We start from the raw sequence: 92,046 nt of genomic DNA on the forward strand, positions 1-92,046 counted from the left end.
GCTTGCCATCTGGCGGGGAGTAAAGGTGGCGTACGACGTCTGGCAGTTGTTCCAGGACTTCTGGAACTAGCTGCTTAGCACGATGGCCCAGCCGCGCCAACGGCCAGGCCATCGCCAGTGCGACTGTAGAGCCACACCGTAGGTACGGAGGGCCCGTCTCGGAACCCCTGGTGTTCGCTCACCAGGCGAGGCGGGCCCTCTTTCATGCATTTGATGATGCTTGCGCACCTCTATGCACTAAGTCTCTGCCGACGATACCAGGACAATGCATTTTCCATGGTAACCATTCTCCTGTCAGGGCGGGTGGCTCCTGGAAACGCATCACCTGTCCCGGCAGGCACGATGACCAGTCATGATGCTGCCGAACGAAGCAGCAACCAGCCATCGCACATCTCGGACCTCAGAAGCACTCGGGGACTTCGCCAGCCACCCTCAGTAGTTGTAGATCAGGTGAGGGCGTCAGCGATGAACTGCATCGAGTCCACGATCACCACGGCGCCAGAGGCCGCCAACTTCGCACTCTTCCCCGGCTTGTTGGCGTAGCCGATCGTCTGAACGCCGGCGGCCTCCCCCGCCTCGACATCGCGGACCGCGTCGCCGATGAAGATGCACTGCTCCTGCCCCGTACCTGCGGCGCCCATCGCTTCGAGCAGAAGGCGCGGGTTCGGCTTCATGGAGGAAGGGTCGCCTGGGGCGCGCCCAAAGACGCCAGCCACATAACTGCTTAGAGCGCGCTCGGCGAGGTAGGCCTCGATAGCCACGCCCGCGTTGTTGCTGACCACAGAGACCAGTCGACCGGAGCGGGCGCAGGCGCGCAGAACCGCTTCTCCGCCCGGGGTCGGGCGGGCGGCCCGGACGGCTTCAGTTTCCAGCGCGGCCAGCGCAGCGTCCGTGCTCGCCGTGAGATCGGGACGGGCGTCCGAGACCAGCCGGAGCAGGGCGAGCGGGTCGTTCTCCTCCTCCACCCCGGCCGGGTCCTGTCCGCTGGCGACAAGGAAGCCCTGGCGGAGTCGGCGCGCGACCTCCGGGGCGGGGAGGCCGGCGAAGACCGAGCAGACCGGGCCGTCGAAGTCGAGGAGCACGTGCTTCACCGGCCGCAGCACGTTGGCGAGTTGCTGAGGGGTGGCGATCATGGCTGCCGCTCGTAGGCGATCGTGGACCAGACGCTGTCGAACCACATCTGGGCCTGCTGGACGTACAACGATCCGAGCGAGGCGTCGTCCGGGCCAGCGACATGGTGAAACAGGGTCGTGTCCTTGCCAGTGACGTCGTAGAAGGTGTGGGCGCCGTCGTCGATCGTCACGGTGCGCTCGCGGAGCGGGTAGAAGCCGAAGAACGCCTCCGCCCGGTTCAGGATGTACAGCTTGAACAGGCTTGACGCCCGGTGGACCTTGACCTGGACAGTCGCCGACTGAACGAGGCCCAACTCCGCCAGCATCTCCACCGAGTGGGCGATACCGCCAGCATGCGTCAGGGCGATGTTCCGCGCGCGTTCCCGGAGCGCGACCTCATCCTGAAGCCCGTCGACAAGGACCGGCACGGCCATCGGTGCCGTGGTGTCAGGCAGCAGCAGCCGGACCGTGATGGACTCCGGTGCGAACCGGCCGGAGCGGACCTTGTCGAGCGGCTCCTGCAGCGCGTTGTGCAGCGTCTCGCTTGAGAACCCGGCGAAGTCGAGGGTCACCTGCTGCTGCTCGAAGGCCGTTTCCAGGTGGGGCCGCAGCCCGACCGGCCGAGAGGTGCGCTCCCGCACGAACGAGCCGCTCCCCTGGCGGGTGACGATCAGGTCCTCGGCGCGGAGTTCGTCGAGTGCCCTGTCCACCGTGCCGCGCGCCACGCCGAAGTGCTTCGCCAACGCGGGGCCGGAAGGAAGTTTGTCGCCAGGCTGGAAGCCCGGCTTCTTCGTGAGGATCGAGGCCCGCAAAGAGCCTTTGACCTGCTGATACGGGGGGCGGGGGTCATCCGGGTCCAGAGCCATGCACCCATGCTAGGGCAGCTGTCCAACATGCGCGAGAAACCCAACTCTCTTGACCTGCTTAAGCAGGTTCTCTATGTTGTGCATGTCGCACCAAGTGAGACAGGGGCGACACAGAGGGGCCTTCTTTGGGCTGCTCTGAGCTGCACAAACGCACCATCAACAACTCAAGAGAGTGATCCACCACCGCAGTCCTTCCGTGACGACGCCGGTCGGGGTGAGTGGAGACCAGTCGGCAGAGAAGGGGCGCACGCCCTGACACCTCGGTCCGCCCTTAAGACGGCGGGCCGTACATGGGACACGCAGCCGACTGAGAGGAGCTACCGGCCTCTCCAAAGAACGACGCGGCGACATTGAGCCGGCGACAACCTCCGGAATGGATCTCCCCGGAGCGAGCCTGGACCGCGTCCCGAGACCAACCCCCTGCTTCACCAGTGACCACGGCCCTCGACACCCCCTCGCATCCATGACTGCGGGGGCTGGTGCCGGGGGTCGTGGCTACTCGTGACGTTCGAGTGGCTCGGGCCCAACGAGACGGGCCGCCGCGCTCCGGCCAAGGAACGCGCGGCGGCCCTCGGGCCCACCCCCTACGAGAGAAGAGGTAGACCCATGAGGTCGATTGTTGCAGGCCAGACGGCCCTGAACGAGGACGAGTTCGCCGAGCTGGCGCTCGGTGTGGATTCGGAGTTCACCCGGCTGTTCACCGGAGTGCCCGGCGAGGACGACACCGAGCGCGAGGCCCGGATGGACGCCGCGGACGACATCCTGGCCGACCTGCGCCGGGAGGCCCCGGAGCTGGCCGCCTACGCCGAGCGGCTGCTGAGCATGGCGCCGGTGCCGCTGCGGCGCCCGGCCGTGATCCGCCGCAGCGCCAGCGTCGAGCGGATCGCCGCGTGACCACCATGGCCGCACCGACGGCCGTTTCAAGCCCGACCGCCGCCGCTTCAACCGCATGGCCGATCGCTTCGACCACGCGGGCGGGGGCTTCGGACAAGCTGATGCTGGGCGTGGCGATCCTCGCCGCGATCGGCGGTGCGGCCCTCGCCGGGATCGGCTTCAGCGGTTCCTACAACGCGCTGAAGGACCTCGGTTTCAGGCACAGCTTCGAGGACTTCAGCTACGCGTTCCCGATCGGTGTGGACGCCGGGATCGTGGCCCTGTTGGCCATGGACCTGCACCTGATCCGCAAGGGTGCCCCGGCGCCGTGGCTGCGGCTGCTGGCCCACGGTTTCACCGCCGCGACGATCTACTTCAACGCCGCCTCCGCCGGGCCGCTGCTGAAGAATCCGACCGGCACCGCGATGCACGCCGTGATCCCGGTGATGTTCGTCGCGGTGGTCGAGGCCGGGCGGCGCCTGGTCATCCGGATCACCCGGATCGAGGCCGGCCACGGCCGCGACGGCGTGCCGCTGCACCGCTGGATCCTCGCACCGTGGCCGTCGTTCCGGATGTACCGGCGGATGCGCCTGAACGGCATCGCCTCTTATGACCGGGCGGTCGAGCTGGAGCGCGAGCGGCTCGTCTACCGGGTGATGCTGGAGCGCGACCACGGCGGCGACTGGCGCAGGGCCCCCTCCGACCTGCGGCTTCCGCTCACCATGGAGCGCTTCGGACTGTCCGTGGACGAGGCCCTGGCCCTGCCCGCCGAGGCCGACGAGCAGGCCCGGCTGCGGGCTGAACGCTCGGAGGCGTTCGAGGCCGAGCTCACCGCCCGCGCCGAGGTCCGCGCCGCCGAGCTGGAGATCTCCAAGCTCCGCACAGCGGGCCGGGTGGAGGCCGCCGGGTACGAGGTCGGCGCCGAGACCGCCACCGCCAAGGCCCACGCTCACGCTCGAACCGTGGCCGCCGGCCGGGAGGCCGAAGCGGCCGAGCGCGTCGATCAGGCGGAGGAGGAACTGGCCGCCGCGGCCGCCGAGCAGGAGGCTGCCGACGCCCGTCTGCGTGCTGCTGAAACCGACAAGGCCGCCGCTGAAACGGAGAAGGTTGCCGCTGAAACGCGCGCTGCAGCCGCTGAAACGAACCGTGCCGCGGCCGACGACGAGGACGCCAGGGTCCGGACCGAAGAGGCCACCCAGTGGGCTCGCCTACGCGCGGCTGAAACGGCCAAGCAGGCGGCTGAAACGGAGGCGGCCGCCGCTGAAGCGGTCAAGCGCAAGGCTGAAGCCGACCGTGACGCCGCCGACGCCGGGCGGGTCCAGGCCGGGCACGAGGAGAACGAGCACGCGGCCCGGTTGCGTGCGGCTGAAGCCCGCGAGTGCGCCGCTGAAACGGAGCTGCGCGCGGTCGAAGCGGAGGATGCGGCGAAGCTGACCCCCGCCGCCCGTGCCACCCGCCGCGTCGCCCGGATGATCCTCGCGGCCGGCGGCAACCCCGAGGCCGTCGAGCTCAAGACCATCGCCGAGACCCTCGACGTCTCCCCGGCCACCGCCTCGACTCGCCGGGCCGAGGCCGCCGAGCTGATCGCCTCCGGCTACACCCCGATCGCCGCCTGACCGCTGAAGGAGCGCATCCATGCAGCTCTTCCGCCGTAGCCAGCAGCGCCGGGCCGCCGCCGTCCGCCGAGAGGGCCAGCGCCAGATCGACTCCCACTGCACCAGCCAGAGCACCACCGCCTGGCACTGCGCGCCGGCCCCCGCGCCTGGTGGCGCTCCTCCTGACCACCCTTCGGGCCCGGCTCCGGCCGGCCCCCTCCCAGAGGAAGACTTCATGGCCTACACGCTGTGCCTGCTGTTCCTGGTGGTCGACGCCGTGATCGCCGTCCTGTGCATCCGCGAGCTCATCCGCCGGGGCGGGTGGGACCGATGACGATCCCCCCGCCGCCGTCCGAGCCGCCTACCGCCGACATGCCCACCCCCGACTCCGAGTCCGTGGCCGAGTGGTGGCGCAAGTCCGGCCCCGTCATCCCGCCGCCGACCCAGCCCCCCGCCCCGGGTCAGCCGGACACCACCGTCCACACCCCGATCCCGATCGCCGCCGCCCCGGCCACCCAGGCCGCCACCATGGCGGCCGCCGCCGAGGCGTTCTGGGCCCCCGCCGGGAAGCTCTTCGCCGAGCAGGCCTCGACGATCGCCTTCCAGGTGGGAGAACAGATCGGCCAGTTGCTGACTGAGACCGAGGCCCAGCGCACTGCCCGCCAGCAGGTCGAGTATGAGGAGATGCTCGCGGGCCAGCGCGCCCGGATGGACGCCGCGCTCGGCAAGGTCGGGGAGACGGCCCAGGAGCGCTCGGCGCGCCACCGCGTCGAGGACATCCTCACCCCGGACCGCCCCGCCCAGCGGGACGACCTCGTCGGCCTGGTCGACCTCCTCGCCGACCGGCTCGCCGAGACCCCGGAGGACCGGGCCGCCCGACTTGAGACCCAGCGCGAGCTGGCCAAGCAGCGCGCCCGCGCTGAGGATGACCGCGCCCGCGCCGCGGCCGGGGAGACCCCCGCCCAACGCGACCTGCGCCACCGTCAGCAGCAACTCGCCGACCGCCGCGAGGCCAAGCTGCGGACCCGCCGCCAGCACCGTCAGGCCGCCCGCACCAAGGCCGGATCCTCCGACCGCGCCCGCCGCTTCCGCCGCTGGTGCGTCCTCACCGCGATCAGCGCGACCTGCGGCTACGCGACCGGCCTCGTGCAACTGGCCGCGCCGGGCGGGCCGTTCGTCGGCCTGCTGCTGGCCGGTGCCGGCTGGGCGCTCGACCTGCACCTGCGTGACCGGGGCCGTCTGCGCGTGAGCGAGGTCCGCCGCCCTGGACCCCTCCTGATCCTGATCGCCGCACGCGTCCCGGTCGCCTCCGGCCTCGCCGTCGCCGCCGGCCTCGACCCCCTCTTCGCTGCCCTCCCCCTCTACTGACCCGCCAAGGAGACACACCATGAGCAGCCTCATCGCGCTGGGCGCCGGCGGCGCCGCCACGGTCACCTCCGCGTACCTCCTCGTCGGCATCCGCGGCAACAACAAGATCACCGTGGCCCCCGACCACGTCCCCTACTGGTCGTTCGGCATCGGCATGTTGAGCGCCAACGCCGGCACCGCGTTCCAGCAGCTGAGCGGCATCGGCAACCAGCTTGGCGCCACCTTCCAGGGCAATGCCGCATTGGGGGAATGGCAGACCGGCGCGACCGCCGCTCTGCTGACCATCGCGGTTTTCGGGTTCAAGCCGCGGCCGCTGAAGGACGTGGTCTGCGGGGCCGTCGCGCCGTCCCTGTTCGCCGCCGCCGGTGGATTCTGGGCCCTGCCCGCGAGCATCTTCAGCGGCCTGATCAGCGCATTCATCGGCTGACCGCCATGGAGAAGATCTTCCCCACCGAGAAGCTGATCCCCACCCTCCTGTGGCCGTTCACCGGCCTGGCCACCGGCACGCCCGTCCTCGTCCGCAAGCTGACGGCCCCCCAGCGCGAGCGCCGCGCCGAGGCCGCCGCGCTCAAGGCCAAGCAGGACGAGCTCGCGCAGCAGATCGCCCAGGCCGCCGAGGCCGCGTTCGCCAAGAAGTTGGCGGAGGCCGACCCGGCCAAGCGCGCCTCGATGCTCCAGGCCCAGGAAGCCGGGCAGGTCACGGCCCGCCAGCTGGAACTGGAGCAGGCCAAAACCGCCCGCAAGGCCGCGCGGAGCCGGGCGGGCGACGCCGCCGGTGCAGCGGCCCTGATGCTGATCGTCGGCGGCCCCCTGATCTGGTCCCTCGTCGGCCCCTGGATCCAGCCCGGCATCGGCCTCCTGATCGGAGGGTGGTGGATCGCCGCCCTGATCCACGCCCCCACCCCCGACAAGACCACCCCGGCCGAGGCCGACCAGGAGGACCCGGACCAGCCGGTGCCTGCCACCGAAGCCACCGAGGAGGAACCCGCCGAGGAGGACCGCCAGGAGACCTCCGAGGCGGCCACCCCGACCCCCGCCGAGACCCACTCCCTGACCGCTTCCCTGACCACCGCTGGGAACTCCGTTCTGCTCACCCGGCTGGCCGCCGATCTGGCCGCCTTCCACCCCGGTTGGGAGCCCTCCACCAAGGCCGTCCGGGTCCTCCTCTCCGAGGCCGGCATCCCGGTCCGCGGAGGGGTCCGCACCCCGGACGGCAACGGGCCCGGCGTTCACCACCAGGACGTGCCCGCGCTCCGCTCCCCCTCCGCGTCCGTTCCTCTCCCCGGCGTTGTTGCCAACGTTGGCGCAGGTCAGAGTGCCAACGCCAACGCCAACAACACCGAAGAGTGGTCCACCCGGGAGGGGTTCGTCATGCGCGCCGACCCCGAGAACCCCGCCCGAACGATCATCGTCAGCCGCGCCAACGCCGCATGATCCACACAGCACGAAGCCCCACACCGGCCGCCTGTTCTTGGCAGAGAGTCGGCCGGTGCGGGGCCGTGCATCCCCTTCACAGAGATGGGACCAGCATGCCCCAGTTCGACCACTCCACGCTCGTCATCCTCGACGACACCGCCGACCGGGAGAACGCCAGCGACGGCCACTCCCGCTACGGCGCCTACATCTCCCACCACGCCGACCAGTTCCACGAGGACGGCGAGCCGCTCCGCCCGGTCGACTTCGCCGCCGCCGCCTGGCGAACCGCCACCAGCCCCGTCATGGCCCCGGGCTACGCGGTCGTGCGCCCCGACCTCGACCGGGTCGAGGTGTACGTCGACCAGGACGGCACCGCCCAGCTCTGCGCCAAGGTCGGCCTGCGGCACAACGCGCTCGCCCACCGCCCCACCGGCCGCGCGCTGGACTGGGAGCGCGCCCCGTGGTCCCGCCCCAATGAGGCATGGCCCGTGCTGGTCAGCCCGGAGCGCGTCGACCGCCCCGCCGTCCTGGTGACTGGCACCGTGCTCCTCCCGGTCCCGGAGAGCATCCTCGTCACCCCCACCGCGGCCCGGCCCGGCCGCACGCTGACCGACGAGGCCAAGGCCGTCGTCGCGGCCCTCGCCGAGCACACCAACCGGAACCTCGCCCCGCTCGTTGCCGACCTGCTCGGCGGCGTCCGGTGAGCGGCCCGGTCATCAGCTCGTTGAACAGCGAGTACGCGCCGAACGTGATCCCGTTCCGGCCCGAGCCCTCCGAGGTCAAGGCCGCCGAGCAGGCCGTCATCGGCGCCGCCCTGCTCGACCCCGCCCAGATCCCCGCGCTCGCCGCCCAGCTCGGTGACCCGAGCGCGTTCTACCACCCCGTGCACGAGACGATCTGGCGCGCCATCGTCCGCATGGCCGATGGTGAACGGCCGGTCGACCCGGTGCTGCTGGCCGGCGTGCTGCGGGTCCAGGGGGATCTGGTCCGCGTCGGCGGGCCCAGCTACCTGCACACCTGCATCGAGGCGACCCCCACCGCCGCGAACGGCGACTACTACGCCGAGATCGTGCGCGTGGCCGCCGAGCGGCGCCGCATCAACACCGCCACCAGTCGCCTCGCCCACATGGCCGGCGACGACCAGGCCGACCTCGACGCCGTCCGCACGGCCGCGCTCGCCGCGCTCGCAGACCTCGCCTCCGGCGAGACCTGGCTCGACCCCGTCCCGCTCGGCTCGCACGGCGCCCTGCCCACGTTCCCCGTCAAGGCTCTGCCCGGGTGGGTGGGCGCGTACGTGGAGGCGGTGGCGGAGTTCACCCAGACCCCGGCCGACATGGCCGCCACCATGTCCCTGGCCGTGCTGTCCACCGCCGCCGGCGGCCGGGTGAACGTGGAGATCCGGCCCGGCTGGCGCGAGCAGTCGAACCTCTACTTGGTGTGCGCGATGCCGCCCGCCAGCCGCAAGTCCGACGTGTTCGCGTTCATGACCGGCCCGGTCTACCGGGTCGAGGACGAGCTGCGGGCCGAGGCCCGGCCCCGGATCATCGAGGCCGAGACCGCCAAGGAGACCGCGCTGGCCGAGGTCGAGGCGCTCATGGCCAAGGCCCGCAAGAACCCCGACCTCGACCGCGCCCACCTGGTGGCCGAGATCTCCGGTGCCCGGATGCTGGCCGACGAGATCGTCGTCCCGCCGAGCCCGCGGCTGACCCTGTCCGGGGACATCACCCCCGAGACCGTCACCCACCAGCTCGGCGTCCACCGCTGCCTGGCCGCGCTCTCCCCCGAGGGTGACCTGTTCGACAGCATCGTCGGCCGCTACAGCAGCAAGCCCAACCTCGGGGTCTTCCTCCAGGCGCACAAGGGCGAGCGGCTCCAGGCCGACCGGATCACCCGCGAGCAGCCCACCGTCGACAAGCCCGCGCTCACCATCGGGGTCACCCCGCAGCCCGCCGTCCTCCAAGAGCTCGGCGCCGCTCCCGGTGCCCGGGACCGTGGCCTGCTCGCCCGTTTCCTGTACTCGCTCCCGCCCTCCAACCTCGGCTACCGCAAGATCCGCACCACGCCCATCCCGGAGCCGGTCGCCACCGCCTACGACGTCCGCCTGTCAGCGCTGCTTCGCGCCCTCACCGCGTTGGAGGAGCCCTTCACCGTGAAGATGACGGAGGCCGCCGACCTCGCCGTCGAGAAGCTCCAGGAGAAGTTCGAGGTCCAGCTCCGCCCGGACGAGCCGCTCGCCCACATCAAGGACTGGGCGGGCAAGCTCATCGGCCACATCGCCCGCATCGCGGTGCTCCTCCACCTCGCCGACCACGTCGGCGGCGACTGGCGCGTGCCCGTCGAGGCCGCCACCGTCGACCGCGCCGCCGAGATCGCCGAGTACTACACCGCCCACACCCTCGCCGTCTTCGACCTCATCGCCGCCGATCCGGCCACCGAGGACGCCCACGCCCTCCTCCAGTGGCTCCAGCGGCCGAAGAAGGACGGCACCCACCGCACCCACATCAAGGCCCACGACGCCGTCGCCAGCAGCCGCCGGTTCAAGAAGGTCGCCGACGTCGAACCCGCCCTGCAGCTGCTCGAACAGCACGGCTGGCTCCGCACCGACCAGCCCCCGGCGAGCGGCCAGCGTGGCCGGCCCCAGGCCGTCACCTACCGCGTCCACCCGGCCGCGAGCAGTCCCACGGATACGGAAACGATCACGTGACCGTCAGGGGTGTCAGGGCAAAGCCCTGACCAGCCCAAACGCTGCCGGACAGCCTGTCAGGGAACGTCAGGGCTGTCAGGGATAACCGAGATCCCCTGACAGCCCTGACAACCCCTGACGCTCTGGCAGGCGCCATATCGGCAGGTCAGTGAGTTCCCCTGACTTCCCTGACGCTCTCCGCCCTCCGCGTCCGCCGGCGAGAGGGCCCGCAAGGCTTCGCGACCTTCACCCACACCCCAGCAGGAGACTTCGCCATGCCCAAGCGCGAACTGCTCAAGCTCCCCGTCGTGCTCGCCGAACTCGGCATGTCCCGTGCCGCCTTCTACCGGATGCGAGCCCGGGGCAAGGCGCCGCGCCTCATCAAGCTCCCCAACGGTCAGGTCCGGGTCGACCGGACCGACCTGGACGCGTGGCTCGCCGCCTGCGAGGTGGCCGCCTGATGGCGACCTCGTACAAGGTCAAGTTCTGGGACCACCGGCACCGCCCGGACCGGCGGGCGCCCTGGATGGTCCGCTGGACCGTCGCCGGGAGGGAGTTCTCCGAGTCCTTCCTGACCAAGACCGCGGCCGACGGCCGGAAGTCCGAGCTGATCTCCGCCCTACGCGACGGGCAGCCGTTCGACGTCGACCGCGGCCTGCCGCTCTCCGAGCTCCGCAAGGAGAAGCAGATCACCTGGTACGAGCTGGGCCGCCGGTACGTCGCGGCCCGCTGGGAGGGGGCTCCGGCCAAGACCCGCACGACGTGGGCCGACGCCCTCGCCACGGTCACGTTCGAGCTGGTGAAGACGAAGGCCGGCATGCCGGACAAGCGGATCGTCCGCCGGGCGCTCTACAGCTGGGCGTTCAACGTGAACGCGTGGGAGGAGGAGCCGCCGGCGGACTGGGCCAAGGCCCTTGCCTGGGTGCAGAAGCAGTCGGTGCTGGTCTCCGCCTTCGAGGAGCCGCCGATGGTGCGCCGCCTGCTGAACGCCCTCGCGGTGAAGCTCGACGGCAAGAAGGCCGCGCCGTCGGTCATCCTGCGCAAGCGCCGCATCCTCGGCCACCTCTTCGGCTACGCCGTGGAGGAGGGCTACCTGACCGCCAACCCCCTGCCGACCGTCCAGTGGCAGCCGCCGGAGGCCGAGGAGGAGGTCGACCCGGGTCTGGTGGTCAACGAGGACCAGGCCGCCGCGCTCATCGAGGCGGTGGGACGCCAGGGGAAGCGCGGGGCCCACCTCCGGGCCTTCTTCGCCTGCCTCTACTTCGGCTGGCTGCGGCCGGCCGAGGCCGTGTTCCTCACGCTCACGCGCTGCCACCTGCCCGCCGAGGGCTGGGGCTACCTGGTGCTGGACGAGACCAGGCCGCGGGTCGGGTCGTCGTGGACGGACGACGGGACGTCACACGACAAGCGCGGGCTCAAGCACCGGGCCGAGAAGGCGACCCGCCGCGTGCCGATCCCGCCCGAGCTGGTGGCGATCCTGCGGGAGCACGTCGCCGCCTTCGGCGCCGCGCCCGACGGGCGGCTGTTCCGGACGTCCCGGGGCGGGATGGTGCAGGAGAGCGGGTACGGGGTCGTCTGGCAGCGGGCCCGGGCCGAGGTGCTGTCGCCGGCCGACTGCGCGACGAAGCTCGGCAAGCGGCCGTACGACCTGCGGCATGCCGGGATCTCGCTCGGGCTGAACTCCGGGGTCGACCCGACGGAGGTCGCCCGGCGGGCGGGGCACAGCGTGGCCGTCCTGCTGCGGGTCTACGCGAAGTGCCTGCACGGCACCGTCGAGTACGCGAACGAGCTGATCTCGAAGCGGCTCAACCGGAACCTTCCGGCGCTGCCGGCTCCGGATCCTGGTCCGTAGCTGGTCCGTATGCGCTGGTCAGGGCTGGGATTCGGGTGGCGCAAAGTGAGACAAGCCACCCAAACAGGGCACCGTCCGCCCCCAGTAGCAAATAAACGAAAAAGCGGTCCCTTACCTACGTTTCCGCAGGTCAGGGACCGCTTCTCTATCCTGTGGCTGGTGCAGGGTTCGAACCTGCGTAGCTTGCGCGACAGATTTACAGTCTGCTCCCTTTGGCCGCTCGGGCAACCAGCCAGGATTTCGTCCCCCGGGGCATCCGCCCCGTTCGACTTGGTAAACCATACCTGATGCCAGGGGGTGCTTCGCCACTCGTTGGATCACGCGACGATCAAGAAGCCGCGGGCGGCCGTTACGGGCGGGGCCGGTGTGGCACTGGATAGGCTGGGGCTGCGGGCGCCCCGGAGGGGCGGGCCGTGCCAGTGAAGCCAGAGCATCAAGGAGACCAACACCCATGGCCGACTCCAGTTTCGACATCGTCTCGAAGGTCGAGTGGCAGGAGGTCGACAACGCGATCAACCAGACCTCCCGCGAGATCGCGACGCGCTTCGACTTCAAGGGCGTGGGCGGCGAGATCAGCCGCTCCAACGAGAAGATCGAGATGAAGGCGAACGGCGAGGAGCGCGTGCGCGCCATCCTCGACGTCCTGCAGACCAAGTTCATCAAGCGCGGCCTGTCGCTGAAGGCTCTGGACGCCGGCGAGCCGCAGCTGTCCGGCAAGGAGTACAAGATCTTCGCCGACGTCAAGGAGGGCATCACCACGGAGGACGCGAAGAAGGTCGCGAAGATCATCCGTGACGAGGGCCCGAAGGGCGTCAAGGCGCAGGTCCAGGGCGACGAGCTGCGCGTCAGCTCGAAGAGCCGCGACGACCTCCAGGCCGTGCAGGCCCTGCTCAAGGGCAAGGACCTGGACTTCGCGCTCCAGTTCGTGAACTACCGCTAGTACGGGCCCGGCCTGCGGGGACGCGGGCTCCGAGCGGCCGCGGGACGTAACCGGGGGCGCGGCACCGAGAGCTTCTTCGGTGCCGCGCCCCCGTTGTGCGCGCCCCGGTCGTGCAGGCCCGTTGTGCACAACCGCGTTCGCCGCGCCTCCGGCCGGACGCGCGGCGGCGGCGGGACTGGCGCAGGATCCGGGCGCGGGGGCGGGTTCGCGGCGGGGTCACGGCGGGTGCGCGGCGGGGTCAGTCGGCGGATTGGGCCCAGCCGCCGGTGGTGCGGTGCCGGCCCAGGCCGACCGAGTCGAACTCGTCCGTCCGGCCCTCCTCGGTGTGGGCGCCGATCCGTCGCAGGGCGCGGGAGATCGGCGTGCCCTCGGCCGGGGCGGGCTCGAACTCGCCGATGGTGAGCGGGCCGAGGGCGACCGTGCCGTCCGCCCAGACGGCGGCGTTCTGGGTTCCGCCGCCGCCGAAGTAGCGCGCCTCGACGCGGGCGATCGGGCCGGCCTTCGACCAGGCGGCCAGCCGGAGTTCGAAGCCGTCCGAGTGCCGGCCGGCCCCTGCCCCGCTACCGGGCCTGCACACGAGGCCGTCCCCCTGGAGCGCGGCGAGGACGGCGGAGGTGACCGGGATCAGGGCCAGCCCCTGCGCCAACGGCACCACCCGGGCCGCCGGAACCTCCGCCGCCGCCACCGTCAGCAGCTCCAATGTTCCTATCAGCGCCTGGAGTTCGTAGGACATGCCGGACATGGTGTCCCACCGCACCGACAGCCGGCCCGGAATTTATGATTCCGTGCCCGGTCGGAGACCGTAGAGAAGGGTGAAGACGGTCACGTCCAGCGCATCCTCGGCCGTACTGGGCCCTTCTTCGTTCAGTTCGTCGAAGATTTCCGCCAGTTGCGATCGCAGCCGGTCCAGCCGGTCCGGGCCGAGCCGCAGCGTGAAGTCCGCGAACAGTCCGGACGGCGAGCCCGAACCGCCCTGCGGCCGGCCGAAGTCCAGCCGGCCTTCGGCGATCCTGGCGCGGAAGTCGGCCCGCACCCGGTCCATCGCGGCCACGACGGCGTCGTACGCCTCGGAGCGGCCCGGGGAGTCGGCGGTGAACATCTCCGGGGCCAGCCGGATCGCACCCTGGGCGACCCCGTAGCGGCTCTCCACGATGCCGGAGACCAGTCGGGTGCCGGCCACCAGGATCAGCCCGGCCTTCTCCAGCTGCTTGATGTGCCGGTAGAGCTTGGTCTGCGGCTCGCCCAGCGCGGCGGCGAGCTCCTTGGCCGTCAGCGGACGGCCCTCGGAGGCCTGCAGGGCGCCGAGGATGGCCAGGCGCAACGGGTCCGCCAGGGCCTTGAGCACCGCGACGTCGGACACCTGGCGTTCCTTGACCCAGGTGACGGGCTGCTGCTCGCCGCCGACGGCGGCCTCCGGTGCGTGCTCGACCACGGGGCCACCCTTCCAGATCGGCCGCTCCGTTCGCAATCACGCCCCAGTGAGCGCTCACCACCGAGCCATCAATCACCCTTGCGCGATCAATGACGCCTGCGACATCATTCATGGAGGCGTGAATGGTTGCGGCAATCGCGAACGATGGGGGCGGGCGGCATGGCGGACCGAGCGACGACGACAGCGGCGACAACGGAGGTGGAGCGCCCCGGACCGGCAGGCGCGACGCCGCCGCCCGTACCACTGCGGCGTAACCTGCGGTTCCAGGCCCTCTGGGCCGGCCAGGCCTCCGCGACCCTCGGCATGGTGATCGGCGACACCGCCTTCCCCCTGCTGGTCCTCGCGCTCACCGGCTCCTCCACCACCGCCGGGGCCTTCGGTGCCGTACAGATGGCCGCCACCCTGCTGCTGGGCGTCCACGGCGGCGTGGTGGCCGACCGGGCGAACCGCCGCCGGGTGCTGATCGCCGCCGACACCGCCCGGCTGCTGGCCCTCGCCAGCGTCCCCGCGGCCCTGGCGTTCGGCCCGCCGAACCTGGCGCACCTGCTGCTGGTCGCCGCCGTGATCGGCGCGACCATTGCCTACGGCGGCCCGGTCAGGCTGCTCGCACTGCGCTCGGTGGTCCCACCGGAGCAGCTGTCCCAGGCCCTGGCCCAGGACGAGGCCCGGATGAGCGGCGCCTCGCTGGCCGGACCGCCGCTGGCCGGGTTCCTGTTCGGGCTCGGCCACGCCGTCCCCTTCCTCGGGGCCGCACTGGCCTCCCTGCTCGCGGTGACCGCCGCCGTCGCGGTGCGCTTCCCCAGCCCGCACGAAGCCGGGGCGCCCGGCGAGCGCGCCGGGGACAGCGCCCTGGCCGGCTTCCGCGTCCTCGCCTCCTCACCACTGCTGCGCACCGCCCTGGCCGTCCTGCTGGTGATCAATCTGGCCGGGGCCTCGCTGCTGCTGCCCGTCATGGTGCTGCTGCGCGAGCACGGCACCGGCAGCACCGGGATCGGCCTGGCCCTGGCCGGCGAGGCGGTCGGGGCGCTGGCCGGCACCGTCCTGGTCGCCCGGCTGCACCGGCTGGCCGGCCCCGGCGTGCTGCTGCTCGTGGTGGCCTGGAGCGCCGTACCCGTCCCGCTGGCGCCGCTGCTGCCCGGTGGGGCGCCGACCGTCTTCGCCGCGCTGTTCGTGTTCGGTGCGGGCGTGCCGACCCTGCGGGTGGTACTCGACCTGCTGGTCTTCCGTCAGGTGCCGGACGCGCTGCGCGGCCGGGTGATCGCGGCGACCATGACGCTGCTCACCGCCGGCATGCCCGCCGGGAGCTTCGTCACCGGCCTGCTGCTGGACCGCTCCTCCCCCGCCACCGTGCTGATCGGGCTCAGCGCCCTGCTCGCCGCCGCCCTGCTGGCCGCGACCGCGGGCCGTACGCTGCGGCGCGCCACCTGGCCCGTCACCGACTCCGCCGAGTCCGCCGACTGCGCCGAGCCAGCCGAGTCCGCCGAGTCCGCCGAGTCCGCCGACCGGCAGGGCTGACGGTCCGGGCCGATCACCGGTCACCCGCACGGCCGCCCGCCACATGCGGCGGGCCCGGCAACCGGGTGAACTGGCCGGGTACGGCCCGCCCCTGGGGCTTCCCGGGGCGGGCGGCGGCCCCGGGCCCGAGCAGCGCGCGGCCCGCAGCGGCGCCGTACCGGAGGAGGACCGGATGCGTTCCACGGGCACGCCCCGTCCGGCCGAGGCCACCCCGCCGGGACGGCCGTCGGACGTCGGACGTCGGACGCCCTGGCCGGCACCGCCTCGGTGGCCGGCCTGTGGCCCGCCCACGCCTCGCCCCCGTGCGCCGAAGGGCCCGCCGGGGCCGCGCCGGCCCCTCGGGAGGTGGCCGCCCCGCCCCTGGATCACCGCCCCGATCATCCTCCGGCACACTCCGGTTCGCCGCCCGGGCCGCCGTCCGGATCGCCGTCCGGATCGCGCCGACTCCTCCCCGAGGGCTTCGCCAACTCGACGAGGAAGTGATGGAGTTGACGCGATGGAGTCCCAGCAGAGCCCGCCCGGCCCCCGAGGAGGAACCGCCGTGACCCACCCCTTCACCGTCGAGGACCACGCCGCCCGGATGGCCCGCGCCACCGCCGAGGCGACCGCCGCCGGCCTGGCCGGCCTGGTCGTCGCCCCCGGCCCCGACCTGGCCTACCTGTGCGGCTACTCACCCACCGCGATCACCGAGCGACTGACCACCCTCGTTCTCACCGCCGGACGCGAACCCGCCCTGGTCGTCCCCAAGTTGGAGCGCCCGGACGCCGAGAAGGCGGTCGGCGCCCCGGCCGTCCGGCTGCTCGACTGGTCCGACGGCGAGGACCCCCTCGCCACCGCCGGCCCGCTGCTCGACCCGACCGGACGGTACGGCGTCTCCGACAACACCTGGGCGCTGCACCTGCTCGGCTTCCAGGCCGCGCTGCCCGGTGTCTCCTTCACCTCGCTCACCGACAGCCTGCCGATGCTGCGCGCCGTCAAGGACACCGAGGAGCTGAACCGCCTGGCCGCGGCCGGCGGCGCGGCGGACGCCGCCTACCGGGGCATCCTGGAGGTCGAATTCGCCGGCCGCCGGGAGACCGACGTGGCCGCCGACCTCGGCGCGCTGCTCATCCAGTACGGGCACAGCCAGGTCGACTTCACCGTGGTCGGCTCCGGGCCGAACGGCGCCAACCCGCACCACGAGGCCGGTGACCGGGTCATCCGTACGGGTGACACCGTGGTGCTGGACTTCGGCGGCCTCAGGGACGGCTACGGTTCCGACACCACCCGGACGGTGCACGTCGGAGCGGATGTCCCGGAGGAGGTGCGCACGGTGCACGAGCTGGTCCGACTGGCCCAGCAGACCGCCTTCGAGGCGGTCCGCCCCGGGGTAGCCTGCCAGGAGATCGACCGGATCGCCCGTCGGGTGATCACTGAGGGCGGGTACGGCGAGTACTTCATCCACCGCACCGGCCACGGCATCGGCACCACCACCCACGAACCTCCGTACCTGGTCGAGGGCGAGGAACGGCCGCTGGTGCCGGGCATGTGCTTCTCGATCGAGCCGGGGATCTACCTGCCCGGCCGGTTCGGGGTGCGGATCGAGGACATCGTGACCGTGACTCCGACCGGCGGCCGCCGCTTCAACAACACCCCGCACGAGCTGGGCATCGTGGCCTGACCCGTGCCCGACCGGGTGTCGCACCACCTTCGAACCACCGTCGGAACCGTCCTCGAACCACCAGTCGAACCGTCCTCGAACCATCTGTCGAACCACCAGTCGAACCGGGTGCCGACCGGATCGGACGTTCTTACGATCCGGTCATATTTCACCCAGAGTCCTCCAAGTTTGGGTTGCTAGTTTCGGTGCGCATGACCAAGAGCCTCCACCCGGCCCCGCACGACGTGCGGGCCGGGCAGCCACGCCCGGTGCCTCCGCCCCGCCCACGCGTGACGGGCTGGTCGAGACTCCGCCGGCTGGCCTGGCCGCTCTACCTGACGTGCTTCCTCTGGTTCCTGAGCACCGAGGGCATCCCCGCGGCCAACGACGTGCTGTTCCTCTGGCTCATCGCCGCCCTGCTGACCGCCGCCGTGCACAGCGGGCACGGCCCCCGCGGCTTCCTGCTGGTCCTGCGCGACTGGATCCCGGTGATGGCCGTGGTGTGGACGTACTCCCTGCTGCGCGGCTACGGCGCGCACACGCCGTGGGCCCCGCACTGGCTGCCGCAGCTGCGCTTCGACGAGGTGCTCGGCCTGGGCGAGACCTGGACCGTTCGACTCCAGCACGCGCTCTACACCCCCGGCTCACCGCACTGGTACGACTACGCCGCAGTGGCCGTCTACCTCTCGCACTTCTTCGTCGTCTTCCTGCTGCTCGCGGTGCTCTGGCGGCGCGCGCACCACCGTTTCCGGCAGTTGCTCGCCGCCTACCTGACGCTCACCTTCGCGGGCTTCGCCACCTACCTCCTCTACCCGGCCGACCCGCCGTGGCTGGTCTCCCAGGAGGGCAACCTGCCGCACCTGGCCCGGGTGGTCTGGGAAGTGATCTCGGTGAGCGGGCTGCCGCAGGCCGACTCCCTGCTGGAGAACGGCAGTCAGTTCGCCAACGACGTCGCCGCGATGCCCTCGCTGCACTCCGCCTACCCGGCGATGCTGCTGTTCTTCTTCTGGCCCACCGCAGGTCGCCGGCTGCGGGCGGTGCTGGTCGCCTACCCGCTCGCGATGACCTTCACCCTGGTCTACGGCGCGGAGCACTTCATCATCGACGTCTTCGTCGGCTGGGCCTACGCGGCCGCGGTGGTGTTCGGCCTGCGTCGGCTGCGCAACCGCCGGGCGGCCGTGGCGACTTCGGAGCCCGCCCAGGGCACGCTGCCGACTTCGTCCCCGACCCCGACCCCGGCAGGGCCCACCGCAGGGCCCACCGCGGAGCCCACGGCCGAGGACTCCGCGAAGGGCACCGGGACGGGTCCGGCCAAGGGTACGAACAAGGATGCGGACAAGGGCCCGGACAAGGACCCGGCCACGTACGCGGCAAGGGGCACGGCAGACTTGGCCGGGTGAATCCGAGCGCACCGATGAAGCCCACCGCCGAGCAGTTGCTGGCCGCCAAGGACACCACCATCGCGGACGTCTCCGGACCCGGGCTGCGGGTGCTGTTCTGCGGCATCAACCCGGGTCTGTGGTCCGGCGCCACCGGCCACCACTTCGCCCGCCCGGGCAACCGCTTCTGGCCGGCCCTGCACCGCTCCGGCTTCACCGAGCGCCAGTACCGCCCGGACGAGCAGCGGGAGTTGCTCGCGCTCGGCCTGGGCATCACCAACGTCGCCCCGCGCACCACCGCCAAGGCGGACGAGCTGACCGCCGAGGAGCTGCGCGAGGGCGGCGCCGCGCTGCGCGAACGGGTGCTGCGGCTGCGCCCGCGCGTCCTGGCCGTGCTCGGCATCGGCGCCTACCGGACGGCCTTCGGGCAGCGCCGGGCAACACTCGGGCGGCAACCGGAGGGCATCGGCGACACCGAGGTGTGGGTGCTGCCGAACCCCAGCGGGCTCAACGCCCACTACACCCTGGACGGGCTGGCCGAGGAGTTCCGCGGGCTCCGGGAGGCCGTCGAGGACCGCGCCGTCGAGGACCGCGCCTCCGAAAGCCGCGCCGCCGGGGACTGACCGCACGCACCCCCGCAGCGCTCGGCCGGGCGGCACTCAGCCGGGCAGGACGGCCAGGTCGAGCGCGGCCAGCCGGGCCGGGGCCGCCACCACCTCGTAGCCGGCCACCCGGCCGTCCGCGACCGCCACCCGCAGCACCAGCCGCAACCGCCCGTCCGGGGCGATCAGGATGCCGGGCGCCCCGTCCACCAGGGCCACCACGCCGTAGCGGGCCCGGCGGCCGAAGACCGTGGTCTCCCGGGCGACAGCCTGCGCGCCCCGGGCCACCGGGGCGCGGCCGGGCCCCAGCGCCGCCGGATCGGCCCGGCGCACCACGTCCGGGGCCAGGACGGCCAGCAGGTCGGCCAGGTCCCCGCCCCGGGCGGCGGCCAGGAAGGCCTCCACCACCCGCCGGTGCCCGGCCAGCGGCTCCGGGGGCAGCGCCGCCGTCCCGCGGACCCGCTGCCGCGCCCGGCTGGCCAGCTTCTTGGCGGCCGCCGGGGTCCGGCCGACGATCGGCCCGATCCGGTCGAAGGGCACCGCGAAGCCGTCGTGCAGCACGAAGGCGACCCGCTCGGCCGGGCCCAGCCGGTCCAGCACCACCAGCAGCGCCCGGCCCACCGACTCGACCAGCAGCGCCTCCCGTTCCGGCTCCGGGCCCCCGCCGGAGCCGTCCGGCAGCGGCTCGTCGGTCGGTTCCTCGCGGCGCGCGGCACGGGCCCGCAGCAGGTCCAGGCAGATCCGGGAGACCACGGTGGTCAGCCAGCCGGGCAGGTTGTCGATCTCCGCCGGATCGGTGCGGACCAGCCGCAGCCAGGCCTCCTGCACGGCGTCCTCGGCCTCGCCGGTCGAGCCGAGCATCCGCTGGGCGATCGCCCGCAGCCGCCCGCGCTCGGCCTCGAAGCGCTCGGCCTCCGCCTCGGCCCGCCGTCCCGGCGCCGCCGCCCTCGCAGCGGCTCCCGAAACCGCCCCCGAAACCGCTCCCCCGCTCCGCGCCCGCCCGTCCACCGCTCCCGGCATCGCGTTCCGGTCCATCGGTCACCTTTCCTCGGCGCGGCTCGTCACCGCTATGACGATCCGTCCCCCTCCGAGGTGACCGGGAGACCACCATGACCTCCAGCACGCTGCTCCACCTGGACTCCGGCATCAGCCCCTCCGGCTCGGTCAGCCACGCGCTGACCGCCCGCTTCGCCGACGCCTGGCGCGCCCGCCACGGTGCCGCCACCCGGTACCGGCACCGCGACCTCGCCGCCGACCCGGTGCCCCCGGTGCGCGCCGCCTACGACGCCCTCGGGCGCCGCACCGAGCGCAAGGGAACACTCCCGCTGGACGACATCGGCCGCCTCGCCGAGGGGCCGGACGAGGCACGCGAGTGGGCGCTCAGCCGCCCGCTGATCGAGGAGCTGCGGGCCGCCGACACCCTGCTGATCGGCAGCCCGATGTACAACTACAGCGTCTCGGCCGGCCTCAAGTCGTGGATCGACCGGGTCACCTTCCCCGGTGTCCACCACGACCCGGAGACCGGTGAGCCGCTCCTGCGCGACACCCGCGTGGTGCTGGTCGCGGTCCGCGGCGGCGGCTACGGGCCGGGCACGCCACGGGCCCACTGCGACTTCCAGGTCCCGTACCTGCGGGCGTACTTCGACCGGATCGGGGTCGCGCCGGAGCACCTGCACGTGATCACCGCCGAGCTCACCAGGGCCGCGGACGTCCCGGCGCTGAACGCCCTCCGGCCGCTCGCCGCCGAGTCGCTGGCCGCGGCCGAGGCCGCCGTCGACGAGCTGGCCGCCACGCTCGGGACGGCGCCGGCTACAGCGGCGTGACGGCCTTGAGCACCACCAGCAGGGCCACCGCGGCGTTGAGCGCGCACAGCGCCGACGCCGCCGTACCGATCGCCGCGACCATCGCCGCCAGACCCGCCGGGGTCTTGGCCGGCGGCCAGTTGCGGGAGGTCGGCACCGGTCCGAGCAGCGCGGCGACCCGGCGCGGCACCGGGCCGGCCGCCGAGGCCGGGGCGGCGAAGGCCGCGAAGCCCGGGGCCGGGGCGGCGTGCGAGACCAGGGCCGCCCGGGCCACCGCCCGCGCGGTGATCCGGCGGTCCCCCACGGCCTGCGCCGAGTCCTCGTCCGCCCACCGCTCCGCGCTGTACGCCACCGCGTCCTGCAGCGGCCGCAGGAACGGGTTGACGCAGGCGGCGAGCTGGGTGGTCAGCAGGTACCGGTGGTGCCGGTGGCGCAGGTGCGCCCGCTCGTGGGCGAGCAGCGCCTCGCGCTCGTCGGCGGCCAGGCCGGCCAGCATCCCGGTGGAGACCACCACCCGGCCGGGCGAGCCGGGCAGCGCGTAGGCGTACGGGCTCCGGTCCGGCAGCACCGCGAGGTCGCCGGCCGGCCCCGGCCCGGCGGGCAGCCCGCTCAGCGCCCGGCGGGCCCGGGTCCGCACCCGCAGGTGCCGCACGACCGTCCGGACGCAGGCGAAGCCCACCAGGGCCAGCAGCCACATCGCGGCCGTGCCGACCGTCTCGTGGTACGGCAGCGCGGCCCGCACCTCCGGGTCGGACCAGCTGTCCGGCAGCGGGTTGCCGGGGATCTGCGCGGTGCCCACCACGCCGATCAGTCCGAGGCAGAGCGCGCTGCACACCGCCATCACCGCGCTGATCACGGTCATCAGCCGGGCCGCGCCGCGCGGATGCAGGTGCTGTTCGGTCAGGCGCGCGATCGGGACCGCGGTGAGCGGCAGGACGAGCGGGAGGAAGACGAAGACGCCCACGGGTCAGCTCTCACGGTCGGGCGCTGCCGGATCGGCGGACGCGGCGTCCAGCAGCGCCCGCAGCAGTTCCTCGTCGTGCGGCAGCAGCGCACTGACGAAACTGGCCAGGACGGCGTCCCGGTCCGCCTCCCCGTCGAGCATCCGGCGCATCCGCAACGCGGCCAGCCCGGCGGCGTCCGAGGAGGCCTGCCACAGGTAGGAACGGCCGGAGCGGGTCCTGGTCACGGCGTTCTTGGCGTGCAGCCGGGACAGGATGGTCATCACCGTGGTGTACGCCAGGTCGCCCTCCAGGCGTTCCTGGACCCACCCCGCGGCGGCCGGGCCGGGCGCCCGCTGGAGCACCGCGAGCACCTGCGCCTCCAGCTCGCCCTGGCCGCGTCGTCGGGCCGGCGCGTCCCCGGCCGCCGGGACGTGCCTCTCGTCTGCCATGACGGCCCACTCCCTCCGGATGCCGCGCCCGGACCGACGGGCGCGGGTTCATCCTAACGAGCAGGGGGTCGCGCCGAACCGGCCGGAGCGGGAGTTCACGGGCGTACGGGGCCGCCCCGCGGCGCCGGCGGGTCAGGTCCGGGCCCGCTGGGTCACCGCGATGCAGACCAGCACCACCACCGCGGTGACCGGGGCCGCGGCCGGCAGCCGCTCGTCGAGCAGCAGCACCGACCAGACCAGCGTCAGCAGCGGCTGCGCGAGCTGGAGCTGACTGGCCCTCGGCACCCCGATCGCGGCCATCCCCCGGTACCAGAGCACGAACCCGCCGAGCTGCGAGACCGCCGCCGTGTACGCCAGCCCGACCAACGCCCGCGCCCCGAGCCGCACCGGCTCGGCGCCCAGCCCGAGCGCCGCGGTCAGCAGCGTCGCGGGCAGCGCGGCCACCACCGCCCAGGCGATCACCTGGGCGCCCGGCAGCTCCCGGGAGAGCCGCCCGCCCTCGGCGTACCCGGCGGCGCAGAGCAGCACCGCCGCGAACAGGTAGAGGTCGGCGGCGGTCGGTCGGCCGTGGCTGCGCACCAGGGTGAAGGCGAGGACGGCGGCGGCCCCGGCGAGCGCCGCCGCCCAGAACGCCCCGGACGGCCGGCGGCCGGTGCGCAGCGCCGCGACCGCCGCCGTGGCCAGCGGAAGCACGCCGATGACCACCGCCGAGTGGGCGGTCGAGGAGGTGCGCAGGGCCAGCGTGGTCAGCAGCGGGAAGCCGAGGACGCAGCCGCCGGCGACCACCAGCAGTCCGGGCCAGTGCCGCCGCTGCGGCAGCGGGGCGCGGACGGCCGCCAGGTGGAGCACGGCCAGCAGGCCGGCCAGGGCGCCGCGCAGGCCGGTCGCGGACCACGGCCCGAAGCCGGTCAGGGACCACGCGGTGGCGGGGAAGCTGAGCGAGAAGGAGACCACGGCGAGGGCCGCGAGGGCGGTGCCGGAAGCCGGGGCCTGGCGAGGTGCTACCGCCGAGGGGTGGGTAGCGCTATCTTGTGCCGTCATGAACGAGCGTAGCAGTGTGACCGAACTCGCCGACATCCTGCGGCGGGAGGTCGAGCGCTACCCGGAGGGACGGAAGCTCCCCGCCAGCCGGGCGCTGGTGGAGCACCACCAGGTCAGCCCGGTGACGGTCTCCCGGGCCATCGCGGTGCTGGTGGCCGAGGGGCTGGTGGTCTCCCGGCCCGGCGCCGGGGTGTTCCGGGCGGCGGCCTTCGCCGCGGCCCCGGCCGTCCCCGCCGCACCGTCCGGCCGTACCGGCGACCTCTCCTGGCAGGAGATCGCGCTCAGCGCCGACTCCGGCCCGCGCGACCTGCTCGCCGCCCCGGTGTTCGCCACCCTCCGGGTGCCCCCGCCCGACGTCATCGACCTCAACAGCGGCTACCCGCACGCCTCGCTGCTGCCCGAACGGCTGCTCGCCGCCGTCCTCGCCCGGGCCGGCCGGCGACCGGGCGCCTGGGACCGCCCGCCCACCGACGGCCTCACCGAGCTGCGCGGCTGGTTCGCCCGGGACATCGGCGGCCACGGCGGGCCGATCGGCGCCGGGGACGTCCTGATCACCTCCGGCGGGCAGAGCGGGCTGACCGTCGCCATGCGGGCGCTCGCCGCGCCCGGCTCGCCGGTACTGGTGGAGTCGCCGACCTACGCGGGCATCCTGGCGGTCGTCCGGGCGGCCGGGCTGCGGCCCGTCCCGGTCCCGGTCGACGCCGACGGCGTGCGCACCGACCTGCTGGCGGACGCCTTCGCGGCCACCCGGGCCCGGGTCCTCGTCTGCCAGCCGCTGTTCCAGAACCCCACCGGCGCGGTGCTGTCGCCCGAACGGCGGGAGGCGGTGCTGCGGATCGCCCGGGCCGCCGGCGCCTTCGTGGTCGAGGACGACTTCGCCCGGCTGCTGGTCCACGCGGACGCCCCCGCGCTGCCGCGCCCGCTCGCCGCCGACGACCGGGACGGGGTCGTGGTGCACCTGCGCTCGCTGACCAAGGCGGCCTCCCCCAACCTGCGGGTCGGCGCCCTGACCGCGCGCGGCCCGGCGCTGGCCCGGCTGCGGGCCACCCAGGTGGTGGACAGCTTCTTCGTTCCGAGGCCGCTCCAGGAAGCCACCCTGGAACTGGTCGCCGACCCCGCCTGGGCCCGCCACCTGCGCACCCTCGGCGCCGAGCTGCGCGACCGCCGCACCGCCGCCGTCGCCGCCCTGCACCGCGAGCTGCCCGGCGTCCTCGGCACCCACCGCCCCGGCGGCTACCACCTGTGGCTGCGCTTCCCGGACGGCCTCGACGACACCACCCTCGCCGCGGCCGCGCTGCGCGCGGGCGTCCAGGTCTCCCCCGGCCGCCCCTACCACCCCGCCGAACCCCCGGCCCCCCACCTGCGCCTCAGCTACGCCGCGGCCGAGAGCCCCGCCCAGGTCGCCGAGGGCGTCCACCGCCTGCGGCGCGCGTACGAGGAGGCGGCTGGCTGACGCCCCGGGACGCTGGTGCGCTACCGGCCGTAGCCCGCCATCCGCTCCAGGCGGGCGATGCGCTCGGCCATCGGCGGGTGGGTGGAGAAGAGCTTGGCGCCGGCCTCGCCGGGACGGAAGGGGCTGGCGATCATCATGTGGCTCGCGGTCTGGAGCTGCGGCTCGGGCGGGAGCGGCAGCCGGCGGGTGCCGGCGTCGAGCTTCCGCAGGGCGCTCGCGAGGGCGAGCGGGTCGCCGGTGATCCGGGCGCCGTCGGCGTCGGCCTGGTACTCGCGGGAGCGGCTGACCGCCAGCTGGATCAGCCCGGCCGCGAGCGGGCCGAGGATCATGATGGCGAGCATCCCGAACAGCCCCGGGCCGTCGTCGTCCTCACTGCGCCCGAAGGGGATCAGCCAGGCGAAGTTCACCAGGAACATCACCACGGAGGCGAGCGCCCCGGCCACCGAGGAGATCAGGATGTCCCGGTTGTAGACGTGGCTCAGCTCGTGCCCGAGCACGCCGCGGAGCTCGCGTTCGTCCAGGATCCGCAGGATGCCCTCGGTGCAGCAGACCGCCGCGTTGCGTGGGTTGCGGCCGGTGGCGAAGGCGTTCGGGGCCTCGGTCGGGGAGATGTAGAGGCGGGGCATCGGCTGGCGGGCCGAGGTGGAGAGCTCGCGGACGATCCGGTACAGACCGGGTGCCTCGAACTCGCTGACCGGCCGGGCCCGCATGGCCCGCAGCGCGAGCTTGTCGCTGTTCCAGTAGGCGTAGGCGTTGGTCCCGAGGGCGACCAGCAGGGCGATCACGAAGCCGGTGCGGCCGAAGAGACTGCCGATCACCAGGATCAGCGCCGAGAGGCCGCCGAGCAGGACGGCGGTCCTCAGTCCGTTGTGCCGGCTGTGCACGTCAGGCCCTCCAGTGGTGCGGTGGGGAAGCCCTTTCTGCCTCGTCCCTCGTGACCGGTCAACGGGCGGGGCCGACGGCCTTGTTCCCTTGTGACCCGACACGGTGACCGACGCGACACCACCGCACCGCGCCCCGGACGACGGCCGGGCACGGCCGCGACACCGCCGGACCGCACCCCCGGCACGGCCCGGCAGCGCTCAGAACAGCGAGCCGCCCGCCACTTGGAGGACCAGCTGCGGCGCCACCGAGAGGACCACGGCGGCCGAGGCGGTGAGCCCCAGCGTCGCGGTGAGGCTCACCGGCAGCCGGTGCCCGGCGGCGGTCTCCCCGAGGGGCGCGTCCTGCGCCGGGGCGAACAGCCGGGCCGTCCAGAGCAGGTAGTAGTACAGGGCGACGACCACGTTGACGGCCATCACCACGGCCAGCCAGCCCAGCCCGGCGTCGACCGCCGCGCGGAACACCACGACCTTGCCGAACAGGCCGATCACGCCCGGCGGCAGCCCGGCCAGGCAGAGCAGGAAGAACGCGAGCGCCAGCGCCGTCCAGCGGTTGCGGGCGAACAGGCCGCGGAAGTCGTCCACGCTGGTCCCGGCCCGGTGGCCGACGGCGGCGACCACCCCGAAGGCGCCGAGGTTCACCACGCCGTAGATCAGCGCGTACGCGGCGGTGGCGCCGAGCGGGTCGACGCCGGTGGGCGCGTAGCCGGCCGCGGCGAGCGGCACCAGCAGGTACCCGGCCTGGCCGACCGAGGACCAGGCGAGCAGCCGCACCGCGCTGTACCGGGTGTCGAAGCGCTGCCGCAGCGCGCCGACGTTTCCGGCGGTCATGGTCACGGCGGCCAGCACGGCGAGCACCAGGCCCCAGGTGTGGGCGTACGGGCGGAAGGCGATGGTGGTGGCGAGCGCGAGCCCGGACAGGCCGGCCGCCTTGCCGACCACCGAGAGGTAGCCGGCCACCGGCAGCGGCGCGCCGGTGTAGGTGTCGGGCACCCAGAAGTGGAACGGGACGGCGGCGACCTTGAAGGCGAAGCCGACCAGGGTCAGCACCGCGCCCGCCTCGGCCAGCGGCCTGAGCTGTCCGGGCGCGTGCTCCAGGCCCTGGGCGACGGCGCCGAGGTGCAGGCTGCCGCTCGCCGCGTAGACGAAGCCGACACCGAGCAGCATCACGGCGGTCGCGGTCACCGAGGAGACGAAGAACTTGAACGCGGCCTCGGCGCCCCGGCCGTCCCGGCGGAGCGCGACCAGGGCGAAGGCGGGCAGCGAGGCGACCTCCAGGGCGATCACCATGGTGGCGAGGTCCCGGGAGGCGGGCAGCAGGACGGCGCCGGTGGCGCTGGAGAGCAGCAGGAACCAGTACTCGCCGCGCGGCAGCTTCTCGGTCTCCACGGTGTGCGCCGACAGCAGCGCCGCGATCAGCGCGCCGCCGAGGGCGAGCAGCTGGAACACCAGGGCGAAGTGGTCGGCGACGTAGGAGCAGCCGCCGTTGTCAGACCCCCCTGCTACGTTCTGCGCACAGAAGGTCGCTCGGGGTGAACCACCGGTGAGGGGAAGGAGCGCGATGAGGGCGAGGGCGAGTCCGGCCGCGGTGAGGCGTCCGAGCCACTTCTTGTGCCGCTCGGGCAGGAAGAGGTCGGTCAGCAGCACGGCGAGGGCGGCCACGGCGGCGATCAGCGGGGGCGCGATCGCCACCCAGTCCACGGACTGGATCAGGCTGCCCGGGTTGGCTACGGCGAGGGAGGTCACAGTGTGCTGCCCCGTGGAGTGAGGTCCGAGTGCGGCGGTCTGGGCTGCGAGCACGGTCAGCCACCCCCGAGGAGGTGCTTGACGGCGGGGTCGGAGAGGCCGAGCAGCAGCGCGGGCCAGAGGCCGACGAGCAGGGTGAGCGCGGCCAGCGGCGTCCAGCTGACGGCCTCGTACGGGCGCAGGTCGGCGAGCTCGGCCACCGCTGCGGGCTGCTCCGGGTCCCCCATGCAGACGCGCTTGACCACGATCAGGAGGTACGCGGCGGTGAGGAGGGTGCCGAGGCCGGCCAGGACCATGTAGGTGACGAACGCGGGGCGCGACAGGCCTGCGGCCGGGTCGAACGCGCCGAACATGGCGAGCAGCTCGCCCCAGAAGCCGGCCAGGCCGGGCAGGCCGAGGCTGGCGACGGCGGCGAAGGCGAGCAGCACGCCGAGTCGCGGGGCCCGGCCGTACAGGGCGGCGCCGGTGGCGCCGGAGAGGGTGTCGAGGTCGGCCGTGCCGTAGCGGTCCTTGAGCGCGCCGACGACGAAGAACAGCAGACCGGTGATCAGACCGTGGGCGATGTTGGCGAACAGCGCGCCGTTGACGCCCGCCGGGGTGAGGGAGGCGATGCCGAGCAGCACGAAGCCCATGTGGCCGACGGAGGAGTACGCGATCAGGCGCTTGAGGTCGCCCTTGGATCCGGAACCAGAGGGCGCGGAGCGCTTCGAGAGAAGGGCGGTGGTGGGCGACGGGAGGGCCAGCGCCAGGCAGGCCAGGGAGCCGTAGACGATGCCGACGGCCGCGAAGGCGCCCAGGTAGGGGGCCAGGGTGGCGGCGCCGTCCGGCACGACCGGGAGGAGGACGCGGACCAGACCGTAGGTGCCCATCTTCAGCAGCACGCCGGCGAGCAGCACCGAGCCCACCGTCGGGGCGGCGGTGTGCGCGTCGGGGAGCCAGCTGTGCAGCGGCCAGGCGGGGGCCTTGACCGCGAGCCCGACCAGGATCGCCAGCGCGGCGATCACCTGGGTGGTGTGGCTCAGGCCGCTGCCGTGCGCGGCGGCCAGGGCCTGCATGTCGAAGGTGCCGGCCTTGCTGCCGATCAGCAGGAAGCCGAGCAGCATCACGGCCGAGCCGAGCAGCGTGTAGAGGATGAACCGGTTGGCGGCCGGCACCTTCGCGCCGCTCCCCCAGCGGGCGATCAGGAAGTACATCGGGATCAGCACGATCTCGAAGGCCAGGAAGAAGAGCAGGAGGTCCAGCACCGCGAAGGTGGCGAGCATGCCGACTTCGAGCAGGAGGAACAGCCCGACGAAGGCCTGCGCCGACGGGACGTCCTCCCCCTCCGGCAGCCGCTTCTCCGAGTACAGCGCGCAGAGGAAGGTGAGCAGCGCGGTCAGCACGATCAGCGGCAGCGAGATCCCGTCCACCCCGAGGTGGAGGCGCACGTGCAGGGCCGGGATCCAGGACACGTCGGTGGTGGCCTGCATCCGGGCGGGCTCGTCGTGGTCGAAGCCGGCCGCGAGGGCGACGCCGAGCAGGAGCACCGCGCCGGTGACGACGGTGTTCAGCCGCAGCGCCCGCCGGCCGGCCACGGCCCGGTCCGGTCCGAACACCGGCGCCAGGGTGAGCGCGGCGCCGAGCAGCGGCAGCACCAGGAGGGCGATGAGGACTGCGTTCATCGGGGGCTCCCAGCAGCGGTCGAGGGGACGGAGGTGGAGGACGTCGGCACCGGCTACACCGCCACCAGGACGGCCAGCAGGACGACGGCGGCCAGCAGGGCGCTGAGGTAGGTCTGCGCGTTCCCGGTCTGCGCGAGCCGGACGGCCCTGCCGAGCAGGTTGGCACCGATGCCGCTGCCCTGCACGTAGCCCTCGACGACCTCGCGGTCGAGGAAGCGGACCAGCTTGGCGGCGGCGACCACCGGGCGGACGAACAGCGCCCGGTAGAGCCGGTCGACGCCGAAGCCGTGCCGGGCCGGACCGAACAGCGGGCCGAGCAGGGTGCGCCCGGGATCGGCGACGATCACCTCGGTGGCCGGGGCTCCGCCCTGTTCGGGCACCCGGCCGGCCACGGCCGGGGCCGGGCGGCCGGTGCCCAGTCGGGCGGTCGCCGAGCGCCAGGCGCCGTACGCGGCGAGCACGCCGACCACGGCGAGCCCGGTGCCGGTGACGGCGGTGACGGCGGAGGGCCGCAGCGAGCCGCCGTCCAGGAGCGCGGGCAGCCAGTCCGAGCGCAGGCCGGCGACGCCGAAGCCCATGGTCGGCACGGCCAGCACCCACAGCGGCCAGCGCATCGCCGGCGGCTCGGCCGTGGCCGGGTCGGCCTCGTCGAGCTCGGGCGAGTACGGCGCGCCGGCCTCGTGGTCGGCCACGACGGTGCCCCGGTCGGCGGCGGGCAGCACCTGCGGTGCGGCCGCGGCGGCCCCGGCCGGGCTGTGGAACGCGACCAGGAACAGCCTCGCCGCGTAGGCGGCGGTGAGCAGCGCGGTGAGTCCGGCGGAGATCAGCACGATCCACCCGGCCGCCTGCGGCACCGCCGAGGCCGGGCCGAGCCCGTTGGTCAGCGCCTCGCCGTTGGCGGCGTGCTCGGCGGCGGTGAGCACCGCTTCCTTGCTGAAGAAGCCGGAGAACGGCGGCAGCCCGACCAGGGCGACGAGCGCGATGCCCATCGTCCAGTAGGCGTCCGGGACGCGCTTGCGCAGCCCGGGGATGCGGGACATCGCGGAGATCGAGTTGGTGTGCGCGGCGTGGATCACCACACCGGCGGCCAGGAACAGCAGCGCCTTGAACGCGCCGTGGCTGACCAGGTGGAAGACGGAGGCCTCGCGGTCCCCGCTGGCCAGCGCGCCGGCCATGTAGCCGAGCTGGCCGACGGTGGAGTAGGCGAGCACCCGCTTGAGGTCGTCCTGGGCGAGCGCGCAGAGCGCCGAGCCGATCATCGTCACGGCGGCCATCACCGCGAGCACGACCAGCGCCGCGCCCGACAGCAGGAAGACCGGCAGCAGCCGGGCGACCAGGTAGATGCCGGCCGCGACCATGGTGGCGGCGTGGATCAGCGCGGAGACCGGGGTCGGGCCGGCCATCGCGTCCGGGAGCCAGGTGTGCAGCGGGAACTGCGCGCTCTTTCCGGCCACGCCGGCGAGCAGCAGCAGGGCGGTCAGCGTCGGGTGCCCGAGCCTGCCCTCCGTCGCGGCCGCCAGCACGTCCGTGACGCGGAAGCTGCCGGCGTCCGCGCCGAGCAGGAAGATCCCGAACAGGAACGGCACGTCACCGAGCTTGGTGACCAGGAAGGCCTTCAGCGAGGCCGAGCGGGCGTCCGCGGTCTCCCAGTGGTGGCCGATCAGGAAGTACGAGCACAGGCCCATGACCTCCCAGCCGACCAGCAGCACGATCAGGTCGCCCGAGTAGACCACCAGGAACATCGCCGCGGTGAACAGCGAGACCAGCGCCGCGTACGAGGGGTAGCGCGGGTCCTCCTTGAGGTACGCGGTCGAGTAGACCTGGACGCACGTGGCGACCAGGCCGACCAGCACCGAGATCAGCGAGCTGAAGCCGTCCAGGTGGAGGGCGAGGGCGATGTCGGGGCCGCCGGTCGGGGTGAGCCGGGTGGCGGCGTCCAGGGTCTGGCCGGTGCCGAGCTGGAGGGCGACCACCAGGGCGAGCACCGCCGAGACGGCGACCGGGACGATGGCCAGCGGCCGGGCCAGCCCGGGCGCCTTCTTCCCGACGGCCAGGGTCGCGGCGGCGCCGAGCGCGGGCAGCGCCGGGACGAGTACGGGCAGGGCGAGGTTCATGCGGCGGCCTGGCCCTTCAGTGCCTCGGCTCCGGCCGGCGCCTCGGCGTCGACCGGCGTCTCCTCGACGGCGAGCGCCTCGGCCGGGTCGCCGAGCGCGGTGACACGGTCGATGTCCGCGGTGCCCCGGGCCCGGAACAGCAGCAGGACGATGGCGAGCCCCAGCCCGATCTCGGCGGCGGCGACGGTGATGGTGAACAGGGTGAGCGCCTGCCCGGCGTGCAGCGAGTCCCGCAGCCAGGCGTCGAAGGCGACCAGGTTGAGGTTGACGGCGTTGAGCATCAGCTCGACGGACATCAGCACCAGGACGGAGTTGCGCCGGGCGAGCACGCCGTACACGCCGACGCTGAACAGCAGTGCGGCGAGGACGACGGGGTAGGCGAGGTGCATCAGCCCTCCTGCTCAGAGGTCGACTGTCCGGAGGCCGCATCGGAGGCCGCCCCGGAGGCCGACTGCCCGGAGGCCGGCGCGGGAGCCGGAGCCGGCTTCGGCGCGGTCGCGGCGACCGTCCCGTTGGACCCGACCGGCCGCCCGGCGCGCAGCTTGCCCGCCCGGGGCGCCGGCACCCGCCGCTTGGAGCCGCGCGACAGCACGATCGCACCGACCAGCGCCGCCAGCAGCAGCACGGACAGCGCCTCGAAGGGCAGCACCCAGTGCCGGAACAGGCTGGCCCCGGTGACGGCGGCCGATCCGCCGCCCTGCCCGAGGTCGATCCAGGAGGTCCGGAAGGCGTCGACGACCAGCGTGACCAGCGTCCCGGCCGAGGCCAGCGCCACGACCAGGGCCACCCAGCGGTTCTTGGAGTCGGCGTCCGGCGAGCGCCCGATCGGCGCCTTGGTGAGCATCAGCCCGAACAGCACCAGGACGACCACCGAACCGAGGTAGATCAGCACCTGCACCCAGGCGATGAACTCGGCCGTGAGCAGCAGGAACTCCACCGCCAGCCCGCCGAGCGCGGCCACCAGCCAGAGCGCGGCGTGCACCAGCTGCCTGGTGGTCACCGAGACCACGGCCGAGCCGAGCACGGCGATGCCGACCAGCAGGAAGACGATCTCCTGGCCGGTCGGGGACAGGAACGAACGGGCGGCCGGCTCCAGGGAGCCGGTCGCCGCGAGAAGCGTGGTGGCACCGATCACGCGTCGTCTCCCTTCTCGTCGGTAGCCGGTTCCGCGGCAGCCGCGGCAGCCGCGGCCAGCTTGTCCGCCGCCTTGCGCGCGGTGGCGATCTCCTTGGGCTCCTCGGCCGCCGGGTCCAGCGCCGGCGGCGCGGGGACGGTCCACATCCACTCGCGGAGCTTCTCCCGCTCGTGGGTCAGCTCGTGGATGTCGGTCTCCGCGTACTCGAACTCCGGCGACCAGAACAGCGCGTCGAAGGGACAGACCTCGATGCAGATCCCGCAGTACATGCAGAGCGAGAAGTCGATCGCGAACCGGTCCAGCACGTTGCGGGTGCGGGCCCGGGCGTTCGGCTCGGCGGCCGGCAGCGTCTCCTTGTGGGAGTCGATGTAGATGCACCAGTCCGGGCACTCGCGCGCGCAGAGCATGCACACCGTGCAGTTCTCCTCCAGCAGCGCGATGACGCCGCGCGAACGCGGCGGCAGCACCGGCTGCACGTCGGGGTACTGCGCGGTGACGCTCTTCCGGGTCATCGTCCGCAGCGTCACGGCCAGGCCCTTGGCGAGGCCGGCTCCCGGAAAACTCATGAGATCGCCACCTTGATGATGCCGGTGAGGGCCAGCTGGACCAGCGCGAGCGGGATCAGGCCCGTCCACGCGAAGCGCATCAGCTGGTCCTCGCGCAGCCGCGGGTAGGTGACCCGCAGCCAGATGACCACGAAGGCCAGCGCGAAGGTCTTGAGGATCATCCAGAGCCAGCCGAGCTGGTCCGGCATCGGCCCGTGCCAGCCGCCCAGGAAGAGCACCGCGGTCAGCGCGGAGACCACCAGGATGCCCGCGTACTCGGACAGCAGGAACAGGGCGAACCGCAGACCGGTGTACTCGGTGTACGCGCCGAAGATGATCTCCGAGTCGGCGACCGGCATGTCGAACGGCGGACGCTGGAGCTCGGCCAGACCGGCCGTGAAGAAGACGAACGCGCCGATGATCTGCCAGGGCAGCCAGTACCACTGCCAGGCGTCCACGATCCCGGGCAGCGACAGCGTGCCGGCGGCCATCGCCACCGAGGCCGCCGCCAGCACCATCGGCAGCTCGTACGACATCAGCTGCGCGGCCGTGCGCAGGGCGCCGAGCAGCGAGAACTTGTTCGCCGAGGCCCAGCCGGCCATCAGCTTGCCGATCACGCCGACGCCCATCACGGCCAGCACGAAGAACAGGCCGGCGTCGACCGCCTGGCCGACGAAGCCGTCCGGACCGACCGGGATCGCCAGCAGGACGAAGAGGTACGGCAGCAGTGACACGGCGGGCGCCAGCTGGAAGATCCGGCGGTCCGCCCCGGCCGGGACGATGTCCTCCTTCTGCGCGAACTTCACGCCGTCCGCGACGAGCTGCGCCCAGCCGTGGAAGCCACCCGCGTACATCGGACCGAGCCGGCCCTGCATGTGCGCCATGACCTTGTGCTCGGTCTGGCCGATGACCAGCGGGAGGACCAGGAAGACGACGAGGGTGGCGACGCAGCGCAGCACCGTGTCGAACAGGTTCACGTGCCGTCTCCGTCCTGGTCGGCCGCTCCGGCCGAGGTCTCGTCCTGCTGCGCGCCCGGTTCGCCCTGCTCCTCGCCCGGCTTCCCGCCCGACGGCTTCTCGTCATGGGCGGGCACCGGGTTGTGCCAGGGCGCGTCGGAGGACCGGGGCGCGTCGGAGGGCCTGGGCCGTACCGGAGCCGCGGGCTCCGCGGCCGGCTCGGACGCCGGCTCGGCGGCCGTCTGACTGGCCGACCCCGCGGAGACCGACCTGGTCCGCCGCGGCCGGTCCGCCCGCACCGGAGCAGCACCCTCGGCACCGGCGGCGGGAGCGGCGGGAGCAGCAGGAGTGCCCGGGGTCGCGGAAGCCTCGGCGGCCGTCTGACTGGCCGACCCCGCGGAGACCGACCTGGTCCGCCGCGGCCGGTCCGCCCGCACCGGAGCACCACCCTCGGCACCAGCCCCGGCAGCGGAACCGGCACCAGCCCCGGCAGCGGCTCCGGCGGCAGCGGCACCGGCCGCCCGGGGCGTCCGCGCCGCCGCACCCGCCGCCCGCGCACCGCGCGCGGGCCGCTCGGCGACCGGCGGAAGGGTGCCCTTGAGCGGCCCCCACTCGTTCGGGTCCGGCACACCGGCCGGCTGCATCTTGCGCCGGGCCGGCCCGCCACCGTGATCGGACTCGCCCGGCTCCTTGGCGCCCGGCCAGTCCTTGGCGACCCGCGCCGCGAGCACGAACTCCTTGCGCAGCGGGTTCCCCTCGAAGCCGTCCGGCAGCAGCAGGGTGGCGAGGTAGGGGTGCCCGGGGAAGTCGATGCCGAACATCTCGTGGGTCTCGCGCTCGTGCCAGGCGGCACCCGCGTACACCGGGACGGCGGTCGGCAGCGCCGCCTTGTCGCGCGGCACCCGGGTGCGCAGCGCGAGGTGCCGCACGCCCGGCGCCTCGACGGCGGCCAGGTGGGCGACCACGGAGAAGCCCTCGGCGAGCTCGTCGACGGCGCTCAGCCAGTCGAAGAAGCCCAGGCCCAGGACGTCCCGGGCGTTGGTGAGCGCCTCGATCCAGTTCTCGGCCGGAACGTCGACGGTGATCAGCCCGTACGCCTCGGCGCCGGTCGCCCACTCCCCGACCGACGCCGCGCACTGCTCGGCGGAAGTCACGAGACCCCTCCCTCGTCGGAACCGCTCGAAGGCCCGGTCACCAGCGGACGGCGCAGTGCCGACGCGGGCGCCGCGTAGCGCTCCGGCAGGGACTCGGCGGCGATCTTCTCCTGGAGCTTGAGGATGCCCTGGAGCAGCGCCTCCGGCCGCGGCGGGCAGCCTGGTACGTAGACGTCCACCGGGATGATCTGGTCCACGCCCTTGGTGACCGAGTAGGAGTCCCAGTAGGGCCCGCCGGAGTTGGAGCAGGCGCCGAAGGAGATGACGTACTTCGGCTCGGGCATCTGCTCGTAGAGGCGCTTGACGGCGGGCGCCATCTTGTCGGTCACCGTCCCGGAGACGATCATCAGATCAGCCTGACGGGGTCCGGGCGCGAACGGGATGACACCCATCCGGATGAAGTCGTGCTTGGCCATGGACGCGGCGATGAACTCGATCGCGCAACAGGCCAGCCCGAAGTTGAAGCACCAGAGGCTGTAGCGGCGGCCCCAGTTGAGCACCACCTTGACCGGATCCGGCGCGAGCCGGGCCAGCGGTCCGATGCCGCGGCGCTCGACGGCGCCCGGACGGGCGGGGTCCGGCAGGCCGAGCGGAACGGGACCGCCCTGGGCACCGCCGTGCGAGTGGGAGTGCGTCACGTCCATTCCAGAACGCCCTTCTTCCAGGCGTAGAGCAGTCCGACCGCGAGGAAGCCGATGAACAGGAACATCTCGATCAGCGTTCCGGCGCCGTACCCGGCGGAGGCGAAGACGGTCGCCCACGGGAACAGGTAGATCGCGTCGACCGCGAAGATCACGTACAGGAAGGCGTACACGTAGTAGCGGACCTGGGTGTGCGCCCAGTCCTCGCCCACCGGGTCCACTCCGCACTCGTACGCGAGGAGCTTCTCGGGCGAGTACACCACGGGTCGCAGCAGCCGGTTGGCGGTGAACGCCACGACGACGAAGAGCACCCCGACGACGGCCAGCAGGCCGATCGCGGCGTACGCGTCGAAGTAGCCGCTGCCGACCGCCGGGTCGGCCGCGACGGCAGCCGCGTGCTTCCCCTCCATGCCTTCGCCTCCACCTCGGCCGTGAATCCGCCCTCAGGACAGTTCTACGACGTTTGCTCTCGCAGGCCCAACCATGGCCAAAGCGTGAGTCTAAGGGGACCGCTCCGCTCCGCCCGAACCCTGCCCGGTCCGCAAGACGGCCGGTGGACACCCCGGTGGAACTCCGGCGGAACTCCGACCGACCTTCCGCGGAACTCCGGCGGACCTCCGACGGCCGGGGCCGTGGTGGGGTTAACCCCCGGCCGGGAAGATGTATCACCCCCATGGCACCCACCGCCCGCCGTTCGGGAAGCTTGGTCCAGCCGCACGACGAAGAGGGACGGTAGATCCGGATGAAGCCGCTGCACCGCGCCGTGGGCGCCATCAGGGAGCAGGACGCTCGGATGGAGCGCCCGCCGCTGTACGGCCCGAAGATGTGGCACCAGGTCGGCCGACTGCTGCTCAACCTGCCGCTCGGCATCTTCGGCTTCCTGGTGGCCGTGACCACGCTCTCGGTCGGCCTGGGGCTGTCGATCACCGTACTCGGCCTGCCGCTGCTGGCCGGCGGCCTGGCCGTCTCGCGCTCCCTGGGCGCGTGGGGCCGGCAGCGGGCGCGGTCGGCGTACGACTCCGCGATCGACGAGCCGGAGCCGGTGAAGCCGCGCCGCCCGGGGGTGGTCGGCTACACCATCGCCCAGCTCACCGACCTGCTGAACTGGCGCTCGGCGCTCTACAACGTGCTGATGCTGCCCTGGGGCGTGCTCAGCTTCGCGCTGACCCTGGTCTCGGTGATCGCGCTCTGGCCGGTGCTGCCCTGGGTGGTCCGCGCCCTGGCCTCGGTCGACCGCATCCTGATCGAGTCGCTGCTCTTCCCGGGCGCCCTGGCCGAGCGGGTGCGCGAGCTGGAGGACGACCGCGGCACCGTGGTCGACACCGCCGCCGCCGACCTGCGCCGGATCGAGCGCGACCTGCACGACGGGGCCCAGGCCCGGCTGGTCGCGCTGGCGATGGACCTCGGCATGGCCAAGGAGCGACTGCGCGAGGTGGAGAGCGAGGACGACATGGCGGCCGCCACCAGGATGGTCGACAACGCCCACGGCGAGGTGAAGCTGGCCCTCCAGGAGCTGCGCGACCTGGCCCGCGGCATCCACCCGGCGGTGCTCACCGACCGCGGCCTGGACGCCGCGCTGTCCTCGGTCGCCGCCCGCTGCACCGTCCCGGGCGGGGTCCGGGTGAGCGTCGACCTGACCGGCTCGGACGGGGAGCCCGAGCGTCCGGACTCGGCGGTCGAGGGCATCGCCTACTTCACCGTCAGCGAACTGCTGACCAACGTCTCCAAGCACGCCGGCGCCCGCTCCGCCTCGGTCGAGGTCTGGCGCTCGGACGACCAGCTGATGGTGCTGGTCCAGGACGACGGCAAGGGCGGCGCGGCCCCCTACCCGGGCAGCGGCCTGGGCGGACTGGCCGAGCGGATCCGCGCGGTGGACGGGGTCTTCCTGGTGGACAGCCCCGAGGGCGGGCCGACCACCGTCACCGTCGAGCTGCCCTTCCGCACCCGCGCCGCCCGCCGCTGACCGCCCCCTCCCCGGCACGGCAGGGCGCCGGGACCTCGTCGAGGCGGAGACGGGGTCCCGGCGCCGATCCGGTACGGCACCCGGCCCGCCGAACCCTTGCGCGGCGTGCGGCCCGGCGTCCCCGTACCGGGGCTCAGGGCGAGGTCTGGGCGGGCGCCAGTTCGCCGAGGGTGACGTCGGCGGTCATGGTCTCGCCGTGGCGGGTGTAGGTGACGGTGACCTTGGTGCCCGGGTTGAGCGAGGCGAGCGCGGTGGTGAGCGCGTTCAGCGAGTCCACCCGGGTGTCGCCGATCTTGGTGATGACGTCCCCGACCTTGAGCCCCGCCGTGTCCGCCGGCCCGCCCGGCGTGATCGCCACGATGACCGCGCCGGACGGCTGGAACTGCTGGTCGAAGTTGGTCCGGACGGTGACGCCGAGTGCGGCCCGGCCGGAGTTGGTGACCTTGCCCTGCTTGATCAGCTGGTCGGCGATGTTGGTGATGGTGCTCGCCGGGATGGCGAAGCCGATGCCGGGGGCGGCCGCGCCGTTGGTCTGCGGCTCGGTCGCGGCGAGCGTGTTGAGGCCGATCACCTTGCTGTCCAGGTCCGCCAGCGCCCCGCCGCTGTTGCCCGGGTTGATCGCCGCCGAGGTCTGCACCATGTTGCCGATCGTGGCGCCCGGCGACCCGGGGCCCTGGGGCTCGGAGACGGTCCGCCCGATGGCCGAGACGATGCCCTGGGTGACGCTGCTGGAGAGCCCCAGCGGGCTGCCCATGGCGAGGGTGATCTGGCCGATCTGGACCTTGCTCGAATCGCCGAAGCTGGCCGGCTTGAGACCGCTCGGCGGGTTGTTCAGCCGGATCACCGCGAGGTCGGAGTCGGGGTAGCTGGCGACCAGACCGGCGTCCAGCGCCGTGGTGCTGTTGGCCAGGGTCACCGTGAAGGTGGTCGCGGTGCCGACCACGTGGGCGTTGGTGACGATGTCGCCCTTGTCGTCGTAGACGATCCCCGACCCGAGGCTGTCGCCGGTGGTGATCTGCACCACGGAGGGCAGCACGTTGGCGATCACCTCCTGGTAGGCGTCCTGCAGCTGGGTCCCGCCGTTCGACGGGGCGGAGGCCGCGGGGGCCTGCGGGGCGGCGGCGCCCTGCGCCGAGCCGGTGACGGCGACGGTGGACGAGGAGGACGGACCGCTGCTGCACCCGGCCAGCGTCAGCACGGCCGCCAGCGCCACCACGAGGGCCCCCGGCAGCCGCCCGCCCGGTGCCCCGGGGCCGATCGGCCGCGGCCCACCGGGCAGGGGGCGGGTGTGTTCCTTGTGACGGCGCACCTGGCTGCCTCCGATTCGTCACCGCGCCGAGCGGGCGCGGATATGGACGCACGGAAATCTTTGTCAGCTTTTCACCGTTTTGTCTGCTTTGCGGCCCCGACTCGCCCGAACGTGGCGATCGAATCCGAACGCCTAGGATCGGCACATGACTTGGTTGATCACCGGCGGTGCCGGATACATCGGCGGACACGTCGTCCGACAGCTGCTCGACGCCGGGGAGCGCGTCGCCGTCCTGGACGACCTCAGCACCGGCGACGCCTCCCGGCTGCCGGCCGGCGTCCCCCTGATCGAGGGCTCCACCCTGGACCGCGCCGCCCTGGACGCCGCGATCCGCGACCACGGCGTCGAGGGCATCCTGCACTTCGCCGCCAAGAAGCAGGTCGGCGAGTCCGTCGAGCAGCCCTTCCTGTACTACCGCGAGAACATGATCGGCCTCCAGACCGTCCTGGAGGCCGCCGCCGAGGGCGGGGTGAAGCGCTTCCTCTTCTCCTCCTCCGCCGCGGTCTACGGCATGCCGGACGTCGACCTGGTCACCGAGTCCACGCCCTGCGCCCCGATGAGCCCGTACGGCGAGACCAAGCTGGCCGGCGAGTGGCTGGTCGCCGCGGCCGGCAAGGCCCACGGCATGTCCACCGTGGCCCTGCGCTACTTCAACGTGGCCGGCGCCGCCTCGCCCGAGCTCTCCGACGCCGGGGTGTTCAACCTGATCCCGATGGTCTTCGAGCGGCTCACCGCCGGCGAGGCCCCGCGGATCTTCGGCGACGACTACCAGACCCCGGACGGCACCTGCGTCCGCGACTTCATCCACGTCTCCGACATCGCCTCGGCGCACGTGGCGGCCGCCAAGCGGATGGCCGCGGACCCGGCCGGCGCGACCTCCCTGGTGCTGAACATCGGCCGCGGCGAGGGCGTCAGCGTCAAGGAGATGCTGGAGGTGATCGGCAAGGTCACCGGCTACGACACCGCCGCCGAGGTGACCCCGCGCCGCGCCGGCGACCCGGCCCGCGTGGTGGCCTCGGCCGACCTGATCCACCGCGAGCTGGGCTGGACCGCCCGTCACGACGTGACGGAGATGGTCTCCTCCGCGTGGGACGGCTGGTGCAGCCGCCACCCCGGGGCCCGCAAGGCCTGAGTCCCGGCCCGGGGCCCCGGCCCGACGGCGCCGGTCCGGCGGTGCCCGCCCCGCGGTTCAGCGGGCGGGCACCGCCGTGCCGTAGAAGGCGTCCAGCGCGTACACGCAGCGGTCCTTGGAGCCGACGAAGACCCGGCCGCCGACCGCCACCGGCGAACCCGTGAGCTCGCCCTTGGTGCCGAGCTCCCAGCGCAGCTGACCGCTCGCCAGGTCCAGGGTGTGCAGCGAGTGGTCCCGGCTGCCCAGGTGCACCAGGCCGTCGGCCACCGCCGGGGAGCCGACGATCTCGCCGCGGGCGGTGTAGCGCCAGCGCTCCCGGCCGGTGGCCGCCTCGAAGGCGTACAGCACCTCGCCGTTGCCGACCAGCACCATGCCGTCCGAGACCACCACCGGGTCGGCTCCCTGACGGCGGCCGGTGACCCCGCGCCAGCGGTCCAGGCCGGTGGCCGCGTCCAGCGCGTGGACCGTGCCCAGGTAGTCGGCCACGTAGACCGCGTCGGCGTCCAGGGCGGGCGGGGTGAACAGCACCACCGGGGCCTCGAAGCGCCAGCGCTCGGCCCCGGTGGCCGCGTCCAGCGCGTACACCCGGGTGCCGGCCGACACGTACAGCACGCCGCCGCGCTCGACCGGGTGCGAGGGCACGTCCTCGCCGACCGGGAAGGACCAGCGCAGGCCCGCGCCGCGCGGGTCCACGCAGCGCAGCCGCCCGCCGCCGTAGTAGTAGGCGGCGCCGCCCACCAGGACCGGGCCGGACTGCGGGTTCTCGTAGTCCTGCTGGGCGTCGTCGGCACGCCACAGCTCGGCGCCGTTGGCGGCCGAGCGGAGCTGGACGCCGCCGCCCCTGATGCCGCAGCAGAGCACGCCGTCGGCGGCGGAGAGCGAGTAGACCCAGCCGTCCAGCGAGGTGCGCCAGCGCTCGGTGCCGTCCGCGGTGTCCACCGTGTACAGGTGCGGGCCGTCCGCGGCGTGCACCCGGCCGGCGTCCACCGCGAGCGCCCAGGCGACGTCCCGGGTCTTGTAGCGGCGCTCGCCGGAGGCGATGTCCAGCGCGTGCACCTCGAAGCTGGAGACGAAGAGGGTGCCGTCGGCGACCACCGGGGTGCCCCAGACGTCGTTGGACATCCGGAACCGCCAGGGGCGCCAGCGGGCGACCGGCGGGGGCGGCGGGGTCGGGGCCCGGCGGACCCAGTCGGTCGTGGCCGGGGCGGTGCTCGGGCCGGGCTGCTCGTGCTCGGCCCGCGGCCCCGGGCCTATCCGCACCGAGGCGCCGGACAGCTGGACCTCGACGGAGCCGCCGGCGGGTGCCCGGTGCCGGTTCGGGGAGGCGATCTTCGCGGTCGGGATCTCGGCGGACGGGTGCGGGCCCGGCTGCGGCAGGCTGTGCACCGGCCCGGCCGGCGGCTGGGCGTGCCGCCCGCCCGGGTTGGTGCGCGGGTCGGCCGGTCCGAGGTGCTGCGGCGGGACGTGCGAGGGCGGGGCCTGGGGGTGCGGCGGCTGGTGGTGCGGCGGCTGGTGGTGCGCGGACGGCTGCGGCGGCTGGGCCGGGCCGGCCGGCGGCCGCGACGGCGGGGCGGCCGGCCGCCGGCCCCGCTTGCGCTCGATCAGCTCCAGCGCGTTGGCCGGCAGCCAGTCCCCGGCCTCGCCGGAGGCGTCGTCCCGGGAGAAGAGGTGCGGGGCCAGCTCGGTCTGGATCTGCGCCGGGGTGGGCCTGCGCTCGGGGGCCTGCTGCATGCAGGCGCGGACCAGGTCCATCAGCTCGCGCGGCATGCCGGTCAGGTCCGGCTCCTCGCGCAGCAGCTGGAACACCGTCTCGACCGGGTTGGAGCCCCGGTAGGGCGGGTGCCCGGTGGCGCAGAAGACCATCAGCGAGCCGAGCGAGAAGACGTCGCTGGCGCCCCGGACGGTACGGCTGTCCCGGGCCTGCTCGGGGGACATGTAGGCGGGGGTGCCGACCGCGACGTTGGTCATGGTGAGCCGGGTGCTGGACACCCCGGCCGCGATGCCGAAGTCGATCACCTTCGGGCCGTCCTCGACCACCAGGACGTTGGAGGGCTTGAGGTCGCGGTGGATCAGCCCGGCCGCGTGGATGGACTGGAGGGCCTCCGCGATGCCGGCGACCAGCCAGCGGGTGGCCTCCACCGGCAGCGGGCCGCAATCCTCGACCAGGTCCTCCAGCGAGGGGGCCGGGATGTAGGCGGTGGCCAGCCAGGGCACCCGGGCGTCCGCGTCCGCGTCCACCACGGCCGCCGTGTAGAAGCCGCCGACCGTCTTGGCCGCCGCGATCTCCCGGGCGAAGCGGACCCGGAACAGCTCGTCCTCGGCCAGCTCACCCCGCACGGTCTTGATGGCGACCCGCCGCCCCGACGCGGAACGCGCCAGGTACACCAGACCCATCCCACCCGCGCCGAGCCGCCCCAGCACCTCGAAGGGCCCGATCCGCCTCGGATCGTGCGCCGTCAGCTGGTCCACTCCGCTGCCACCTCCCCGTTGTCCGCACCCGCCGCGTGGTGCCGGACCCGATTCTCCAATGCCGTCCCACGCATATCCAACCTCCCCCACCCGCCGGAACCCGCCGTCCGGGCCCGTACGGCACCCCGGGCAGGCCTCTGACCAGCGAGGACGGAACGGCCGGATCCTGACGCCCGCTCCGGGGGCGGCTTGCGCGCGGAGCCCCGGACCGTTCGTCCCCGATCACGCCCGTGAGGGACCGCGCCCTTCGACCATCGTCACGCTCTGTCACCCGACCACCCCTCAGCGGACTCGCCGTCACGCTGTGAGGTCAAAAGCACACGGGGGGGCTTCAACAGGGGGTTCGAGGCCCGGTGAATATCCGTCCGAAGTGGTTCATGCCGCTATAGCAACCCCCGTGCGGAGTAATAGTCGCATCACCGAATCGCGCCAAGATCGTGCCACGGTAAGCTGACGGCATGACAGGACAAGTTCGCACCGTCGACGGTCGCGTCGCCGGGCGACGCGGACAGGAGACGCGGCAGAAGCTGCTCGATTGCCTCCGCGAGATGCTCAGCACGTCGCCCTATCGGGACGTCAAGGTCATCGACGTCGCCCGTATGGCGGGTACCTCCCCCGCGACCTTCTACCAGTACTTCCCGGATGTCGAGGGCGCCGTCCTCGAAATCGCCGAGGAAATGGCCAAGGACGCCGACCAGCTCAAAGAGCTGGTGGCCGGAAAGTCCTGGGCAGGGAAGTCCGGACCGACCACTTCGGAAGAACTGGTCGACGGATTCCTCGCCTTCTGGCGCAAGAACGACGCCATTCTCCGAGTGGTCACGCTCGGTGCCGCCGAAGGGGACAAGCGGTTCTTCAAGATCCGCATGACGGTCCTCAACGCGGTCGCCAAGCCACTCGCGGAGGCCGTCAAGGAACTCCAGGCGAAGGGCCAGGCCGACAAGTCGCTCGACCCGAACGCCGTGGCCGGGGCCCTGGTCTCGCTGCTCGCCTCGGCGGCCGAGCACCAGAAGGCCTTCACCTCCTGGGGCGTCAAGGTCAAGGACCTCAAGCCCAACCTCGCTCCCCTGGTGTACCTGGGCGTCACCGGCAAGAAGGCGCCCAAGTAGGACCGTCCACCGACCCACCATCCGCTCCGCGCGCAGCCCCGGCCTCCTGTCCGGGGAACGACGGACGGCGGCCGTGTCCTCGGGGGAGGTCCGCCGACGTACCGCACGCGCGCCAGACATGCCCGTGGGCGGGCACCCGTGACAGGGTGCCCGCCCACCGGCATGTTCGGGTCCGGACGGCCGTGCGGCGCCGTCGGACGGCCGTCGTGGCGCCCTGGGACCGTGGCGCCCTCCAGGCGGCCGTGCGGAAGCGTTCAGGGGGCCGTGAGCGGCCTTCGGGTCAGGGGCAGCGCACGACCTGGCCCGCGTAGGCCAGCCCCCCGCCGAAGCCGAAGAGCAGGACCGGGTCGCCGGGCGAGAGCTCGCCGCGCTCGACCAGCTTGGAGAAGGCCAGCGGGATGGAGGCGGCCGAGGTGTTGCCCGAGTGGACCACGTCCCGGGCCACCACCGCGTCCTCGCCGAGGCCCAGCTTGCCGGCGATCGCGTCGATGATCCGCAGGTTGGCCTGGTGCGGGACGAAGCCCTTCAGCTCGGACGGGTCGATCCCGGCCCGCTCGCAGGCCTGGCGGGCCAGCGGGGCGAGCTGGGTGGTGGCCCAGCGGAAGACCGACTGGCCCTGCTGGCTGATCACCGGGTCCCAGCCGGTGATCACCACGGCGTCACCCCGCTCCGGCTCGGAGCCCCAGACCACCGGCCCGATGCCGGGCTCGGCGCCCTCCTCCTGGGCCTCGACCACCGCGGCGCCCGCGCCGTCGCCGAAGATCACGCAGGTGGAGCGGTCGGTCCAGTCGAGCGTGTCGGACATCCGCTCGGCGCCGATCACCAGGGCGCGGCGGGCCGAGCCGGCCCGGATCGCGTGGTCGGCGGTGGCCAGGGCGTACGAGAAACCGGAGCAGACCGTGTTGATGTCGTACGCGGCGGGCGAGCGCACGCCCAGCCGGGCGGCCACGGCGGCGGCGGTGTTGGGGCTGCGCTCGATCGCGGTGCAGGTGGCGACGACGACGAGGTCGATCTCGGCCGCCGTCCGGCCACTGTTGGCGAGCGCCTTCTGCGCGGCCTCGGTGGCGAGGTCGACCAGGCTCTCGTCCTCGGCGATGTGCCGGGTGCGGATGCCCACCCGGGTGCGGATCCACTCGTCGTCGGTGTCGACGAGCACCGCCAGGTCGTCGTTGGTGAGGACCTTGGGGGGCTGGTAGTGACCGAGTGCCACAATGCGCGAACCGCTCATACTGCCATGGAACCGGGTTACCCGCTGGTCAGCATGGTATGACCGGCAACAGGATCCGCCCCCTCGATCTGTAGGAGGTGGACAAGGGGCCTTGGGGGGCCCGGGTTCCGCGTACGCCGAGGTCAGACGGCCAGTGCGGCTCAGACGGCCAGTGCGGCGGAGTCGCCCATCACGATGACCGGATGGGCGGCCGGGTCCAGGGTGCGGATCAGCTGGGCCATCTTGTCCTCCGGGATCGACACGCAGCCGTGGGTCGGGCCGTCGTGGTCCACGTGGAGCCAGATGCCGCCGCCCTTCTTGGAGCCCATCGGGCGGCGCGGGTCGAGCGGGGAGTTGCCGGCGACGCGGTTGTAGTTGATCGCGACCACGTAGTCGAAGGAGCCGGCCAGCTGGTCCCCGAAGAAGCCCGTGCCGGAGACCACGAAGCTCGGGTCCTTGTCGTACGGGAGCTTGCTGCCCGGGTCCGCCTTGCGGCCGCCCGCGTCGGTGAGGCTGAAGACGCCGATCGGGCTGCGCAGGTCGCCCTCGTTGTGGTCGGTGGTCCAGCCGCTCTTGCCGTTGTGGCCCTGCCAGGTCTCGCCGGCCAGCCAGCGGCCCTCGGGGGTGCGGGTCCAGAGGACGACGGTGTTCTTGTCGGTGTTCTTGTCCTGGCCGGAGGCGACCAGGACCTGGGTGGTCTCGGCGGGTATCTGCGCGGTGAACTTCGCGCCGAGGCCGGGGATCGCGGCGACCGAGCCGTCCGCGCGGGTCTGGCTGCGGTCGGCGGCCGGGGCCGCGGACCGCCGGTCGGAGGCGGCCTGGGCGGCCGCGGGGCCCGGGCCCGGCTGGTCGGGCTTGCTGACGCCCTCCGGGCCGGGGCCGTCGGCGGCGGTGATGCCGGGCTTGGCGCCGTCCTGGCCGACGGCGTACCAGCCGGCGGTGGCGGCGACCAGCAGGGCGGTGCCGGCCATCACGGCCTTGCCGTGACGTTTCTGCTTGGCCTTGCGCCGCCGCCCCCGCGCGGCCGCCCGGCCACCCGGTACGGGTGCGGCGGCGGGCACGGCGGCGAGCACCACGGGCTCGGGCTCGAACGCGGGCACCGGCTGGTACACCGACGCCGGCTCGTACCCGCTCTCCGGCCCGTCCGGGTAGGCCTGGAACGACTGGCCGTACGACTCGGAGGACCCGTCAGGAACCTGCTGGTACGGCTGGTACACACCGTGGCCGTACTCCTGTGCGGCCGGCTGCCGGTACTCCTCGTACCCGGTGTACGACTGCTCGTACGACTGCTGCGGCACCCCGTACGCCGGCTCCTGCATCGGCTCGTACGACGGGTACTCGGTGGCGCGATGAGAACCGGACATGCTGTCGATCCTGCCAAACGCCGTACCCGTTGGTAAACCCGGGTCAGGTGCGGAGGCCGTGAAGACAACCGCCGCCCGGGCCGAAGGGCGGCCCGGGCGGCGGGGGGACTCGCGGGATCCGCACGGATCCGGACGCGGCGGAACGGGTTCGAACGGGCTCGAACGGGTCAGAGGCGCATCGCCTGCGGGGACTCACGGCGCATCGGGTCCGGGCCGTCGTACTCGCGGATGACCTCGTAGCGGGTGTTGCGCTCCACCGGGCGGAAGCCGGCGTCGCGGATCAGCCCGAGCAGGTCGTCGCGGCCGAGCTTGTTCGGGGTGCCGAAGTTGTCCGCGTCGTGGGTGATCTTGTACTCGACCACCGAGCCGTCCATGTCGTCCGCGCCGTGGCTGAGCGCCAGCTGGGCGGTGGTGACGCCGTGCATCACCCAGAAGACCTTGACGTGCGGGACGTTGTCGAAGAGCAGCCGGGAGACCGCGAAGGTCTTCAGCGCCTCGGCGCCGGTGGCCATCTCGGTGCGGGCCATCAGCTTGTTGCGCACGACGCCGTCCTTGGAGTCGTGGAAGTCGTGCTGGTAGCGCAGCGGGATGAAGACCTGGAAGCCGCCGGTCTCGTCCTGGAGCTCGCGCAGCCGCAGCACGTGGTCCACCCGGTGACGGGGCTCCTCGATGTGGCCGTACAGCATGGTGGCCGGCGTCTTGAGGCCCTTGGCGTGCGCGAGGCGGTGGATCCGCGACCAGTCCTCCCAGTGGGTGTCGTGGTCGACGATGTGCTGGCGGACCTCCCAGTCGAAGATCTCCGCGCCGCCGCCGGTCAGCGACTCCAGGCCGGCGTCGATCAGCTCGTCCAGGATCTCGTCGGCGGGCAGGCCGCTGATCTTCTCGAACCAGTGGATCTCGGTGGCGGTGAAGGCCTTCAGCGAGACGTTCGGCAGGGCCGCCTTCAGCTCCCGCAGCGAGCGCGGGTAGTAGCGCCACGGCAGGGTCGGGTGCAGGCCGTTGACGATGTGCAGCTCGGTGAGGGAGTCGACCTCCATCGCCTTGGCGAGGCGCACGGCCTCCTCGATGCGCATGGTGTACGCGTCCTTCTCGCCCGGCTTGCGCTGGAACGAGCAGTACGCGCAGGACGCGCTGCACACGTTGGTCATGTTGAGGTGGCGGTTGACGTTGAAGTGGACGACGTCGCCGTTCTTCCGCGTCCGCACGTGGTGGGCCAGCCCGCCCAGCCAGGCCAGGTCGTCGCTCTCGTAGAGCGCGATCCCGTCCTCGCGGGTCAGCCGCTCACCCGCGTAGACCTTCGCCTCCAGCTCGCGCTTGAGCCCTGCGTCCATGCGGTGCCCCGCCTCCTCCGACATTCGATTCGTTGCCGGAACGAGCGTACGCCTATGCCGACAGCAGCTCGGCGAGGAGTGCCGGGTCGATGTTGCCCCCGCTGACCACGGCCGCGACCGCCTGGCCCCCGGTCTCGGCGGCGCGGTGGAAGTAGGCGGCCGGGGCGACCGCTCCGGAGGGCTCGGCGACCAGTCGGCCGCGGCGGGCCAGCACGGCCACGGTGGCGCGGATCTCGTCCTCGGTGACGGTGACGATGTCGTCCACGTACGCGGTGACGTGCTCGAACGGCAGCACCCCGAGCGACGGGGTGCGCAGCCCGTCCGCGATGGTCCGGTAGGTGTCGGCCACCGGCCACTCGACCCGGCGGCCGGCCCGCAGGCTGGCCCGGGCGTCGGCGGCCAGCTCGGGTTCCACGCCGATCACCCGGATGCCGGGGCGGGTGAGCTTGAGCGCGGCCGCCGTCCCGCCGATCAGGCCGCCGCCGCTGACCGGCACCAGGACGGTGTCCAGCTCGGCCGGGGCGTCCTCGGCGATCTCCAGGCCGACCGTGCCCTGGCCCGCGATGACGAACGGGTCGTCGTACGGGGGCACCCAGACGTAGCCGTGCTTCCCGGCCAGTTCGGCGGGCAGGGTGTCCCGCTCCTGCGGCGCGACCAGGATCACCTCGGCGCCGAACGAGCGGGTGGCCTCCACCTTCACCGCGGGCGAGGTGTCCGGCATCACGATCACGGCCTTGATGCCGAGCGTCCGGGCCGCGTACGCCACCGCCTGCGCGTGGTTGCCGCTGGACTGGGCGACCACGCCCCGGGCGCGCTCGTCCTCGGTGAGCGCGGCCAGCCGGTTGTAGGCGCCGCGGGTCTTGAAGGCCCCGGTCGGCTGGAGGTTCTCCGGCTTCAGCCAGAGCCGTCGCTCACCCTCGGCCGCCCAGGGGGCGGGAACCAGCGGGGTGCGCACGGCGACCCCCGCGATCCGCTGCCGAGCCGCCCGCAGCTCCTCCAGACCGACCAGCGCCATGCGTCACTCTCCTACAGGAGGAAGTTCACTCACCCGGTTCTCCCACTTCGTGGAGAGTACGACGGTGGTGCGGGTCCTGGCCACGCCCTTCGTGCCCGAGATCCGCTTGACCACCGACTCCAGGCCGGCCACGTCGGCCACCCGGACCTTCAGCATGTACGAGTCGTCACCGGCGATGAACCAGCAGTCCTCGACCTCGTTGAGGTCCTTCAGCCGGAACGCCACGTCCTCGTGGTCCGCGGCGTCGGTGAGCTGAAGGCCGATCAGGGCCGTGACGCCGAAGCCGAGCGAGGCCGGGTTGACCGTCGCCCGGTAGCCGGTGATGACCCCGGCCTGCTCCAGGCGGTTGATCCGGTCCGTGACGCTCGGGCCGGAGAGCCCGACGAGGCGGCCCAACTCGGCGTAGGACGCGCGGCCGTTCTCCCGGAGCGCCTGGATGAGCTGTCTGTCCACCGTGTCCATATACCGTCCGCGTCCTTCCGAACCTCACCAGACCCACAGATCATTATCCGGATTCAAAGGCGCCCTGCGCCGAACGACCCGGATATCGCAGAGAAGATACTCTCCCGCCCTGGCTCTCCTTACTCCCCCTCAGCCGGTGCGCCGTCGCCGGCGGCCGCCTTGCGGGCGGCCGCCCCCAACTCCCCTTCCCAGCGCAGGTACAGGGAATGCGGCACGTCGACGGCGTCCAGCACCCGTCCGGCCACGAAATCCACGAGTTCGCGCACGGTGGAGCCGCCGGCGTAGAAACCGGGCGAGGCGGGCAGGACGACCGCCCCCTGTGCGTCGAGCTCCACCAAGTGCTTCAACGTCACCCCGTTGAGTGGTGTCTCGCGCACGCAGACGACGAGCGGGCGGCGCTCCTTGAGGGTGACACTGGCCACGCGCTGCAACAGGTCCTTGCTCAGGCCGAGCGCGATCCCGGCCACCGCACCGGTGGTCGCGGGCACCACGAGCATGCCCTTGGCCGGGTAGGAGCCGCTGGAGGGGCCGGCCGCGAAGTCCCCGGCGGGCCAGTAGCGGACGTCGTCCAGGCCCTCGTCGCTCCCGAGCCAGGCGGCCAGGTCGGTGCGCCAGTGGGCGTCCCGGAAGGAGATGCCGGTCTCGTCCAGGATGGTGAGCCGGGCGGCGCGGCTGACGATCAGGTCCACCGCCTCGCCGGCGGCCAGCAGCGCACGGATCACCGAGGCCGCGTACGGCGTCCCCGACGCGCCCGAGACCCCGACCACCCACGGCTGACGCTTAGCTGTTCCCATGGGGCAATTCTGTCCCGCCCCACCCACGTGTTCGGCCCGGGCGGGCCGGGAAGGGGTCCGGGAGCCCCGGCCCCTGGAAGGATGGGCGCATGGCAGCGACCCTCGTCGACCTCACCCATCAGGTGACCACCGCGATGCCGGTCTACCCCGGCGACCCGGCCGTCCTGCTGGAGCCCGCGCTCACCACGGCCACCGCCGGGGTGAACGTGCTGGCCCTGCACCTCGGCTCGCAGTCCGGGACGCACGTGGACGCTCCGTACCACGTGGACGTCACCTGGCCGACCCTGGACGGCCTTCCGCTGGAGCGGTTCACCGGCCCGGCCGTGGTCGCCGACCTGCGCGGGCTGGAGCCCCGGACGGCCGTCACCCCCGAACTGCTGGCGCCCGCGCTGGAGCGGGCCGGCGCGGGGACCGTCCTGCTGCTGGCCACCGGCTGGACCCGGCACTGGGGCACCGACGCCTACCTCGCCCACCCCAGCCTGACCCCGGCCGCCGCGGAGGCGATCGTCGCCGCCGGGGTGCGGACGGTCGGGGTGGACGCGCTCAGCGTCGACCCGACCCCCGACCCCGGCCCGGGCGATCCGGCGGTGGCCGCCCTGCTCGCCGACCTCACCGACGAGCACGACCACGGAACCGCCGAGGAGCCCACGCTGGCCGCCCACCGGGTGCTGCTGGGGGCGCCCGGCGGCGGGGTGATCGCCGAGAACCTGACCGACCTGAGGCCGCTGCTGGCGGCCCAGGAGGCCGGCCTGCCGGTGGAGATCTCGCTGTTCCCGCTGCGGCTGGTCGCGGCGGACGGGGCGCCCGTACGGGCGGTGGCCCGGCTGGGCTGAACCGGCGGGTAGCATCCCGGGACTTGGTCTAGACCATCCCCCGTCAACGCCAGTACGCTGTCCGGCCATGGCTGAGATCATCGGAGTGATCGAGCGACTCTGGCGCTACCCCGTGAAATCCACCGGCGGCGAGCTGCTCGACTCCGTCGAGGTGGACGAGCGCGGCCTGGCCGGCGACCGCCTCTACGCCGTCCGCGACGCGGCCGGGAGGCTCGGCTCGGGCAAGAACACCCGCCGCTTCCGCCGGATGGACGGCCTGCTCCGCCTCTCCGCCCGGCTCGGCCACCGGATCGACGGCCCCGAGCTGTTCGATCCGCTCGGCCGCCCGGTCGACCGGCCGAACGCCTTCCTGCGCGCCTACCTCCAGCGCGAGGACGTCGAACTCACCCGCGAGGACGCCGTGTCGCACTTCGACCGGCTGCCGGTCAGCGTGCTCAGCACCGCCACCCTCGACTGGGTCCGCGAGGCCGTCCCCTTCGCCGTGATCGACGAACGCCGGTTCCGCCCCAACATCGTGCTGCGCACCCCGCCCGGCACCCCGCCGTTCGTCGAGGACGACTGGCTCGGCCGCCAGGCGTCCGGCGAGGCCACCGGCAGCGCCCGGCTCTCCTTCGTCGGCTCCAGCGAGCGCTGCGCGATGACCGGCGCCCCGCAGCCCGGACTCCCGCACGCCCCCGAGATCCTCAAGGCCGTCGTGCACGCCCACGAGGGGCGACTGGACGCGCTCGCCGAGGTCGCCGCCCCGGGCCGCCTGCGGGTCGGCGACCGGCTGCTCCTGGGCTGACCTCGCCGCCTGGCACGGACCGCCGGAGGGCAGCAGGGCACCGCGGCGCCTGAAATCACTCGATCGGGTGAGAGTCACGGCGCGGGGCCGGGGTCTGTAGCAGGCTCCTCCTCGAAGCCGACGAACCGCCGGCCAGACGCCGATCCCCCGGAGACCGCGATGTCCGCCATTCCGACGAACCTCAAGTACACCAACGACCACGAGTGGGTCGAGACCCTCGGGAAGGACAGGGTCCGGGTGGGCATCACCGACTACGCCCAGAAGCAGCTCGGCGACATCGTCTTCGTCGAACTCCCCGCAGTGGGAAAGGTGTTGGAGGCCGAGGAGAGCTTCGGTTCGGTGGAGTCGGTCAAGTCGGTGAGCGAGCTCTACGCGCCCGTCTCCGGAACGGTCGCCGCGGTCAACGAGGAACTGGAGGGCTCCCCCGAGGAAGTCAACGTGAACCCGTACTACGACGGCTGGATGGTCGAGATCACCCTGACCAAGCCCGCCGAGCTGAAGAACCTGCTCACGGCCGACCAGTACAAGGGCCTCCTCGCCGAGTAGCGGCCGCCCGTTCCCCGCGAACCGCCCGTTCGGGCGGGCGGTCCGCGGGGAACGACCGTTGGCATGACGATCCCCCACCACCTGACCGGCACCGGCGACCACCACGTCCTGGTCCTGCACGACTGGTTCGGCACCAGCGCGGGCTGGGGCCCGTTCCTCGACTACCTCGACGGCGACGCCTTCAGCTACGCCTTCCTCGACTACCGCGGGTACGGGCAGCGCAAGGACGTCCCCGGCGCGTACACGCTCGCCGAGATCGCCTCCGACGCCCTCGCCCTCGCCGACCAGCTCGGCTGGGACCGCTTCTCGCTGGTCGGCCACTCGATGGGCGGCAAGGCGGCCCAGCAGGTGCTCGCCGAGGCGCCGCTGCGGGTGCGCAAGCTGGTCGGCCTGGCCCCGGTGCCGGCCGGGGCGTACCCGCTGGACGAGGCGGGTGAGGCACTGTTCTACGGCGCCGCCGAGGACCGGGAGAAGCGCTTCGCGATCCTGGACCTGGTCACCGGACAGCGGGCCGGCCGGGTCTGGCTCGACCGCATGGTCGACCAGTCCCTGCGGCTGGCCACCCCCGAGGCCTTCGGCGGCTACGTCCGCGACTGGGCGACGGCCGACCTCCAGCACCGGATCGACGGCAACCCGGTGCCGGTCAAGGTGATCGTCGGCGAGCACGACCTCGCCCTCACCGCCGAGGTGATGCGCGGCACCTTCCTCACCCACTACCCCAACGCCCAGCTGGAGGAGCTCGGCGGCAGCGGGCACTACCCGATGTACGAGGCCCCGGTGGCGTTGGCGGTGTCGGTGGAGGGCTTCCTGCACGACTGAGGCCGACCCGGCGCGCCGGCGAACCGGCGCGCCGCCACGGGGGTCAGATCCCGAGCCCGCGGAGGACCAGGTCCACCAGGGCGAAGAAGAACAGCGAGATGCCCACGAAGCTGTTGGTCTGGAAGAACGCCCGGTCGAGCCTCGACAGGTCGTTCGGCTTCACGATGGTGTGCTCGTAGACGAACGCGCCCGCGACGACCACCAGGCCGATCCAGAAGGCCGCGCCGGCGTCCGTCAGGAGCGCGAACCAGCCCAGCAGGAACGTGGTCAGGACGTGGCACACCCGCGCGCCCCGGATGGCGGCCGGGACGCCGTAGCGCGCGGGCACCGAGCGGACCCCGTTCTCGCGGTCGGACTCGACGTCCTGGCAGGCGTAGATCAGGTCGAAGCCGCCGATCCAGATGCCGACCGCCACACCGAGGACGACCGCGTCCCAGGACCAGCTGCCCGTCACCGCCAGCCAGGCGCCGACCGGTCCCATCGCCTGGGCCAGGCCCAGGATCGCCTGCGGGAAGTCCGTGAACCGCTTGCCGTACGGGTAGACCACCATCGGCACCACGGCGACCGGAGCGAGCGCCAGGCAGAGCGGGTTGAGCATCGCGGCCGAGCCGAGGAAGACCACCAGCGCGACGGCCGAGCCGACGTACGCGGTCTTCAACGACACCGCGCCGGTGACGAGTTCACGCGTGGCCGTGCGCGGGTTCCGGGCGTCGATCTCGCGGTCGATGATCCGGTTGGCCGCCATGGCGAAGGTCCGCAGTCCGACCATGCAGACCGTGACGACGAACAGCTCGCCCCAGTGCACCCGCCGGTCGGCGAGGAACATGGCCGTCAGCGCGGCGATGTACGCGAACGGCAGGGCGAAGATCGAGTGCTCGATCATCACCAGGCGCAGGAAGGCCTTCGTACGCCCGGGCGTCTCGACGGCGGCCGTGCTCACAGTCCGTATTCCTTCCAGCGGCGAGACACCAGCGCGGCCGTGGCCGGGTCCGAGGAGACCATCTCGGGCCAGCCGCCGTCCCGGGTGTAGCCCTCCTCGGGCAGCTTGCGGGTCGCGTCGATGCCGGCCTTGCCGCCCCAGAACTGCTGGTACGAGGCGTGGTCCAGGTGGTCGACCGGGCCTTCGACCACGGTGAGGTCGCGGCTGTAGTCGACGTTGCCGAAGGCCCGCCAGGCGACTTCCCGGTAGTCGTGCACGTCGCAGTCGGAGTCCACCACGATGATCAGCTTGGTCAGCGACATCATGTGCGCGCCCCAGATCGCGTGCATCGTCTTCTGGGCGTGCTTGGGGTACTTCTTGTCGATCGAGACGATCACGCAGTTGTGGAAGCCGCCGGCCTCGGGCAGGTCGTAGTCGACGATGTCCGGGATGATGATCTTCAGCAGCGGCAGGAAGAACCGCTCGGTGAACTTGCCCAGCGGGCCGTCCTCCGTCGGCGGGCGGCCGACCACGATGGACTGGAGGATCGGGCGGCGGCGCATCGTCACGCAGTCGATCGTCAGCGCCGGGAACGGCTCCTGCGGGGTGTAGAAGCCGGTGTGGTCGCCGAACGGGCCCTCGGGGAGCATCTCACCGGGCTCCAGCCAGCCCTCCAGGACCACCTCCGCGTCGGCCGGGACCTGGAGCGGCACCGTCTTGCAGTCGACCATCCGGACCCGCTCCCCGGCGATGAAGCCGGCGAAGAGGTACTCGTCGATGTCCCCGGGCAGCGGCGCGGTGGCCGCGTAGGTGACGGCCGGCGGGCAGCCGAAGGCGATCGCGACCGGGAGGCGCTCGCCCCGCTTGGCCGCCACCGCGTAGTGGTTGCGGCTGTCCTTGTGGATCTGCCAGTGCATGCCGATGGTGCGGCGGTCGTGCCGCTGGAGCCGGTAGAGGCCCAGGTTGCGGATGCCGCTGTCCGGGTCCTTGGTGTGGGTCAGGCCCAGGTTGAAGAAGGACCCGCCGTCCAGCGGCCAGGTGAACAGGGCGGGCAGCTCGTCCAGGTTGACGTCGTCGCCGGTGAGCACCACCTCCTGCACCGGGGCGTCGGCGGACTTCACGTGCCGGGGCGGGACGTGCGCCATCGAGGCGAGCTTGCCGAAGGCGTCCCGGAAGCCGGTGAAGCCCTGCGGCAGTTCGGGCTTGAGCAGGCCGGCGATCTTCTCGGAGATGTCCTCCGGGCCCTTGAGGCCGAGCGCCTTGGACAGCCGCCGCTCGGTGCCGAAGACGTTCATCGCCAGCGGCATCGACGAACCCTTGACGTTCTCGAAGAGCAGCGCCGGGCCCTTGGCCTTCTGCACCCGGTCGACGATCTCTCCGATCTCCAGGTGCGGGTCCACCTCCGCCTTGATGCGCTTGAGGTCGCCCTCGCGGTCGAGGGCCCGGAGAAACGAGCGGAGATCGTCGTATGCCATGCCTGTCAGTATCCGCCACCCGATAGCCTGGCTCGGTCAAGGGCCCCTGGAAGGCGCCCGCCGCCGTCGCCCGGGGGGAGATCCCAGCCGTGCCGAGGATTCTTCTGACCATCATCCTTCCGCTCGCGCTCTGGGTCTGGGCGTTCGTGGACTGCCTGACCACGCCCGAGGACGAGGTGAAGCACCTGCCCAAGGTGGTCTGGGTGCTGATCGTGCTGCTCTTCCCGCCGCTGGGCCCGATCGCCTGGCTGATCGCCGGCAGGCAGCGCGGCTTCCTGCGGACCGCGCCCGCCGAGGCCCACCCGGGGTACCCGGCGGACGACCGCCCGGGCCGCCCCGCCCCGCGCGGCGGGCGCCCGCTGGCGCCGGACGACGACCCCGAGTTCCTCGCCTCGTTGAAGAAGAACGACAAAGACCACGAGGAGATGCTCAAGCAGTGGGAGGCCGACCTGCGCCGTCGCGAGCGGGAGCTGCGCGACGGCGACGAGCCCGAGGACGGCCGGAGGAACTGATCGGAGCAGGTCCCGCCCGCTCGCCCGGACAGCCCACCCCCACCGCACGGGGTGGGTTGCGGCATTTTTGGCGCTTCCCTACGACTGTGCAACCCCTAACCTTGCTGACGTGCCCCTGCCCGCCAGGCCCGAGCGGGCCTGGAGCGGCCCCCGAAAGCACCGGCCCACCGCACCGGGAGGCAGCCCTGACCTGCGCTTTTCTTCATGCTCAGATCATCGGACCATCATCTGTCCGACAACCCCCGGTATCCAGATGAACACCGAGCGCGCAGTGAACGAACCGACCGCTTCTGTACAGGCCTGACAGCTAAACGAACCCGACCTTGTACGGAATCGACGCCGAAACCAGCGCACGGCCCCTCGTACAGTCATAAGTGAAGAAAGTGATTCGCAGCCGGGGGCACAGCAGACGTTGGCTGTCGGACAGTTCCCTCACCCTTGGAGTGGTTCGAGATGACGGTTGTGCATGAGGCGCCGGTCGACGGCGAGGTCCCCGAGGTCCCGGCCGACGCCCGCGGGCGGGTCGCCGAGCTGCACGAGCTGCGCGAGAAGGTCCGCAGCGGCCCCAGCGAGAAGGCCACCGAGGCCCAGCACGCCAAGGGCAAGCTGACCGCCCGCGAGCGCATCGAGCTGCTGCTGGACGAGGGCTCCTTCCAGGAGGTCGAGCCGTTCCGCCGGCACCGCGCCCAGGGCTTCGGCCTGGAGGCCAAGAAGCCGCACACCGACGGCGTGATCGTCGGCTGGGGCACCGTCCACGGGCGCACCGTCTTCACCTACGCGCACGACTTCCGGATCTTCGGCGGCGCGCTGGGCGAGGCCCACGCGCAGAAGATCCACAAGATCATGGACATGGCCATCGCGGCCGGCGCCCCGCTGGTCTCGCTGAACGACGGCGCCGGCGCCCGCATCCAGGAGGGCGTCACCGCCCTGGCCGGCTACGGCGGCATCTTCCAGCGCAACACCAAGGCCTCCGGCGTCATCCCGCAGATCTCGGTGATGCTCGGCCCGTGCGCCGGCGGCGCCGCGTACTCCCCCGCGCTGACCGACTTCGTCTTCATGGTCCGCGAGACCTCGCAGATGTTCATCACCGGCCCGGACGTGGTCCAGGCGGTGACCGGCGAGAAGATCACCCAGAACGGCCTCGGCGGCGCGGACGTGCACGCCGGCGTCTCCGGTGTCTCCCACTTCGTCTACGACGACGAGCAGTCCTGCATCGAGGAGGTCCGCTACCTCCTGTCGCTGCTGCCGCAGAACAACCGCGAGATGCCGCCCTCCGTGATGAGCGAGGACCCGGTCGAGCGGCGCAACGACAGCCTGCTGGACCTGGTGCCCGCCGACGGCAACCGCCCGTACGACATGCGCAAGGTCATCGAGGAGATCGTCGACCACGGCGAGTACCTGGAGGTCCACGAGCGCTGGGCCACCAACGTGCTCTGCGTGCTCGCCCGGATCGACGGCCACGTCGTCGGCATCATCGCCAACCAGCCGCAGTCGCTGGCCGGCGTGCTGGACATCAACGCGAGCGAGAAGGCCGCCCGCTTCGTCCAGATGTGCGACGCCTTCAACATCCCGCTGGTCACCCTGCTCGACGTCCCCGGCTTCCTGCCCGGCGTCGACCAGGAGCACGGCGGCATCATCCGGCACGGCGCCAAGCTGCTGTACGCGTACTGCAACGCCACCGTGCCGCGCATCTCGCTGATCCTGCGCAAGGCCTACGGCGGTGCCTACATCGTCATGGACTCCCGCTCCATCGGCGCCGACCTGTCCTACGCCTGGCCCACCAACGAGATCGCCGTGATGGGCGCCGAGGGCGCGGCCAACGTCATCTTCCGGCGCGAGATCAACGCCGCCGAGGACCCGGACGCCATGCGCGCCCAGAAGATCAAGGAATACAAGAGCGAGCTGATGCACCCGTACTACGCGGCCGAGCGCGGCCTCGTGGACGACGTCATCGACCCGGCCGAGACCCGCCAGGTGATCGCCTCCGCCCTGGCCATGCTCCGCACCAAGCACGCCGACCTGCCCAGCCGCAAGCACGGCAACCCGCCGATGTAGCGGCACGCTCCGCCGCGCGGGCGCACCGCACGCGCCCCGCGGCAGCGGCCCGTACACACCGGGCACCCACCTCAGACCACAGCAACCGGGGGAGAAACCAGGACATGACCGCTTCCGCCGAACCCCTCGTCCGCATCGTCCGCGGCAGTCTCACCGACGAGGAACTCGCAGCCCTGACCGCCGTCCTCGCCGCGCGCGCCGCCGCCGCGCAGCAGGCCGCCGCCACCGCGCCGATCGAGCCGATCGCCAACTGGCAGCGCCTGGAGCGCCGCCCGGCGTACTACTCGCCGTTCAGCTGGCAGCAGGCCGCCTGACGGCCCCCGGCCCGAGCCGACGGCCGGTCACCCCACCCGGGTGACCGGCCGTCCGGCGTTTCCCGGTACCGCACCGCCGGCGCCCCCGCCCGGTCGGCAGGGGCCGGAGGGACCCGCGGAGGGCTCGGTAGGATGCCTACTGGACGGTGTGCGTCCGCCGCCCCGTCCGCCCCCGTAGGATCGGCCGCTGCCGAGACCAGAACACTCCAGGGAGGCTGCGATGGCCAGGCAGGCCCGCGCACTGGCGACCCGCCAGGCGGTACTCGTCGCGGCGGCCGAGGTGTTCGACGAGCGGGGCTACGCCGCCGCCACCATGTCCGAGATCCTGGACCGGGCCGGTGTCACCAAGGGCGCGCTGTACTTCCACTTCCACTCCAAGGAGGAGCTGGCGCTCGCCGTCATCGAGGGACAGGGCGTCTTCATCTCCGGCTGGACCCCGGCGTCGGACAGCCCGGTGCAGAACCTGATCGACCTCGGGTACGCCTTCGCCCGCGCGCTCCAGACCGACCCGCTGGTGCGCGGCAGCATCCGGCTGACGATCGAGCACGGCAGCTTCACCCAGCCGCAGCTCGCGGCCTACCAGGGCTGGATGGACACGGTCCGCGAACTGCTGGAGCGCGCCCGGGAGGCCGGCGACCTCCACCCGGGGGTCGACCTGACCGCGGCCGCCGGGGTGATCACCGGGGCCGTCACCGGCATCCAGCTGAGCTCCCAGGTGCTGGCCGGCCGGCAGGACCTGATCCAGCGGATGTCCGACCTCTGGACGCTGCTGCTGCCCGGGCTGGTCCAGCCGCACGCGCTCGCCCGGCTGAGCGTCGCCGAGCGCTCCTGAGCCGGGTGCGCCTGAACTGCCGGGCGTTCCCGAACCCGGCGTTCCCGAACCCGGCGTTCCCGAGCCCGGCGTTCCCGAGCCCGGCGTTCCCGAGCCCGGCGTTCCTGAGCCGGGCGACCTGAGCCACCGGGCGTTCCCGAGCCGCGGGGGTGGGCCCGCCCCGGATCAGACCCGGTAGCCCGCCCGCCGCTCCGGCGCCACCAGGGACGGCAGCGCCGCCGTCCAGAGCCTGCTCACGGCCTCCGGCCCGGGCCGGTCGGTCTCCTCCCCCGCGAGCAGCACCTGGCCGGCCGCCACCGCGGTGAGCAGTTCGGCGGCGGCCCGCCGGTCCACCCCGGGGCACAGCTCGCCGGCCTCGGCGGCCCGGTCCAGCAGCCGGTGGACGACGGCGGCGAGGCTGCGCCAGGCGACGTCGGGGGTCACCGGGACGGGCCGCCCGTCCGGCCCCTCCGGGGCGCCGTCGCGGCGCGGTCCCGGCAGGCCGAGCCGGACGCCGGCCCGCACCACCACGTCCTCGCGCAGCATCCGGGCCAGCTCGTGAGAGAAGTCGATCAGACCCTGGAGCGCCGGGCCGTCGGCCCGCAGCGCGCGCAGCGCGGCCGAGCCCACCTCCCGCCCGGAGGCGCGGCGCACCCCGTCGGCGAGGGCCTGCTTGGACACGAAGTGGAAGTAGAGGGCCCCCTTGCTCACCCCGGCCCGCCGACTGATGTCGACCAGGCTGGCGGCTTCGAAGCCCACACGCGCGAAGGTCTCCGCGGCGGCGAGCAGTACGGCCTGCCGGGTCCGCCCAGCCCGTTCCTGCTTGACCACTGGCCCCCTCCGGACTCGGCCGGGCGCGATCCCCGCCCCACCCGGCTGCTGTCGGCGCGACCCCTGCGGGGACGGCGCTCGCATGCGGACGGCACCTTCCGAAACCGCATGGTTGGTATCTAATCTAGCGCCTGATTCGCCCCCGCCGTCCAGCGGGGACAGGCCCCCATCGATGGTCCGGAACCCGTCGAACCGGCATTCCCCCAGTCCACGGGGCAGGTAGCGTGGTCGGGCCGGAGAGTGCGGCCTGGGCACCCCAGTCGCCAAACACAAACCGGGTGGTATGTATGTTTTGCTCGGGCGGCCATGGCGGCCGCTCCGACCGACACCCTGAAGCGGGGGCCCGTCATGCCATCGATCGTAGAACCGGACCCGCACGGCCGGTACGCCCACCCCGGCCCGGGCAGCGGTGGCGGCTTCGACTTCCACGACGGCCCCGCGACCGGCTACGACTTCCACGACCGGACCGTCTCCCGGCACCTGGTGCACCGCGCCTCGGTGTCCGAGGTGTTCCTCACCGGCTGGCAGGCCACCGGCCCGTACGACTTCCTGCTCGGCGCCCAGTGGCCCCGGCTGCACGGCTTCTACCGGCTGCCCGGGGACCGCTACCACGACCCGGTGCTGCTCGCCGAAACGATCCGGCAGGCCGGGCTGCTGGTCGGCCACGCCGGGTTCGGGGTGCCGCGCGGCCACCACTTCGTGATGGAGGACCTCTCCTACGCGCTCGACGGCCCCGGGCTGCCGGGCCTGGCCGTCACCACCGGCCCCGCCTCGCTGATGCTGACCGTCGGCTGCGAGGACGTCCGGATGCGGCACGGCGGACTGGTCTCCCTGCGGGTGTGCGTCGACGTCACCCGGGACGGCCGGCCGATCGGCCGCGGCACCGGCCGGCTCCGGGTGGTCTCCCCCGCCTCGTACGCCCGGCTGCGCGGCCCCGTCCGGCGCACCGCCCCGCCCCTGCTGCCCGCCCCCGCCGCACCCGAGCTGGTCGGCCGCGCGCAGCCCGCCGACGTGGTGCTCGGCCCGACCCTGGCCCCGGACACCTGGCTGCTGCGGGCCGACGCCACCCACCCGGTGCTGTTCGACCACGAGCTGGACCACGTGCCCGGCATGCTGGTGCTGGAGGCCGCCCGGCAGGCCGCCCAGCGGCTGCGCCACCCCGTACCGGTGGTGCCGGTCGAGCTGGTGACCTCCTTCGAGCGCTACATCGAGCTGGACCGGCCCTGCTTCGTCCGGGCCGTCCCCGAGCCGACCGCCGGGCCCGCCGCCGAACCGGCCGACGGGCCGGCCCCGGCGGACGACCGGCTGGCGGTGCGGGTCCAGCTGGTCCAGGACGGCCGGCCGGCGGCCGAGTGCGTGCTGCTCACCGCGCCGCTGGACGGACCGGCCGAGGGCCCGCGGGTGCCGGCCCGGCGGGACGCCTACGACGGCCGCCCCGCCACGCCGGGCCTCGGCGGCACCCGGCTGCCGCTGGCGAGCTGATCCCCGCCGGGCGGCCGGCCCCCACCGGGAAGCCGGCCCCCGTCAGGCGGCCACCAGCGCGGCCGGACGGCCCGCGTGCATCACGCTGAGGTTGGTCGCCAGCCGGACCGGGTCCTGGGCCAGCCACAGCCGCAGCGCCGCGCCCAGGGCGGCACTGGCCGACTCGATCCGGACGTCGGTGATCTGCGCGATCCGGGCCGCGCCCGGCACCAGCAGATCGGCCAGCGGCGTCGGCAGCCAGACCGTCAGGGCGCACGGCGCGGGCACCGCCAGCGCCCGCAGCAGCCGGTAGGCGTCCCCCGGCGCGCTGAGCGTGGGGATGATGTCCAGCAGCGCGTCGGACACCACCTCGGACACGTCGCTCCGGTGTCCCTGGGCGAGCCGGCGGAGCAGCATGCGCTCGGCGGCGGTGATTCGGACGGTCAGCATGACCTCGTCGCACTCCATTGCGCGATTTCCTCCTCAGTTCCCTCTCGCACCGACCGGCGGCCGGCACGCACTACCCCTGTCGCACCCAGGGCTCGTCTCCCCGGTCCTTGCCGATCCGCCACAACCCGGGAGACGAGCCCGGCCCGGCAACCTGTGGGAGAGAGCCGGGCCGGTGGGTGATCGTGTGCCCCGGTCAGATCCCCGCGTACGAGTGCTTTCCGGTGACGAAGATGTTCACGCCGTAGTAGTTGAAGAGCCAGCAGGCGAACGCCGCCAGCGCCAGGTAGGCGGCCTTGCGGCCCTTCCAGCCGGCCGTCGCGCGGGCGTGCAGGTAGCAGGCGTAGGCGACCCAGGTGATGAACGACCAGGTCTCCTTCGGGTCCCACTCCCAGTACTTGCCCCAGGCCGCCTCGGCCCAGATCGCGCCCGCGATGATGGTGAAGGTCCACAGCGGGAAGACCAGGGCGTTGATCCGGTAGGACAGCTTGTCGAAGGTCGACGCGGCGGGCAGGCGGCGCCAGATCGAGGCCGAGGTGCCCAGCGGACCGGTGGTCAGGCCGGCCGCGATCCGCTTGTCGAAGGAGTCCTTGCCGAGGTACAGCAGCGTCGCGATGAACGCCGCGTAGAAGGCGCCGCCGCAGAAGATCGCGGTGGAGACGTGGATCGCCAGCCACGGCGAGTGCAGCGCCGGGACGAGCTGCTCGGAGTCGGTGTACAGCACCGTGGTGGCGATGCCGAGGGTCAGCAGCCCCGCGAGGACGACCGGCAGGCCGAGCCAGCGGACGTTCTTCTTCGAGGCCAGCAGCACCAGGTACGCCGCCGTCATGGCGAAGGCGAAGGCGCAGGAGAACTCGTACATGTTGCCCCACGGCCAGCGCGAGACCGACAGGCCGCGGAAGACGATCCCGCCCGCGTGCAGCGCCGCGCCGAGCACGGTGAGCGAGACGGCGATCCGGCCGGCCAGGTCGGCCCGCTCGTTGGTGCCGGCCGCGCCCGGGCCGTCCTCCTCGTCCGCGCCGCGCCCGCTGGTGACCACCGTCGCGCCCTCGCCCGCCACCGCGGTGCGGGTGAGCGTGGTGGTGCCGCCGCCGGCCGCCGCCACGGTGACGGTGACCTTCTTGGCGGCCTTGGCGTCGGCGGCGGCGACGGTCTCGGCCAGAGTGACCGACTGCTCCTTCGAGCGGACCGCGACGGCCCCCCTGCTGCCGAAGGTCCACTCGATCATGTGGGCGAACATGGCGAGCGTGTAGACCACCATCGCCGAATAGATCAGCTTGTTGGAGAGGTCGGCCAGCTGTGGGTCGACCGCCGAGGCGAGTTGCACCGTCTACTCCTTGGAGTTCTGGTCGGCAGGGACTGCGGGGTCCGAGGACGCGTCCGGGGCTGCGGGGGCCCCGGTCTCCTCGGGTACGTCCGTTTCGGTGGCGTCGTCCTCGTCCTCGGAGGCCGGGGCGTCGTCCTGGAGGTCGACCGCGAGCTCCGCCAGCTCCTCGGCGATCTTCGCCGACTCGCTGCGGGCCAGGCCGGCCAGCTCCACCTGGGTGCCGCCGCCCGGAAGGGGGACCGCCCGCACCCAGATCCGGCGGCGCTGGATGAACAGCGAGCCGATCAGGCCGAGGATCGCCAGCACACCGCCGACCAGGGCGATCGAGTTGCCCGGGCGGTGCGAGACGTTGAAGCTGGCCCACTGCTTGTAGCCCTCGAAGGTCACCGAGCCGTAGCCGTCGGGCAGCTCCCAGCCCTCGCCGGGCTTGAGCCGGGCCTTGGCCGGCTGGCCGTCCTGGGTCAGCTGGGTGAGCTTGCGGGTGTTGAGCTGGTAGACGTTCTGCGGCAGGCCGGAGTCGGTGCCGAGGTCGCCGGCGAAGGCGTTCAGCACCAGCTCGGGGGCGGCGTCGCCGGGGAACAGCGAGACCGGGCCGGTGCCCTCGAAGCTCAGCGGGGCGGTCGGCAGGAAGAAGCCGGAGAAACCCAGCTGGGTCTTGTTGCCGTCGGGGCCCACGCCGTAGTCGGAGACCTTGACGACGCCGGTGGAGGTCAGGTTGCCGTCCTGCGGCAGGAAGGGCACGGCGCCGCGGTAGACGACCTCGCCCTTGCCGTTCTTGACGGCGACGACCGGGGCGTAGCCGTGGCCGATCAGGTAGACCTTGCTGCCGCCGATCTCCAGCGGGTGGTTGACCTCGATCGTCGACTTCTTCAGCTTGGACTCGTCGCTGCCCGCGTAGTACTCGACGTTCGCGGTGAACTGCCGGGCGGCGCCGATCTGGTCGCCCTTGGTCTGGAACTTCGAGGTGAAGCTGTCCAGCTTCAGGTAGAAGGGGTCGAGGTCCTGGCTGCCGTAGAACCGGGTGCCGTTGAAGTCGTCGAGCTGGGTGATGGTGTTGGAGTAGCCCTCGCCCTGGACCATCAGCTTGCCGCCGGTGCCGGCGGCCAGGCTGGCCCAGGCGAAGCCGCCGAGCAGCGCGAACAGCGACAGGTGGAACAGCAGGTTGCCGACCTCGCGCAGGTAGCCCTTCTCGGCCGCCACCGCGCCGCCGGACAGGTGGGCGCGGAAGCCGCGCTTGCGCAGCAGCCGGTGCGCGGCGGCGTTCACCACGTCGGCGTCCGCCTCGGTGCGCCAGGCCGCGTGCACCGGCATCCGGGTCAGGTTGCGCGGCGCGGCCGGCGGCTGGGAGCGCAGCACGCCGACGAACTGCCAGGTGCGCGGGACGATGCAGCCGGCCAGCGAGACGAACAGCAGGATGTAGATCGCGGAGAACCAGACCGAGCTGTAGACGTCGAACAGCTGGAGCTTCTCGTAGATCGGCGCGACCGTGGCGTGCTGCGCCTTCCAGGCCTCGACCTTCAACTGGCCCTGGCCGTTCTGGTACTGCGGGATCAGCGAGCCGGGGATGGCGGCCAGCGACAGCAGGAAGAGCAGGATCAGGGCGACCCGCATCGAGGTCAGCTGGCGCCACATCCAGCGGGCCCAGCCGAACGGCCCTATGCCGGTCGGGCCGTCGGACTCGACCGGCGCGGTGCTGAGCCGCTCGGCGGCGCTGTCGTCCGGAGCCGGGGGCTGCTCGGTCTCGGTCGTGGTGTTGCTCACGGTCAGATTCCGATCTGGAAGTCGGCGGTCCAGGACTGCAGCTGGCTCATCATCGAGTCCCAGATCCCGGTGACGAGCAGCAGACCGACCGCGACGAGCATGCCGCCGCCGATCCTCATGACGAGCGGGTAGTGCCGCTTGACCCAGCCGAAGGCGCCCAGCGCCCGGCGGAAGGCCACCGCGGCCAGGATGAACGGTACGCCGAGGCCCAGGCAGTAGAAGGTGGTCAGCAGCGCGCCACGCTGGGCGTCGGCCTGGTTGAGGGCCAGGTTCTGGACGGCGGTCAGGGTCGGGCCCATGCACGGGGTCCAGCCGACGCCGAACACCACGCCGAGCATCGGGGCGCCCAGCAGGCCGACCGCCGGGCGGCGGTGCGAGCGGACCTCGCGCATGCTCAGCCCGGGCACCAGGCCCATGAAGGCCAGGCCCATCACCACGGTGAGCGAGCCCAGCACGATGCTGATGATCCGCTTGTAGTCCTGGAGCTCCTGGCCGAAGTAGCCGAACAGGGCGCCGGTGGAGACGAACACCGCGGTGAAGCCGAGGATGAACAGCACCACGCCGAGCAGCATCCGGCCGCGCCGCGAACCGCGGGCGTCCGCGAGGTCGGCGGCGGAGAAACCGGTCACGTACGACAGGTAGCCGGGGACCAGCGGCAGCACGCACGGCGAGAAGAACGACGCGAGCCCCGCCACCAGCGCGACCGGGGCGGCGGCCAGCAGCGCGCCGCTCTGGACGGTCGAGGTGGCGTCGGCGAGGTGCGGGAGCGGCAGGCTCACTGCTTCTGCTCCGCGACCACCGGCTGGAGGATCGACTCCAGCGCGTCCTCGGTGGTGCCGCCGACGGCGCGGGCGGCCAGCTTGCCGTCCCGGTCGACGATCAGGGTGGTCGGGATGGACTGCGGGTTGAGGCTGCCCTTGGGGAACTTGAGCAGCTGGGTGCCGGCCGGGTCGAAGAGGCTCGGGTAGGTGACGCCCTGCTCCTGCTCGAAACGGACGGCGTTCTGCTTCTCGGTGTCCCGGGTGTTGATGCCGAGGAACTGGACGCCCTGGTCCTTGTACTTCTCCGAGACGTTCTGGAGGCTCTTGGCCTCGGCCCGGCACGGACCGCACCAGGAGCCCCAGACGTTCAGCACGACGACCTTGCCCCGGTAGTCGGAGAGCTTGACCGCGGTGCCCTCCAGCGTCTCCCCGGAGATGTCCGGCGCGTCCCCGCGCTTGCCGGCCTCCGCCTTCGACAGGTTCGTGCCCTTGACCGTGACGAAGCCGACCTGGCCCTCGCCGCCACCCGACGAGCCCGAGGAGGAACAGCCGGTGAGAGCGAGCGCAGCGGCGGCGACCGTGGCGGCGGCTGCTGCGGCGACACGGAGACGGGGGCGCGTCATGGCAGACATGTGAAAAGTTTCGCATGGAGTTCCGGGCGGGTTCGCCGGGGTCCTGCCTTGCGCGTCGCACCCCCTCTGACCTGCGACGAAATCGGGTCACCCAGCGTTCGCCGGGTGACCCGAAGTCATACTTACACGCCGCTTACGGGGCTAGGCGCCGAAGCTCTTGCCCACCGGCTTGTCGCCCTTGCGGCCCTTGCCCACCAGGTGCGCGGGCAGCAGGTCGCGGGCCGGCTCGCGGTAGCCGACCGAGACGATCCGGTCGCCCTCGAAGGTGAAGCTGGTCAGCGAGGCCAGCGAGCACTGCCGGTTGCGCGGGTCGTGCCAGAGCCGGCGGCGCTCCACGAAGGAGCGGAGCGTCCAGATCGGCAGCTGGTGGCTGACGCAGACCGCCTCGTGCCCGCGGGCGGCGTCCCGGGCGGCGCCGATCGCGCCCATCATCCGCACCGCCTGGTCGATGTACGGCTCGCCCCAGGAGGGCTTGAACGGGTTGGTGAGGTACTTCCAGTAGCCCGGGTTGCGCAGCGAACCGTCGCCGACCCCGAAGGTCTTGCCCTCGAAGACGTTCTCCGCCTCGATCAGCCGTCCGTCCACCGCGATGTCCAGGCCGTGCGCCTCGGCGATCGGCGCGGCGGTCTCCTGGGCCCGCTCCAGCGGGGAGGCCACCACGTGGGTGACGTCCCGGCCGGTCAGGTCCTCGGCGACCCGCTCGGCCATCTTCCGGCCCAGCTCGGACAGGTGGTAGTCCGGCAGCCGCCCGTACAGGACGCCCTCCGGGTTGTGCACCTCGCCGTGCCGCATCACGTGGACGACGGTGATCTCTTTGGCGCTCACTTCTCGACTACTCCTGGGAATCGGGTTCGGGCCGCGACGGGTCAGGCCGTGGCGGCGGCAGCGGCGCGCGCGGCGGCCGGCAGCGCGGCGGCGATCCGCTCGATCGCCCGCTCGTCGTGGGCCGCCGAGACGAACCAGGACTCGAAGGCGGACGGCGGCAGGTAGACGCCCTCGGCCAGCATCGCGTGGAAGAAGGCGGTGAAACGGTACGCCTCCTGGGTCCTGGCCTCGTCGTAGTCGGTGACCGGGGCCTCGGTGAAGAACACCGAGAACATGTTCCCGGCGGTCTGCAGCCGGTGCGCCACGCCCTCCTTGGTGAGCGCGTCGGCGACCAGGCCGGAGATCTCGGCGGAGACCTTGTCCACCGTCGCGTACACCTCGTCGGTGCAGCCGCGCAGCTGGGCCAGGCCGGCCGCGGTGGCGATCGGGTTCCCGGACAGGGTGCCCGCCTGGTAGACCGGGCCGGCCGGGGCCAGGTGCGCCATCACGTCCGCGCGGCCGCCGAAGGCCGCGGCCGGGAAGCCGCCGCCCATGACCTTGCCGAAGGTCAGCAGGTCCGGCGCCCAGCCCTCGTTCGCCGCCTCCAGGCCGTACCAGCCGGCCTTGGAGACGCGGAAGCCGGTCATCACCTCGTCGGAGATGAACAGCGCGCCGTTCTCCCGGCAGAGCCGGGCCAGGCCGCCGTTGAAGCCGGGCAGCGGCGGGACGACGCCCATGTTGCCGGGCGAGGCCTCGGTGATCACGCAGGCGATCTCGCCCGGGTGGGCGGCGAAGGCCCGCTCGACGGCGGCCAGGTCGTTGTACGGGAGCACGATGGTGTCGCCGGCCTGGGCGCCGGTGACGCCCGGGGTGTCCGGCAGGCCGAAGGTGGCGACGCCGGAACCGGCGGCGGCCAGCAACGCGTCCACGTGACCGTGGTAGCAGCCGGCGAACTTGACCACCTTCGCCCGGCCGGTGAAGCCGCGGGCCAGCCGGATCGCGGACATGGTGGCCTCGGTGCCGGAGGAGACCAGGCGGACCTGCTCGACCGGGGCGACCCGGCCGACGATCTCCTCGGCCAGCTCGACCTCGCCCTGGCCGGGGGTGCCGAAGGAGGTGCCCTTGGAGACGGCCCGCTGGACGGCGTCGATCACCGCGGGGTGCGCGTGGCCGAGGATCATCGGACCCCACGAGCACACCAGGTCGACGTACTCGCGGCCGTCGGCGTCGGTGAGGTAGGGGCCGGTGCCGGACACCATGAAGCGCGGCGTGCCGCCGACCGCGCGGAAGGCGCGCACCGGGGAGTTGACGCCGCCGGGCGTCACCACGGAGGCGCGGTCGAACAGCGACTGGGACTGGGGGGCTTCGTAGGGGTAGCTCACAAAAGACATGGTCTCAAATCGTGTCCTCACGCTCTGCATGTCCGACCCGATCATCTGGAACGATGATCCGGGCACCGTTGTCTGTACGGTTGTCCGTACAGCAGGGGCCGCTGACTGCACCGGACCGGGGACCAGTCAGACTGTGCACACAGCGTGCACAGGCGTTCCGGTTTGTGTGCAGGGGTGTAAAGAGGACTGCCGCGTACCGCGAGTGGGTACGGCGGCGCATGACGGGTAAGGAGCACGTCCGGTGGGCGCCGGATGTGCGGGGGTCTGTCGATTCCGGCGAATTCCGGTGAGGATGGTCCGAGTGTCCGAGGCGCAGGACGGCTACGACGAGGCCGCGGGGGGCTCCCGCCGGCCCGCCGAGGCCGCACGCGGGGGTACGGGAGCGGGTACGGGTCGTGGTCGTCGCGGCGGCGAGAGGCGGGGTGAGGGACGCGTGGGGGTGACCTACAAGTACTTCGGAGCCCCGGACCGCGCGACCGCCGCCAGAGTCCCCACCGCCCTCGGCCCGGGCGGACTCGGCCTCGACGCCGGCGAGCTCGGCTCGCTGGGGCGGCTCGGCGACCTGATGGAGACCAGCGGCTCCCCCACCGGCCACCTCTCCACCAAGATCAAGCCGGAGACGATGAGCGCCATGGTGCTCACCGGCATCCAGGGCGTGCCGCTGCACCAGGTGCCGCCGCTGGAGCTGGTCGTGCTGCACCCCGACTACGCCGTCGTCCAGCTCCCCCACAACGTCGTCGAGCCGCTGCGCAAGGCCGACGAGACGGAGCTCGGCGCCGCCGCCTTCATCTGGTCCACCGTGCCGGACCGGCGCGGGCCGCGGGACGCGTTCGTGATCTACAGCATGCTGCACGAGTGGCAGGACTTCGCCAACCGGCTGCACGAGGCCGGGCACCAGCTGTACTGCCTGGTCTGGCCGTAACGCCGAAACCCCGCGCGGAATTCGGACAAAGGTCGGGGCGGGGCGAGTTGACCGATCGTCGGCTCCCGCCGCCCGGTCCGGTCAGCCCCGGGAGCGGCGGGCGCGGCGGACGGTGCGCTCGACCTCGACCGGCTCCGCGAGGTGGCCGTCCACCAGGCGGGTCAGGGCCGAGACGAAGACCTCGCGCTCGGGCTGCGGCAGCGCCTCCAGCAGTTCGCGGTGCACCCGGTCGGCGATCGCGGTGCCCCGCAGCACGGCCAGCTCACCCGCCTCGGTGACCGAGACGATCCGGGCCCGCCGGTCGGTCGCGGACGGGCGGCGCTCGGCCAGGCCCGCCTTCTCCAGCTCGTCGACCGTGACCACCATGGTCGTCTTGTCCAGGTCCGCCAGCTCGGCCAGCTGGATCTGGGTGCGCTCGGCCTCCTGGGCGTGGAACAGCACGCCGTAGGCGCGCGGGGTGATCCCGAGCTCGGTGAAGGCGGCCGCCATCCGGGTGGCCAGCACGTGGCTCGCGTGGTCCATCAGCCCGGAGATGTCGCGGATCTGGCGCACGGGCGGCGGGGTCGTCGTCATGCGTCCGAGGTTAGCAACGGCCCGTCTGCCTCCGGATGATCCCGTAGCCAACCACCGCGGGGTCTACGGGATGCCCAACTCGAACAGCGCATAGCCGCCGTACCAGCCCGCCGCGAGGACCGGCATCGCCAGCAGCCCGGCCAGCGAGGAGGTCCGCACCCGGCGCAGCACCATCGCCAGGCCGATGCAGAGCGGGAAGGCGGGCAGCAGGTAGCGCGAGATGTTGCCGAAGATCTGGTTGCTGCTCAGCGCGGTGAACATGATGAGCGCGGTGTAGACCCACAGCACCAACGGCGGCCGGGTGCGCCAGAGCAGCACCAGCAGCCCGGGCAGGGCGATCAGCAGACCGATCGCGATCAGGTCCGGGACGGGGTTGGACTGCCAGAACACCCAGTGGCCGGTGATCACGTCCATGATCGTGCGCAGGGTGGAGGCGCCGCCGTCGAAGTAGCGGTTCCACGCTCCCCGCTGGAGCTTGAAGTAGCCGCCCCAGTCGCCCATCTTCCAGCCGACCCAGGCGATGTAGCCGATCATGCCCCAGGGGGTGATCAGCATCGCGGTCAGCGGACGGGCCACCCCGTCGGTGCGGCGGACCAGCGCGACCAGCGCGGCGATCGAGACCGCGGCGATGATCGCGGCGGCGGTCGGCCGGTTGAGGCCCGCCACCAGCGCCAGCAGGCCGGCCGCGAGCCAGTTGCGGGTCATCACGCAGTAGCAGGCCCAGGCGGACAGGGCGACGAACAGCGAGTCCGAGTAGACCGCCCACTCCACGCCGGAGCCCGGGAACAGGCCCCAGAGCACCGCCGCGATCACGCCCGCCCGGAAGCCGCCGAGCCGCTCGGCGACCGCGAAGATCCCGGCCGCGGCGACCAGCGAGGCCAGCACCGAGACGACGATCCCGGAGCCGTACGGGCCGAGTCCGGTGACCGCGCCGACCAGCCGCATCAGCCAGGGGTAGAGCGGGAAGAAGGCGGCCGAGTTCTCGTAGTAGGTGGCCAGCGGGAAACCGTGCAGCGGGATCAGCTGCGGGTCGTACCCGTTCTCGGCGATCCGCTGGTACCAGACGCCGTCCCAGCTGCCCAGCACGTCCCAGGCGTTGGCGCCACCGCCGCGGCCCGGCTGCTTCTTCAGGTAGTCGCCGGTGTGCGAGAGCAGCAGCATGAAGACGGTCAGGCCGATGGCCTTGACCACCGCGTAGGCGCCCAACGCGGGCCCGAAGCGGTCCACCAGCGCCCCGAACCGGCCGGGCTCGCGGCCGGTCCGTTCCTCGGGGACCGGGGCCGCTGCCTGCCCGGGCACCCCCGGCGCTCCGGACTGGCTACTGGACGACTCAGTGCTCGATGCCGTGCTCATCTGGTCTGGGTACTCCCCGCCCCGCTCGTGTCCGCGCGGCTCCGGCGCAACGATTTTCCCGTGAGCCTACGGCACGCCCCCGAACCGACGGTCCCTGGCGCCCCCGGACCCCCGCCGAGCGCCGTCCACCGGGCCCTCGCGCCGGGGAGTGCGGGGCGGCCGCGGCCGCCCCGCCGGTGGGGGCACCGTACCCGGTGAGCGCGACCGCCGCCGCCCGGTCGGGGCGGCGGCGGCCCGGGAGCGTGCGGGGTGGATCAGCCCTGGACGTAGACGATGCCGAGCTTGGTGAGCTGCCAGAGCTGGTTGGCGGCGCCGGTGTCGGCGGCGAGTTCGACGTACGGGTTGCCCTTGGCGTCGAGGGTGCTGCCGGCGGCCAGGACCTTGGCCTGGTCCTGGGAGTCGGCGATCTTGTAGCGGCCGTCGCCGGCCGGCTCGAACACCCAGTGCTGGTTGCCGCCGCCGTTGCAGCCCCACTGCTGGATCCGGGTGCCGGGAGCGGTGGAGGCGGCGTTGGCGTCCAGGCACATGTTCCGGTTGCCGCTGAAGTCGAGCTCGTAGCTGCCGCCGGCCTTGGCCTCCAGGACGAAGGACTGGTTGAGCCCGCCGGTGGCCGGATAGGTGATCGCGGGCCGGCCGTTGGTGGAGTCGCCGTAGCTGCCGCCGCCGCTGAGGTCGAGCACGTTGCCGCTCGCGGCGTTGGTCAGCTGGTACCAGGCGCCGTCCTCGGGGACGTCCCCGAACGGCCGTCCGGGTGTGAGCGGCTGGATCGAGTTGGCGTTCTGCTGGTTGAGCGTGCAGTACGCCTGCTCCAGCTCGGGCCGGGCGTAGAACTGGCCGAGGCAGACGCCCTCCGCGTGGTAGCCGGCCACCCGCAGGTGGTACGACTGGCGGATCATGTTGGTGCACAGCCCGGGGATGCCGATCTGCGAGTCGCAGCCGTTGCGCACCCACTCGGAGAGGTTGATGACGTCCCCGTTGGTGTACTCGTACGGGGAGGACGTCCACTCCGCGCAGACCTCGTGTCCGAAGGCGACCCGCCGCTGGTCCAGGTAGCGGACGCCGGGCACCTGCTCGGCCGCGCCGCGCAGCGCGTCGCTGAAGGTCGGCACCACCCAGTTGTGGCCCCAGGCGAGGTCCTCGGGGAAGGCCGGGCAGCCGTCGGCGATCTTGCCGAGGTAGTCGTTGCGCCGGATGTCCGGGGTGATCGGGTTGAAGTACGACTGGTAGACCAGCTGGTACGAGGAGTCGGCGTAGCCGGCCCTGCGCATGGTCTGACGGATGTTCTGGAGCGCGGCGACCACCTTGGGCTGGACGCCCTTGGCGCGCCGGCGGATCTCGTCGCTGCCGATGGTGTCCCGGCAGCCCTGGTCCTTGGGGATCGGGAAGTACTGCGCCAGGCAGTGCATCATGACCCCGCTGAAGTCGAAGTCGTCGTTGGCGCCGATGGTGACGACGACCATCTTGACGTCGTACCTGGCCGCCGTGTCGGCCAGCTTGACGTCCTGCTTGGGCTCGCCGAAGTCGCCGCTGCCGGGTCCGGTGATCCTGGCCAGTTCCGGGTCGCTGACCAGGTCGCCGGTCTGGGCGCCGGAGCAGGCGAGGTCGATCGGGGTGACCCCGGGGATGTCGGTGACGAAGATCTCCGACTTGGGGTGGCGGTGGCAGTAGTTGGTGGGGCTGTCCGTCTCGGGGAAGTAACCGTCGTTGGTGTCGGTGCCGGCGCCCTCCCCGGAGATGGCGCTGTCGCCGAGGGCGACGATCGCGGCCGGACGGGTGGCCGCGGGCGCGGCCGGGGCGGGGTCGGCCAGGGCGGCGGGGGCGCCGACCAGGCCGAGCGTGGCGACGAGGGCTCCGGTGGCGAACAGTGCGGCGCACCGGGACGCTCCCGTACGCGTCCGCCGCGCCGCCGACAGTGGTGACCTGATCACACGCGACTCCTTGCGGGGGTGGGGGACCGCTCTGGCGGGGAGCCGAGCGGTGCGGAGCAAGAGAGGGGCAGGAAAGGTGAGCAGGTCTCGCATTCTAGGAACTGACGAGTAACACAACAAGACTCGTGACACCGCCGGGAACTGACGGCCCGGCATGTTCCCGGCACGTTCCCGGCACGTGAAAGAGCCGCCGCCCCGCGCCCCAGGAGGGAGGCGCGGAACGGCGGCTCGCACCGGCCGAACCGGGCGCGGGCTCAGCCCACGTTGGCGCACTTGTTGCCGAACGCCGGGTTCAGCAGGCCGACGATGTCGATGGTGTTGCCGCAGACGTTGACCGGAACGTGCACCGGGATCTGGATCTGGTTGCCCGAGACGACACCGGGGGAACCGGCGGCGACGCCCTGGGCGCCGGAGCTGGCCATCGCGGAACCGGCGCCGGTGGCCACGATGCCCACCACGGCCGCGCCGACGGCGGCGGTCTTCTTGATGCTCATACGAGCCTCCTGACTGTTCGACAGATATGCACGGGGAGTGCGACATCTAGAACGAGACCCCACCGGACCGGTTGCGACGCTCCCGGCACTGTCACCCATCCGGCCCAACGGCGCCGCGGACCCGGGCATTCGGGTGATCGAGGGGTCGGGCCGTTTCCCCCTGCGCGGTGCCTCGTTCTCCCTCACGGAACCCGGTCTCCACGGCCCCCACGCGGCGGGCCTCCCGAACCCGGCGTCCGGCAACCCGTGCCGGAACGCCAGACCTGAATTCCACCTGGTCGCGCCTTTGTCCGAGCCTTTCCCGGCCGTGCGGGAATCGTTGTCGAGAGGCACCGCGACCCGGCAGTCGCGACCACGCCCGAGCCATGGGCGGAACACGCGGACATGCGCCGACCGAGTGAAAATCACGGCAATTCCTGAAGCCGGCGGGTGAGTATTTCGTGCTCGCCCGACTCCCGACATTTCCCTTCCGTCGGGGCAGAAATCGGAGGAATGACATGCGCAACATCAAGAAGGCCGCCGCCCTCTCCCTCGCCGCCAGCGGCCTGGTGCTCGGCTCCGCCGGCGGTGCGTTCGCCAGCGCGGGCGCCGAGGGCGTCGCCGCCGGCTCGCCCGGCGTGCTCTCGGGCAACCAGATCCAGGTGCCGATCCACCTGCCGATCAACCTGTGCGGCAACACCATCAACATCATCGCCCTGCTGAACCCGGCGTTCGGCAACGAGTGCGCCAACATCGGCTGAATCGGCGCTCGCCACGTCGGCGACCGCTGATTCACCCGAGCCCGTGCCGCGCCCCGCAGTACCGGGACGCGGCACGCTCCCCCCGTGTGTGATCGAGGAGATCAATCCCCATGCAGAACTTGAAGAAGGCCGCCGTCCTCTCCGCCGCCGCTGCCGGCCTGGTGCTGGGCGTGGCCGGCTCCGCCGCCGCCAACTCGACGGCCGAGGGTGTCGCGGCCGGCTCCCCCGGCGTCATCTCCGGCAACCAGATCCAGGTGCCGCTCGACATCCCGATCAACCTGTGCGGCAACAGCATCAACCTCGTCGGCCTGCTGAACCCGGCGTTCGGCAACGCCTGCGCCAACGTGGAGCTGCCCCCGCAGCACGAGGAGGACTGCTGATCCCCGATCGGCACGAGTTCCGGCCGTCCTGCCCCCCGACCAGTCGGCCGGGGGGCAGTTCGGCGTCCCCGGACAGCCGTCCGGGACCCCCGATCCACCGAAGGGTGATCACGATGGTTTCGAAGAAGAGCGCGGCCGCCCTGGCCGCCGCCACGGGTGCCGCGGTGCTGCTCGGCGTCGGTTCGGCGCAGGCCGCCACCGCCCCGGGCGAGGCCCCGGCCGGCCCGGCCACGCTGACCAAGACCGACCTCGGCCAGGCGCTGGGCGGGACGACCACCGGCCTCGGGTACGGCATCGCGCCGATCAAGAGTCTGCGGCTGGACCCGTGGGCGAACTCCTCGGCCGACTTCCTCAACAACGGTGCGGTCCTCCAGCCGGACCAGGGCCTGCCCTCGGTCGGCACCGGGACGCTGACCGGCCCGCTCAGCGCGGGCGGCGGCCTCAAGGACCTCCCGCTGGTCGGCGGGCTGACCGGCCTCCTGCCGGGCTGAGCCCCCGGGCACGACGAGAGCCCGGCATCCCGCCGCGCGGCCGGGGTGCCGGGCTCTCGTCGTGCCGGGCTCTCGTACCGGAGGTCTGCCGGAGCCGCTAGAGCCGGGTGAGGTCGGTCAGGCCGGTCTGCCGCACCACACCGGTGGTCATCCCGGTGGTGGTCCCGGCCAGGGCGCCCGCCGCGTCGGTGAGGGAGAGCCGGCTGTCCTCGCCGCCGAGGCTGGCCTTGGCCCCGGGGACGACCTGCACCGCGCCGGAGATCAGCCGCGGGTCGATCTCGTCCACCTTCAGCCGCCCGCCGGCGAGCTGGCCGGCGCCGTCCCGGGCGAGCGAGAGCGGCTTGCCGAGGGTGAGGCCGGGGGTCTTGGCGTGCAGCGGCGCGGCCGGGGCGTCCAGCAGCACCTTGCCGAGGTCGGCGCCCTGGTCGACCAGCGGGAGCGGGAGGTCGGCCTTGGCGCTCGGGCCGACCTTGCCGGTGCTCAGCTGGGGCAGGATCCGCTCCGGGATCAGCTCGCCGCCGGCGCTGGTGGTCGGGCCGGGCACCGGCGGCATCAGCGGGGAGGTCGGGATGCCGGCCGTGAGGCGGCTGCCCAGCGGGGCGAGCGGGATGTCCGCCGGGACCTGCTGGGTGGCCAGCGCGTCCTCCAGGGCGCCGACCTGGTCGGGGCCGATCGGGGCGGCGGCGGCCGCTCCCTGGGAGGCGAGCACACCGGCACCGACCGCCAGCAGCATCGTGCCGGCCCTCTTGGAGAGCTTCATGCTTTTCACCGTTCTGCCGTCCGTACTGGAGATCACTGGGAAGGGCTGCGGGGGCCGCAGCCGGAAAGCGATCTGCTCAACGAGTGACCGGGAGTACGGATTGCGGCGGTTAACCGGTTCGGAGTAATAATCCGATCGGATTCCCTTCGCCGTCGCGCCTCCGCGACTCTTTTCAAGAATCCCCGTAACCTTCCGTGCCGTCGTTCTTTGATCTGGACGTCAGTGACTGCAGACCGGGTCTGAGCGTTCTCAGCGTTGTACGCACGGAATCCAAAGAGCATTTCAGAGAGGGATCTCGCCATGATCCAGAAGTCCTTCGCCGCCGCCGGCCTGGCCGTCGCCGCGCTGGCCGGTGCCGCCGCGCCCGCCTCCGCCATCGGTGACGCGGACGGCGCCGCCGCCTCGATCGAGGGCAACGGCGGTACCAACTTCACGGGCACGGTCGGGAACAACAGCCCGAACTTCCACTTCCTGGACAACCCGAACATCTGCCTGCCGGAGATCCACAACATCGCGGTCGCCGTGGCCGGTCTGGCCGTTCCGGTCGAGGTCCCGATCGCCAACAACGGCGGCAGGCAGTACTGCACCGTCGGCCAGGGCACCCAGAGCCAGGGCGACGGCGGCGTGTCCCACCTGATCGGCTGATCGGCTGACAGGTCGTCGCTCCGTTCTCCCTGCACCACCCTCAGTTCCGCCTACGAATCGCCCCCCGATTCACCCCGAGAGGAAGACCAGAAATGATCAAGAAGTCCCTCGCCGCCGTCGGCCTGGCCGCCGCGGCTCTCGCGATGTCCGCCGGCTCGGCCTCCGCCATCGTCGACTCGGACGGCTCCGCCACCTCCGTCCAGGGCAACGGCGGCACCAACCACACCGGCACCTACGGCGACGGCAGCCCGAACAACCACGTTCTGGACAACCCGAACATCTGCCTGCCGGAGATCCACAACGTGGCCGTCGGCGCCCTCGTCGGCCTCGCGGTGCCGATCGAGGTCCCGGTCCTGAACAACCAGCCGAAGCAGATCTGCAACGTCGGCCAGAACACCCAGTCCTCGGGCGACGGCGGTGTCTCGCACCTGATCGGCTGATCAAGGGGCACAGCACGGTCGGAGGGCCCGGGGAGGAACACCTCCCCGGGCCCTCCGGGCTGTGCGGACGAGGTGTCCGGCCGGCCGCGCCGCAGCGCGGTCCGGACGGGTGAGCGGCGGGCCGGTCCGGCGCGTGGATCGCCGATCAGGACCGCCGGTTGTGATCACGTGTCAGAGCGCCCGCGGGGGCGCTCCCAGAGAGAGGGCAGTTCCATGAAGAGCAAGCTGGCCAAGGCCGCCCTGACCGCCGCCGCCGCACTGGCGCTCGCCGGTGCCGCCACCCCGGCCTTCGCCCACGTCGGCGCGATCGGCGGCGGCGAGTTCGTCGCCACCGCCGACCACCCGTTCCTGGCTGCCGAGGTCTTCGGCGTCGCCCACGCCGGCGACACCGCCGCCGGCGGCTTCGGCGACATCGTCGCCACCTCCACCGACCTGGCCGGCGGCGGCGCGGGCTTCGCGCACGCCGGCGACGTGAGCATCTAGCGGAAACCCGGAAGGCCGGGCCGTCCCCCGAAGGGGTCGGCCCGGCCTTCCGTCGTGCGGGGGCCGCTAGTCGAGCATCGCGGCGGCGTCCAGGGCCCAGTAGGTGAGGATCTGCTCGGCGCCCGCGCGGCGGATCGAGGTGAGCGTCTCCATGATCATCCACTCCCGGTCGATCCAGCCGTTCGCGGCGGCCGCCTCGACCATCGCGTACTCGCCGGACACCTGGTACGCGGAGACCGGCACCGGGGAGGCGTCGGCGACCTGGCGCACGATGTCCAGGTAGGCCATGGCCGGCTTCACCATCACCATGTCCGCGCCCTCGGCGATGTCCTGCGCCAGCTCGCGCAGCGACTCGCGGGCGTTGGCCGGGTCCTGCTGGTAGCTCTTGCGGTCGCCCTTGAGCGAGGAGCCGACGGCCTCCCGGAACGGCCCGAAGAAGGCCGAGGCGTACTTGGCGGTGTAGGCGAGGATGCCCACGTCCTGGTGCCCGGCCTCGTCCAGCGCCCGCCGGATCACGCCGATCTGGCCGTCCATCATGCCGGACGGGCCGACCAGGTGGACGCCGGCGTCGGCCTGCACCCGGGCCATCTCGGCGTAGCGCTCCAGGGTGGCGTCGTTGTCGACGCTGCCGTCGGCGGCCAGCACGCCGCAGTGGCCGTGGTCGGTGTACTCGTCCAGGCAGAGGTCCGACATGACCACCAGGGAGTCGCCGACCTCGGAGACCACGTCCCGGATCGCCTGCTGGAGGATGCCGTCCGGGTTGGTGCCCTCGCTGCCGGTCGCGTCCTGCACCTCCGGGACGCCGAACAGCATGAGGCCGCCCAGGCCCGCCTCGGCCGCCTCGACCGCGGCCTTGCGCAGGGTGTCCCGGGTGTGCTGGACCACGCCCGGCATCGACGTCACCGGCACGGGCTCGCTGACGCCCTCGCGGACGAACAGCGGCAGGATCAGCTCCGCCGGGTGCAGCCGGGTCTCGGCCACCAGGCGGCGCATCGCCGGGCTCCGGCGCAGCCGGCGCGGGCGTACGTACGGGAATTCAGCGGACATGGCTTCTCTCTCCGAACGGTTGAGCAGTGCCGGGGGCGACGGTCGGCCGCCCCCGGCCACGAGGGGTGTCAGCGGGCCTTGCGGCGCGAGCCCGGACGGCGCTCGCTGGGCCGGTAGACCGGCTCACCGGCGGCCGTCGCGGTGTCGCGGCGCTTGGCCCCGAAGTCTGCCAGCGCCTGGGCCAGCGCGGCCGCCGACGGTGCCGGGGCCATCACGTCGACCCGCAGGCCGTGCTCCTCGGCGGTCTTGGCGGTGGCCGGGCCGATGCAGGCGATGACGGTCACGTTGTGCGGCTTGCCCGCGATGCCGACCAGGTTCCGGACGGTCGAGGACGAGGTGAACAGCACCGCGTCGAAACCGCCGCCCTTGATCGCCTCGCGGGTCTCGGCCGGCGGCGGCGAGGCGCGCACCGTCCGGTACGCCGTCACGTCGTCGACCTCCCAGCCCAGCTCGACCAGGCCGGCCACCAGGGTCTCGGTGGCGATGTCGGCGCGCGGCAGCAGCACCCGGTCGATCGGGTCGAAGACCGGGTCGTACGGCGGCCAGTCCTCCAGCAGCCCGGCCGCGGACTGCTCGCCCGAGGGCACCAGGTCCGGCTTCACGCCGAAGTCCACCAGGGCCTGCGCGGTGGTCTCGCCGACCGCCGCGACCTTGATCCCGGCGAACGCGCGGGCGTCCAGGCCGTACTCCTCGAACTTCTCCCGGACGGCGCGCACCGCGTTCACCGAGGTGAAGGCGATCCACTCGTAGCGGCCGGTGACCAGGCCCTTGATGGCCCGCTCCATCTGCTGCGGGGTGCGCGGCGGCTCGACCGCGATGGTCGGCACCTCCTGCGGCACCGCGCCGTACGAGCGCAGCTGCTCGGACAGGCCGGTGGCCTGCTCCTTGGTGCGCGGCACGAGGACGTTCCAGCCGAACAGCGGCTTGGTCTCGAACCACGAGTGCGAGGCCCGGTGGGCGACCTGCTCGCCCACCACGGCTATCACCGAGGTGGCCGGGTCGACCGGGGCGGAGACCGGCGAGGGCAGCACCCGGGCGGCCTTCAGGTCGGCCGCGATGCCGGCCAGGGTGGAGGTGAAGGTCCGCTGGCGGGTGGTGGTGCCGGAGAGCGTGGCGCTCAGCGCCGACTCCGGCTTGCGGCCGCCCGCGACCAGGGCGGCCGCGGTGGCGGGCAGCTGACCCAGGGTGGTGCGGACCACCAGGGTGGTCTCCGGCACGCCCAGGTCCACCGGGCCGCCGGCCAGCAGCGCGGCACCGTCCACGAAGCGCACGTCGGTGCCGGAACCGGCGCGCAGCGGGACACCCGCGTACGCCGGGACGCCGACCGACTGGGCGACGCCCGGGATCACCTCGAACGGGATCCCGTCGCCCGCGCAGCTGAGCATCTCCTCGGCGGCGCAGCCGTCCAGGCCGGGGTCGCCGTCGACGGTGCGGACCACGTGCTTGCCGGAGCGGACGGCCTCGGCGACCAGCTTGGCCAGGTCGAAGTCGGTGCCCTCGGCGACCGGGGCGTGCACCTGCACGCCGGCCGGACAGTGGCTGCGCACGGCGGCGGCGGTCAGCGGGTCGGCGACGAGCACGTCGGCGGTGGACAGCACCTCGACCGCGCGCAGGGTCAGCAGACCCGGGTCCCCGGGGCCCGCGCCCAGGAAGGTGCACCGTCCGGTGGCGGGCTGTCCCACCGGGAACAGGGCGTCGGTGGCGGCGGTGGGGCTCATCGGGCTCGCTCCCCCATCAGGGCGGCCGCGCCCGCGGCGAGCAGCCGGTCAGCCAGCGCGCGGCCGAGGGCCGCCGCCCGCTGCTCGGCGGTCTCGTCGAGGACGATCGGACCGTCGGCGGACATCTTCAGCAGGGCGGTTCCGTCGGGGTCGCCGACCACGCCGTCCAGCCGCAGTTCGTTCTCCCGGCCCCAGGTGGCCAGCGCGGCCACCGGCGCCGAGCAACCGGCCTCCAGGGTGGCCAGCAGGGCGCGCTCGGCGGCCACGGCGACCCGGGTGGGGGCGTGGTCCAGGGCCGCGAGCGCGGCGGTCAGCCCGGTGTCGGCGGCGGCGCACTCGATCGCGAGCGCACCCTGGCCGGGGGCCGGGATCATCACCTCGGTGTCGAGGTGCTGGGATATCTCGGCGCTGCGGCCGAGCCGGTTCAGGCCCGCCGTCGCCAGCACCACCGCGTCCAGCTCGCCGCCGGCCACGAAGCCGATCCGGGTGTCCACGTTGCCGCGGATCGCGACGGTCTCCAGCTGGGCGCCGCGGGCCCGGGCCCAGGCGTTCAGCTGCGCCATCCGGCGGGGGGAGCCGGTGCCGATCCGGGCCGGGCGGCCGGCGCCGGCCAGCTTCTCCACCAGCTCGTCCAGGGCCAGGCCCTCGGTCGCCACCAGGGCGTCCCGGACGTCCTCGCGCTCGGGGACGGCGGCCAGCGCCAGCCCCTCGGGGGCGGCGGTGGGCAGGTCCTTGAGCGAGTGCACGGCGAAGTCGATCCGGCCCTCCAGCAGCGCGTCGCGCAGCGCGGAGACGAACACGCCGGTGCCGCCGATCTGCGCCAGCGACTCCCGGGAGGTGTCGCCGTAGGTGGTGATCTCGACCAGCTCGACGGGGCACCCGGTGACCCTGGTCACCTCGCGGGCCACCATGCCCGACTGCGCCATGGCGAGGGCGCTGCGCCGGGTGCCGAGCCGCAGGGCCGCGGTGGCCGAGGGCTGCTCCGTGATCGGTTGACCATTCATGAGGTGATCGTCCCGGTGGTACTCGTGGGATGGCTGACGGTTCATCTGGTGCCCCCGGCCGAGGGCTGGGGCGCGCCGCCGAGGGGCGTGCCCGACACGGCGTGCACGGCCGCCGGGTCGAGGTCGAACAGTTCGCGCAGCGCCTCCGCGTAGGAGGCGCCGCCGGGCTCGGCGGCCAGCTGCTTCACCCGGACGGTCGGGGCGTGCAGCAGCTTGTCGACGACGCGGCGGACGGTCTGGGCGATCTCGGCGCGCGAGCGCTCGTCCAGGTCGGGCAGCCGGGAGTCCAGCCGGCCGAGCTCGGCGGCGACCACGTCGGAGGCCATCGAGCGCAGCGCGACCACGGTCGGCGCGATCCGGGCGGCCCGCTGGGCGGCGCCGAAGGCGGTCACCTCGTCGGAGACGATCCGGGTGACCTGGTCGACGTCGCCGGCGCCGGGGCTGGCGGCGTGCGCGTGGGAGAGGCTCTCCAGGTCGACCAGCAGGGCGCCGGGCAGCTCGTGCACGGCGTGGTCGACGTCGCGCGGCATGGCCAGGTCGAGCAGGGCGAGCGGCTCGGGCGCCCCGTGGCGGAGCCTCTGAGTGTCCCGTCGGGAGGCGACCGCGGCGGCCACGTCCTCGGCCTTGATCACCACGCCGGCCGCGCCGGTGCAGGAGATCACCAGGTCCACCTCGGCGAGCGCCTCCGGCACCTTGGCGAGGTCCAGGACGCCGGCCACGTCCGGGCCGAGGATCTCGACCAGCCGCTCGGCGCGGGCCGGGGTCCGGTTGGCGATCAGCAGGTCGGTCACGCCGGAGCGGACCAGGGTGGCGGCGGCCAGCGAGCTCATCGAGCCGGCGCCGACCACCAGCGCGCGCTTGCCGGCGATCTCGCCCGCGCCCGCCGCGACCTGCTCCAGGCCGAAGGTGACCAGCGACTGGCCGGCCTTGTCGATGCCGGTCTCGCTGTGCGCGCGCTTGCCGACCCGCAGGGCCTGCTGGAACAGCTCGTTCAGGCCGCGCCCGGCGGTGTGCTCCTCCTGGGCCTTGGCCAGCGAGTCGCGCAGCTGGCCGAGGATCTGGCCCTCGCCGACGACCATCGAGTCCAGGCCGCAGGCCACCGAGAAGAGGTGGTGGACGGCGCGGTCCTCGTAGTGGACGTACAGGTGGGAGGTCAGCTCCTCCAGGTCCACCCCGCTGTGGTGGGCCAGCAGCAGCGACAGCTCGGCGACGCCGGCGTGGAACTTGTCCACGTCCGCGTACAGCTCGATCCGGTTGCAGGTGTTCAGCAGCGCGGCCTCGCCGACCGTCGCGGTGGCGGCCGCGTCGTGCAGCAGCCGGGTCGGTACGTCACCCGTCAGCGCGGCGCGTTCCAGCACCCCGACGGGGGCCGTGCGATGGCTCAGCCCTACGACGAGAAGGCTCATGCCCGCCCCTCACAGCTCTCGGTGTTCATGCGGGCATCACCGCGGAGAGATCCCCGTCGCCGCCCTTGGCGGACTTTTCCTTGGCCTGCTCCGCCTGGTCCTTGGCCGCCGGCTCGGCGGTGCCGCGGCCCTTGCCGCTGCCGCCGGCCGCGCGGCGCAGCTTGGCCGCGGCCGCCCGGACCGGACCGGGGGCGCGGTCCAGCACCGACTCGGCGCGGTCGTCCGGCTCCTCGCCGGCCTTGCGCTGCTCGTGGAAGGCGAGGATCTGCAGCTCGATGGAGAGGTCCACCTTGCGCACGTCCACACCGTCCGGGACGGCCAGCACGGTCGGGGCGAAGTTCAGGATGCTCGTGACGCCCGCCTCGACCAGCCGGTCGCACACCTGCTGGGCGGCGCCCGGCGGCGTGGTGATCACGCCGATGGAGACGTGCTGGCTCTCGACGATCGACTCCAGTTCGTCCATGTGCCGCACCGGCAGTCCGGCCGCGGTGGAACCGACCACGTTGGGGTCGGCGTCCAACAGGGCGGCTACCCGGAAACCGCGGGAGGCGAACCCGCCGTAGTTGGCGAGCGCGTGGCCGAGGTTCCCGATGCCGACGATGACGACCGGCCAGTCCTGGGTCAGACCGAGCTCGCGGGAGATCTGGTAGACGAGGTACTCGACGTCGTAGCCGACGCCGCGGGTGCCGTAGGAGCCGAGGTAGGAGAAGTCCTTGCGCAGCTTCGCCGAGTTCACGCCGGCCGCGGCGGCCAGCTCCTCGGAGGAGACGGTCGGCACCGAGCGCTCGGAGAGCGCGGTGAGGGCCCGCAGGTAGAGGGGAAGGCGCGCGACGGTCGCCTCCGGGATGCCCCGGGCACGCGAGGGTCGGCGCGCGGCGCCCTGGTCGGGCGTCTGCGAACTGCTCTGTGGTGATCGGCCGATTGCCACGGTGCTCCTGTGGGTGAAGCTGGGCTTTGGCAGCCAGGCTATGCGTTTGTGAACGTGTGCACAAAGATGGTGTCCGTTTTGTCCCCGCACAGTGATGCGCATCACGCCGTCGAACGCATAGCACCGGCCCGGGTCAGCACGACCTCCGGGGCCCGCGAGCCTGGCAGCCACGGGCCGTACGGAGCCTCCCAGCGCAGCAGCGGAACGGCGGCGCCGGACGGGCGGGAGCGGGCCCGGCCCAGCCGCGGCCAGGGCAGCCGGGCAGCCTCGCGCAGCGGGCCGGCCCAGTCGTCCGGCGGGCAGGACGGGGCTCCCAGGCAGTGCCGCAGCAGCTCGGCGGTCACCCGGGCGTCGCCCAGCGCGGTGTGCGCCGGGTACCAGCCGAGGCCCGCCGCCTCCGCGCAGGCCGCCAGGCCCTGGCCGCGGGCCTGCGGCAGATGGGCGCGGGCCAGCCGCATCGTGCACAGCAGCGGGACGGGCGGCAGCGGCACCCCGATCCGGGCGAACTCGCGATCCAGGAAGGCGTGGTCGCAGCTGACGTGATGACCGACCAGCACCCGGCCGGCCAGCAGCTCCAGCAACCGCGGGGCGATCTCCCGGAACCGCGGGGCACCCTCGACGTCGCACTGGCGTATCCGGTGCACATGGGTCGGGCCGACCGGTCCGAGCGGATCCAGCAGGGTGGCGAACTCCCCCTCGGGGCGCAGCCGCTCGTCGAGCAGCACCACCGCCACCTCGACCACCCGGTGCCGCCACGGGCTGCGGCCGGTCGCCTCCACGTCCACCACGGCGAAGCCCCGGGGGTCCGTCCGGGGCTCCGTCCGGGACTCCGGGGCTCCGGACGCCCCGGGGACAGGACCGGGAAGCATGGCGCACTCCTCGTGTGCTCAGCCCCCCACGGGCGCAAACGCGTTCGATCGTAAGCCGACCAACCCGCCCCGCCCCACGCCGGAACGGCGTGTCTTCGGCAACGATTCGGCGAACCGCCCCCGCCGATCGGCGGGGGGTCGGTGTACGGACGAACGCCCGGTCAGGCCCCGCTCAGCCGCCGAGGGCGGTGCGCAGACGGCGCTCGTCGACCCGCCAGAAGTCGTGCTGGCGACCGTCGATCAGGGTGACCGGAATCTGCTCCCAGTAGCGGCGGTACAGCTCCTCGTCCTGGGTGATGTCCCGCTCCTCGAAGGACGCGCCCAGCTCGCCCGTCACCCGCAGGATCACCTCGCGGGCCTCGTCGCACAGGTGGCAGCCCGGCTTGCCGACCAGGGTCACGGTCCGGTCCGCGGGCTTGGGGCTCTTACGTCGCAGCAGTGGGCTCACCTCCCCATTCTCCACCGGGTACCGACCGTCCCGGGGCGGCCGGCACCCGGTGGAGCTGTTCACCTCGCGGGCACGGCTGCGTCACGGTCACCGCACGCCCGGCTGGCTATCCTCGGTGACATGGCCGTGCTCAGAAGGCTCACCCAGGCAAGACGTTCCAGCAGCGAGCGGAGCGCCCTGGCCGGCGAAGCCGCGGCCGCGGCCGCCGAGGCCGCACTGCGGGCCGAGCCCGGGCCGGGAGACGGCAACGAGCCGGACGCGTCGGCCGCGGCCAAGCCCGGCAAGGCCCCCAGGGCCCCGGCCGAGAACCACACCCCGGACCCGGACGATCCCCGCGCCGCCGCCTTCTTCGACTGCGACAACACCATCCTGCGCGGCGCCGCGATCTTCTACCTCGGTGTCGGCCTCTACCGCCGCGGCTTCCTCACCCGCCGCGACATCGCCCGCTTCGCCTGGCAGCAGGCCTGGTTCCGGCTGCACGGCGCCGAGGACCCGGACCACATCTCGGACGCCAAGCAGTCCGCCCTCGGCATCGTGGCCGGCAAGCCCACCGCCGACCTGGAGGCGATCTGCGAGGAGATCTTCGAGGACGTCGTGGCGGACAAGATCTGGCCCGGCACCCGCGCCCTGGTCCAGATGCACCTGGACGCCGGCCAGCGGGTCTGGCTGGTCACCGCCGCCCCGCTGGAGGTGGCCCGGATCATCGCCCGGCGGCTCGGCATGACCGGCGCGCTGGGCACCGTCGCCGAGGCCCGGGACGGCCTGTACACCGGCCGGCTGGTCGGCGACCTCCTGCACGGCCCGGCCAAGGCCGCCGCCGTCCGCGCGCTGGCCCGGCGCGAACGCCTCGACCTCGACCGCTGCGCCGCCTACAGCGACTCGGCCAACGACATCCCGATGCTGTCCCTGGTCGGCCACCCGTACGTGGTGAACCCGGACGGCGCGCTGCGGCGCCACGCCCGGGCCCAGGGCTGGCGGGTGCGGGACTTCCGGACCGGGCGCAAGGCGGCCCGGGTGGGGCTGCCGGCCGCGGCCGCACTCGGGGTGCTGGCCGGCGCGGCCGCGGCCGGGGTGGCGCTGCACCGGCGCCGGCGCCGCGCCTGAACGTCCCGCACCGGGGGCCGGGGGCTCCCGGAGGCCGCACGGAGCGCATGCGAGCGCCGTACGGAGCGTGCCCGGAGACCCCGCGGAGACCGCCGGGAGACCGTCCGGGCGGGCTCGCCCCAGCGGGTGAACGGGCGTCAACAGGGCCTCTGACCTGGCCCCTCTTACGGGCGAACTCACCCTCGCCGCACGGCAGTCCGACCCGACTGTGCGAACTTGTCGCCCAGTGACCGGTTCTGATCGTTCGCCAGGCCGGGAAAGTCGGGGATTGCCGAGCCCCAAGACTGGGAAACCGCCCCTCGGGCCGCCGAATTGGTCACCCTGAGCGCCTGTTCGATCACGTTGAGCCGGATGAACGATGACAGCTCCGGTCAGTGTCAGCCGAATCTGCACAACAAATGGATCCCAAACGACCACTTCGACCACACGGTGTAGCTGTCATTGCACAAAGCGTTATTCTCTCCTGGATGCACGTCCCCACGCGTCCCGCTCGAACGGACGCTTCGGGGAGTGCTCTCCGCGCAGGCGGAGGTGATCCGTCCACAGTTCTGCCTCTGGGAGTCCCGTGTACCCACCCGTCCGGAACGACGCGCCTGCACCCTCCCGCCCGTCGTCCGCGCCCCTGCGCCCCCGCACCGGCCTGCGCGACCGGCCGACCACCGAGCGGCAGATCTCCACCGGCCTGACCCTGCTGCGCACCCTGCTCCACAGCCAGTTCGCCGCCCCGCCCCAACTCGCTCCGGCTGGAGGATCGTTCGTCCAGCCCCGGCAGCCCGGCCCGGCACTGCGCACCACCGCCGCCGGTGCGGCCGGCACCGGCTCGCGCGGCCGCACCGGCAGCGCCGGCACCGGCCGGGGCCGCACCAGGACGGCGCCCAACCCCGGCTACGAGACCGAGCACAACCCGATCATGGAGCTGGTCGAGCGGGCCCAGGCCGGCGAGAGCGAGGCCTTCGGCCGGCTCTACGACCACTACGCCGACACCGTCTACCGCTACATCTACTACCGGGTCGGCAGCCGGGCCACCGCCGAGGACCTCACCAGCGAGACCTTCCTGCGCGCCCTGCGCCGGATCGGCACCTTCACCTGGCAGGGCCGGGACTTCGGCGCCTGGCTGGTCACCATCGCCCGCAACCTGGTCGCCGACCACTTCAAGTCCAGCCGCTTCCGGCTGGAGGTCACCACCGGCGAGATGCTCGACTCCAACGAGTGCGAGCGCAGCCCGGAGGAGTCGGTGCTGGAGTCGCTCTCCAACGCCGCCCTGCTGGACGCGGTGCGGCGGCTCAACCCGCAGCAGCAGGAGTGCGTCACCCTGCGCTTCCTGCAGGGGCTCTCGGTCGCCGAGACGGCCCGGATCATGGGCAAGAACGAGGGCGCCATCAAGACCCTCCAGTACCGCGCCGTCCGCACCCTGGCCCGGCTGCTCCCGCCCGACGCGCGATGAGCCGCGCCGACGACGGCACCGGCGCCATACGGCACGGCCGGCCGTCACCTTCGGCGCCCGGCCGACACGTCAGGGTGAACGGTCGGTCCGATGATCAGCCGTGCGTAACCGACCGCCCGCACCGCTCGTTGGCCAGCGTGCAAGCCCCCACCAGGCGTACGGTCAAGTCGAATTGCGGCCTATCACCCGATGGAGTGGCTTTGGCCAGCCAGGGCAACCGTCCGGCAGGCCAGGGTGTCGACAACGACGAAGGGAGGTGTGGCCCGTGACGGCAAACGTGCTGGAGCACCGGCGGGCGAAGGCCTTCGCCGAGGCGCTGGAGGCCCACCAGGCAGAGCAACGCGCTGCGGCCAACGCCGAATCGGACAACGCCGCCGCCACCGGCGCGGTTCCGGTCGCGATGGCCGAACTGGTCGGTCTGACCGACGCGCTGGGGGCGCTGCCCGGGCCGGTGCTGGACCGGGAGGTCCGCACGGTCCAACGCGCCCAGCTGATGGCCGCGTTCGAGCAGGCCTTCGCCGGCGGAACGGGCACCCCGGTGCCCCGCCAGCGCCGCCACCGGGCGATCCGGACGGCGCCGCGCGGCCGCTGGAGCCGCCGGTTCGCGATCGGCGGGCTGGTCGCCGGGCTCGCCGTCGGCAGCCTGACCGGCGCCGCCGCGGCCAGCGCCAACGCCCTCCCCGGGGACACGCTGTACGGCCTCAAGCGCGGACTGGAAGGGCTCCGGCTCGACTTCGCCGACTCGGACTCCGAACGCGGCGAACTGCTGCTCGACAACGCGGCCACCCGGCTCGGCGAGGCCAAGACCCTGGTCGGCCGTACCGACCCGGCCGGCGCCCTCAGCCCGGCCACCGTCGACCAGGTCCGCCGCGCCCTGGACGACATGCACGCCGACGCCCTCAGGGGCCGCGAGCTGCTGCGCTCGGTCTACCGCAGCAACGGCTCGCTCGACCCGATGCGGGCACTGGCCGGCTTCGCCCACGACGAGGACGGCCGGTGGAGCGAGCTGCAGGGCCGGCTGCCCGTCCAGCTCACCCGGCAGGCCGACCTGGTGAACCGCCTCTTCGACGACATAAGCGAGGACGTCGCGCCCCTGCGCCTGGTCCTGCCCACCGCTCAGAACGGTGGCGCGGCCGGCTCCGGAGCGGGCGACGGCTCGTCCCACTCGACCGGTGGCTCCCCGGCCGGCTCCCCCGCGGCCGGCTCCGGCACCACGGCCGGCACCGACCAGCTCCCGGGCTCCGCCGGCAACCGCCCCGGCGCCACCGAACACGCCCCGGCCAACCCCGGCTCCGGCGCCTCCGGCACCGGCGGCAAGGCCGGCGTCCTGCCGGACACCCTGCCCAGCAGCGCCCCCGACGCCGTCAACGACCTGGTCGGCGGCCTCACCAGCGGGCTGACCGGCACCAAGCCCTCGCCGAGCGCCGACGCGGCCCCGGCACAGGCACCGCAGCAGGCCACGCCCGGCGCCCCTAACGCGGCCCAGCCGCAGGGCGTCGAGGTGCCGCCGCTGCTGCCGGACCTGTTGCCCGGGCTGCGCATCCTGGGCGGCTGACGGCAGGGCGGTGAGGGCCCGGCGGAGTGCGATATCCGCCGGGCCCTCGCCGTGTCCGGGTTCCTCCGCCGTGCCCCGGGGCCCCGGAGGAACCCGGACACGGCGGAGGAACACCGTCAGAAGAACTCAGGCCAACTCAGGCGAACTCGGAAGAACTCAGAAGAACACCGAACGCCGCTGCACCAGCAGCTGGTAGAGGGTGTGCTGGATGGTCTCGCGCACCTCGTCGGCCAGGTCGAAGACCAGCATCGGGTCGTCCGCCGCCTCCGCCGGGTAGGCGTCGGTGGCGATCGGCTCGCCGAAGCGGATCGTCCACTTGGTCGGCAGCGGCAGCACCCCGAGCGGGCCCAGCCACGGGAAGGTCGGGGTGATCGGCACGTACGGCAGGCCCAGCAGCCGGGCCAGCGTCTTCACGTTGCCGATCATCGGGTAGGTCTCCTCGGCGCCGACGATCGAGCAGGGCACGATCGGCACCCGGGCCCGCAGCGCCGAGGCGACGAAGCCGCCGCGGCCGAAGCGCTGGAGCTTGTAGCGCTCGGAGAACGGCTTGCCGATGCCCTTGAAGCCCTCCGGCCAGACCCCGACGACCTCGCCGCGCTCCAGCAGCGCCTGGGCGTCCTCGTTGCAGGCCAGGGTGTGGCCGGCCTTGCGGGCCAGTTCGTTGATGCCGGGCAGCACGAAGACCAGGTCGGCGGCGAGCATCCGCAGGTGCCGCCGGGCGGGGTGGTGGTCGTGGATGACCACCTGGGTCATCAGGGCGTCCAGCGGGATCGTGCCGGAGTGGTTGGCGACGATCAGCGCGCCGCCCTCGGCCGGGATGTTCTCCACGCCCTGGACATCGATCCGGAAGTACTTCTCGGCCAGCGGACGGAGCAGCGAGAGCAGCACCTCCTCGGTGAGCTCCCGGTCGAAGCCGAACTCGTCCACCTCGTAGTCGCCGGTCACCCTGCGGCGCAGGAAGGCCAGCCCCTCGGCGGCGCGGCCCTCCCAGCCCTTGCCGAACAGCCGGGTCGCGGCCGGGCCGAGCGGTCCGGCCAGCGCCCCGCCGACGGCCTCGGCGAACCGGTCGGCCAGCTTCGGCCCTTCGGGTGAGCTCCAGCTGGGAGCGGACTCGATCGGGATGACCTTGGCCTCGCCCGGCGCGTTCTCGGCTGCGGCACTCATCGCGGGTTCAGCTCCTCGGTCGGCGGGGGCGGTTCGGTACGGCGGCTGGTCCGGTGTCCGGCCCCGCGGGGGCGGCCCCTTCCGGGCCGAGCAGGGCGGTCAGCCGGTCCGCGACGGTGGCCAGCCGCTCGGGCGGCAGCAGACCCGGCCCCCGGGCGGCGGCGAAGTCGGCGAAGGCTTCCGGGGTGCTGAACGCCGGACGGTAGCCGAAGGTGTCGCGCAGCCTCGTGGTGTCCACCACCCGGCCGTGGGTGAGCAGGCGCAGCTGCTCGGGCGAGACGTCGACCAGGCGGGTCTGCCGGGCCAGTACGGCCATCCAGCTGACTGCGGGCAGCAGCAGCGGCAGGGTGGGCCGGCCGAGCCGGCGGGCACACTGGGAGAGCAGCAGGACGCCCTCCCCCGCCACGTTGAAGGTCCCGGTGTTGACCGTGCCCGGCGCGGGTTCGTCGGCGGCCCGGCAGAGCACCGCGACGGCGTCGTCCTCGTGCACGAACTGCAGCCGCGGATCGTAGCCGAGGACGGTCGGCAGCACGGGAAGGGCGAAGTACTCGCTGAGCGGGGTGTCCGCGTTCGGGCCGACGATGTTGGCGAAGCGCAGCACCGTCACCGCGACGTCCGGGCGGCGCCGGGCGAAGCCGCGCGCATAGGCCTCGACCTCCGCCGCGTCCTTGGCGAAGCCGCCGCCGGGCGGGTCCTTGGGCTGCATCCGCTCGCTGAACACCGCCGGGTCGCGGGGCGCGGACCCGTAGACGCCGGTGGTGGACTTCACCACCAGCCGGCGCACCCCGGGGGCCTTCTGGCAGGCGCCGAGCAGCTGCATGGTGCCGATCACGTTGGACTCCTTCACCGCGGAGCGGTTGGTGGAGCCCAGGCCGGTGGCGCTGACACTGAGGTGCACCACGGTGTCCACCCGGTGCTCGGCGAGCACCCGGGAGAGCGCCGGGCGGCGCAGGTCGAGCTGGTGGAAGCGGTACGGGGCGGCCGGACCGGCCTGCTCCTCGGGCGGCAGCCGGGGCGGCTGCACGTCCACGCCGACCACCAGGTCCACGCCCGGCCGGCGGCGCACCTCGGCGACGAAGCGGGCACCGAGATGGCGTGCCACGCCGGTGACGAGCACGACCACGCCCATGGTGCTGCCCCCGTTTCGTCGGCCCGAGCGGCCTGGGTGCACCGTACCGCGCCGCCCCACCGGGCCGTGAAACGACACCGCCCGCCCAGGCCACGGGGGACTGGACGGGCGGTGGAACGCCTGAAACCCCGCGAGGGCGGGGCCGCTGAGTTCTTCCTGCGCCGCCGTACGCGAGTCCGCGGGTGACCCCCGCGGAGGCGGGGCCGAGGCGCAGGCTCAGGCGTTACTTCTTGTTGCGACGCTGGACCCTCGTGCGCTTCAGAAGCTTGCGGTGCTTCTTCTTGGCCATACGCTTGCGACGCTTCTTGATGACAGAGCCCACGGAACAACCCTCGCTCACTGAGACTCTCGCCCGTGAGAGACGGAGTCCATACGACTGACGTGAGGGCCTAGCCTACCGTCCATGCTGCGAAGGCCGTAATCGTGCTCCCCGACACCGGGAAACTCGTGGCCTCCTTGTTCGCCGACGTGCTTGCCGCGCCCGACATGGGGATCCTCGACGACTTCTTCCTTCTGGTCGGCAACTCCTTCGACGCGATCCGCCTGGTGGCCCGGATCCGTGAGGCGCTGGGTATCGGAGTGACCGTCCCGA

Annotated in this window: 93 protein-coding genes and 1 tRNA gene (1 of these 94 cut by a window edge); 41 read left to right on the forward strand and 53 right to left on the reverse strand. The window is 72.9% G+C overall.

Annotated features, from left to right (window positions below):
• Positions 1-70, forward strand: the final stretch of a protein-coding gene (locus ABZ449_RS08795; protein WP_360342449.1) for a hypothetical protein. The gene continues 95 nt to the left of window position 1, outside the view; 70 of the gene's 165 nt are visible here — the last part of the coding sequence; its start codon lies off the left edge, out of view; the stop codon is at positions 68-70.
• A gap of 376 nt (positions 71-446) precedes the next feature.
• On the opposite strand, the gene ABZ449_RS08800 is transcribed toward ABZ449_RS08795, so the two are convergent.
• Positions 447-1,133 carry an HAD-IA family hydrolase gene (locus ABZ449_RS08800; protein ID WP_360342452.1) on the reverse strand — a complete coding sequence of 229 codons (687 nt, stop codon included), beginning with the start codon at positions 1,131-1,133 and terminating at the stop codon, positions 447-449.
• Positions 1,130-1,978, reverse strand: coding sequence for a GntR family transcriptional regulator (locus tag ABZ449_RS08805; protein ID WP_360342455.1), 849 nt, complete (start codon positions 1,976-1,978; stop codon positions 1,130-1,132). Before ABZ449_RS08805 ends, ABZ449_RS08800 begins: the two co-directional genes overlap by 4 nt.
• Positions 1,979-2,584: 606 nt before the next feature.
• Here ABZ449_RS08805 and ABZ449_RS08810 point away from each other — a divergent pair.
• The 10 genes from ABZ449_RS08810 (at position 2,585) to ABZ449_RS08855 (ending at position 11,765) form a co-directional block, all read left to right on the forward strand.
• Complete coding sequence (locus ABZ449_RS08810) at positions 2,585-2,872, forward strand: hypothetical protein (RefSeq protein ID WP_360342458.1); 288 nt, start codon at positions 2,585-2,587, stop codon at positions 2,870-2,872.
• Between the two features lie 5 nt (positions 2,873-2,877).
• Positions 2,878-4,467 carry a DUF2637 domain-containing protein gene (locus ABZ449_RS08815; protein WP_360342686.1) on the forward strand — a complete coding sequence of 530 codons (1,590 nt, stop codon included), beginning with the start codon at positions 2,878-2,880 and terminating at the stop codon, positions 4,465-4,467.
• Between the two features lie 19 nt (positions 4,468-4,486).
• Positions 4,487-4,780: a hypothetical protein gene (locus tag ABZ449_RS08820; RefSeq protein ID WP_360342461.1), complete on the forward strand. Its 294-nt coding sequence runs from the start codon at positions 4,487-4,489 to the stop codon at positions 4,778-4,780.
• A complete protein-coding gene (locus tag ABZ449_RS08825; protein WP_360342464.1) occupies positions 4,777-5,814 on the forward strand; it encodes a hypothetical protein in 1,038 nt (345 codons plus the stop codon). Before ABZ449_RS08820 ends, ABZ449_RS08825 begins: the two co-directional genes overlap by 4 nt.
• Positions 5,815-5,833: 19 nt before the next feature.
• Positions 5,834-6,241 carry a hypothetical protein gene (locus ABZ449_RS08830; protein ID WP_360342467.1) on the forward strand — a complete coding sequence of 136 codons (408 nt, stop codon included), beginning with the start codon at positions 5,834-5,836 and terminating at the stop codon, positions 6,239-6,241.
• A 5-nt stretch (positions 6,242-6,246) separates the two neighbouring features.
• Positions 6,247-7,248, forward strand: a complete 1,002-nt coding sequence (locus tag ABZ449_RS08835; protein ID WP_360342470.1) for a hypothetical protein — start codon at positions 6,247-6,249, stop codon at positions 7,246-7,248.
• Between the two features lie 95 nt (positions 7,249-7,343).
• On the forward strand, positions 7,344-7,934 hold the full coding sequence (locus tag ABZ449_RS08840) for a hypothetical protein (protein WP_360342473.1): 591 nt from the start codon (positions 7,344-7,346) through the stop codon (positions 7,932-7,934).
• Between the two features lie 20 nt (positions 7,935-7,954).
• Positions 7,955-9,934, forward strand: coding sequence for a DUF3987 domain-containing protein (locus tag ABZ449_RS08845; RefSeq protein ID WP_360342476.1), 1,980 nt, complete (start codon positions 7,955-7,957; stop codon positions 9,932-9,934).
• A gap of 254 nt (positions 9,935-10,188) precedes the next feature.
• Positions 10,189-10,374, forward strand: a complete 186-nt coding sequence (locus ABZ449_RS08850; RefSeq protein WP_360342479.1) for a helix-turn-helix domain-containing protein — start codon at positions 10,189-10,191, stop codon at positions 10,372-10,374.
• The gene (locus ABZ449_RS08855) at positions 10,374-11,765 is read left to right on the forward strand and encodes a site-specific integrase (RefSeq protein WP_360342481.1); all 1,392 of its coding nucleotides are present in this window, start codon (positions 10,374-10,376) and stop codon (positions 11,763-11,765) included. Before ABZ449_RS08850 ends, ABZ449_RS08855 begins: the two co-directional genes overlap by 1 nt.
• Before the next feature lie 153 nt (positions 11,766-11,918).
• Here the strand turns inward: ABZ449_RS08855 and ABZ449_RS08860 are convergent.
• Positions 11,919-11,999 (reverse strand) — tRNA-Tyr (locus ABZ449_RS08860).
• Positions 12,000-12,216: 217 nt separating this feature from the next.
• On the opposite strand from ABZ449_RS08860, the gene ABZ449_RS08865 reads away from it, so the two are divergent.
• Positions 12,217-12,705, forward strand: a complete 489-nt coding sequence (locus tag ABZ449_RS08865) for a YajQ family cyclic di-GMP-binding protein (RefSeq protein ID WP_360342484.1) — start codon at positions 12,217-12,219, stop codon at positions 12,703-12,705.
• 238 nt (positions 12,706-12,943) lie between these two features.
• Here ABZ449_RS08865 and ABZ449_RS08870 read toward each other — a convergent pair whose 3' ends face one another.
• Both ABZ449_RS08870 and ABZ449_RS08875 read right to left on the reverse strand, forming a co-directional pair.
• Positions 12,944-13,438 carry a hypothetical protein gene (locus ABZ449_RS08870; protein ID WP_360342487.1) on the reverse strand — a complete coding sequence of 165 codons (495 nt, stop codon included), beginning with the start codon at positions 13,436-13,438 and terminating at the stop codon, positions 12,944-12,946.
• A gap of 42 nt (positions 13,439-13,480) precedes the next feature.
• Positions 13,481-14,137 (reverse strand): helix-turn-helix domain-containing protein, encoded by a 657-nt coding sequence (locus ABZ449_RS08875; RefSeq protein WP_360342490.1) that lies wholly within the window; start codon positions 14,135-14,137, stop codon positions 13,481-13,483.
• Between the two features lie 159 nt (positions 14,138-14,296).
• Here ABZ449_RS08875 and ABZ449_RS08880 point away from each other — a divergent pair, with 159 nt between their 5' ends.
• The 4 genes from ABZ449_RS08880 (at position 14,297) to mug (ending at position 19,293) form a co-directional block, all read left to right on the forward strand.
• Complete coding sequence (locus ABZ449_RS08880) at positions 14,297-15,652, forward strand: MFS transporter (RefSeq protein ID WP_360342493.1); 1,356 nt, start codon at positions 14,297-14,299, stop codon at positions 15,650-15,652.
• A 496-nt stretch (positions 15,653-16,148) separates the two neighbouring features.
• Positions 16,149-17,312 (forward strand): aminopeptidase P family protein, encoded by a 1,164-nt coding sequence (locus ABZ449_RS08885; protein WP_360342496.1) that lies wholly within the window; start codon positions 16,149-16,151, stop codon positions 17,310-17,312.
• A gap of 191 nt (positions 17,313-17,503) precedes the next feature.
• Positions 17,504-18,691: a phosphatase PAP2 family protein gene (locus ABZ449_RS08890; protein ID WP_360342499.1), complete on the forward strand. Its 1,188-nt coding sequence runs from the start codon at positions 17,504-17,506 to the stop codon at positions 18,689-18,691.
• A 14-nt stretch (positions 18,692-18,705) separates the two neighbouring features.
• Positions 18,706-19,293, forward strand: coding sequence for a G/U mismatch-specific DNA glycosylase (gene mug, locus ABZ449_RS08895; RefSeq protein WP_360342689.1), 588 nt, complete (start codon positions 18,706-18,708; stop codon positions 19,291-19,293).
• A gap of 36 nt (positions 19,294-19,329) precedes the next feature.
• Here mug and ABZ449_RS08900 read toward each other — a convergent pair whose 3' ends face one another.
• A complete protein-coding gene (locus ABZ449_RS08900) occupies positions 19,330-20,307 on the reverse strand; it encodes a sigma-70 family RNA polymerase sigma factor (protein ID WP_360342502.1) in 978 nt (325 codons plus the stop codon).
• Between the two features lie 74 nt (positions 20,308-20,381).
• On the opposite strand from ABZ449_RS08900, the gene ABZ449_RS08905 reads away from it, so the two are divergent.
• The gene (locus ABZ449_RS08905) at positions 20,382-21,095 is read left to right on the forward strand and encodes an NAD(P)H-dependent oxidoreductase (protein WP_360342505.1); all 714 of its coding nucleotides are present in this window, start codon (positions 20,382-20,384) and stop codon (positions 21,093-21,095) included.
• Here the strand turns inward: ABZ449_RS08905 and ABZ449_RS08910 are convergent.
• The 3 genes from ABZ449_RS08910 to ABZ449_RS08920 form a co-directional block, all read right to left on the reverse strand.
• Positions 21,082-22,038 carry a M48 family metalloprotease gene (locus tag ABZ449_RS08910; RefSeq protein WP_360342508.1) on the reverse strand — a complete coding sequence of 319 codons (957 nt, stop codon included), beginning with the start codon at positions 22,036-22,038 and terminating at the stop codon, positions 21,082-21,084. The two genes, ABZ449_RS08905 and ABZ449_RS08910, sit on opposite strands and share 14 nt — an antisense overlap.
• Positions 22,039-22,041: 3 nt before the next feature.
• A complete protein-coding gene (locus tag ABZ449_RS08915; RefSeq protein ID WP_360342511.1) occupies positions 22,042-22,467 on the reverse strand; it encodes a BlaI/MecI/CopY family transcriptional regulator in 426 nt (141 codons plus the stop codon).
• A 132-nt stretch (positions 22,468-22,599) separates the two neighbouring features.
• The gene (locus ABZ449_RS08920) at positions 22,600-23,508 is read right to left on the reverse strand and encodes a DMT family transporter (protein WP_360342514.1); all 909 of its coding nucleotides are present in this window, start codon (positions 23,506-23,508) and stop codon (positions 22,600-22,602) included.
• Here ABZ449_RS08920 and ABZ449_RS08925 point away from each other — a divergent pair.
• The gene (locus ABZ449_RS08925) at positions 23,507-24,961 is read left to right on the forward strand and encodes a PLP-dependent aminotransferase family protein (RefSeq protein WP_360342517.1); all 1,455 of its coding nucleotides are present in this window, start codon (positions 23,507-23,509) and stop codon (positions 24,959-24,961) included. The two genes, ABZ449_RS08920 and ABZ449_RS08925, sit on opposite strands and share 2 nt — an antisense overlap.
• 20 nt (positions 24,962-24,981) lie before the next feature.
• Here the strand turns inward: ABZ449_RS08925 and htpX are convergent, their stop codons facing one another.
• The 11 genes from htpX to ABZ449_RS08980 form a co-directional block, all read right to left on the reverse strand.
• Positions 24,982-25,845, reverse strand: coding sequence for a zinc metalloprotease HtpX (htpX, locus tag ABZ449_RS08930; RefSeq protein ID WP_360342520.1), 864 nt, complete (start codon positions 25,843-25,845; stop codon positions 24,982-24,984).
• Positions 25,846-26,043: 198 nt separating this feature from the next.
• Positions 26,044-27,588 carry an NADH-quinone oxidoreductase subunit N gene (locus ABZ449_RS08935; protein ID WP_360342523.1) on the reverse strand — a complete coding sequence of 515 codons (1,545 nt, stop codon included), beginning with the start codon at positions 27,586-27,588 and terminating at the stop codon, positions 26,044-26,046.
• A gap of 56 nt (positions 27,589-27,644) precedes the next feature.
• Positions 27,645-29,249: an NADH-quinone oxidoreductase subunit M gene (locus tag ABZ449_RS08940; RefSeq protein WP_360342526.1), complete on the reverse strand. Its 1,605-nt coding sequence runs from the start codon at positions 29,247-29,249 to the stop codon at positions 27,645-27,647.
• Between the two features lie 53 nt (positions 29,250-29,302).
• The gene (locus ABZ449_RS08945; protein ID WP_360342529.1) at positions 29,303-31,363 is read right to left on the reverse strand and encodes an NADH-quinone oxidoreductase subunit L; all 2,061 of its coding nucleotides are present in this window, start codon (positions 31,361-31,363) and stop codon (positions 29,303-29,305) included.
• Complete coding sequence (gene nuoK / locus ABZ449_RS08950; protein ID WP_360342532.1) at positions 31,360-31,752, reverse strand: NADH-quinone oxidoreductase subunit NuoK; 393 nt, start codon at positions 31,750-31,752, stop codon at positions 31,360-31,362. The genes ABZ449_RS08945 and nuoK overlap by 4 nt, the downstream gene beginning before the upstream one ends.
• Positions 31,752-32,498, reverse strand: coding sequence for an NADH-quinone oxidoreductase subunit J (locus tag ABZ449_RS08955; protein WP_360342535.1), 747 nt, complete (start codon positions 32,496-32,498; stop codon positions 31,752-31,754). Before ABZ449_RS08955 ends, nuoK begins: the two co-directional genes overlap by 1 nt.
• Entirely contained in the window at positions 32,495-33,064 is a 570-nt protein-coding gene (locus tag ABZ449_RS08960; RefSeq protein WP_360342538.1) for an NADH-quinone oxidoreductase subunit I, read from the reverse strand. Before ABZ449_RS08960 ends, ABZ449_RS08955 begins: the two co-directional genes overlap by 4 nt.
• Positions 33,061-34,014 carry an NADH-quinone oxidoreductase subunit NuoH gene (nuoH, locus tag ABZ449_RS08965; RefSeq protein ID WP_360342692.1) on the reverse strand — a complete coding sequence of 318 codons (954 nt, stop codon included), beginning with the start codon at positions 34,012-34,014 and terminating at the stop codon, positions 33,061-33,063. The genes ABZ449_RS08960 and nuoH overlap by 4 nt, the downstream gene beginning before the upstream one ends.
• Before the next feature lie 2 nt (positions 34,015-34,016).
• Positions 34,017-35,153: an NADH-quinone oxidoreductase subunit C gene (locus ABZ449_RS08970; protein ID WP_360342541.1), complete on the reverse strand. Its 1,137-nt coding sequence runs from the start codon at positions 35,151-35,153 to the stop codon at positions 34,017-34,019.
• Positions 35,150-35,797, reverse strand: a complete 648-nt coding sequence (locus tag ABZ449_RS08975; protein ID WP_360342544.1) for an NADH-quinone oxidoreductase subunit B family protein — start codon at positions 35,795-35,797, stop codon at positions 35,150-35,152. The genes ABZ449_RS08970 and ABZ449_RS08975 overlap by 4 nt, the downstream gene beginning before the upstream one ends.
• Positions 35,788-36,204: an NADH-quinone oxidoreductase subunit A gene (locus ABZ449_RS08980; protein WP_360342547.1), complete on the reverse strand. Its 417-nt coding sequence runs from the start codon at positions 36,202-36,204 to the stop codon at positions 35,788-35,790. Before ABZ449_RS08980 ends, ABZ449_RS08975 begins: the two co-directional genes overlap by 10 nt.
• A gap of 383 nt (positions 36,205-36,587) precedes the next feature.
• Between ABZ449_RS08980 and ABZ449_RS08985 the strand changes: the two genes are divergently transcribed.
• The gene (locus tag ABZ449_RS08985) at positions 36,588-37,757 is read left to right on the forward strand and encodes a sensor domain-containing protein (protein WP_360342695.1); all 1,170 of its coding nucleotides are present in this window, start codon (positions 36,588-36,590) and stop codon (positions 37,755-37,757) included.
• Positions 37,758-37,890: 133 nt separating this feature from the next.
• On the opposite strand, the gene ABZ449_RS08990 is transcribed toward ABZ449_RS08985, so the two are convergent.
• Entirely contained in the window at positions 37,891-38,955 is a 1,065-nt protein-coding gene (locus ABZ449_RS08990) for a trypsin-like peptidase domain-containing protein (protein WP_360342698.1), read from the reverse strand.
• A 256-nt stretch (positions 38,956-39,211) separates the two neighbouring features.
• Between ABZ449_RS08990 and galE the strand changes: the two genes are divergently transcribed.
• Positions 39,212-40,198 carry a UDP-glucose 4-epimerase GalE gene (gene galE, locus ABZ449_RS08995; protein WP_360342550.1) on the forward strand — a complete coding sequence of 329 codons (987 nt, stop codon included), beginning with the start codon at positions 39,212-39,214 and terminating at the stop codon, positions 40,196-40,198.
• Between the two features lie 57 nt (positions 40,199-40,255).
• Here the strand turns inward: galE and ABZ449_RS09000 are convergent, their stop codons facing one another.
• On the reverse strand, positions 40,256-42,667 hold the full coding sequence (locus ABZ449_RS09000; RefSeq protein ID WP_360342553.1) for a PQQ-binding-like beta-propeller repeat protein: 2,412 nt from the start codon (positions 42,665-42,667) through the stop codon (positions 40,256-40,258).
• A 458-nt stretch (positions 42,668-43,125) separates the two neighbouring features.
• On the opposite strand from ABZ449_RS09000, the gene ABZ449_RS09005 reads away from it, so the two are divergent.
• Positions 43,126-43,773 (forward strand): TetR family transcriptional regulator, encoded by a 648-nt coding sequence (locus ABZ449_RS09005; RefSeq protein WP_224284690.1) that lies wholly within the window; start codon positions 43,126-43,128, stop codon positions 43,771-43,773.
• A 280-nt stretch (positions 43,774-44,053) separates the two neighbouring features.
• Here the strand turns inward: ABZ449_RS09005 and ABZ449_RS09010 are convergent, their stop codons facing one another.
• From ABZ449_RS09010 to ABZ449_RS09035, 6 genes are all read right to left on the reverse strand, one after another.
• On the reverse strand, positions 44,054-45,001 hold the full coding sequence (locus tag ABZ449_RS09010; protein WP_360342556.1) for a beta-ketoacyl-ACP synthase III: 948 nt from the start codon (positions 44,999-45,001) through the stop codon (positions 44,054-44,056).
• A gap of 140 nt (positions 45,002-45,141) precedes the next feature.
• On the reverse strand, positions 45,142-46,344 hold the full coding sequence (locus ABZ449_RS09015; RefSeq protein WP_360342559.1) for a L,D-transpeptidase family protein: 1,203 nt from the start codon (positions 46,342-46,344) through the stop codon (positions 45,142-45,144).
• A 167-nt stretch (positions 46,345-46,511) separates the two neighbouring features.
• Complete coding sequence (mqnE, locus tag ABZ449_RS09020; protein ID WP_360342562.1) at positions 46,512-47,675, reverse strand: aminofutalosine synthase MqnE; 1,164 nt, start codon at positions 47,673-47,675, stop codon at positions 46,512-46,514.
• A gap of 52 nt (positions 47,676-47,727) precedes the next feature.
• Positions 47,728-48,690, reverse strand: a complete 963-nt coding sequence (locus tag ABZ449_RS09025; protein ID WP_360342565.1) for a threonine/serine dehydratase — start codon at positions 48,688-48,690, stop codon at positions 47,728-47,730.
• Between the two features lie 3 nt (positions 48,691-48,693).
• Positions 48,694-49,152, reverse strand: a complete 459-nt coding sequence (locus tag ABZ449_RS09030; protein WP_030055719.1) for an Lrp/AsnC family transcriptional regulator — start codon at positions 49,150-49,152, stop codon at positions 48,694-48,696.
• Between the two features lie 119 nt (positions 49,153-49,271).
• On the reverse strand, positions 49,272-49,946 hold the full coding sequence (locus tag ABZ449_RS09035; protein WP_360342568.1) for a UbiX family flavin prenyltransferase: 675 nt from the start codon (positions 49,944-49,946) through the stop codon (positions 49,272-49,274).
• A gap of 89 nt (positions 49,947-50,035) precedes the next feature.
• Here ABZ449_RS09035 and ABZ449_RS09040 point away from each other — a divergent pair, with 89 nt between their 5' ends.
• From ABZ449_RS09040 to ABZ449_RS09055, 4 genes are all read left to right on the forward strand, one after another.
• The gene (locus ABZ449_RS09040; protein WP_360342571.1) at positions 50,036-50,779 is read left to right on the forward strand and encodes a cyclase family protein; all 744 of its coding nucleotides are present in this window, start codon (positions 50,036-50,038) and stop codon (positions 50,777-50,779) included.
• A 67-nt stretch (positions 50,780-50,846) separates the two neighbouring features.
• Positions 50,847-51,563 (forward strand): MOSC N-terminal beta barrel domain-containing protein, encoded by a 717-nt coding sequence (locus tag ABZ449_RS09045; RefSeq protein WP_360342574.1) that lies wholly within the window; start codon positions 50,847-50,849, stop codon positions 51,561-51,563.
• Positions 51,564-51,722: 159 nt separating this feature from the next.
• Entirely contained in the window at positions 51,723-52,109 is a 387-nt protein-coding gene (gene gcvH, locus ABZ449_RS09050) for a glycine cleavage system protein GcvH (protein WP_360342577.1), read from the forward strand.
• A 63-nt stretch (positions 52,110-52,172) separates the two neighbouring features.
• Complete coding sequence (locus ABZ449_RS09055) at positions 52,173-52,928, forward strand: alpha/beta hydrolase (protein ID WP_360342580.1); 756 nt, start codon at positions 52,173-52,175, stop codon at positions 52,926-52,928.
• A 43-nt stretch (positions 52,929-52,971) separates the two neighbouring features.
• On the opposite strand, the gene mqnP is transcribed toward ABZ449_RS09055, so the two are convergent.
• Both mqnP and ABZ449_RS09065 read right to left on the reverse strand, forming a co-directional pair.
• Entirely contained in the window at positions 52,972-53,877 is a 906-nt protein-coding gene (gene mqnP, locus ABZ449_RS09060) for a menaquinone biosynthesis prenyltransferase MqnP (protein WP_360342701.1), read from the reverse strand.
• Positions 53,865-55,322, reverse strand: a complete 1,458-nt coding sequence (locus ABZ449_RS09065) for a menaquinone biosynthesis decarboxylase (RefSeq protein WP_360342583.1) — start codon at positions 55,320-55,322, stop codon at positions 53,865-53,867. Before ABZ449_RS09065 ends, mqnP begins: the two co-directional genes overlap by 13 nt.
• 89 nt (positions 55,323-55,411) lie before the next feature.
• Between ABZ449_RS09065 and ABZ449_RS09070 the strand changes: the two genes are divergently transcribed.
• From ABZ449_RS09070 to ABZ449_RS09085, 4 genes are all read left to right on the forward strand, one after another.
• Positions 55,412-55,834: a PLD nuclease N-terminal domain-containing protein gene (locus tag ABZ449_RS09070; RefSeq protein WP_360342586.1), complete on the forward strand. Its 423-nt coding sequence runs from the start codon at positions 55,412-55,414 to the stop codon at positions 55,832-55,834.
• Between the two features lie 453 nt (positions 55,835-56,287).
• Positions 56,288-57,889, forward strand: a complete 1,602-nt coding sequence (locus ABZ449_RS09075) for an acyl-CoA carboxylase subunit beta (protein ID WP_360342589.1) — start codon at positions 56,288-56,290, stop codon at positions 57,887-57,889.
• 104 nt (positions 57,890-57,993) lie between these two features.
• The gene (locus ABZ449_RS09080; RefSeq protein ID WP_360342592.1) at positions 57,994-58,203 is read left to right on the forward strand and encodes an acyl-CoA carboxylase epsilon subunit; all 210 of its coding nucleotides are present in this window, start codon (positions 57,994-57,996) and stop codon (positions 58,201-58,203) included.
• A 220-nt stretch (positions 58,204-58,423) separates the two neighbouring features.
• Positions 58,424-59,035 (forward strand): ScbR family autoregulator-binding transcription factor, encoded by a 612-nt coding sequence (locus ABZ449_RS09085; protein WP_360342595.1) that lies wholly within the window; start codon positions 58,424-58,426, stop codon positions 59,033-59,035.
• A gap of 165 nt (positions 59,036-59,200) precedes the next feature.
• Here the strand turns inward: ABZ449_RS09085 and ABZ449_RS09090 are convergent, their stop codons facing one another.
• Positions 59,201-59,845 carry a ScbR family autoregulator-binding transcription factor gene (locus ABZ449_RS09090; protein ID WP_360342598.1) on the reverse strand — a complete coding sequence of 215 codons (645 nt, stop codon included), beginning with the start codon at positions 59,843-59,845 and terminating at the stop codon, positions 59,201-59,203.
• A 348-nt stretch (positions 59,846-60,193) separates the two neighbouring features.
• On the opposite strand from ABZ449_RS09090, the gene ABZ449_RS09095 reads away from it, so the two are divergent.
• Positions 60,194-61,327, forward strand: coding sequence for a ScbA/BarX family gamma-butyrolactone biosynthesis protein (locus ABZ449_RS09095; RefSeq protein WP_360342601.1), 1,134 nt, complete (start codon positions 60,194-60,196; stop codon positions 61,325-61,327).
• Between the two features lie 42 nt (positions 61,328-61,369).
• On the opposite strand, the gene ABZ449_RS09100 is transcribed toward ABZ449_RS09095, so the two are convergent.
• The 7 genes from ABZ449_RS09100 to hemL all read right to left on the reverse strand — a co-directional run bounded on the left by ABZ449_RS09100 (position 61,370) and on the right by hemL (position 68,429).
• Positions 61,370-61,756 carry a hypothetical protein gene (locus tag ABZ449_RS09100; protein WP_360342604.1) on the reverse strand — a complete coding sequence of 129 codons (387 nt, stop codon included), beginning with the start codon at positions 61,754-61,756 and terminating at the stop codon, positions 61,370-61,372.
• Positions 61,757-61,949: 193 nt separating this feature from the next.
• Positions 61,950-63,080: a c-type cytochrome biogenesis protein CcsB gene (gene ccsB / locus ABZ449_RS09105; protein WP_360342607.1), complete on the reverse strand. Its 1,131-nt coding sequence runs from the start codon at positions 63,078-63,080 to the stop codon at positions 61,950-61,952.
• Positions 63,081-63,083: 3 nt separating this feature from the next.
• Entirely contained in the window at positions 63,084-64,841 is a 1,758-nt protein-coding gene (locus ABZ449_RS09110) for a cytochrome c biogenesis protein ResB (protein WP_360342610.1), read from the reverse strand.
• A gap of 2 nt (positions 64,842-64,843) precedes the next feature.
• Entirely contained in the window at positions 64,844-65,614 is a 771-nt protein-coding gene (locus ABZ449_RS09115; RefSeq protein WP_360342704.1) for a cytochrome c biogenesis protein CcdA, read from the reverse strand.
• Positions 65,615-65,616: 2 nt separating this feature from the next.
• On the reverse strand, positions 65,617-66,225 hold the full coding sequence (locus tag ABZ449_RS09120) for a TlpA disulfide reductase family protein (protein WP_360342613.1): 609 nt from the start codon (positions 66,223-66,225) through the stop codon (positions 65,617-65,619).
• A 150-nt stretch (positions 66,226-66,375) separates the two neighbouring features.
• Positions 66,376-67,026 carry a histidine phosphatase family protein gene (locus tag ABZ449_RS09125; protein ID WP_360342707.1) on the reverse strand — a complete coding sequence of 217 codons (651 nt, stop codon included), beginning with the start codon at positions 67,024-67,026 and terminating at the stop codon, positions 66,376-66,378.
• Between the two features lie 74 nt (positions 67,027-67,100).
• Positions 67,101-68,429: a glutamate-1-semialdehyde 2,1-aminomutase gene (gene hemL, locus ABZ449_RS09130; RefSeq protein WP_360342616.1), complete on the reverse strand. Its 1,329-nt coding sequence runs from the start codon at positions 68,427-68,429 to the stop codon at positions 67,101-67,103.
• A 433-nt stretch (positions 68,430-68,862) separates the two neighbouring features.
• Between hemL and ABZ449_RS09135 the strand changes: the two genes are divergently transcribed.
• Positions 68,863-69,351 carry a hypothetical protein gene (locus tag ABZ449_RS09135; protein ID WP_030055696.1) on the forward strand — a complete coding sequence of 163 codons (489 nt, stop codon included), beginning with the start codon at positions 68,863-68,865 and terminating at the stop codon, positions 69,349-69,351.
• Between the two features lie 81 nt (positions 69,352-69,432).
• On the opposite strand, the gene ABZ449_RS09140 is transcribed toward ABZ449_RS09135, so the two are convergent.
• The 4 genes from ABZ449_RS09140 to ABZ449_RS09155 all read right to left on the reverse strand — a co-directional run bounded on the left by ABZ449_RS09140 (position 69,433) and on the right by ABZ449_RS09155 (position 73,699).
• Positions 69,433-69,924 (reverse strand): MarR family winged helix-turn-helix transcriptional regulator, encoded by a 492-nt coding sequence (locus ABZ449_RS09140; RefSeq protein ID WP_360342620.1) that lies wholly within the window; start codon positions 69,922-69,924, stop codon positions 69,433-69,435.
• Positions 69,925-69,987: 63 nt separating this feature from the next.
• Positions 69,988-71,223: a glycosyltransferase family 39 protein gene (locus tag ABZ449_RS09145; RefSeq protein ID WP_360342623.1), complete on the reverse strand. Its 1,236-nt coding sequence runs from the start codon at positions 71,221-71,223 to the stop codon at positions 69,988-69,990.
• Between the two features lie 308 nt (positions 71,224-71,531).
• On the reverse strand, positions 71,532-73,205 hold the full coding sequence (locus ABZ449_RS09150) for an RICIN domain-containing protein (RefSeq protein ID WP_360342626.1): 1,674 nt from the start codon (positions 73,203-73,205) through the stop codon (positions 71,532-71,534).
• 254 nt (positions 73,206-73,459) lie between these two features.
• Positions 73,460-73,699 carry a chaplin gene (locus tag ABZ449_RS09155; RefSeq protein ID WP_360342629.1) on the reverse strand — a complete coding sequence of 80 codons (240 nt, stop codon included), beginning with the start codon at positions 73,697-73,699 and terminating at the stop codon, positions 73,460-73,462.
• A 497-nt stretch (positions 73,700-74,196) separates the two neighbouring features.
• Here ABZ449_RS09155 and ABZ449_RS09160 point away from each other — a divergent pair, with 497 nt between their 5' ends.
• The 3 genes from ABZ449_RS09160 to ABZ449_RS09170 all read left to right on the forward strand — a co-directional run bounded on the left by ABZ449_RS09160 (position 74,197) and on the right by ABZ449_RS09170 (position 75,310).
• Entirely contained in the window at positions 74,197-74,439 is a 243-nt protein-coding gene (locus ABZ449_RS09160) for a chaplin (RefSeq protein WP_360342632.1), read from the forward strand.
• Between the two features lie 110 nt (positions 74,440-74,549).
• On the forward strand, positions 74,550-74,819 hold the full coding sequence (locus tag ABZ449_RS09165) for a chaplin (RefSeq protein WP_360342635.1): 270 nt from the start codon (positions 74,550-74,552) through the stop codon (positions 74,817-74,819).
• A 113-nt stretch (positions 74,820-74,932) separates the two neighbouring features.
• Positions 74,933-75,310 (forward strand): hypothetical protein, encoded by a 378-nt coding sequence (locus ABZ449_RS09170; RefSeq protein ID WP_360342638.1) that lies wholly within the window; start codon positions 74,933-74,935, stop codon positions 75,308-75,310.
• A 97-nt stretch (positions 75,311-75,407) separates the two neighbouring features.
• On the opposite strand, the gene ABZ449_RS09175 is transcribed toward ABZ449_RS09170, so the two are convergent.
• On the reverse strand, positions 75,408-76,070 hold the full coding sequence (locus ABZ449_RS09175; protein ID WP_360342641.1) for a hypothetical protein: 663 nt from the start codon (positions 76,068-76,070) through the stop codon (positions 75,408-75,410).
• Positions 76,071-76,370: 300 nt separating this feature from the next.
• On the opposite strand from ABZ449_RS09175, the gene ABZ449_RS09180 reads away from it, so the two are divergent.
• From ABZ449_RS09180 to ABZ449_RS09190, 3 genes are all read left to right on the forward strand, one after another.
• A complete protein-coding gene (locus ABZ449_RS09180; RefSeq protein WP_360342644.1) occupies positions 76,371-76,715 on the forward strand; it encodes a rodlet layer protein in 345 nt (114 codons plus the stop codon).
• A 92-nt stretch (positions 76,716-76,807) separates the two neighbouring features.
• Entirely contained in the window at positions 76,808-77,155 is a 348-nt protein-coding gene (locus ABZ449_RS09185; protein ID WP_360342647.1) for a rodlet layer protein, read from the forward strand.
• A 213-nt stretch (positions 77,156-77,368) separates the two neighbouring features.
• Entirely contained in the window at positions 77,369-77,638 is a 270-nt protein-coding gene (locus tag ABZ449_RS09190) for a hypothetical protein (protein WP_360342650.1), read from the forward strand.
• A 66-nt stretch (positions 77,639-77,704) separates the two neighbouring features.
• On the opposite strand, the gene hemB is transcribed toward ABZ449_RS09190, so the two are convergent.
• The 7 genes from hemB to ABZ449_RS09225 all read right to left on the reverse strand — a co-directional run bounded on the left by hemB (position 77,705) and on the right by ABZ449_RS09225 (position 85,058).
• Positions 77,705-78,685 (reverse strand): porphobilinogen synthase, encoded by a 981-nt coding sequence (hemB, locus tag ABZ449_RS09195; protein ID WP_360342653.1) that lies wholly within the window; start codon positions 78,683-78,685, stop codon positions 77,705-77,707.
• A 68-nt stretch (positions 78,686-78,753) separates the two neighbouring features.
• Positions 78,754-80,403, reverse strand: coding sequence for a uroporphyrinogen-III synthase (locus ABZ449_RS09200; protein WP_360342656.1), 1,650 nt, complete (start codon positions 80,401-80,403; stop codon positions 78,754-78,756).
• Positions 80,400-81,407: a hydroxymethylbilane synthase gene (hemC, locus tag ABZ449_RS09205; protein ID WP_360342659.1), complete on the reverse strand. Its 1,008-nt coding sequence runs from the start codon at positions 81,405-81,407 to the stop codon at positions 80,400-80,402. The genes ABZ449_RS09200 and hemC overlap by 4 nt, the downstream gene beginning before the upstream one ends.
• A 41-nt stretch (positions 81,408-81,448) precedes the next feature.
• Entirely contained in the window at positions 81,449-82,813 is a 1,365-nt protein-coding gene (locus tag ABZ449_RS09210) for a glutamyl-tRNA reductase (protein ID WP_360342662.1), read from the reverse strand.
• Between the two features lie 25 nt (positions 82,814-82,838).
• Positions 82,839-83,741 (reverse strand): redox-sensing transcriptional repressor Rex, encoded by a 903-nt coding sequence (locus ABZ449_RS09215; protein WP_360342665.1) that lies wholly within the window; start codon positions 83,739-83,741, stop codon positions 82,839-82,841.
• Between the two features lie 101 nt (positions 83,742-83,842).
• The gene (locus ABZ449_RS09220) at positions 83,843-84,610 is read right to left on the reverse strand and encodes a 3'-5' exonuclease (protein ID WP_360342668.1); all 768 of its coding nucleotides are present in this window, start codon (positions 84,608-84,610) and stop codon (positions 83,843-83,845) included.
• Between the two features lie 172 nt (positions 84,611-84,782).
• On the reverse strand, positions 84,783-85,058 hold the full coding sequence (locus ABZ449_RS09225; protein WP_359823607.1) for a glutaredoxin family protein: 276 nt from the start codon (positions 85,056-85,058) through the stop codon (positions 84,783-84,785).
• 120 nt (positions 85,059-85,178) lie between these two features.
• Here ABZ449_RS09225 and ABZ449_RS09230 point away from each other — a divergent pair, with 120 nt between their 5' ends.
• From ABZ449_RS09230 to ABZ449_RS09240, 3 genes are all read left to right on the forward strand, one after another.
• Positions 85,179-86,162 carry an HAD-IB family hydrolase gene (locus ABZ449_RS09230; RefSeq protein WP_360342671.1) on the forward strand — a complete coding sequence of 328 codons (984 nt, stop codon included), beginning with the start codon at positions 85,179-85,181 and terminating at the stop codon, positions 86,160-86,162.
• A gap of 670 nt (positions 86,163-86,832) precedes the next feature.
• A complete protein-coding gene (locus ABZ449_RS09235; protein WP_360342710.1) occupies positions 86,833-87,606 on the forward strand; it encodes an ECF subfamily RNA polymerase sigma factor, BldN family in 774 nt (257 codons plus the stop codon).
• Positions 87,607-87,871: 265 nt separating this feature from the next.
• Positions 87,872-89,161, forward strand: a complete 1,290-nt coding sequence (locus tag ABZ449_RS09240; protein ID WP_360342674.1) for a DUF5667 domain-containing protein — start codon at positions 87,872-87,874, stop codon at positions 89,159-89,161.
• A 156-nt stretch (positions 89,162-89,317) separates the two neighbouring features.
• Here ABZ449_RS09240 and ABZ449_RS09245 read toward each other — a convergent pair whose 3' ends face one another.
• The 3 genes from ABZ449_RS09245 to ABZ449_RS09255 form a co-directional block, all read right to left on the reverse strand.
• Complete coding sequence (locus ABZ449_RS09245) at positions 89,318-90,325, reverse strand: lysophospholipid acyltransferase family protein (protein ID WP_360342677.1); 1,008 nt, start codon at positions 90,323-90,325, stop codon at positions 89,318-89,320.
• Positions 90,326-90,332: 7 nt separating this feature from the next.
• Positions 90,333-91,454 carry an NAD-dependent epimerase/dehydratase family protein gene (locus ABZ449_RS09250; RefSeq protein ID WP_360342680.1) on the reverse strand — a complete coding sequence of 374 codons (1,122 nt, stop codon included), beginning with the start codon at positions 91,452-91,454 and terminating at the stop codon, positions 90,333-90,335.
• Between the two features lie 223 nt (positions 91,455-91,677).
• On the reverse strand, positions 91,678-91,776 hold the full coding sequence (locus ABZ449_RS09255) for an AURKAIP1/COX24 domain-containing protein (protein ID WP_003948845.1): 99 nt from the start codon (positions 91,774-91,776) through the stop codon (positions 91,678-91,680).
• A 125-nt stretch (positions 91,777-91,901) separates the two neighbouring features.
• Between ABZ449_RS09255 and ABZ449_RS09260 the strand changes: the two genes are divergently transcribed.
• Positions 91,902-92,046: phosphopantetheine-binding protein (locus ABZ449_RS09260; RefSeq protein WP_360342713.1), on the forward strand; the 145-nt coding region annotated here is incomplete at its 3' end.

Origin of the sequence: Kitasatospora sp. NPDC005856 (assembly GCF_040629945.1) — a bacterium.
Lineage (GTDB): Bacteria > Actinomycetota > Actinomycetes > Streptomycetales > Streptomycetaceae > Kitasatospora.

Bases quoted from the DNA above. Each gene is read 5' to 3' on its own strand.
- ABZ449_RS08800 (WP_360342452.1), bottom strand. From the start codon at position 1,133: ATGATCGCCACCCCTCAGCAACTCGCCAACGTGCTGCGGCCGGTGAAG.
- ABZ449_RS08805 (WP_360342455.1), bottom strand. From the start codon at position 1,978: ATGGCTCTGGACCCGGATGACCCCCGCCCCCCGTATCAGCAGGTCAAA.
- ABZ449_RS08810 (WP_360342458.1), top strand. From the start codon at position 2,585: ATGAGGTCGATTGTTGCAGGCCAGACGGCCCTGAACGAGGACGAGTTC.
- ABZ449_RS08815 (WP_360342686.1), top strand. From the start codon at position 2,878: ATGGCCGCACCGACGGCCGTTTCAAGCCCGACCGCCGCCGCTTCAACC.
- ABZ449_RS08820 (WP_360342461.1), top strand. From the start codon at position 4,487: ATGCAGCTCTTCCGCCGTAGCCAGCAGCGCCGGGCCGCCGCCGTCCGC.
- ABZ449_RS08825 (WP_360342464.1), top strand. From the start codon at position 4,777: ATGACGATCCCCCCGCCGCCGTCCGAGCCGCCTACCGCCGACATGCCC.
- ABZ449_RS08830 (WP_360342467.1), top strand. From the start codon at position 5,834: ATGAGCAGCCTCATCGCGCTGGGCGCCGGCGGCGCCGCCACGGTCACC.
- ABZ449_RS08835 (WP_360342470.1), top strand. From the start codon at position 6,247: ATGGAGAAGATCTTCCCCACCGAGAAGCTGATCCCCACCCTCCTGTGG.
- ABZ449_RS08840 (WP_360342473.1), top strand. From the start codon at position 7,344: ATGCCCCAGTTCGACCACTCCACGCTCGTCATCCTCGACGACACCGCC.
- ABZ449_RS08850 (WP_360342479.1), top strand. From the start codon at position 10,189: ATGCCCAAGCGCGAACTGCTCAAGCTCCCCGTCGTGCTCGCCGAACTC.
- ABZ449_RS08855 (WP_360342481.1), top strand. From the start codon at position 10,374: ATGGCGACCTCGTACAAGGTCAAGTTCTGGGACCACCGGCACCGCCCG.
- ABZ449_RS08865 (WP_360342484.1), top strand. From the start codon at position 12,217: ATGGCCGACTCCAGTTTCGACATCGTCTCGAAGGTCGAGTGGCAGGAG.
- ABZ449_RS08870 (WP_360342487.1), bottom strand. From the start codon at position 13,438: ATGTCCTACGAACTCCAGGCGCTGATAGGAACATTGGAGCTGCTGACG.
- ABZ449_RS08880 (WP_360342493.1), top strand. From the start codon at position 14,297: ATGGCGGACCGAGCGACGACGACAGCGGCGACAACGGAGGTGGAGCGC.
- ABZ449_RS08885 (WP_360342496.1), top strand. From the start codon at position 16,149: ATGGAGTCCCAGCAGAGCCCGCCCGGCCCCCGAGGAGGAACCGCCGTG.
- ABZ449_RS08890 (WP_360342499.1), top strand. From the start codon at position 17,504: ATGACCAAGAGCCTCCACCCGGCCCCGCACGACGTGCGGGCCGGGCAG.
- mug (WP_360342689.1), top strand. From the start codon at position 18,706: ATGAAGCCCACCGCCGAGCAGTTGCTGGCCGCCAAGGACACCACCATC.
- ABZ449_RS08900 (WP_360342502.1), bottom strand. From the start codon at position 20,307: ATGGACCGGAACGCGATGCCGGGAGCGGTGGACGGGCGGGCGCGGAGC.
- ABZ449_RS08905 (WP_360342505.1), top strand. From the start codon at position 20,382: ATGACCTCCAGCACGCTGCTCCACCTGGACTCCGGCATCAGCCCCTCC.
- ABZ449_RS08915 (WP_360342511.1), bottom strand. From the start codon at position 22,467: ATGGCAGACGAGAGGCACGTCCCGGCGGCCGGGGACGCGCCGGCCCGA.
- ABZ449_RS08925 (WP_360342517.1), top strand. From the start codon at position 23,507: ATGAACGAGCGTAGCAGTGTGACCGAACTCGCCGACATCCTGCGGCGG.
- ABZ449_RS08920 (WP_360342514.1), bottom strand. From the start codon at position 23,508: ATGACGGCACAAGATAGCGCTACCCACCCCTCGGCGGTAGCACCTCGC.
- ABZ449_RS08940 (WP_360342526.1), bottom strand. From the start codon at position 29,249: ATGAACGCAGTCCTCATCGCCCTCCTGGTGCTGCCGCTGCTCGGCGCC.
- ABZ449_RS08945 (WP_360342529.1), bottom strand. From the start codon at position 31,363: ATGAACCTCGCCCTGCCCGTACTCGTCCCGGCGCTGCCCGCGCTCGGC.
- nuoK (WP_360342532.1), bottom strand. From the start codon at position 31,752: ATGCACCTCGCCTACCCCGTCGTCCTCGCCGCACTGCTGTTCAGCGTC.
- ABZ449_RS08960 (WP_360342538.1), bottom strand. From the start codon at position 33,064: ATGAGTTTTCCGGGAGCCGGCCTCGCCAAGGGCCTGGCCGTGACGCTG.
- ABZ449_RS08975 (WP_360342544.1), bottom strand. From the start codon at position 35,797: ATGGACGTGACGCACTCCCACTCGCACGGCGGTGCCCAGGGCGGTCCC.
- ABZ449_RS08980 (WP_360342547.1), bottom strand. From the start codon at position 36,204: ATGGAGGGGAAGCACGCGGCTGCCGTCGCGGCCGACCCGGCGGTCGGC.
- ABZ449_RS08985 (WP_360342695.1), top strand. From the start codon at position 36,588: ATGGAGCGCCCGCCGCTGTACGGCCCGAAGATGTGGCACCAGGTCGGC.
- galE (WP_360342550.1), top strand. From the start codon at position 39,212: ATGACTTGGTTGATCACCGGCGGTGCCGGATACATCGGCGGACACGTC.
- ABZ449_RS09005 (WP_224284690.1), top strand. From the start codon at position 43,126: ATGACAGGACAAGTTCGCACCGTCGACGGTCGCGTCGCCGGGCGACGC.
- ABZ449_RS09010 (WP_360342556.1), bottom strand. From the start codon at position 45,001: ATGAGCGGTTCGCGCATTGTGGCACTCGGTCACTACCAGCCCCCCAAG.
- ABZ449_RS09015 (WP_360342559.1), bottom strand. From the start codon at position 46,344: ATGTCCGGTTCTCATCGCGCCACCGAGTACCCGTCGTACGAGCCGATG.
- mqnE (WP_360342562.1), bottom strand. From the start codon at position 47,675: ATGGACGCAGGGCTCAAGCGCGAGCTGGAGGCGAAGGTCTACGCGGGT.
- ABZ449_RS09025 (WP_360342565.1), bottom strand. From the start codon at position 48,690: ATGGCGCTGGTCGGTCTGGAGGAGCTGCGGGCGGCTCGGCAGCGGATC.
- ABZ449_RS09030 (WP_030055719.1), bottom strand. From the start codon at position 49,152: ATGGACACGGTGGACAGACAGCTCATCCAGGCGCTCCGGGAGAACGGC.
- ABZ449_RS09035 (WP_360342568.1), bottom strand. From the start codon at position 49,946: ATGGGAACAGCTAAGCGTCAGCCGTGGGTGGTCGGGGTCTCGGGCGCG.
- ABZ449_RS09040 (WP_360342571.1), top strand. From the start codon at position 50,036: ATGGCAGCGACCCTCGTCGACCTCACCCATCAGGTGACCACCGCGATG.
- ABZ449_RS09045 (WP_360342574.1), top strand. From the start codon at position 50,847: ATGGCTGAGATCATCGGAGTGATCGAGCGACTCTGGCGCTACCCCGTG.
- gcvH (WP_360342577.1), top strand. From the start codon at position 51,723: ATGTCCGCCATTCCGACGAACCTCAAGTACACCAACGACCACGAGTGG.
- ABZ449_RS09055 (WP_360342580.1), top strand. From the start codon at position 52,173: ATGACGATCCCCCACCACCTGACCGGCACCGGCGACCACCACGTCCTG.
- ABZ449_RS09065 (WP_360342583.1), bottom strand. From the start codon at position 55,322: ATGGCATACGACGATCTCCGCTCGTTTCTCCGGGCCCTCGACCGCGAG.
- ABZ449_RS09075 (WP_360342589.1), top strand. From the start codon at position 56,288: ATGACGGTTGTGCATGAGGCGCCGGTCGACGGCGAGGTCCCCGAGGTC.
- ABZ449_RS09080 (WP_360342592.1), top strand. From the start codon at position 57,994: ATGACCGCTTCCGCCGAACCCCTCGTCCGCATCGTCCGCGGCAGTCTC.
- ABZ449_RS09085 (WP_360342595.1), top strand. From the start codon at position 58,424: ATGGCCAGGCAGGCCCGCGCACTGGCGACCCGCCAGGCGGTACTCGTC.
- ABZ449_RS09095 (WP_360342601.1), top strand. From the start codon at position 60,194: ATGCCATCGATCGTAGAACCGGACCCGCACGGCCGGTACGCCCACCCC.
- ABZ449_RS09100 (WP_360342604.1), bottom strand. From the start codon at position 61,756: ATGCTGACCGTCCGAATCACCGCCGCCGAGCGCATGCTGCTCCGCCGG.
- ABZ449_RS09120 (WP_360342613.1), bottom strand. From the start codon at position 66,225: ATGACGCGCCCCCGTCTCCGTGTCGCCGCAGCAGCCGCCGCCACGGTC.
- ABZ449_RS09125 (WP_360342707.1), bottom strand. From the start codon at position 67,026: ATGCGGCACGGCGAGGTGCACAACCCGGAGGGCGTCCTGTACGGGCGG.
- hemL (WP_360342616.1), bottom strand. From the start codon at position 68,429: ATGTCTTTTGTGAGCTACCCCTACGAAGCCCCCCAGTCCCAGTCGCTG.
- ABZ449_RS09140 (WP_360342620.1), bottom strand. From the start codon at position 69,924: ATGACGACGACCCCGCCGCCCGTGCGCCAGATCCGCGACATCTCCGGG.
- ABZ449_RS09155 (WP_360342629.1), bottom strand. From the start codon at position 73,699: ATGAGCATCAAGAAGACCGCCGCCGTCGGCGCGGCCGTGGTGGGCATC.
- ABZ449_RS09160 (WP_360342632.1), top strand. From the start codon at position 74,197: ATGCGCAACATCAAGAAGGCCGCCGCCCTCTCCCTCGCCGCCAGCGGC.
- ABZ449_RS09165 (WP_360342635.1), top strand. From the start codon at position 74,550: ATGCAGAACTTGAAGAAGGCCGCCGTCCTCTCCGCCGCCGCTGCCGGC.
- ABZ449_RS09170 (WP_360342638.1), top strand. From the start codon at position 74,933: ATGGTTTCGAAGAAGAGCGCGGCCGCCCTGGCCGCCGCCACGGGTGCC.
- ABZ449_RS09175 (WP_360342641.1), bottom strand. From the start codon at position 76,070: ATGAAGCTCTCCAAGAGGGCCGGCACGATGCTGCTGGCGGTCGGTGCC.
- ABZ449_RS09180 (WP_360342644.1), top strand. From the start codon at position 76,371: ATGATCCAGAAGTCCTTCGCCGCCGCCGGCCTGGCCGTCGCCGCGCTG.
- ABZ449_RS09185 (WP_360342647.1), top strand. From the start codon at position 76,808: ATGATCAAGAAGTCCCTCGCCGCCGTCGGCCTGGCCGCCGCGGCTCTC.
- ABZ449_RS09190 (WP_360342650.1), top strand. From the start codon at position 77,369: ATGAAGAGCAAGCTGGCCAAGGCCGCCCTGACCGCCGCCGCCGCACTG.
- hemB (WP_360342653.1), bottom strand. From the start codon at position 78,685: ATGTCCGCTGAATTCCCGTACGTACGCCCGCGCCGGCTGCGCCGGAGC.
- ABZ449_RS09200 (WP_360342656.1), bottom strand. From the start codon at position 80,403: ATGAGCCCCACCGCCGCCACCGACGCCCTGTTCCCGGTGGGACAGCCC.
- hemC (WP_360342659.1), bottom strand. From the start codon at position 81,407: ATGAATGGTCAACCGATCACGGAGCAGCCCTCGGCCACCGCGGCCCTG.
- ABZ449_RS09210 (WP_360342662.1), bottom strand. From the start codon at position 82,813: ATGAGCCTTCTCGTCGTAGGGCTGAGCCATCGCACGGCCCCCGTCGGG.
- ABZ449_RS09220 (WP_360342668.1), bottom strand. From the start codon at position 84,610: ATGCTTCCCGGTCCTGTCCCCGGGGCGTCCGGAGCCCCGGAGTCCCGG.
- ABZ449_RS09230 (WP_360342671.1), top strand. From the start codon at position 85,179: ATGGCCGTGCTCAGAAGGCTCACCCAGGCAAGACGTTCCAGCAGCGAG.
- ABZ449_RS09245 (WP_360342677.1), bottom strand. From the start codon at position 90,325: ATGAGTGCCGCAGCCGAGAACGCGCCGGGCGAGGCCAAGGTCATCCCG.
- ABZ449_RS09250 (WP_360342680.1), bottom strand. From the start codon at position 91,454: ATGGGCGTGGTCGTGCTCGTCACCGGCGTGGCACGCCATCTCGGTGCC.